Origin of the sequence: Chitinophaga hostae, assembly GCF_018224885.1 — a bacterium.
Classification (GTDB): domain Bacteria; phylum Bacteroidota; class Bacteroidia; order Chitinophagales; family Chitinophagaceae; genus Chitinophaga; species Chitinophaga hostae.
Window position 1 is genome coordinate 403,701 of the sequence record NZ_JAGTXB010000005.1, and the last position, 115,343, is coordinate 519,043.

Below are 115,343 nucleotides of genomic sequence, written 5' to 3' on the forward strand. Positions count from 1 at the left end.
CATACCGTAAATGCACACCGGAAGAATCTTCTTTCAAAAGCAGCCGTTAAAACCCCCGTTGAATTGGTTAGAATGGCCATCAGGGAAGGCTGGGTTTAAAAAATAGCTACTACTAGTTATTTTTTGGTTGGTGGCTACGTGATAACTTTGTGTCAAAGAGAATCACCTACGAGCAAAAATGTCCCTTTTACTAAGCAGATTGTCAGTCGTGGCTGGGGATAGGCCCCCGCAATGCCTGGTTTTTCTGTAGCGACTAACCAAAAAATCTCCACAAAATGATAAGATTTCTACTCATTGCAGCACTGCTTGCAGTAAATACTTCTGTGTGCCATGGCCAGCTGAGCGTATACTTTTGCTATGAAACACGTGAAATGGGCTGGTCTGTCGGGTTTGATAATACAAACGGGACCAGGGATAACGAAGCATATAAGCACTGCCTGGTTCGGGGAGGTAAATATCCGGCGATACAATTCAGTAATAACAGCTATGGTTGTTATGCGGTGGTATCTGCAACGGATGACACGGGCGTGAGGACAGCTGGTTGGGCCGCAGGAGAATCAAGCGAGGCCGCTGCGCTAAATGCTGCAAAGGCCCAGGCAAGGTCGAAACGGGCAGTAGAAAGTTCTATACATGTGCTCGCAGTGGGATGTGTTGCCCAACCTCCCAAACAGGAACCCCAATGGGGAGAATGGCATTCAGAAGCCTGTTCCTATCTTGAGTACAGGATTAAAACCCTGGAAGGCTTCGACTGGAACTACCAGGTACACGCGTATATACAGGTACGTTCGCGATTTAAGATGCCGGTTACATTTGTTTTTGAGCTATTGGATAAAGACGGGAAAGTACATTTTGGCGACCTGCACAAAACCCAGCCCGGCGAAACAATAGAATTTGTCCATAAAATGCAGGCTAAGATCATTAAGCGGATAAGGATAACAGACCTGAAGAATGCCAATACCAATAGAACTATTAATTGCGATGATGCCGACGGCGGTAGAACGGCGGGCAGCAATGCCAATAACGAAAACCTACAGCAATTGGTCGCTGAATTCAATAACCTGCTGCCCCAAATCCCGGATGGCCAAAATAAAACAAACATCTATAACAGTACCCTAAAAGTGTTAACAGGCACTTATGACGATGCTTATAAGGCAAGCGTGGTAAAAGACGCTATCAACAGGTTAAAAGGTTTACCCGCCCAATCGGTCAGCAAACCCGATCTGTCAGCAGGGATCAACGAACTATCGCAGAAGGAACTCAGTTTAATTAATGATATCAGGGAGATAGAGCCGAATGCGAATGTGAGCGCCTGGGAAGGAGAACGGACCGACAATGCTGCGTATATCATGCAAAGAAAAAAGGAAAATGTCAGCTACCTGGAAAACTATTTAGGCAAACTGGAAACAAAAGCAGCGGGAGAAAAAGCGGCTAAAGAAAGACAGAAGAATACTTTTAACGGGTTGATGCAAAAAGGCAACGAGGCAATGAACAGGAGGGACTACACCCTGGCGATGAGCAACTACCAGGCGGCCGTTAACAGCACCAGTGATATCAATGATCAAAATTTAGCCAGAGATAGATACAACGCAGCCATGGAGGCCAAGAAAACAGCAGATCGCCAGGTAAGGGTAGCTAACGCCCATAAAACAGATAACGAAGAAGATATGCTTTATACGACTGCTGCGGCATCTGCTGCAGGTTTCATGGCGTTGTTAAAAGATGGATACAGCAGCAGGTCATTTGCTGCAAAGTTTCTGCTGGGCGTTGGATACGAGCATGCTGCTATTTTGAGTAACGGCGTCGGTAAATCGTACATAGAAGAGCGTGATCTCTTCAGTCTTCATACAGGATTTAATCTTGGTTTTTTCAACAATAAACCGGTATCGTTTTATGTAAAACCGATGGTAAACATGGGCATGAGCGCATTTACAACCGGTGTCAGCGGTGGTTATGCCAGCTATGGCGGAACGGGTGTATTACAGCTGGCGGTAAGGCGGCATTCCAAATTTAACATATTTGCCGAAGGCGGTTGGTTCAAACACTCCGGCACCTATAAATATGATGCCGATGCACGTAATAATACTGCCACAGATGATGTCAGGGAAGGCAATATGAGTTTCTCCAGGCTGTTGTATGGTGGCGGGTTGATGCTGAGGTGGATCAATACATCTGCCGGTAAGGAAACCTATATAAGACCGGCCGTTTATTATGAAAAACCATCGTTCTTCACTGATGACAGGAAGCCGGTACTTAGCATGAACCTCCAGGTTTACATATACAGCGCTATTATGTTCGACTTCACGTATACCCCAAATACTTATGTTTCCGGCGAGTTGCACTACCCGGCCACACTGGAAATGAAAGAGGTAAATGCCTACAGCATTAAAATTATCCGGCTGGGCAGGTTATACTAATAACTGCCCGGAACACCCCCGGACGGTATTTAAAAGTTATCGCCGGGGGGTAGCCGCTTTAAAAAAGTCATCCACTTTTTTATTGAAGTCGTCGCGGTATGCTACCAGGGTATCATGGCCCGAATTGGGCAGGATCCAGAGGTAAGCGTTGGGAATGTTCTCAAATATCTGTACCGTGTGCTGCACAGGGATCAGGTCATGATCTCCGCCTATAATGAGGGCAGGGCATTTAATTTTTTTCATGTCGCTTAAAGGAATATTGGGTTGGAGCCAGTCCAGCAAAAACACTTTATAGGTATTTCTGTCGCTGTCGCTGGTCAGGGGCATCTTCTTTTGCCAGTCGTTGTATTGCTGCTGTTCCTCTTTCCAGTAAGCGGGGATAAGCCCGGTCGAATCAGGCCATAAATTGGCCCCTGTGCTGGCCAGCCTGATCACTTTGCTGGGATGGCGCATGGCCAGTACCAGGGCATTAATGCCCCCATCGCTCCAGCCCAGCACATAGGCCGAATCTATATGCATGGCAGTTAGGAGTGCGTCAAAATCATCTGCCATCATTTCAAAACTGAGCGAATCACGGTTGTCGTGCGTGCGGCCATGTGCGCGGCTATCCACTGCAATGACTTTATATTTTTTTGCGAAGTAGGGAATATTCCCGGCGAAGGCGTCGATACTGCCGCCATTGCCATGGATCATCAGCAACGGCATCCCTTCGCCATATACCTCGGTATACATTTTAATGCCCCGCACGTCGTAATATTTCCCCGCGGCATCGTTATGTCCATAAGGAATTCCTTTTTGCTGACCATAAGCGGTAATGGCCAACAGCCAGGTACCTAACAGCAGTACATAATTTTTACACATCTGTTTTTATTTTGTCATCCAAAGCCCGGTAATATTTCTCTGCTTCATATGCCTCGCCGTTATATTTGCTTCGCAAAAGTCCATCGCGAAGTTTAACCTTCATATTTGTGAAACTCCGTTACTATTAAATAATATCCATCCAGGTCCCTGAGCGAAAATTCCTTTTTTAGGGAGTTGGGATTTAGGTGGATGTCTTCTTCGATTATACTGCCTGATTTTTCAACCCCGGCCCGTACTGCTTCCATGTTCTTTGTCCTGAAGTAAAGGATTAACCCGTTTCCCGGAGTGATGCCAGGATTAGTCATGGTAGGATGATCATGCTCTCCCCATTTATGCAGACAGAGTATAATTTCATCATCTTCTGATACCAAAACAGCAAATGTATCTCCGCCGTGTGTTCTCCTGAATCCAAACAATTGTTGATACCAGGCAGCGCTGGCCTCTACATCTTTTACAGCGATTATCGGATCAAGTTTCGTCATGGTAATTTTGATTTTATCTCTCAGCAATTTATGTGTATTCCTGGTTTTAAATTAAAATATTAATTGCAACGAAGCTCAGCAGTTGTGAAATTGTAGGGGGAGCTTCCTCCGTTATTAATGATTATTTAATATGCACGTAATTTTCATCATTTAATTTTGTTGCGGTCGAATCCGGTACTGTAATGATCCAGGAAATTAAAAATTTATCAGATAAGCATCTATTGAAACAATGTGCCGAAGGGGATGATATCGCCTTTAACGAGTTGTTTCGCCGATATTTTAATAAACTGTACCAATATACGCTCGGGTTTACGAAAGATAGCCTGGTGGCGGAAGAGCTGGTGATGGACGTAATGCTCAACCTTTGGTTGAGAAAAGGAAATGTTATCATAACCGATAGCCTGAATCCTTATCTTTTTCGCGCCATGAAAAATACACTCATCAACTACTGGCGGAAGAAAATAATCCCTACCACCTCGCTGAAAATTTCTGAAGAAGTTGATTTCGCTGATTCCCGCTCAGCAGATCATACTATCCTGACCAGTGAACTTGATAATTTGTATAGCCAGCACCTCGACGCACTTAGCCCGCAGCGAAAAAAAGTTTTCGAGTTGAGCCGTCATGAAAACCTTACCTATCCAGAAATTGCCAGCCAGCTAAACCTCTCCGTTAAAACGGTAGAACATCATATGAGTGCCTCATTGATTTTCCTGCGGAAAAAACTGAAGCCACTTTCAGATTCGGCCGTCATTCTCCTCCTACTGCTATCTTAATTTTCGTCAGGGGCATAAATTTTTTTACAGGCATTAGGGGTACCGCTATTTTTTTGTGTTTTAAAGAGTATAAGCACAAAAATGGAACACCCGGTTGATAAAATACTCATCAAAAAATTCATCAATAATAACTGTACGCCGGAAGAAATAGCCCGGATACGCCTTTTCCTGGAGGAGCCGGGAGCCGACCAGGTTTTTGAGGAGATCCTGAACGAACAGTGGGAAACCGGTAACCCTGATACGCCGGCGGATGAAGCGCAGATGCAGTATTGGCAAAATAAATTTCAACAGAAGGTAGCGGAAATCCGTCCGCCATCACAACGAAAGTTTAAGTTGCTGAAATATGCAGCGGTATGGACCGGTCTTCTTATCGTTGGGGGACTGGGTTGGTATCTTTCACGTAAAGGCGATAAGCCAGCTCCCATGGCTATGCTTACCAGCAGTACTGGTACCGGGAAATTGCTGAAGGTCCAGCTCCCCGATAGCACTATCGTATACTTAAATGCCTCCAGCAGCCTGCAATATCCCGAAACATTTACCGGGGACAGGAGGACGGTCGCCCTTCGGGGAGAAGCCTTCTTCGACGTAAAGCCCGACGAACGACATCCTTTTTTCGTTGCCACAGATAAACTGCATGTACAGGTATTGGGGACCTCTTTTAATATCCGGTCGTACCAGGATGATGCCGATATTGCGGTAACCGTGGCTACCGGTAAGGTGGGAGTAACTGTTCCCGGGTCAGCGAATACAGCGGCCACCATCTTATTGCCCGACCATGAGCTTACTTATGCCCGGTACTCGGGCAAAGTGGAGGTGAGCACCGTAAACGCCGCTGATACCAAAGCCTGGGAGCAAGGCGCCTTTATATTCAATTACGAAACACTGGAAAATATTACTAAACGTCTTTCAAGATGGTACGGTGTTACGTTTGTATGCAACAACGATAAGCTGCTGCAAAAGCGTTTCAAACTGAAGCTAAGGAATGAAAACCTCAAAAATGTAATGGCCGCCCTCAGTAGTGCCGGCGACGGATTTCAATACCAGTTTAAAGACAAGCAAGTTATCATCAAATAAGTCAGCCACCTAAAACACCGGGTATGATGTTCAGCTAACAAGTACAATCAGCAAAGAAAGAGATAGTTTGAAAAGAAAAGAAACGGAGGGTTCGAGGCCTCCGCTTCCGGGTAGCTTTTTCAGATCTATTGTCAATTCGTGTAACAAAATCTTTTAAAAGCCATGTACAATTCTACGAAAAAAAAGAATGTAATTAAACACCTATGTGCAATGACCAGGTTTGCCTTTAATGTACTAGTCATTATTTTAACACTGGCGGGTGCAAGTTTTGCTGAAACGGTAAAATCCCAGAGCCTGAGCAACGTCAGTGTGTCCATCACCTTCAGGGATGCAGCATTGGAGCGGGTACTGGACGAGCTGGAACACCAGTCAGGATTTACTTTTGCTTATCCCATCGAAATCGGGAAATTAGGGCATGTGAGCATTAACGCTAACAAAACCAAATTATCCGACGCGCTTCAAACATTGGCAGCGGACCATCGCCTGGTTTTTAAACAGGTGGGTAACCTGGTATCGGTTAGCCAGCAGCCCAAGCCGGGACGGATCATCGGGAGAATAGCAGATGAAAAAAATGAACCGCTGCCCGGCGCCACTATCCGGGTGCTGGAAACAGGCCAGGTGATGCCAGGCGGGGCCGATGGTTCCTACCAGTTAGTGCTGCCTGCCGGCACTTACACCGTTGAAATCAGTTACGTTTCTTTCCGCTTAAAGCGTATTACGGAAGTCGTTGTTACAGAGAACCGGGCCACCCGGCTCGATGTGGTAATGACGCCATCCACCAGTACGCTGAGCCAGGTGGTCGTCACCTCAAAATATAAAACGGAAAGCACAGCAGCACTGTACGTTCGCCAGAAGAATGAAGCAGGTATTTCCAACGGTATCAGCCGCGAACAAATCGCTGCCCTGCCGGATAAAAATATCGGTGAAACGCTGAAACGCATTTCAGGGCTCTCCACCAACGATAACCGGCGTGTAGTAGTACGCGGCATTGCAGAGCGCTATAACGTGGCCATGATGGATGGGGCGATACTGCCCAGCACAGATGTACAGGTACGCGACTTTGAATTTGATATCGTACCCAGTAACCTGATCGACAATGTAGTGGTTTCCAAAACGGCGACGCCGGATATGAGCTTTGGCTTTGGCGGCGGACTGGTACAAATTAACACCCTGGCCATTGCGGATAATAAATTCACTACTTTAAGTTTTGGTAGTAAGTATATAGATGGAAGTACGGGCAGGGACTTCTTTGGATACGGTCGCGGGAAGAATGATTACCTGGGGTTTGATGATGGCGGCAGAGATCATTTTCCCAAAGACCTGGTGATTTTTACAGGTCAGAATTATAACCCCACTAACCCCAATGCAGCCCCGACGCCGGGTATTACGCCGATTACGCCGGCAATGATTGCGGAGCAGAATAAAAAAATCGGTGGCATGGAACGCATGGGTTTGCGGACGTATAAAGCGATGCCCGGACAAAATTACCAGTTCAGCCTGGGGCGTAACTATACGCTTAAGAACAGCCGTATTGGTTTTGTAGGTTCATTGAGTTACCGTAATGAACAATCTATTGATGATATTCCGCACTTCGAGCGGGGCAACTGGGAGAAATTAGGAAGCGCCAATTACGATGCGGAAACCGGGCAGGAATTGGACCCGACTTACGCTAATCAATATAATTTTAATACAAGCTGGGGCGCCTTGCTCAACGCAGGATGGGCGTCGAAGCATCATAAAATAACGGTGCGGAATTTTTATTCCCGGATGTTTAGTAACCAGTTTTCGCGCATTGTAGGTTTTGGTAATGATATCGGGTATGGAAAAGATTTACCCGCCATCCGGGAATATGACAGGCCTAAGTTTATAGACCTGTTGCAGAACCGCATCAACGGAGAACATACTTTTGGCGCTTTCCGGCTCGACTGGAACCTATCCCGCAATAAACTCAATAACCAGGAGAAAGACGCGGTGGAAGCATGGCTGGCTCCTGTAAATACCCTGAATGGCCAAGTGTATAATGTTGTGCCGAACGGGATTACGAATCCCGGAACCGGCACCTTTAACCGGGGGCAATACCAGTATGAAGAAACCAATCGTATTGCAGAAGGCGCACTAAGTTATCACTTCCGGGCAGCGGGGCAAAAACAAAACATAAAAGCAGGCTATCAGTATATGGAGCGCCATGGTTACTACGACTGGACCATATTGCCCATTGGCACCCTGCAGCCCATAGGCAGTATATACGGTTATGTGCCTGTGCAGGAATGGGGACAGTTCCTGGGCTTCAATGATCCCATGAAAGATCTGTTGTACTTTCCTGCTACTTTTTCCCAGAATGGATATGAAGGAAAAAATGTTAACCAGGCTGTTTTTGGCATGATGGACAATCGTTTCAACAGATGGTTACGTTTGGTATGGGGCATACGCGCGGAATATTACAAGTATGAAAGATTGAAAAATGGTGCTAACGATCTTGTCGTTAGTCAGCTGATTGAGCAGGGATCAAAGAACAGGTTTGTGGATCCGGAATCAGGAAAGATAGTCACCCCGTTTGCCGACCCTACATCAGAAGAAAAAACCTGGCGTTACCTGCCCTCTGCCAGCTTAACCATAACACCATTCAGGGATTTCAATATCCGGGCTGCTTACTCCCAATCAGTGGTAAGGCCTGCGCTGATTGAGAACTCGCGCATGATCCGCTACGATCCCGCCATCGGGGCTTATCGCCGCAATGAAGGCGTTTTGTCTACTACCATTGATCATTACGATTTCAGGATGGAGTGGTACCCAAAGCCGGGCGAGGTGATTTCAGTGGGCGTTTTCCGCAAATATTTTGATAAGCCGGTGGAACTCTACCGTACACAGCCCGATGCCAGCATGCGGGTATATGTAACCACTCAGAATTCAGAATGGGCAAAGGTGCATGGCCTGGAAGTTGATATGCGCAAAAGCCTCGGATTTATACAACCCGGATGGAAATGGCTGGATGATATGTTTGTAAGCGGTAACCTGACCCTGCAACGTTCAGAAGTGCAAGCCAGTTCATTTGTAGGACTCGGAATGACCCAGGATAAATACGGCAACAACTACGAGTACCGCAGTAAGATAGCCCAGCGGGAAAAAAGACCATTGTACGGGCAGGTGCCGGTAGTCTACAATGCAGGACTACAATACATTGGTAACCGCTTGGGCGCCAATATCGCTTATAACCACATGGGGTATAAAACCTTCTCCACCGGGATGACGCCTGATATCGTAGAGTACGAACGTCCCCGCAATCAAATGGACATCCAATTGAGCTACCGCTTTTTAAAGCATAAAAATTTAGATGTAAAAATGAATATCGCCAACCTGATGAACAACCCTTACAGGTTTTATATCAACAGCAACGGTACTTACAAATTGTTGGACAAATGGAAAGATAAATCACTCTCAGCGATCCCTGAAACCGAGTGGAGCCAGATATATGAATGGAAGTACGGCTTCTCACAAAAATATGAAAACGGGTATTATGAAACATCGGAAGACGGCAAAACCAAAAAGCGGATTGGCGACAAAGACACCTTTATCCGTAAAATAGGTACTTCGTTTAGCCTGTCTGCATCCTATTCTTTCTAAATCAAAAAAACTACCTCCATGAAAATATTATCTATCATCTGCACCCTGGCAATAAGCCTGCTGCTGCTTGCTTCCTGCGGTAAAGGGAAGGATGACTTCTTTTATAAAGACGCCATGCTCCCTGTTACAATAAGAGGTTATAATGCCAGCAATGAGGCGCTGGAAGTAAAACTGGATACGTTTAGATTTGAGTATGCTCCCAATGCCATTTTTGATCAAACGCTGGGCTACTCGTTTACTGGTCCGGAAGACAGCATACAACTGCGTATCACAGAAAAAGATAACGGGAAACTGGTCATGGAAAAAATGTTGAAGAGAGATGCAGGACCTGTCCGCATCAGCTTTCTATACATGAACGGAAAACCGGGAGACATGCCCGAGTTACCTGTGGCAGAGGCCGGGAAAATTAAGATAAAATACATGTTCCGGCCAATTCTGACCAACTACAATGAGCCGGTGGATATTGTACTGGGAAAATATTATCTGACCCCAAAGGTGTTTGAGGAAATCGTCCGGCTTAAAAATGTAAAGCCATATGAGATGAGCGAACCGGTGTCATTGTCTACTTTTTCCACTGTTGGCCAGCAATATAACGGGCAAAATACGCCGGTTCTTTTCAGGGCTTATATCTACAAGGCCGGTACCAATGAGTTTTATACAAGCGGAACAGCATATACCTGGCATGCCGCCCGGTCAACAGCACCATTACCGCCTACCACTGGCACAGCTGCCAAGGTGTATATTTTTAGCGAAAGCGATTTAGATAATACGATCATATTCACTAAAAACCTGGAATTGTAAACATAACAGCAAATGATGTCAATAATGAAATATCAAAAATTACCGGTCTTTTTTCTGTATTTATTCTTTGCATGCGCCGCATGTAACAAGGACGAAATCATAGCAGAGAAAGCGGTACATGTAGTGATCAACGGATACAACGGGAGTGATGATAAGCTGCAGGTGAATATAGATACCACCCGGTATGAGGAAACCTCGTCAAATGCAAAATCTTTGCTTCAGCCAGCCTCCCTGGTGGGTTTTAATGCGGTGTATACTTACCGGCCCGGATCAGGTGAGCAGGTATTGACCATAAAAAATCCTTTAACTGACAGTATCGTGTACAGTAGTCCTTTACCGGCTTCCGGCACAAAAATGCTGATTAATTTTCTTTACATCGACGGGAAGATCCAGGAACTGCATCCGCCGGCAGCAAATGCATCTACCAACAAACTTGGATTTTATGTACGATACCAGGGCAATGAAGCGCCCTTTGATATTTCCTTATACAGGAGAGATGCGGCTACCGGTATGGAGTATCGTCACTACCTGGCAAAAAATGTACGCCCCGGAAACTGGATCTACATCGACTATGTGCCCGTAGAAAACTTCATCAACAAAAATGATGTAAATAATTCCACCGTTTATTTTACTAAAGCGGGTACGGTTGATCAATGGGCTTTCCTGGATGATGAAACGCAGAGCAAATTATCTGTACAGGGTTTGGGTTTTCCAAAGGAAGATGAAAAAGGATTGGTGCAGCCATATTTTATTATTCCCAGGGGTTGGGAGCTGGGATTTTCCCGCTTGTTTTTTTACCCGGATAAGAAATGATAAAATGATGGTGAACACAACTGACAACGCTCCACCCGGGGGCATTCCGTTGCTCCCGGGTGGCTAAGGAAAACCGATTTAGCGACCTGTCCTGGCTGGAGGCGGTACCATCATAGGTAAAATTTTTGCATAAATCGCTTAAATGCTACCACAAAATATGCGGAAGCCATTGTACCTTCCGCATATTTTTGAACAATGAGTGGCCCCTTGATTTTAGTCCCCTTTCGGGTAAACGGTGGGGATGGTGGTCCATTTAATTCCCGTATAATTTATGAAGACAACGTTTATTTTTTTCCTGTGCTGCATTTTTTGGGCATCTTCTTCACAGGCGCAGCCCGTACCCCTGAAGTGGGAACCCGTGGCGCCAGGTATCTGGAAAGCGACCATCGGACAACCTGATAAAGTGGATTTACTCGGAACGGCAGGAGGCAGCCCCCGGCAAGAGGCATTGCAAAAACTCGGGGAACGGACATTCCCGCTGCAGCCGGCCGGCTGTAATGCGGAAATCAGGGATGGAAAAGTTTATCTGCGTTTTCCCCTGCAGGAAGAAGAGCAGCTGTTTGGTCTGGGCCTGCAGTTTAAAACGGTGAACCGCAGGGGCCAGGTGCTGAACCTGCACATGGATCACTATGGAGGCAATGATAATGGTCGTTCGCATGCCCCGGTTCCTTTTTATGTGTCCAGCAAAGGTTACGGCGTGCTGGTAAACAGCGCCCGGTATATCACGGTGTATGCAGGAACCGGTGTACGGGTAAACAGTGAACATCCTCCCAAAGTGTACGACCGGAATAAAGATGCTGACTGGAGTGCACAGCCCTATTCTGATGTGGTGGAAATGCTGGTGCCGGCAACCGGCACAGAGGTATATGTGTTTGCCGGTAATTCCCCGATGGAAGCCGTGCAACGCTATAACCTGTTCAATGGCGGTGGTGCGCTTCCTCCCAAATGGGGCCTTGGCTTTACGCACCGCATGCCTACGTTGTCTACCGCCGACCAGGTGAAAGCGGAAGCCGGGGCATTTAAGGAACACGGCTTTCCACTGGATTTTATCGGGCTGGAGCCAGGTTGGCAAACTAAAGCTTATCCCTGTTCCTTTGAGTGGGACAAAACAAGATTTCCGGATCCCGCAGGTTTTGTAAAAGAAATGCAGGCAAAAGGTATTCGTTTGAACCTTTGGCTGAATCCCTATTTATCACCCGCTTCATCGCTGTACGAATCAGCAAAACCATTGTCAGGTTCTCATACGGTGTGGAATGGACTGGTGCCGGATCTTACCATGCAACCCGCGCAGAATTTATACAAACAACTTTTCAAAAAGCAGCATATTGACATCGGCGTTTCAGGATATAAAATTGATGAAGTGGATGGATTTGATGACTGGTTATGGCCGGATGTAGCCAGCTTCCCATCAGGCACAAGCGCTGAGCAGATGCGTCAGTTGTATGGCGTAATGATGCAGCGGGCCACCACAGCATGGTTCAGGGAGAAGGGAGTACGCACCTATGGATTGGTACGCGCGTCTAATGCCGGGGCATCGTCCTTTCCATATGTTATCTACAACGACTATTACAACCATCGCGATTTTATTACCGCCATGTGTAACAGCAGTTTTATCGGGGTGCTCTGGACACCGGAAGTAAGAGCCTCCAAAACAGCGGAAGAATGGTTGCGTCGTATGCAGTCGGCCTGCTTTTCACCCATGGCCATGCTCAATGCCTGGGCGGATGGCACCAAGCCGTGGAGTTTCCCGGAAGTGGAAAAACAGGTGAAAGATGTAGCGTTGTTGAGAATGCAATTGTTTCCTTATCTCTACACGACCTTCTCCCAATATTACCTGGAAGGTAAGCCGCCCGTTAGAGCCATGAACCTGGTAGAAGGGTTCTCTTTTCAGCAACAGTCCGAAAAAACAGCACTGGATGGAACCAATAACCCTTATCAGTTGGCGCTGCGCGCCGATGTAAAAGACCAGTTTATGCTGGGAGATGACCTGCTGGTAGCACCGATGTTTGCCGGCGAAACAGAAAGAAAAGTTATTTTACCCCGGGGTAAATGGTACGATTTCTACACCGGCGAATATGTTGGAAGCGGCGATGTGATTATTGCGAAGCCAGGTCTGGATAAAATACCATTGTATGTAAAAGATGGCGGCATTATCCCGATGATACCACCGGTATTGCATACACCGGCGCCTGGCGAGCAGCTTGCACTGGAGCTGCGTCATTATGGTGAAGCCGAAAGTACTTCCCTGGTGTATGACGACGACGGCGAGTCGTATGGCTATGAGCAGGGAAAATATATGCAGTACCGGGTGGCTGCGAAAAAGGATAAGCACGGGAAGTGGCAGGGGCAGGTGGTTACAGAGAATAAGCCTGGATTAAAACCGGCGTATAAGGATATTAAGTGGAGATTTATGACGCAGGAACAAAAATAAGGTATCTTACCTGTTACATTATAAAAGCCGGAAGAGAGGGAGTTCAACTCCCTCTCTTCCGTTATATGAATATCTATGCGGAATGTAATAGACAAAAAAAAGGCCGCAGATAGATATCTGCGGCAACGAAGGTATGAACCAATGGTTACCTGAGTGTCCATAATATAATCCCGATATGCCCAGTTGTAAGTTAATGTGTCAATCGTGAAACATCTTGCGATGATCGTTGCAAAGCTAACAGGAATGTCATTCGTACAGGGCATACAATTGTTTCCAATTAGAGGCAAAAATGTGTAGGCCTACAGCCTCGACATTGGGTACATGTAAAACTGGAAAAAATTACCCCTAAAAAAGAGATAGTATTACCCCGTTTCATTTCCAGGATTTTTTATTTTTACGGCGAGCATTGATTGTCACTATTACAATAATATAACAAGAGCATCTAACAGAGCAAACCTGTCCTTTGACACAAACCGGGAATCGAGTGGCTATGGCTGTTTGCCTGCATGTATAGGCAAGCAGCAGCGGCCGAATAATTACTCGCTGTAAAGTCCCCGTGGATCTCTTATCTATGGGAGTTGGTTTTTGTACAGCTGAAGCGGCTGTTTTCTTTATGCGCGCAATCGGGATACAAGCACATTTATACGAAAACGGGAGATGACCGCATGAGGAAAAGAAAATTATTAATTGTGGAGAACGGCGATGATGCTGCTCCGGATGTTAGCGCCTGGATGGATCAGACGTACCAGGTACAGAAGGCATACAGTTGTATGGAGGCAAGCGACATGGCGGTGAAAGATGAGCCAGACCTGATCATTGGCAATGCTGCCATTTGCAACGCCGGGGCAGACAGCTTTTGCAGGAAGATAAAAACGGATGAAAGAATCTGGCATATTCCACTGATTATATTGGCTGGTAATGTATCTGAACAACGACAGGCGGAAATATTGAAGAGCGGAGCGGACTTATGCCTCGCTGCCGGTAGTTATAGCGGAGAACTGTTGTTGTCTTATATCCACAATATGTTGTCGCTGAAAGAAGCGCTGCGCAGGCGTTATGGCAAACGGATCTTTGCCGGTCCTCCGGACAGGTCAGTAATTGTAGCAGATACTTCTTTTATACGGGAGTTGATCCAGGTAATCGGGGAAAAGATGCAGGATCCCGATTTTAGTGTGGAGATGCTTGCTGCAGAGATGAAGCTAAGTAAATCGCAGCTATACCGCAGGTTCTCTGAAGGAACAAAATTATCGGTGGGGGAGTTTATCCGCGGTTTGCGTTTGCAGAAGGCTGCCGTATTATTGTTGTACTCCGGAAAGAATGTGTCGGAAGTGGCGTACGAGGTTGGGTTCCGCGAGCGGAAGCATTTCAGCAGGGAGTTTAAACGTCTTTTTGGTAAATCTCCTGTTGAATTTGCGACCGATGTGCCCCCTGGTGGTAATACCATTTCCTGACAGGCATTATATTTATGCTGATACTTGTATGTTCTTATAAGAGAATCTCAAAATTCACCGGTGTATGTGTGTTATTTTTTACACCGGCTACGTATTCCGATGGTGATTTGCCAAAACGCTTTTTAAATTCCTTGCTGAAATATTTTCGTTCGCTGAAGCCTACTTCCCAGGCAATGGTGGTGATATTGCCTTTTTCCTGCGACAACAGCATGGCGGCCTTTTTGAGGCGCATGGATTTGATCAGTTGTCCCGGGGAAATAGTGGTGGAGGCATTGAATTTTTTATAGAAGGCTGCTTTGCTCATGCCCATGTCGCGGGCCAGGCCTGTGATATTAAAGTTCACTTTTCCGAGTCGTGCTTCTATGACCTTCATTACCTCTTCAATAAAATTTTGCTCTACAGAGCCTACTTCAATTGCCAGCGGCTCCAGGAATATTTTGCGGCTGTAGGAGCGACGCAACATCTCGCGTAGTCTTAACAGGTTGGATATATAGTTGCGCAATACCTGTATATTAAAGGGTTTGGTAAGATAAATATCCGCGCCGCTTTCCAGTCCTTTTGCCTGTTGCTCCTGTGTATCGCCGGCCGTAACCATGATTACCGGGATGTGGCTGGTGCGTTCATCTGTTTTCAGTTGACGGCATAGTTCCAGGCCGCACATTTGAGGCATCTCCACATCGGTAATGATAAGGTCCGGTTGCTCCCGGAGGGCAGTTTCCCATCCTACAGCTCCTGTAGCCGATTCAAATACCTTGTAGCAGGTTTCCAGCTGTTTTCTGATGAGTGTCCTTATCTCATCACAATCTTCAACGATCAGAATTTTATTATCTCTCATGTAGGTAGGTTTAATAGTCAACAGGTCTGTGATACTCCGAGCCTGTTTTTTGGCATACTCGTTTTATATCTTTCTTATAGCATGTTCATATGTATATACATAGTAATTTAAATTGATTTTCTTACATTTCATCAGGGATAAGTCCGAATGTTGATGGAAAATTGTTTATTCAGTGTTCGATGCTGCACAAAACAAAACAGATGCCAATGCGTGGTAACGGCTTTTGATGATTAATTGCCAAACTAACGGAAAAGCCTCCGCGGAGGTAAGGCATGGAAGGTAATTTGAGCACACAGGCAGGAGGGCCCGGGTATTGTTTAAACAGCGCCAGTAGCGGTGATTGCCATAGACTACAGGTTAACAAACAACCATCGATATCGGTATCAGCCTTGTCATTATAGGAATGATTTAAAGAAATATCAGTATGTTTGAAGGCAAATAAAGCATCAATGTTGGTCAATTTAGTGGAGGTCTTGCTGGCCTCTCTTCCGGGTAGCCGTTGACTGCTTAAAACTTTTTACTCCCCACATTGATGACTTCGATAGCAGGTTCTTTTCCCTCACATCCCCGGAGCCCTGCAATTTAGACGTTTATACGGCAGGCGTGAAGGAATGTTAGCCCAGGCTTCCAAAAATGCCATTAAAACGAGGCAATTCTTGCCCTTCCGGCAGCAAAACGTTCTATATTTTTGAAGCAGTAGGTTACAACTGAAATATACAGATGAATGAAACATTTTAGCGTAATGACAGGCCGCAACGTGGAGCCAATTGACATCAGCATTTTAATGGCATACATAGGCAGTAGTGATGATCTTGATCCATTGATCCTGGAAGTACTGGAACTAATGCTAAGCGATACGGTGCTGGCATGGAATCAACTGATCGCGGCGGATCCTGTGCATGATCAGCGGTTGATACACAGCGTAAGTCATCGGATGCTGGGCATTGCAAGATATGCCGGTTTGTTAAGCCTCGAACAAGCCGCTATTGCAATAGCCCGTCAGGATGAGTACCAGCTTGGGTTCCCTAAATTCCTTATTGAGCTTGGGCATGCCATTACGGCCATCCAGCTAACGATCACCCATCTACGAAACACATAACCCGGTGGCGGCTGGCATGCATTTATAGAACATACAAAGGGGGCTTGTTGCCCCTTTGTATGTTTCATCGGCTAGTTGTTTAGCTGCAGCGAAGCTGGTCCGAATTCTTCAAAATGAATAGCCGTAGTATCCACCCCATTTTCTACCAGGAAGCCATAATGTTTGGAAATAAAAGGCGCAGGTCCGCAGATGTAGTAGTCCGCGTCGGGTTGCAATACGGTTGTTTTGATTTCGGAGAGATCTACCCGGCCGGTATGCTTTGTTGGTATTTCCGGCTGATCATAAAAAATATGATGGTTAAGATGGGAGTAGGCGCCGGCCAGTTCGTGCAGGCGGTCTTTAAAGGCATGTACTGCTTCGCTGCGACATCCATGTACCCAGGTGATAGGCGTGACCACCTGTTTGTTGAGGAGTGCTTCGAGCATGGCCATCAAAGGCGTTTGCCCTACACCGCCACTGATGAATACTTTAGGACGCGCCGTATTTTTATTCAACGTGAAGGTGCCCGCAGGCGCTGATAACTCCACCACGTCTCCTTCGCCGATATGATGATGAAGGCGGTTGGAGATCATACCATCCGGGTGACTGGCTCCTGTTTCCCTTTTAACTGAAATGCGGTAATAGGCGCCGTTAGGCGCGCAGGAAATGCTGTACTGACGTGGTTGCAGGAGGTTTAGTTCCGGCAGGAACAGGCGCAGACTGATATATTGGCCGGGCACAAAATCCGCTACCGCTCCGCCATCGGCAGGGTAGAGGTAGAAGGAAGTGATTTCTGCCGATTCTTTTATTTTCTGTTTTACAAGGAAGGGTTTCCATCCGGTCCATCCTGCGTTTTTGCTCACCTGGGCGGCATAAAGATGTTGTTCATGGCCGCTCATGATAGCGGCCAGCTGTTGATAGGCTGCGGCCCAGGCATCCAGGAGTTCCGGTGTGGCGGCGTCTCCCAGCACTTCCGCAATGGAGGCCAGCAGATGTTTCCCGACAATAGCATAATGTTCCGGCCGGATATCCAGGCTGGTGTGCTTATGCCCGATGCTGTTTACTACCGGCATCAGTACCGCCGGATTTTCGATGTGCTCAGCATAGGCCAGTACCGCCATGGCCAATGCCGTCTGTTGTTTGCCATTCTGCTGGTTTCCCATGTTGAAAACGTGTTTCAACTCCGGGTTATGCGTAAACATACGCTGATAGAAGTGGGTGGTCAGTAATACGCCATGCTCCCTGAGCACTGGTACCGTAGCTGTTACCAGCTGTTTTTGTTCCGTTGTCATCTTATATCATCTTTAAATAATAGAGGACTTTTTTATCCTTTATTTTTGTAAAAAAAACTATTTGTTGAGGGTAAACTTTCCTTTAATCAGGCCCATATTGAACTTTCCGATAGTGGTATGATTCAGCATATGCGTGATCTGGTTCCTGACTTTCTTAAAATCTTCATGCAGGGGACATGGATTGCTTTCTGAGCAATAGGTGAGTCCTAACCCGCAGCCGGTGAATATGTTATCGCCATCAACGGCCGTTACAATATTGGCCAGTGGCCGGTTCAGGGAGGCGGCATCAAAGTAAAACCCGCCATTAGGTCCTTTAACGGACTGGATCAGTCCTTCCCGGCTGAGTTTCTGCAAAATTTTGGCAAGAAAGGGTTCGGGAGAATTGATATGTTCGGCGATCTCTTTAATACCTACCCTGGAGCCTTCATGCGACCGCTGTGCGACGTAGAAAACTGCGCGCATGGCATATTCGCAAGTTTTGGAAAAGATAGCCATTTATCTGCCCGTGGATTTAATTACGGCACAAATATAAGTCGCCATAATAAAAGATAAAAATATCTTTTATTATTTTCCTGAGATGGATAATGAGTAACTGCACCTGTGCTCCTCCATTATAGCAGTGGCATCTAGTTGCCAAGGTGCTTATCGATGAGCGCTTTTAAGCTGCTGTCGCTGGGCGCCGGCGCATTTGCGGTGCTTTTTTAAAAGCAACCCGACTTGAAAAATCAAACAAATCTCTTTGCAAATTATTCACAACAAACCGTTATCCTCACTGGTTAATCGCCTCTACAAAATTTGCGGCAGTTTGCTCATCGAACGCTGAATTATTGCTGTCGAGGAATTTCTTCGCAGCGGCGGTAGCCATAGGATCATTGCCTACGGCAGCTAAGAAGCTTTTTCTTTTTAAACTTACTTTAACAGGTACGCCATCTTTAAGGAGGTAATAAGTATATTCTTTTTTGTATTCGTCGTAGTTATGTCCTGTTTGCGTAACGCCTTTGTCCACAAAATTGGCGCGTTCAAATTTAACTTTTGCCGCTTTTACCAACGAATACTTACCTGCTGCCAGTCGCTGCATAAACTCCGGGCGACCATCCATATTTACACTTACAAAATGTGATACCACGTTATTTTTTACCAGGTGAAATGCTTGTACATCACGGTTTTCAGGAGAATATGCTTTCCCGTCGCCGGCGCGTATAATAAGTGTGTTTTTTTCAAGATCAAGGTTAGCGTCATATACTACAGAGCGTTTTACCGGTTTGTTTTCCATGGAGTCGATCCACAGGCGCCCCCAGTCGTCATAGAAGTAAGGGCTGCCCACTGTATTGTCCATCGGGCGGAAGCTGGTGGCAATAAAATAGCTGTTGATGCCATGGAAGTTATCCAGGATGTTAGCGATATGCGTAGTTTGTGCAAGCCCCAGGGAGTCTTGTGCAGACAGCGAAACAGCGCCCGTAAACAGCGCCAGAAGGGTAAGGGTTATTTTTCTCATAAGCATAAAATTGCTATACTAATATAAGAAAAATAACCCTCATACCCTGCCCGATGCTTTACAAGATAGGTTGAAAACACTTACAGGATTTCTATATATCCGTCTGTTCCATTTACCCGGATGCGCTGCCCGTCTTTAATCAGCCCGGTGGCATTTTCTACGCCCACAACGGCCGGTAAACCATATTCACGGGCTATCACGGCTCCATGGGTCATGAGTCCGCCAACTTCGGTGATAAGGCCTTTTATCGATACAAACAGGGGCGTCCAGCTCGGGTCAGTAAAAGTGGTCACCAATATGTCCCCATCTTCCAATTCTGCATCTTCCATATTCAGGATCACGCGTGCCCGTCCTTCTATACTGCCGGTGGAAACAGGCAGACCAACGATCGCTGCCGCCGGAATATTTTCCCGCTTGTACCTGCCGGTAATGATTTCACCATCAGAAGTGATTACGCGGGGAGGAGTGAGTTTTTCAAATGATTTGAACTCCTCTTTTCGTTTGCTGATGAGCTGCGGCGCCGGTTGATGGGTACGTGCCATTTCGCGCAATTCTTCAAAAGTGAGATAGTAGCTATCTTCTTTATCGGGAATAATATTGGCTTGTACGAGTTGTTCCACTTCTTTCAGCAAAGCCTGCTTGTAAACGAAGAAGCGGTTAACGATACCGTATTTGGGATATTCCCGGTAGCCGGCGAAATTCCGGATCAGGTCAATCATCGCTTTTGTTTCCTGTACTTTTTGCTCACCATCCGGTAACTGTTGCAACCGCTCCAGTAATGTTTGTTCTTTTTTCAGCGCCTCTTCCAGCCCCTGTTCAAATTTCCGCTTGCCTGCTCCGGGTTCAAAGTTTTTAATATTACTCAGCATGATGGGAATAAGTATGGCAGGGTTCTCGCGCCAGCGGGTTTTCGTAATATCGATCTCACCGGCGCATCGCATGCCATATTTGTCGAGATAAGCGTTCATCACCTGCCGGACTTCCTCGCCGCCGTTAAACCTCACTAGTTCATCCAGGAAGTTATCCGTTTTTACCTGTTGCAAATAATCGATGATGGCCGCATGCGGACGAATTACATCTGCCACATCCAATAGCGCTAAGCCCATCTCTGAAGTGATGTTGTTGGATACAGATTGAGAAAGTATGTCTGCCACATTTTTTTCACCCAACCATTCGTTCATCTTTTCGTTGAGCCACGCGGCAGCATTCATACCAGCGATGATCACCCGCATATGTGGTGCGTCAAATATTACTCTCTTTGATTGCTCAATGTCTTCCGCAATAAAATCAAACAGATCCGATCCTGATTTCGTTTGGATGTTTTGTTTCAGCGCTGCTACCGATGCCTCATTATCTTTAATCAGGTCAGCAACAATTGCCGGATCGCTGCCTGCCGGTGCCAGAATATCTGCGACCGACAAGCCCTTGCTGCTTTTTACAAACATGGTGCTTTTTTCATCATCAGGCAACGATTTTATAAAATTTCCCCGCTCTACAATGCTTTGCAGCGCATCTTTTATAAGAGGATCATGTTGCTCCATCGCCTCCAGTAAATTTTTTCTGTCAACAGCCTTTGCCAAACCATCGGTGACGTCAACAAACAACCTCCCGGCCGCCTTAAACATGGGTCTGCCGGCTCTTAACTGCCATAAAGATAATCCCAAAGGCTTCATGGGGTCCGTCATCATTTGCTGATGGCCAACAGAAATATATACATGATTTTCCTGATCATTGTTTTCCGGAACCGGGTATAAGGTAGTAATAGGCCGGCTCTGGACGATATAAAATATATCATCCGCCAAACACCATTCGATATCCTGCGGACTCCCAAAATGGGCTTCGATCTGTTTGCCTGTATGTGCCAGCTGTTTGATCTGCTCATCAGTCAATGCCTGCCTGGTTTGCTGTGCCGGCTCAATCGCCTCCTCTTTTGTACCGCCGTTTGCTGAGCCATAAATAGCCAGCTTCTTGGCGGATATCCTTTTATCCTGGATTTGACCGTTACTCACTTTATAGTTGTCGGCACTCACAAGCCCCGATACCATAGCTTCACCCAAACCGAAGCCTGCATCAATGGACAGCACTTTCCTGTTACCATTCACAGGATCGGCGGTAAATAAAATACCTGCTGCCTGTGGAAACACCATTTGCTGAACTACTACAGACAACAGCACTTTCCGGTGGTCGAAGCCATTTTGAATGCGGTACACCACGGCCCTTTCGGTAAACAGCGAGGCCCAGCATTTACTGATGTGCCGGAGTACGGCTGTTTCCCCGATAATATTTAAATAAGTATCCTGCTGTCCGGCAAAGGATGCATTGGGGAGGTCTTCCGCGGTGGCGCTGGATCGTACTGCCCAGGCATTTTGTTTACCCATGGTGGAAAGGAAACCGCTGATTTCTTCCCGGATGTTGGCAGGAATAGCCATCTCCTCTATCACCCTGCGGATTTCACGACTGAGCGCAATGATTTTATCACGGTCTTCCACCTTCAACAGCGATAGCTGATCAAGTAAATCATTCACCAGCGGCGATGCTTCCAGTACCCTTTTAAATGCTTCCGTGGAAATGCAAAAGCCATCCGGTACATGAATGCCGTTAATCCTGGTAAGTTCTCCCAGGTTAGCGCCTTTACCGCCCACGGTGTCGGTGTTTGTTTTGTTGATATCCTGGAAACGAAATACAAATGAGGACTTGCTGGTCATAGTAATTATTTGTTGTTAAGTTTATCCGTTGTTTCATTCATTATTTCAACAGCTTTTAGAAAGAAGGTTTCAATCACCTTGATTTCTTTGCCGGAAAATGAAGCAATGAGTGCATCTGTTTTTTGCCGGAATTCTTTATAGAGCGGCGCGAAAAGCGCCATTATAGCTTCGGTGTCGGGCACAATGATCACCTTCCTGCGGTCGTCCTTCGCAAATTGCCTTTTTACCAGTTTTTTCTTTTCAAACCTGTCTATTAAACCGGTCACAGCACCGGTCGTCAGCCCGGTTAAATTTGAAAGCTCGCCGGCTGTCATCTGACCTTTCTCTAATAAAAAGCCTAAATATTTATGATCAGTTCCGGAAAGCCCCGCCTTTCGGGCTACGGCTTCATGCATCTGAAGAGAGGTATACGTATGCAGTTGATGCAGTTTCCTCATTTGTTTGATAATCTCATTTTCCATTTTATATCTTATTAACTAAATATCTTAGTTGCAAAGATAAATAATTTAATGACACGTCCAAACTAATTAGGGAACGCTTTACGTATATCTCCGGTGTGCCGTACTGATGGGGTGAGACGGATAAATATTTTATATCTTTGCCAGTCGTTATAAGAATTTTCCCGACTGCTTTTGTTTCCAAGATGAGCCTTATTTGGATTAACCTGCTTTTATTGAATTTCATGCCAGCTGCGCCCATTGTTTCAATGGATACTACGGCGCATTATGCCATCAGGCACTTTACGGATGAAGATGGTTTGCCGCAAAACAGCGTCAAAGGTATTGTGCCCGATAAGAACGGGTTTCTATGGCTGGCCACGGAAAACGGGTTGACCAGGTTTGATGGCAATTACTTTCTCAATTTTAACAGCGACAATGTACCTGGTTTGAAAAGCAGCAGGATGGCCAGGATCTATCCCTGCGATACCGCTATTGCAGCAGAAACCGATATAGGGCAGATATTAACAGTGACAGAGAGTAAGGTAAAGCATATAGGAAACGAGATGCTGGGATATAAGTACCAGCAGTATGTGGCAACGCAGAACGACTATTATCCCATCCGTGGATGGCCGGATGATTATGGTGCACACTTCGCTAAGGAGCGTCCCATTGTACTGCCGGGGAATACGGACAATTATTTTAAAGTGGATCATGATACCATTTCTGCTGTAAAGGACGGACGCGTAGTGTACCGAATGATACAGCCCAAACTGGACCTGTTGCATTTATTTGTTTGCAATAGTCAACTTTTCTATCTTAGAAAAGATGGCCAAATAATAAAGTGGGAGAAAGAGCGGCCCGTAAACATGTCACTTACAGGGGACCTGTTGTCTGATGCTGCCTTTGGAAAAGGTAAAATGGAGTTGTTCTGGAACCTCCCGGCGCAACAGGTATTTGTTTATGTTGATCACAACTGTTATCAATTACAGCCGGCCGCCGGAGATCGTATACACAGTTCGATGGTGATACGGGACTTTGATCTTCATCAGCATTATGTAACGTCAGTTTACTACGACCGGCTTAACAGCAGGGTTTTCCTGGGGAGCTCTACAAAGGGCCTCTACATTTGCACCCGGCAACAATTTAAAGTGCGTAAAACGGATAACTCGGAAGCGGAAGTATTTTATGCGCAGGCTCCTTTCCCGGGAAATGCAGTGGTAACTACTTCCGGACTCACTTTTAATCAGAACGGAAAATACAATTGGAGGTCATCATCATTCAATAGGGAGGGGGCGCTGGAAAAATATACACTTGCCCGTGACCGGCAGGGAAGGTACTGGGGCAGAGCCGGAATGACCCTGGTAGGCATATCACCGGATTTCAGCCAGGTATTTCGAAAAATTGAATTGCCCTATCTTATTAACCAGGTCTACACCGACCAGGAAGGAATTTTATGGGTAGGCGGAAAATATCCCGGGCTATATTACATGAAAACGGCTGATCCCGGTCAGGCATTACAATTCCTGAAGGCCGCCGTTGAGGATGTCACCTATATAAAAGAAGGCCCGCCCGGCATTTTATGGATAGGCTCCAGTAACGGATTATACCGGGTGCATTTGCCGTCAGGCCGTACAGATACCATCAGGGGCCTGGAAGGAGGATTTGTCAGAAGTATTTATATCCCCCAAGCCGGTGAAATTTGGATTACCACTTATAACCGGGGTGTTTTTCTTTACCGGAATGAGAAACTGGTAGCCCTGCCGCAAGACAGGCAACAGTACATGGCTACCACGCATTGTATTACGGAAGATGAGCAGGGGTACTTCTGGCTCACTACCAACAAAGGATTATTCAGTATCAGGAGGCAGGATGCCCTTGATTTTGCAGATGGGAAACAGCGCGACTTATTTTATTACTACTTCGGAAAAGACCAGGGTTTTAATACGAACGAATTCAATGGAGGCTGTGAACCCTGTGCTTTCCAATATGATAATGGTGATATTTCCCTTCCGTCACTCGACGGCCTGGTACAGTTTGCCCCTTCTTCCATCCGCATGGAACTGCCGGACAAAGGAATATATATCGACTGGGTAGAGCATAATCTGAAATTGACGTCAACGGGCGAACGCTTCGATCTGCCAAATAATTTTCGAACATTCCGGGTACATGTCAGCTCTCCCTACTTCGGTGATTCACGGAACCTGCAGTTTTATTATTCCCTGGAGAAAGCAGACGAGGAAGAAGAGCAACAGATATGGCTGCCGGTGAGCAGCGACAGAACGATTACTTTTTCTTCCCTGCCATCAGGGGAATATCGTATCCATATCCGGAAGCTGAAAGGATTTGGAAGAGATCAATATATTGAGAAGGTGATCGCCATTCACATACAGCAGGCTTTTTACGAAAAAGGCTGGTTCAGGTTGGCAATATTCATCGTGTTGATCTGCCTGGTAGTAGTGTTCTATAAAATACGCCTCCGCCATATCCGGGAGAAAAACCAGCAGCTGGAATTAAAGGTAATGAGCCGCACCAGGGAGCTGGAAGAAACCATGACCATACTCCGGGAATCGGATAAACAACTGCGTAAACAAAGTTTTATGCACGAACGTTTGCTCGCTGCCATTACCCATGATATTAAAACACCACTGAGATTTTTACTGAGGGTAAATAAAGATGAACCATCATCAGGTGTATTGCAGGAGAAGGAAATAAAAACGGTTACCTATGATAGTCTTTACCGTATGCATCACCTGGTGGATAACCTGATACATTATATGCGGACCTCCTTCCTCACAGGAGAATTTTCAGAAGAAACCGTGGACATTTACCAGGTAGTGGAAGAAAAGATGGAGATTTTCGGGCCGGTATCCGGCTCAAAGGGAATCGAGATCATCAATAATATCACACCGGAAACCACGGTGATGGTAAACAAGCTGTTACTGGCTGTAGTATTACATAACCTGTTAGACAATGCCATAAAATATACCGCCAGGGGTTATGTGGAATTAAGTGCGGAAAGAGATGACCGTATTTTAACCATACATGTGCTGGATATGGGTTCCGGCATGCCGGAACCCGTAATGAACTGGATCAATCAAACGGCAAATGAGGGCTCCGCGCATTTCGGCGGCGCTGGAATAGGGCTCATCCTTGTAAAGGAATTACTGACCCTCATTAATGGCCGCCTGCTTGTTAAGCCGGGCATTAACGGGGGTACCAGGATTTCCCTGCTGCTTCACCTTAATGGGGGGTAGTTACCTGGTGCATTTGCGCCTTTTCCATTAAGGCGATCACATTTGTTACACCTACCTTTTCAAAAATACGCGTCTTATAAGTACTCACAGTTGTTAGCTGCAAATGGAGTATTTCGGCAATTTTTATAAGGGGAAGTCCTTTTGCAAGCAGGTTCATTACTTCAATTTCCCGGGGAGAAAGCACCGTGAAAGGGTTAGTGTGGTGTTCCTGCTGCCCCGTAAATTTACCTATCAGCTGTTCTCTGACCGCCTTGCTGATATATTTTTCGCCCGTCAATACCGCATTGATGGCAGTTTTGAATTCCTCATCCGGGGAATTCTTTTCAATATAGCCATCTGCACCCGCCTTGATATAGTTGAGGGCATGCAGTATTTCGTCGTACGCCGAAAACACCAGTATCCTGATACCGGGTTGTCGTAGTTTCACGGCATAAATCATTTGCAGATTATTGCCGCCAGGCATGTTGATGTCCAATATCAGCAGGTCGAAGGCTTGGGCTTCAATAAGAGAAATGGCTTCATCAAATGTTTTTGCATCGGTAACAATCATCGCTCCGGGCAGCGAGCAGATAATTTGTTTCATACCTAGTCTGACTATGGCGTGATCATCTGCTATTAGTACGTTCTTCATTTCTATTCCAAGTTAGGGATCGGGCTGACATAGTAATTTATCGACGCTAAATTAACATTTTTTTCTTCGGATATACATGATAATTTTTGCTGTTTTTTATAAGCCCATGCTGACATCCGTCTCTCATCAGATAAGTATATGAGTGAAGAAAATAGTATAGGGGTGCCCGGTAGTATTGTAAAATGTAGTGTAAATACTACACTTGTATTCAATAAACGTTGACAAGGGTGCAAGAATAGTTTATCTACTTTCGCTGAGTAGATTTGTTCCATTGAGTCATGTGAGCATCTCTGAGTTTTTTTAGGACAAATAACGATACCCGTATCCTTTTTGTAATCTTAATATTTTCCTATGGAGAATTTTACCCAATTACCACAACGTATAGGCTTTGCAAATTTACGCCGGAACCAATTTCTTCAATTGTGAATATGTGATGTTACCTGTGCCTGACCGATACTGGCTGAGGAGCGTTGTCCATAGATTTTAACAAGCAACCATATCCTGTATACGAGCACGCAAAGGTTCTTTAAGAATCTTCCTGCTCCGCTGTGTACCCACATGGCGGACCGGACCCCTCATTACCCAAAGTTTATTGCATTATGTCCCTCTTACATGTTACGAAACCCGGTTCGGGAGTTTTCAACAAAGGCTGCAAACGTCTGCTGCTCGCCCTGTTTGGCATGATGATCACCATTGCTGCGAATGCAAACAGCTTCCCGGTTACTAATACCAACGATGCCGGACCCGGTTCATTCAGACAGGCGATCCTCGATGCAAACGCGGCCGGTGCAGGACCGCACCAGATCGTGTTCAATGTGCACGGGCAGATTACGCTGGCTACTTCTATGCCTACCATTACGGCAAAAAAGCTGACCATCGACGGGCAGAACAAGATTGCGTTATATTCCACCGGCACCAATCCCGTTATTAATCCCTTTGTGATTAATGCGGATAGTGTGACCATCCGGAATTTTACGGTGCAGAATAATGGGGACATTAATGTGGACATATTTCCGAACAGAACGGGTATCACGATCGAGAATATACGCTCTTTCAGCACCGTAGGAAACTTCCTGAATGCATTTATGAGGGTGCAGGGAGCATCCACAGATCTGACGGTGAGAAATATCTATTCTACAGATGTAGAACCTAACAGTGCCGCCGCTCCATATATCGGGCGCGCTTTTTATTTTACAAACGGGATGCAGACTAACCTGGTGATGGATAACATTCAGCTCAGCACAGCGGGTAACGTGCGGGGGGCAGAGGGTATTGTGTTCAGGGATGCAGGCGTAAACGGGTTTACACTTACAAATAGTAATATCAGTGGTTTCCAGAATGGTATCGTGTTGGATAATACCGGCGGCGCTGTGGAAACAGCGAATAATGTGCTGTTCAGAAATGTGACCATAGATAGCCTGTGGAGCGGCGTAGCGCTCGGCATCTATTGCGATTATCCCGCTACCAATTTTGATATTAACAGAACCACGGTAGATATGGATGTGATAGGTACGGATGATGACGGTGACTATGCCATCCGCTTCGACAATACCACCAACGGTATCACACTAGACTCTGTCAACATAAATGAAAATGATATCTATAATATATGGTTCAACGGTGCTGCCAGCAACATTGCGATCAGTAATGCCTTCATGGAGAGTCGTGTGCCCGGACTTTATCCTACCAGTACTTATATAAGATTTGAAAATACCGTAAATGGCGTTAATATTAGTAATTCAGTACTGAATGGCGACAAGGCCGGTAACACAGATGATTCGGACTATGGGATCTATTTCCTGAGTACGGCAACGGGTGTAACCATCAACAATGTTACCCTTAATGAATTTGATATTGCAGGAGTGCTCGCAAGCGGAGCGGCGACTAATTTCCAGGTGACCAATTCAACATTTACTACTAATAATGATGGTATTAGCTTCGCCGGGAACTTTGCACGCAGTAATGTAGATATTGTTAATTCTTCTTTCCGCAACAGTGTACGGACTGGTATTGTGCTTAACGGCGCCAATGCCGTTTCTGATTATGACCTGACAGGAGATACGGTAGTGAACAGCACCAACCATGGTATTTGGTTTTATGGTGGGGCAGGTGTAACAGATGCAGAAGTAAAGGGTTGTGTTGTACATGATAACGGTGGGGCGGGTGTTTATAATGAATCGCCCAACAAGGTGGTCATCACTGATAACTCCATTTATAATAATACCGGTTCGGGCATCGCATTGCCGGCCGGTAACTGTACTTATACGGCGGCCGCCGGCAAAACGCCGGTGCTGGTGTCATCTACCCCACAGGGAGGAGGGAAGTACCAGCTGCAGCTTACGATACCGAATATCACAGCCGGTGCGCAATACACGGTAGATATTTATGCCAACGATCCCGCTACGAACAAAACGAGCGGGCAATATTATGTTACGACCTTAACAGGAGTAGCCGCCGGCACTTCTACACAAACGATCACTTACAATGCAGGACCCGGCGCTACCGGCCTCGGCTTCTGGACAGCCACGCTTCGTATACCTGCTAACAATTGCGGTACATCGGAGTTTGGCAACGCTATACCTATGACTTTCCAGGGGCCTGCCTGTGTGAACAGCGGCATTGTGGCATGGTACCGGGCGGATCAGGCGGTGAACGGCGTAAACTGGGGAGATATTTCCGGGAATGCCAACCATATGACCGTAATCGGTGATCCCGACAATACCACCGGCATGGTAAACTTTAACCCCGCCATTTATTACGATGGTAATGATGCCCACCGGGTACCCGCTTCGGCAGGAGTAACCGGTGCGTATTCCATGATGGGTATGCAGCAGCTGGAAGGCTCACAAACCAATCGCGTGTTTACCAGTTCCACTGGTAATAAGTTATTTGGCACACATGCTTCGGCGGAAAACCGGTTGTATGTAGAAGCCTGGCTGAACACCGGTAATGCCGTCACCGCAAAGGGTAAGCTCTATTCTTTTGAAAGGAACGCCACCGGCGCATATGAATTTAAAAGCAACGGTGCCCTGCAGAAAAGCGGTGCTGCCTCTGACGCCACAGCATGGACGCTGGATGTAGGCGGCGCAGCTTTCGGAGACTATAGCAAAGTATTTGTGCCGGAAGTATTCATCTACAACCGCGATCTTACGCCTGCTGAAATGCAGCGCATCGAATCTTACATGGCGTTGAAATATGGTACTACGCTCAACGCAGGCGCAACAGATTATATTAACAGTGATGGTACTGTGCAAATGTGGACTGCTACTGCTAACACAGGCTATGGTGTACGTATCACCGGTATTGGCCGGGATGACTGCAGTATGCTGAACCAGAAACAATCACTGAGCCAGGATACCGGTATAGTGACCATTGCATTAGGAAATGCTATCACGGCTTCCAATGCAGCCAACACGAACACATTTACACAGGATAAATCATTCCTGGTATTCAGCGATAATAACGGTACTACTAATTTCTTCACCGCAGTAACCAGCACGAATGCTACACAGCGCATGGGCAGGGTTTGGCGGGTGCAGAAAACAGCCAGCTGGGGTAACAGTCAGCAGGTAACACTGCAACTGTTGGGTGGTACAGAGAACAACTACCTGCTCATCAGTACAGATGCAGCTTTTGGTACCATTACCCGCGAACTGAAACTGAGCAGTACAGGCACCGTCACCCTTTCCAGCGCCGACCTTGCCAATAGTTCCTTCTTTACTTTCGGCAAGCAACAGCGAGCTCCCGGTGGAGTAGCCACCGATTTACAGGCATGGGTAAAAGCAGATGCAGGTGCAACGGTTATTGACGGCAGTATCACGAAATGGGAAGATCAGGCGGTACAGAGAGAATGGCCTTTAGCTAACACCAGCGCTCTCAGCTGGGGAAAAAATGCCATCAACTATAACCCGGCTATCAATTTCCTGGGGAACAATTATTTCACCGTACCACGCTTTACAGAAAGCTATACAGCGGGTGAAATATTCTCTGTACAACTTTCCAACCTGGCAGCTACTTCTACCGGAACAAGCTTCCCGTTTGAATTTGGCGGTGACCCCACCATCGCAGGTGGCGCGCCGTTCTATGTATATAGCGGGTCCCACTATACGCATTTCGGTACCACCACGCGGCCTGGTTACGCGTTGACAGGCATTAATATACAGCAACCCCATTTATTAAATAACTGGAGCGCTCCCGGCAGCTGGTCGTTGAATTTCGATGGTAAAACAATCGGCAGCAGCACTACCTTCCCGGTTAATTTCAGCAGGGGAGCAGGGCTAAATACTGCCATCGGGGCCGGACACAACTCCATCTTTAATGGCCGCATGTCTGAGGTGATCTTCTACAACCGGCAGTTGAACGCCACCGAGCGCGCACAGGTAAACAGTTACCTGTCGCTCAAATACGGCCTCACGTTAAAAACCGCTGCCGGCGCACTCACCGATTACATTGCGAGTAATGGTACTGCACGGATGTGGACTGCCTCCAAAAATACCGGTTACGGCGAACGCATTACCGGTATAGGCAGGGATGATAATGGTACCTTACTGCAGAAGCAAAGCTTGTCGCAGCTGGATGGCGCCAACTTAACCATCGCCGCAGGCAGTGGCCTCACCGCATCCAATGGAGAAAATTCTTCCAATATCGCCAACGATCTTTCCTTCTTTACTTTCAGTGATAACGGACAGGCAGCTACGTATACCCAGGCTGTTACAGGGCTGGGCAATATTACCCTGCGCATGGCGCGTATTTATAAGACAGATCGCAGCAACTGGGCTAAGAGTCCTGTTACGCTGGTGCTGGCAGGAGGAAGTAACACAAACTACCTGTTGGTGAGTGCGGATGACACTTTTGGCGCAGGAGATAAAGTATATACGCTGGATGCAACCGGCACGCTGACGCTCGACAGCGATCAGTTGCCGGACGGCGCTTATTTCACTTTTGCCAATGCACAGGCGGCTCCTGCCGGTGTGGCTGCAGGGCTGGCAGTATGGGCGAGAGCAGATAGCGGTGTAGCGGGCGGCAGCAACGCCACACAGTGGACAGAACTGAGCCCTTCCCGCCGCGCATGGGCTCCTGCCGGTGCAGCAGCGCTCCCCTGGAAGGAGGCATCCTTCAACTTTAACCCGGGAATCGCTTTCGGTGCAGCTAATTATTTTGTGGCGGCCCCTGAGTTTGCGAATGCATTTACCGCAGGTGAAGTATTTTCCGTGCAGGCATCTAATCTTGATAACACTTCAGCTACATTACACTATCCTTTTGAACTGGGCGGCACATATGCCAGCAATCAGTCTACATATACATGGAGTAGTAATAATCAATATACCTATTTCGGATCCGGTACCGCGCGCAGGAATTTTACTTACCCTGCATCCACAAATGTGCGTAATGCACATATGCTGAATATCTGGAGTGCTACCAATGACTGGGCGGCCGGTATCGACGGCAAAGTATTGTTAACAGCCAATGCCAACGCGGTGAACTTCCTTTCTCCTGCAGGCAACAAAGATTATATCGGCGCCGGTCACAATGCGCCTTTTAACGGAGATATATCGGAAGTGATCTTATACTCCCGTAAGCTGAGTGCCCTGGAACGCCAGCAGGTAGCATCCTATATGGCGCTCCGTTATGGTCTTACGCTGGGAATAGACACCCCGATGGATTATCTCGCCAGCGACGGCAGCACCACTATGTGGAAAGCTGCTGTTGGCGGTAGTTTCGCCAAACATATCACGGGTATAGGTCGCGACGACAGAGGCATGCTGCTCCAGAAACAATCTGTCAGCGCGGATACCGGTATAGTGACGATCGCCGCAGGTGCAGCGGTTGCCGCTTCCAACAAAGCCAATGCAACAGCAATTACCAACGACCTTTCCTTCTTCACCTTCGGCGACGATGGTGGCGCTACTACTTTCCTGACACCGGTGGCCGGTATCAGCAGTGTCAACAACCGCATGGCGCGTATTTTCAAGGCACAGAAAAATAACTGGGCCGATCAGAATATTACGTTCAAACTCACCGGCGGCAATGCACGCACCTATCTGCTGGTAAGTAGCGACAATACCTTTGGTGCAGGCGATGCCGCTTATGTATTGGACGCAGACAGCACCGTTACTGTTAACAGTAACCTGCTGCCTGACGGCGCTTACTTTACCTTCGCCAGGGCGATCACAGGCCCTAATGGCGTAAAAGATGGCATTAATTTCTGGCTGCGTGCAGATGATGGTATATCCGGCGGCAGCCAGTGGAATGACTATAGCAATTACGGTAATAACGCTTTACAGGGTGTGGTAAGCAGTCAGCCTATTACAGATGCGAAAGCGCTTAACTTCAACTATGGCCTCGTGTTCGACGGAACGGATGACGTGCTGGATATTACTACCACACGTATAAATCCTGCCACAGCCACCATTTTTGCCGTGGGCAGTGGCGCCGGGTTTGCCACAGGAAGAGACCTTGTTAGTAGCGGAGCTGTAGGCTCAGCACATGGTATGGAGTTCCGTCTCATTAACACAGGACAACTGCAGTATCTCGAAAATGCTGCATCAGTGGCCGCTATAGGCGGTTTTTATACTTACCAGCCCAATAAACCTTATATTTTTAGCGGTACCCAATCCAATAACACACCCAATGGCGTTCGCATTTTTGCAAACCACGCCTTTGACAACCAGGGTACGATTAATCTAACGCCGCTGACAGAAAACTTTATTGCTATCGGTTCCCGTACCATAGCTGCCAGAGGGCTTTACTGGATGGGCAACATGGGAGAAGTGATCGCCTATAACCGCGTGTTATCCGATGCAGAGCGCCAGTCTGTAGAATCTTACCTCGGTCTTAAATACGGTATTACGATCAACAACGGCGCCACTGATTACCTCGCTACCGATGGTTCAAAATACTGGACTGCCGATCCTGTTTATAAATCCCGCATCACCGGTATAGGAAGGGATAATCTCACTGCGTTAAATACTAAACAGTCACTCAGTGTAGATACCGGTTTTGTAACTATCTCCCTGGGTAATAATATTGCTATTACCAACGAACAGAATAGCAACACCATTACCAATGATAAATCTTTCTTTGTATTTGGAGACAACGGCCAGTCCGCTGCCTCTTATGCAAATATTATAAGCGGTGCAAGCGCCACCCGCCGCCTGCCACGCGTGTGGAAGGTGGATAAAACCAACTGGGCTGATCAATCCATTACACTTAAAGCAGATGCACCTGGTACAAAAGTATACATGCTGATCAGCACTGATCCTACTTTTGCCACGATCAACCAGGAACTGCCGCTGAATGCAGATAAAACAATTACCCTTAACTCCGCCCTGATGACTGATGGTGTGTATTTCACCTTCGGCGCTGCGGTGAAATACCCTGGCGGTGTAAACAGTGGCAAGCTGGTATGGTTACGCGCAGACCTGGGTACTTCCGCTAACACAGACAGCACAGGGATCAGCACCTGGAATGACTATAGTCCCAACGGGAATAATATGTCACAGGCAACGCCGGCCAATCAGCCATTGTATTTCAATAACGCCACCAACAACATGAACTTTAACCCGGTGGTAAGGTTTAATGGTGCGCCTCACTCGATGACAGGTAACTCGTTCCTGAAAACGGGCAACTATACCGCTGCCACTGCCTTCTTTGCCGCCAGCCAGAAGACACCTGTTAACACCGTTATTTTTACGGAACAAGCCGGCACGGGCACACAGTTTACGCTACATGCCACCTGGGGCGATAATGTTGTTTATTGGGATGCTCCTTATGTCAGTAACCGTCTTACTTACAACGCAGGAGATATCAGCAACCAAATTATTCTATGGACTGCTACTGACGATATCAGTCTTGCTGCCAACAAACAGGCCATTTACAAAAATGGCTTGAGTGTGGCTACCGGTAATAATACCAGTGTATTTGCCGGTAACAACAGCATTTTCCAGTTGGGCGCTAACACCAGCTCTTACAATGGCCGCATGGGCGACCTGATCGTTTATGCCAACGCGCTTACGCCAAATGAGCAACAACGTGTGAACACCTACATGGGTATTAAATATGGTATTTCGTTGAATAACGGCGCCTCCAATTATCTTGCTACCGATGGCAGCACGATATGGGATGCTACTGTCAACAGTGCTTATAAAAACTATATTACCGGTATTGGCCGCGATGACGCGGAAGATCTTAACCAGAAACAATCCCGCAACACGGCAGACGGCATACAGTTGGCTATCGGCCTGAACAGCCTGTCTGAAACTAACCTGGAAAACAATAACGCGTTTACAGCCGATAAATCATACATGGTATGGGGCGACAATGCAGGCAGCAGTCTCTTTAAAACCCCGCTCACCGGTCACCCGGTGGCGAACTACCGCATGGCAAGAGTATGGAGGGTACAGGAAACCGGTACTATCGGCAACGTACAGGTGGCCGTGCCATATAATGCATTACCCAATGCGGCACAAACTTATCTCATCATCAGTAATGATGCTACCATCGACGGATCGGATCAGTTTATACCGGTAACCGCAACAACGCTCAATGGCGTGAAACAATATGCCGCTACAGTGAATCTGGCCAGTGGTCAATACTTCACCTATGGCGCGTCTATCAAAACACCAGGTGGCGTAGTAGGTACTTCATTGTGGCTGCGTCCTGATGCCGGTACTTCCAGCACTACAGACAACACAGCTATCAATGGCTGGACAGACTACGCATCAGAGCTGAACAACGCCACGCAGGCAACAGTGCCTGCCAGTCAGCCGTTGTATCTGAACAACCTTACCAATAATGCAAACTTTAACCCGGTAGTGAAATTTGATGGAGCAGACTACATGAACCTGGATATCACGAAGCTGCCATCAGGCACCAGCGCCAGAACATTCTTTGGTAACGGTAGCTTAACAGCGCTCACCGGCAACGGATATATTCTCGGATATGGCGCCGCAGCTACCAGCACCGGTACCGGTATTGCCGTAATAGGCGGAAACGGGACCGCCGATTTTGTGGGATATGCGAATGACGTGGTAAGTCCTGCCGGCAACTGGCAACCAGGTGTGTTTAACGAAATGGTGGGTGTGTGGGCCGGTAACGGCGGCAATGCTACGCTGTACAGCAAGATGAAAGTTTTAGGCGGGCCACTGGCCAAAGCATGGAATACAGGCGCCGGTAGCGCCATGATAGGTACTCCTACCTGGGATAACGCGCAGTCCTGGAATGGTACCATTGGGGATATCATCGTATATCCTGCTGCGTTATCCGCCAATGAACTGCAACGTGTGTCTACTTACCTGGCTATCAAGTACGGCTATACGATAGACCAAACCGCTGCTACAGATTACCTGGCTACTGATGGCACCACCAAAGTTTGGGATGCTACAGCGAACGCTACTTATAAAAATAATATTACGGGTATAGGCCGTGACGATGTGGAAGGGCTTACGCAGAAGCAGAGCCGGAATATCAACGCAGGCTTCCAGCCCATAGTGGGCCTGGGCGGCATTGCTGCAAGTAATATTGCCAACACCAATGCATTCACAGCAGATAAAACATATATGGTATGGGGTGATGATGGCGCCAGCACCTCCTTTGCTACCGCCATCACCGGCAATCCCGCTGTTACCACACGTATGGCGAGAACCTGGAAAGTGCAGGAAACCGGTACCGTGGGCACCGTGGCTATTTCCATTCCAAAAAATCAACTGCCGTTAAGCGCTAAAGCGCCTTACCTGGTAGTAAGCAGTGACGCTACTTTTGATGGCGGGGACCAGTTTATACAGCTATCGCAGGCTGATGTGAACGGCGTTCCGAGCTATTCAACCAATATTGATCTTACTAATAACCAATACTTCACTTTCGCCAGCTTTGTGACCTCACCAGGTGGCGTGCAGGGCGAAAAACTGTGGGTGAAAGCAGATGCAGATGTACAGGTGAACAGCAGCAACCAGGTAGAGCAATGGCTGAACCAAAGTGGCCCGATGACTACTGAATTACGCGCCGCTCAACCAAGCCATACAAATCCGATCACTGCTTCGGCAGATATCATTCGTGATCCTAATGGTATTAACTTCAACCCGGCGGTTGACTTCACCGGTGTAACCGGCAAATCCCTGAAAGGAAACGACGCCATTAACTGGAACACTTCGGCAAACCTGAATATATTCTCTGTGAATAAGCCGGAGGGCGCCGGAAATCCACTACAGGGTATTTTTTCAACCAATGGTAGCTGGGTAGCAACAGGTTTTACAGGCAGGGGACTTTTGCTGAACAGCGGTAACTATGGTTTGGACGGTGCCGGATGTATTGTGGCGCAATCCACGCCTCCTTACGCAGGGCCCATCATCGCGAGAGGTGTTTATGTAAATGCTGCTAACGCCCTGAACGGAAGCACCTGGCTGAATGGCAAACAAAGTATCCTTGGTACCAACTGTGCACCGCAAGCAGATGGTTCTTTCTTCGAAGTAGGTGGTCGTACAGGAGACGATAATACCTACGATGGTCGCATCTTCAGCGGTAAGATCCCCGAAGTGATCGTTTACAAATCAGCGCTTACACCAACACAGGCACAACAGGTAGAATCATACCTCGGTGTTAAATATGGTATTACACTCGACCAATCAACCGCACAAAACTACCTGGCAACAGACGGTTCCGTGATTTGGAACGCTACTGCCAACAATACTTATAAAAACAACATCTTTGGTATAGGCCGTGATGACGCAGAAGGACTTGTACAAAAACAATCCCGCAGCGTACATACCGGTTCCATCCTTACTGCCGGCCTTCGTTCCATTGCTGCCACCAATACAGATAACACCAATACTTTTGGGGTGGATAAAAGTTACCTCCTGCTTGGTAGTAACAGCGCGGCACTCACCGTAACAGGCACAGATTTGCCAGTGGGCAGCTGTATCCCCGAACGCCTCACCCAGGAATGGAAAACGCAGTTCACCAATTACGATATCAGCAGCCAGCCACTCAGCCTGCAGTTCGACCTGAATGGTATTACTGTAAAAGGAACAGCCGCGAATGATTTCACCATCATGATCGATGAAGATGGTGACGGCAACTTTGCCACCGGTACGATAACCGAAATACCGGCTACCGGCTTTAACGGCGGTATCGTCAGCTTCGAAAACCTGGGTGCATTGAAAAACGGCGTGGTGTTTACGCTCGTCACCAGCCATCTTCAGCGCACTGCTAACCTGGTGCCGGACGCTGCTGTGAGAACAGTAGCAAACACTTGTATCGATAACGGTACGCTTTATTTCATTGACCCGGCTGACGCCAATAAATACATTGCTTCCATTGCCCTCAACGGCAACACCATGGATGTAACCAAACTCTCTGCACTGGTAGATGTGAACAGGGATATGAATGCAGCGCTGGGCAAAAACAGCGGTACCGATTATGGCACGCAGTTAATGCGCCGGCTGGTGCAAATCAGTTATACAGGAGCCAACCTGACTCAGAACGGTGGCATTACACTCCGCCTCTTCTGGAATCCTGCGGAAAGAACCAATGCAGAAAATATGCTCTCCGGCACCCGCGGGGTTACAGGTACACAACGCTGGGCATGGTTCAAACATACCGGCGATATTACCGCTACCCTGGCCGACCTGGCCCCTGAAGGACTGGCCAATATTACTGAGCTGACACCTTCGGCTACCGGTCAACAGGATGGCGTAGAATACGTTGAATTCAGCGGCATTCAGAACTTCTCTACTTTCGGCGGCTTGACTGCAGTGAATCAAACGCTGGCCATCACCAAAGGACAGGACGGTGCAGAAGGCACACAGAACGGTTCCTTCAAAATCAGTTTGCCCGGAGCCATCACAGCAACCGAAGATATCAATGTCAACTATACCGTGACCGGCACCGCGGCTAACGGTGCTGACTATACGACGCTCACCGGTACTGTTACTTTCCCGGCCGGCAGCAATAATATATCCCTGCCGGTAACCGTGACTGATGACAACATCCTCGAAGTAACAGAAAATACGACCGTTACCCTGAACGGCGCCTTCGGCACTGTCAGTGGTAATCCTTATAATATCAGCAGCACACAATCAGCGGCTACGCTGAATATAGCTGACAACGACAGCAACAACCCTGCTAAAACAACAGTAGGCGTTATCTGGAGCAGCGACGCCAAAGAACCTATCACCAACGGCGCCTTCAATATCAGTCTGCCTGCCGGTGTAACTTCATCCGAAGACATTACCGTTAACTATTCCATTGCAGGTACCGCCACACCAGGCGCAGATTACGCTCCGTTAAGCGGATCAGTAGTGATCCCGGCAGGGCAGGGCGGTGTAATGTTACCGGTAGTAGTGAGCGATGATCAGCTGCTGGAAAAACCGGAAACAGTTATTGTAGGCATCACAGGCGGCAGCTCAACCAATTTTACGCTGACTCCCCGTGCCGGTGCTATTAACGCCACGGTAAATATTATTGACGATGAAAACGTACCGGCTAATCTCGTACTGAGCGTAGCCAAAACGGCAGACGCAGCGGAACCGGCCACCAACGGCGGGTTTACCATCAGTTTGCCGGCTAATGTAATTTCTACAGAAGACATCAACGTCAACTACACAGTAGGCGGTACAGCCACAGGTGGGTCTGATTACACTACCCTTGCCGGTACTGTTACTATACCGGCCGGTCAACCCAGTGTAGCCCTGCCCGTTGCCGTCACCGACGACCAGGTAATTGAAAATACAGAAACCGTGTTGGTAACGCTTACCGGAGGCACCAGCGCCAGCTTTAACTATACGGCCAGCACTACCAATGGCAGCGCTTCACTGGATATAGCCGATAATGATAATACAGCCGTCAACCGCGTACTGAGCATCAGTAAAACAACTGATGCGGCGGAACCATCCACCAATGGAGCCTTCAGCATTAGTTTGCCTGCCGGCATCACTGCATCAGAGGATATAACCATAACCTATACACCCACCGGTACCGCCGGCAGTGGTACAGATTACACTGCCCTGGGCACGACTGTTGTGCTCCCCGCCGGACAGAACAGCGTATCCTTACCGCTCACCGTTGCTGATGATAAGATCATAGAAAACACAGAAACTGTTATAGCAACGGTGACCGGTGGTACCAGCACCAGCTTTGCCTTCACGGTCAGCAGCACTAATGGCAGCGCTACAGCAAACATCGCCGATGATGATAACACCGCTGCTAACCGCGTTTTAGGTGTAAGAAATGCGGGTGGCGACGCTTCCGAGCCAGCCACCAACGGCGCGTTTAAGATCGGTCTGCCTACAGGTATCACTTCTTCAGAACCTGTTAACGTAACTTATACCATCAGCGGCACCGCTATTAACGGTACCGACTATACTACACTTACCGGCTCAGTGGTAATCCCTGTTGGCCAGGACAGCGTACTTGTGCCGGTAGTGGTGGCAGATGATAAATTGCTGGAAACCACCGAAACGGTTGTACTCACCCTGACAGGTGGTACATCACCCAGCTTTGCTTTCACGGCCAGCCCTACTAATGGTAATGCTACCGTAAATATTTTAGATGATGATAACAACCCGGCCAACCGTGTGTTGAGCATCACTAAAACCAATGATGGTGCTGAACCGGCAACAAATGCTGCGTTCAGTATCAGTTTGCCTGCAGGCATTTTGCCATCTGAAGATATTACCGTGAACTATTCCATAGCCGGTACTGCTACCGGCGGTACGGACTATACTGCATTAAGCGGTACGGTAACGATCCCGGCAGGACAAAACAGTATCGCATTGCCTGTAAATGTGATAAACGACCAGGTAATAGAAGGTACCGAAACAGTGGTATTAACGCTTACCGGTGGTACTTCCGCTAATTTTAATTATACCGCCAGCACCACAAACGGTAATGCGTCTGCTAATATTACAGATGACGATAACACCGCTGCCAACCGCATACTTAGTATCAGTAATACTGCCAATGCAGCAGAACCGGCTGTCAATGGCACCTTCGCTGTGAATCTGCCAAGTGGGGTAACGGCTTCGGAAAATATCACCGTGAACTACACCATAGCTGGTACGGCCATTGCAGGCACCGACTACACCACGCTTACCGGTACCGCAACGATACCTGCTGGTCAGCCAGGTGTTACCATAACAGTGCCGGTGATCGACGACCAAATCATAGAAAATACAGAAACAGTAACAGCTACCCTCACCGGTGGCGCCAGCACCAGCTTCAATTTTACAGCATCCTCCACAGCCGCATCTGCTACCGTAAATATTGCAGATGACGACAATACACCGACTAACCGTACCGTACTCGTGGAACTTGTGAGAGACGGCGCTGAAGGTGGCGCTAGTATCAGGTTTAATTTCCGTCTCCCTACGGGAATCAGTTCTTCGGAACCTGTAACGATCAATTACACAGTAGGCGGTACTGCTGTTAAAGGCACGGATTATAACGGTATCACGCCGGCGCATTTCAGCGGTGTGGCCACGATTTCAGCCGGTGGTACAGGTGGAACGGCCATTGTTGCCAATGTGGTAGATGACCAGATCATAGAAGGTACTGAAACAGTGGTGATCACTATCACCAATGCTTCTTCTCCGAGCTTTGCCTTTACGCCAGATCCGGCTGCCGGCAGCGCTACCGGTAACATCATTGATAATGATGACCTGGCAGCGAACCGCGTGCTTTCGATCACTAAAACGGCCGATGCAGCAGAAGCGGGTACAAACGGCGCTTTCCGCGTTAGCTTGCCTACCGGTATTACGATTGCTCAGCCTATTACGGTGAACTACACCGTGGCTGGTACAGCTACCGGGGGTACAGACTACGCCAGCCTGAGTGGCACCCTTACCATTCCCGCAGGAACAAACAATGTGGCACTGCCGGTGAATGTGATCGACGATAAACTCATTGAAAATACAGAGACCGTTTTAGTAACTATCACCGGTGGCACAGCAGGATCACTGGTCTTCACGCCAAGCACCACAGATGGTGATGAAACGATCGATATCGCTGATGATGATAATACAACAGGGAATCGTGTGCTCAGCATCGTGAAACTGTCCGATCTCGAAGAACCTTCCACTAACGGCGGCTTCAGGATCAGTTTACCGGCACTGATAAGGTCATCAGAACCGGTAACAGTTAGCTACGCAGTTACTGGTACTGGTACCAATGGTACAGACTATGCCACCCTAAGTGGTAGTGTAGTACTGCCTGCAGGTCAGAACAGCGTACTTATTTCTGCAGATGTATTGGATGATCAGATTATAGAGGGTACAGAAACAGTGATTGCCACTATTACAAGTGGCGCCAGCACGAGCTTCGCCTTCACTGCCAGCACTACCAATAATAGTGCTTCGGCTGATATCCTGGATGATGATAACGTTGCTACCAACCAGGTATTGAGCGTGGTGAACGGCGGCGATGCATCAGAACCAGGTACTAACGGCGCCTTTACTATCAGCCTGCCTGCGGGCTACACCGCAGCTGCGCCTGTTACCGTAAGCTACACGGTAGCGGGTACTGCCACAAGCGGCACAGACTATACTGCGCTAACTGGCTCAGTAATCCTGCCTGCCGGACAAAACAGTGTATCCGTACCCGTGAGTGTGATTAATGACCAGATTGTAGAGAACACCGAAACGGTGATTATGACCCTCACAGGCGGCACCGGCGCGGGTATTACTTACACCGCCAGCACTACTAATACTACGGCTACTGTAAATATTACAGATGATGAAAACGCCGCGGCCAACCGTGTGCTGAGTGTTACCAACACCGGCAATGCGGCAGAACCAGGTACCAACGGGGCGTTTACGATAAGTTTACCTACCGGTATAGTACCATCTGAAGACATCAACGTCACCTATACGATCGGTGGTACAGCCACAGGTGGCACTGATTACACCGCACTTACCGGCACTGTTACCATCCCTGCCGGACAGAATAGTGTAGCCGTTCCCGTAACCGTGATCAATGATCAGATAATAGAGGGTACGGAAACAGTAATCCTTACCGTTAGCAGCGGCGCCAGCAGCAATTTTGCATATACTGCCAGCACCACCAACGGTAATGCCACTGTGAACATCACCGACGATGATAATACTGCTGCCAACCAGGTGCTCGCTGTTACCAAAACAGCCGATGCCGCAGAACCTGCTACCAATGGCAGCTTTAGCATCCACCTGCCGGCAGGCATCACCGCCGCCAGGGATATCCAGGTAACTTATACGGTAGCCGGTGGTACCGCTACCCCTGGTACAGATTACCGGGCTATTACCGGTACTATCACCATACCTGCGGGTCAAAACAGTGTATCCGTTCCCGTTACTGTGATAGATAATAACGTGATAGAGCCGGATGAAACCGTGATCCTGAATATCACAGGAGGCAACGATACACAATTCGCTTATACCGTAGCAGGTGGCGGAGGTTCCGCTACCGTGATTATCACGGATAATGATCATGCTGCCAACAGCAACATTGTGCTGCTCACCAAAGTATCCGACGCTATAGAAGGCGGTACAAACGGTCAGTACAGGATTTCCCTGCCACCGGGCGTTACCAGCTCCGAGGATGTGGTAGTTACCTTTACCCTGGGTGGAACAGCCATTAATACAACGGACTACAATTTATTGGGCCTGTCTGGTGGGAATATTGTTATTCCGGCCGGCGCCAATGAAGTATTTATAGATGTCAATGCCGGTAATGATGGTCTTATTGAGGGACCTGAAACGGTAGTATTGACCCTTACAAATGCTGCCTCCACCAGTTATCCGTTTACCATCGACCCATCAGGTAATGGAGCGGTAGTAAATATTATAGACGCCAATGCGGCCAGCAGCACGCCGATACAGGTAATTAGCGGCAGCAACGCAGCTGAACCGGCCACCAATGGCTCCTTCACAGTGAAGCTGGCAGGTGTGGCCACTTCCGCATGGCCTGTTACGGTAGGTTACCGCGTATCCGGTACCGCTGTATCCGGCGTAGACTACGAGGCGCTGGGCACTATCGTGATCCCGGCTAATACTAACAGCATAGCGGTACCACTCAAAGTACTTGATGATAAGATCATTGAGCTTACCGAAACAATGACGATTACGCTTCTGTCGGGCAGTGCAACAGATGGAGGCGGTAATGCCTTTATCTTCCCGCCGGATCCTGCTAACAATGATGTTACTGTAAACATCGCGGATAACGATGCCACTGCGGCCAACCAGGTATTGAAAGTAGTGAAGACCAACGACGCCGCAGAACCATCCACCAATGGCGCTTATACGGTAAGTTTGCCTGCCGGTTATACCTCCGCGGCTAATACCACGCTGAGCTATACCATGACCGGTACTGCGGTCCGTAATACCGATTACACGATCTTTACCATCACGCTTCCGGCTAATACCAACAGCATTACCCTGCCGCTGTTTGTTACAGACGACAAGATCATCGAGAATACGGAAACGGCTATACTGAACCTCAACGGTGGTACAGACGGAAACGCATTTACCTACACTGCAGATCCGGCTGGCAACAATGCCACCCTAAATATCGCCGACGATGATAATACCAATACCAATAAAGTATTACTGGTAACTAACAGCGGGGATGGCGCGGAACCAGGCACAAATGGAGAATTTACCATTAGCCTGCCCGCCGGTTACAAATCGTCGGAAGACATTACCGTCAACTATACCGTAGCCGGTACGGCTACTGCCGGTACTGACTATACCAGTTTGCCAGGTTCAGTAGTGATACCAGCCGGTCAGCAGAGCATTACTGTACCCGTAACTGTAACCGATGACCAGATCATCGAAGGTACAGAAACCGTAGTGCTTACCGTGACAGGTGGCGCCAGCACCAGCTTCGCGTTTACGCCTTCAAGCGGTAACAGTACCGCTACGGTGAACATCGCTGATAACGACAACACAGCAGCGAACCAGGTTCTCAGCATCACTAAAACAACAGATGCTGCCGAACCAGCCACCAATGGTGCATTCAGCATTAGTCTGCCTGCTAATATTAAATCAGCTCAACCGGTAACCGTAAATTATACCATCACAGGTACCGCCGTTAACGGAACAGATTATACTACCCTCTCCGGCTCCGTTGTATTGCCTGCCGGCCAGAACAATGTGGCTGTACCGCTGACCGTTACTGACGATAAGATCATAGAAGGCACTGAAAACGTAACACTCACGTTGACAGGCGGCGCATCACCGGCCTTTACGTTCACTGCCAGCACTACCAATGGTAATGCCAGTGCAGATATTACAGATGATGATGGCACTGCCGCTAACCTTGTGCTCAGCGTTGACAAAACAAAAGATGCCGCCGAACCGGGTACTAACGGTTCATTCCGTATCAGTTTACCAACAGGTTATACTGCATCAGCACCTGTTACCGTAAACTATAATATTACCGGTACTGCCATCGCCGGCACCGACTATACTGCCCTTGCCGGTACAGTGATCATACCAGCCGGACAAAACAGTGTATCCGTACCAGTGAATGTAAAAGACGACCAGATCATTGAAACAACAGAAACAGTTATCATGACGCTCACCGGCGGGACTGGCGGCGGCTTCACCTATACTGCCAGCACCACTAATGGCAACGCCACCGTGAATATCGGGGACGATGACAGTACACCTGGTAACCTGGTGTTGAGCGTGATCAGAACGGCCGATGCAGCAGAACCATCTACAAACGGCGAGTTTATGATCAGTCTGCCCACCGGCGTTACGGTAGGAGAAAATGTAACTGTAAATTATACAATCACCGGTACCGCCCTGAATGGTACTGACTATACAACACTCACCGGTACAGTATTGCTCCCTGCCGGTCAAAATCGTGTAGCCGTACCTGTTACAGTAACGGATGATAAGATCATAGAAGGAAAAGAAACGGTGATCATGACATTGAGCAACACCGCCAGTGCCAACTTCAACTTCACAGCGAGCACCACCAATGGCAGTGCTTCCATGGAAATTGAAGACGACGATAATTCACCGGCTGCTCTTGTGCTGAACATTACTAAAACCACAGATGGGGCAGAGCCGTCCACAAACGCTGCATTCAATATCAGCCTGCCTGTTGGATACACCGCATCCCAGGATATTACGGTGAACTATACCGTAGCCGGTACCGCCACGAGTGGCGCCGACTACAACGCTATCGCAAACTCCATTGTACTGCCTGCGGGTCAGAATAGTGTAAGTTTACCGGTAGTAGTGAAAGATGACAAGATCATTGAGACGACTGAAACCGTAATCGTGACATTGACAGGTGGCGCCAGCACCAGCTTCACCCTTACGCCGGACGCCAGCAACGGCAGCGCTACCGCGAATATTACTGATGATGAAGCCTTAAACCCTGCTAACCTGGTGTTGGGTATTACTCAAACTGCCGACGGAGCTGAACCTGCTACCAACGGCGCCTTCAGCGTAGGTTTGCCTGCAGGTATCACGGCCGCAGAAGATATCACCGTAAACTATACTATTGCAGGTACCGCCACCGCGGGTGCTGACTATGTAGCTTTAAGCGGCACAGTACTGATCCCGGCAGGGCAGAATAGTGTAGCTGTTCCTGTTACCGTAAGCGATGACCAGATCATAGAGCCTACAGAAACAGTGATCGCAACCCTTGCAGGTGGATCTTCTGCCAGCTTTACTTTCACCGGTACCGGCAATGCTACCGTGAATATTACAGACAATGATGACGTGGCCGCTAACCGGGTGCTGAGTGTAACCAAAACAGGCGATGCCGCAGAACCGGTTACCAACGGTACCTTCAAGGTTAGTTTGCCGGCAGGATATACCGCGTCGGAAGATATCACGGTCACTTATACCACTACAGGCACCGCTATCAGTGGTACCGACTATACTGCCCTTAGCGGCACCGTGGTGATCCCGGCAGGACAAAACAGCGTGGCGGTTTCAGTACCGGTGCTGGACGACCAGCTGATAGAAAGCACTGAAACCGTGATCATGACGATCAATGGCGGTACTTCTGCCAGCTTTACATTCACCGGTGGTGGAGCCGACACGGTGAATATTACTGACAATGATGATACCCCAGCTAACCGTGTGCTGAGTGTGGTGAAAACCACCGACGCCGCAGAACCGGGCACAGATGGTACATTTACCATCAGCCTGCCTGCAGGTATCACCGCAGCGGAAGATATCACCGTACATTATACCACCGGCGGTACCGCCATCAGCGCAACAGATTATACCGCGTTGAGTGGCTCCGTACTCATCCCTGCCGGTCAGAACAGCGTAACAGTAACAGTTCCGGTGATCAACGACCAGGTAATTGAAACCACTGAAACGGTGATGCTGACGCTTACAAACGGAACAAGCACCAATTTCAACTTCACTGCCAGCACTACAAGCGGTAATGCAACGGTAAATATTGCCGATGATGACAACATTCCGGCTAACCTGGTTGTGAACGTAACGAACCCTGTGAATGGAGCAGAACCTGCTACCAATGGCAACTTTACGGTTGGTTTACCTTCGGGATATACCGCGTCGGAAGACATCACCGTTCACTACACCATAGGTGGCACCGCCACAGCTGGTGCAGATTACACCACCCTGGGAGGAACCGTGGTAATACCAGCCGGTCAGAATAGTGTACCGGTAGCCGTAAACGTGATCGACGACAAGGTGATAGAAAATACAGAAACAGTAATATTAACGGCCACAGGAGCTACATCCACCAGCTTTACGCTCGTGGCAAGCGGTACCAGCGGCAATGCCACCGTGAATATCGCAGATGACGATAACACCGCGGCTAACCGGGTACTGAGCGTAAACAATGCAGGCGATGCAGCAGAACCAGCCACAAATGGCAGCTTTACCATCAGTTTGCCTGGAGGGGTAACCTCGGCCGAAGATATTACCGTGAATTATACCATTGCAGGTACTGCCGTGAGCGGAACCGACTACACTGCCCTCAGCGGTACCGTAGTGATTCCGGCCGGACAAAATAGTGTAGCCGTACCAGTGAGTGTGATCAACGACCAGATCATTGAAGGCACGGAAACGGTGATCCTTACCTTGACAGGCGGTACTTCTACCAGCTTCAACTTCACTGCCAGCACTACCAATGGTAATGCTACTGTAAATATTAACGACGACGATGATATTGCGGCGAATCGTGTGTTGCTCGTCAGCAGAACAGCCGACGGCGCAGAACCGGCTACCAATGGTAACTTCAATGTAAGTCTGCCTGCCGGTATCACCGCTGCCGAAAATATCACGGTGAACTACACCATTGCCGGCACGGCAATAAATGGTACCGATTATGCTAACCTCACCGGTTCAGTAATCATACCTGCCGGCCAGAACAGTGTAGCCGTACCGGTAACCGTAACAGACGATCAGATCATTGAAAACACTGAAACGGTGATCATGACGCTGACAGGGGGTACATCTACCAGCTTTGTATTCACCCCAAGCACTACCAGCGGCAACGCTACCGTGAATATTGCGGATAACGATGATTCGGCTGTCAACCGCGTACTGTCAGTTACCAACACCGCAGATGGCGCAGAACCGGCTACCAATGGCAGCTTCAACATTAGTTTGCCAACAGGTGTTACTTCGTCTGAAGATATCACTGTTAACTACACCATCGCCGGAACTGCCACTGCCGGTACAGACTATACTGCCCTCACCGGCACCGTAGTGATCCCGGCGGGTCAGAATAGTATAGCCGTACCAGTTACTGTAACCGACGACAAGGTGATTGAAAATACAGAAACCGTACTGTTAACGCTGACTGGCGGAACCTCTGCCAGCTTTACTTTCGCAGCACACGCCACCAACGGTAACGCTGCTGTGAATATTACCGACAATGATAACATTCCGGCTAACCGGGTACTCAGCGTGGTAAAAACTGCCGACGCATCAGAACCAGCTACAGCCGGAACATTTACCGTTAGTTTGCCTGCTGGTATTACCGTATCAGAGAACGTTACCGTAAACTATACGATCGCCGGCACCGCCACCTCAGGGGTTGATTACACTGCGCTCAGCACGTCGGTAGTGATCCCTGCCGGTCAGAACAGCGTGACTATCCAGGTACCGGTGATAGATGATAAGCTGATAGAAAATACGGAAACAGTTGTGATGACACTCACCGGCGGCAGTTCGGCAAACTTTGCCTTCACCGGCAATGGCAATGCTACCGTAAACATACAGGATGATGATGACATCGCGGCGAATCGTATACTTACAGTAACCGCTACCAAAAATGCCGCAGAACCAGGCACCAATGGTGAGTTCACCATTAGTCTGCCTGCAGGTATTACTGCATCAGAGGCCATTACAGTAACCTACACCACCGGTGGCACCGCTACCAGCGGATCAGACTATACCGCTCTTAGCGGAACAGTTATCATCCCTGCCGGTCAAAATAACGTGACTATCCCTGTACCTGTGATCAATGACCAGATCCTGGAAAATACAGAAACAGTAGGTATGACCATCACAGGTGGTATTTCTACCAGCTTCACCTTCACCGGCGGTGGTACTGCTACCGTGAATATCACAGATGATGAGAACACAGCGGCTAACCGCACGCTCAGCATTGTGAAAACGGCAGATGGAGCAGAGCCGTCTACAAACGGTAGTTTCACCATCAGTCTCCCTGCCGGCATTGTTACATCAGAAGCCATCCAGGTAAACTATACCGTTGCAGGTACAGCTACCAGCGGCACTGACTATACTGCCATCACAGGAAGCATTACTATCCCTACCGGTCAGAACAGCGTGCAGGTACCGGTTACCGTAACAGATGACCAGTTGATTGAGAATACGGAAACGGTGATCATGACGCTGAACGGTGGTACCTCCACCAGCTTTACTTTCACGGGTGCAGGTAATGCTACTGTGAATATTACAGATAATGAAAACATAGCGGCCAACCGGGTACTGACGGTAACTAAAGTAACAGATGCTTCAGAACCGGCTACCAACGGCGGATTTAAGATCAGTCTGCCTGCGGGTATCGCTTCTTCCGAAAACATCACGGTGAACTATACCATCAGCGGTACAGCCACCAGCGGAGCCGATTATGCAGCCATCACCGGGGTTATCACTATCCCTGCAGGTCAGAATAGTGTAAGCGTACCAGTAACGGTAATGGATGATCAGCTGATAGAGAACACAGAAACGGTGATCGTGACGCTGAACGGTGGTACAGCTGCCAGCTTTACTTTCACGGGTGCAGGTAATGCTACTGTGAATATTACAGATGATGAAAACACCGCGCTTAACCGTACACTGACTGTTACCAAAACATCCGATGCATCAGAACCAGCTACCAACGGAGGATTTAAAGTAAGTCTGCCTGCCGGTATCGCTTCTTCTGAAGATGTTACAGTAAACTATACCATCAGCGGTACCGCTACCAGCGGTATGGATTATACCGCCATCACCGGTACCATCACTATTCCTGCCGGTCAGAACAGCGTGAATATCCCGGTAACCGTAATAGATGACAAGTTGATTGAGAATACTGAAACCGTGATCATGACGTTGAATGGCGGTACTTCTGCCAGCTTCAGCTTCACAGGTACGGGTAACGCCACCGTAAACATCACCGACGATGAGGGCGATCCGGCCAACAGGGTGCTGACCGTAGTGAAAACTACAGATGCGGCAGAACCAGGTACCAACGGTCAGTTTACGATCAGTTTGCCGGTAGGTATTGTATCTGCTGAGGATATCACGGTTAATTACACCATCGGTGGCACCGCTACCGCAGGCACTGATTACGCTGCCATCACCGGCGCGGTCACTATCCCTGCCGGTCAGAACAGCGTGAATGTGCCGGTAACCGTAATAGACGATCAGCTGATTGAGCATACAGAAACCGTGATCATGACACTGGCGGGTGGCGCATCCACCAGCTTCACCTTCACTGGCACCGGCAACGCTACCGTGAATATTGCAGATGATGAAGATACGCCTGCTAACAGGGTATTGAACATCGTGAAAACAGCAGACGCAGCAGAGCCGGGCACTAACGGTGCATTTAAAATCAGCCTGCCATCAGGCATCGCTTCTTCCGAAGACATTACAGTAAACTATACGATTAGCGGTACCGCTACCAGCGGCGCAGATTATGCAGCCATTACCGGAACCATCACTATCCCTGCAGGACAGAATAGTGTAACCGTTCCCGTAACCGTAACCGACGATAAGATCATTGAAGTCACTGAAACAGTGATCATGACATTAAACGGCGGTACATCCAGCGGCTTCAACTTCACGGGCACCGGTAACGCTACTGTAAATATCACCGATGATGAAAGCATCACGCCGGCAAGCATGGCGCTGACCATCACCAAAGATGCAGATGGTGCAGAACCAGCTACCAATGGCGGCTTTAAGGTGAGTCTGCCAACAGGTATCACATCATCAGAAGATATCACCGTTAACTACAGCGTAACCGGTACCGCCACTGCCGGAGCCGACTATACCGCCCTTACCGGCACTGTAGTCATCCCGGCCGGTCAGAATAGTGTATCCGTTCCCGTAGTAGTAACAGACGATAAGGTGATAGAAGTTACGGAAACAGTAATAGCTACGCTGAATGGCGGTACTTCTGCCAACTTCAGCTTCACCGGCAATGGTAACGCTACTGTAAACATTACCGATGATGAAAGCATCACACCAGCCAGCCTGGTGCTGACGGTGAGCAAAGATACCGACGGTGCAGAACCGGCTACCAACGGCGCGTTTAAATTGAGTCTGCCTGCAGGTATCACTTCATCTGAAGCGATCACAGTGAATTATACCATAGCCGGCACGGCTACTGCAAATGCAGACTACAACGCCCTCACCGGCACCGTTACAATTCCGGCCGGACAAAACAGTATCACGATACCGGTAACAGTAATGGATGATAAAGTGATAGAAGGTACGGAAACGGTGGTCCTCACATTGACCGGCGCCAGCTCTGCTAACTTCACTTTCACTGCCTCCAATAATGCTACCGTGAATATTACGGATGATGAAAGTAACCTGGTACTGAACGTTACCAAAAATGCAGACGGTGCAGAACCGACTACTAATGGCAGCTTCGCTATCAGTTTGCCAACAGGTGTTACTGCCGCGGTAGACATCACCGCTAAATACACTATAACAGGTACCGCCACAGCGGGTGCTGACTACACTGCCCTCACTGGTACCGTAGTGATCCCCGCAGGCCAGAACAGTGTAACCGTTCCCGTAGCCGTAACCGATGATCAGCTGATCGAAGGAAACGAAACCGTGATCATCACCGGAAACGGTGGTACCGCTACAGGCCTTGTATTCACGCCGGGTACCAGCAATACGGTTACCGTGAACATAGCAGATGATGATGACAAAAACCTGGATCTGGTTATCAACGCCACCCAGCCAAATGCGGCAGAACCATCTACCGCAGGCGCCTTCACGATCAGTTTGGCCAGCGGCAAAATACCTGAAACAGATATCACCGTTACCTACACTATAGCAGGTACCGCCACCGCCGGCGATGACTATACCGCCCTCACCGGCACTGTAGTGATCCCAGCAGGCAAGAACAGTGTAGTAGTACCGGTAACAGTTGCAGATGATGACCTGATAGAACCGGCCGAAACAGTGGTGCTCAAGGTTACAGGAGGTCAGTCGGCCGGCATGAATTACACCGTGGGTACTAACAACACCGCCACCGTAAATATTGCAGACGACGATAACACGAACCTGAACCTGGTGGTTACCGCCAGCAAACCGGATGCTACTGAACCAGGCGTCAACGGTGCATTCACCATCAGCCTGGCCAGCGGCAAACGCACGGCAGCACCTATTACCGTACAATACATGATAGGTGGCACCGCCACACCGGATGCTGACTACAGGGCTATTACCGGCACCATCACCATCCCGGCAGGCGCCAGCAGTGTAACCGTTCCCGTGAGTGTGCTGGACGACAGCGAAGTGGAATCTCCGGAAACAGTGCTGTTCATGCTGACCGGTGGAACATCTGCCAACTACACGTTCACCGCAGGCGCTCCTAAAGATGCTACCGTAACTATTACAGATACCGATAAACTGGCCGGCGACCTGGTTGTGACCAAAGAGATTGTTGCACCGGCAACAGGACCATACCGTATGGGACAAAGCCTTACCTACCGTATCACGGTGAAGAATACAGGCAACATACCGGTGACCAGCGTAAAAGCAGAAGACCACCTGCCGGTACAACTGGATGTGCCTACTCATACTTCTGCAGAAAAAGGAGAAGTGGTAGTAACACCGGCTACTAAACTGGTAGAATGGAATATCGGCGACCTGGCAGCCGGCGCTACTGTACAGATGACGCTGACAGCACGTGTGATAGAAGGCGGACAACTGGTCAATGAAGCTACGGCTTATAGTACCAACATGCCGGATGCCGACAGCTCCAATAACGTGGCGGTATCTACGGTCGGAATAGAAGGATCAGACCTGTCGTTCCCGAACGTGATCACACCGAATGGCGATGGTAAGAATGAAAGGTTTATCATCGGCGGACTGGAAAAATACCCGGGATCTGCGATATACATCTTCAACCGCTGGGGCGGACAGGTGTACCAGTCGAAGGATTACCGCAACGATTGGGATGGTTCTAACCTGAACGAAAGCACTTACTACTATATACTGGAAGTAAGGAAACCTGACGGAATCAAGAAGTATAAGGGCTGGATAACAATACTGCGGTAAAAGACAATAATTATATCTGCTACAAAAAACGTGTAAAAGATGCAAACAGTACTCAGAGCGGGAATAATGGTGATGTTGCTGGTAATAGGTATGCGCGGAGTGGCGCAACAGAACATACAGTTCAGCCAGTACGTGTTCAATGGGTTAAGTATTAACCCAGCCTATGCAGGCTATAAGGAAGACCTGTATTTGAACACCGTTTACCGCCATCAGTGGGCCGGGTTTCCCGGTGCGCCCCGCACAGGCGGTGTGTCGATCGATGGAGTAACAGCCGCCAGTGACAACAAGGTGGGGTTGGGGTTGCAAATGATGTTTGATAAACTGGGTCCACAGGATGCCTTATCGCTCTATGGCTCTTATTCCTACCGGATTCCACTGGATGATGAAGGCACACGCAGGCTTTGTTTTGGTATAGGCGGTGGCGTTACCCAGTACTCCATTGACGGTACGGCGCTGCAATACATCGATAACGAGGATGCCGCCCTGCCGCTGGGCAAAAAGAGTGTGTGGGTGCCGGATGCACGTTTCGGTGTGTACTATTATACCAACCGCTTTTATGCAGGGGCTTCTATTATGGACCTGTTTTCTCTCTATACCGATGCTTCTCGTTACAACTGGAAAGGAAACAACTATGCTACCATCCGCAAAACACAGCACCTGTATATTACTACAGGTGCTATGTTTCCGCTGAGCGAGAATTTACAGCTAAAGCCCTCGATCCTTATCAAGGAAGATTTTAAAGGTCCTACTAACGTAGACATTAACGCCTTCCTGCTGATCGGTGAAAAGCTGTGGGTTGGCGGCTCTTACCGCACCGGTGTGGGCCTGTGGAACAAAACCGCTTTGCAGAAGGACCTGAGCGAGCTGGATGCTGCCAGCATCATGGTGGAATTTTATGCTACGGAAAAGCTGCGCATAGGGTATTCTTACGATCTTAGCATCAACAAAATGGCAGGTTACCAGGGAGGATCACATGAAATATCACTGGGCTTTTTATTCCCTTCCAAAAAGTTCATTGTACAAAGCCCCAGGTATTTTTAAACACTTAGTTACTACCGTATGATACGTTGTTCTATAACTACCGTTTTGCTAACCTTTTTGATGAGCTCCCGGTTGTATGGCCAGGAACAGAAAAGCCTGTCGCAGTTGGCTGGTGAAGCTTATGAGAGACAGGAATATGCTGAAGCAGGAGCCCTCTATAACAGGATTGCCCGTCTTAAGGGAGATAAGATGAAGATGGACCAGCTGATGAAAATGGCGCACAGTTACCAGGAAATTGGTTACTACAGGGAGGCGGCAGATGTGTATCGCCAGATCATCAGTCGCCCGGATCATCCTGCCATGGCTTATTTTGCTTATGGAGATGCACTTCGTCAACGGGAGCTGTATAATGAAGCCAAACAGCAGTATGCGTTGTTTACCACCTCTGATGCGGACAGTCTTAAGTTAAAAGAGATTGCCCTGCGTGGCTGCGACAGCGCCATGGTATGGAGCAAACAGGGAGCCCCGGTACAATTGAAACCTGTTAAGGAGCTGAACACTTATGGCTCCGACCTTGTAAGCGGGGTAGTACAGAAAGGCTTGTTGCTCATGTCAACCGGGTATCGCTCCATGGCGCTGAATGGTGGGTCGCAGTCAAATCCGCCTATCGATAAACGCACCGAGCAGCCTTATTACAAAGCATACATTTACCAGCAATATTCCATTGGTAATGCTACTATGTACCTGGAGGAGCTGACGCCTGCGCTGCTGGGCAATTATGATTATCATATTGGCCCGGTATGTCTTAACAAAACAGAAGATACGCTGTATGCCACTATCAATATACAGGGAAAGAAGATGCCCGTTACCGGCAAAGGCGCGGTGAATGGTATCCGCCGGTTAGAGATTTACCAATCCGTAAAAAAAGATGATAAATGGCAACCGCTGGTATTATTACCCGGCGTCAACGTGCCAGGATATTCTTCCGGTCATGCGGTGCTGAGTACAGGCGGCGATATATTGTATTTTGTATCTGACCGTCCCGGCGGGCAGGGGCAAACAGACCTGTGGTACTCGGAAAAACAGGCGGATGGCGCCTGGGGAGCGCCGGTCAACTGTGGTAGCCAGGTAAACACGGTGGCTGCAGAAACCTTCCCTACGGTTAATGAAGACGGCATTCTTTATTTCTCCAGCAAAGGATACGCAGGAATGGGTGGTTATGATATTTACCGGGTAAAAGGAGGGAAGTCCAGCTGGGAAACACCGGAGAACATGAAGCTGCCTTTTAACTCCGGGGCAGACGATATTGGGCTGATACTAAAACGCAATGGCTATGAAGGCTACCTGGCCTCTAACAAACAGGGGGGCATGGGCAGGGATGATATCTACTATTTCTCGGACCCTGATTATTTTACACGGGTTAACGGTAACGGGAATACGGTGCCGGAAACAAACCACAATGTACCACCGGTAGCCGGCCAACCATCGGCCCCGGTTAAACAACCACACACGCCGGAAGACGAAGCCGATAAAAAGCAGCTGGAAGAATGGAAGTTCTTATACGATTATAACAGTACATCATTGCTCACGGAATCCCGCAGGATTCTTGACCAGGTGGCGGCGATATTGAAACGTCATCCTGATTGGAGGATTGTAGTGGCTTCGTTTGCTGATAACCGCGGCTCCGATCAGTATAACACCGATCTGTCGGCCTTACGTTGTTATGCGGTGATAGATTACCTCGTTAATAAGGGTGTTGATCCTAAACGTCTTTACTACAGCAATAAAGGGGAAAGCAACCCCGTAAACGGTTGTAAAGATGGGGTGCCATGCAGCGAAGCGGATTATAAACAGAACAGGCGTTCCGAACTGCGGGTAAAATGGTAAACAGGTTAAAGTTCCAGATACGTTATTAGTCAGGTCGGTTTTTTTTTATCATAGAGGGATCAATAACAATCAAGGCCCGTGATTTATCACGGGCTTTTTGATTGTTATTGATCCCTGTTTTAAGTCAATCGTAATTATTTTAGAAGATGAAATTGGTACTGAGGAAGTCGGAGCTGCGCTCATTCACGATATCCTCCAGCAGTTTTTTATTGGTATCATTCATTTTGGTGGCTACCAGTGAGCGGATGGAGAATGAACGTAAGGCATCATGTACAGAGAGCGTACCTTCTGCGCTGTCTTTCCGGCCGGTGAACGGGAACACATCTGGGCCGCGCTGGCATTGGCTGTTGATATTCACCCTGCTCACCTGGTTTACCAGGGGATCAATCAGTGAAGCCACTTCATCAGGATTGTTGCTGAAGATGCTTACCTGTTGGCCATGTGGCGACTCGATCAGGTAGTCGATGGTTTCTTCTATTTCATCATAAGGCACCACAGGAATCACCGGCCCGAATTGTTCTTCCCGGTACAGTTTCATTTTATTATTGACAGGGAATACTACTGCCGGGAATACGAATGATTCGTTGGTAACGCCGCCGTTTTCATTAACTACCGCTGCACCGTGTGCGATGGCATCGTCCAGTACTTCGCGGATATAGGCCGGCTTCCCCGGTTCCGCTACCGGCGTAAGTTGTACGCCCTTCTCCCATGGCATACCGAATTTCATTTTGCTGATGGAGGCGCTGAGCTGTGCATTAAATTCATGTACAATAGAACGATGTACAAATAATATTTTGATGGCGGTACAACGTTGACCATTATACGATAATGCGCCCAGGATACATTCATTTACGGCAGATGGTATATCGGCGTGTTGCGTGATGATAGCGGTATTTTTGGCATCCAGGCTGAGTACGGCCCTCAGGCGGTTCAGTTTAGGATGATGCTTACGCAGGTCGTTGGCCACTTTGCTGGAGCCAATAAAAGCCAGCACATTGATTTTACCGGTGGCCATAATACCCGGTATCACCGCTGCGCCACGGCCGTAGATGGTGTTCACCACACCTTTCGGAAACGATTCCATGAAGGCGCGTAACAGGGGGTAATGCACCAGGGTACCGTGTTTTGGTGGTTTGAAGAGAATGGTATTACCCATCAGCAAGGCAGGAATTAGGGTGGTGAAGGTTTCATTCAGCGGGTAGTTGAACGGCCCCATGCAAAGTACTATTCCCAGCGGCGAACGGCGGATCTGTGCAATGGTGCCTTCCTTGATTTCAAAACGGGAAGAGCTGCGGTCTATTTCCTTGAGCGCATCGATAGTGGCGTTGATATATTCTATGGTGCGGTCAAATTCCTTGACGGAGTCGGCATAGGATTTCCCGATTTCCCACATAATCAGTTTTACGATCAGGGCCCGTTGCTCTGTCATTTTGCGGGCAAATACCGTAAGACAGTTGATGCGTCCGTCCAGTCGCATAGTAGGCCATTCACCGCGGCCATTGTCGTACGCGGTAAGCGCTGCATTCAGCGCTTCAAACGCTTCCTTTTCTGTAGTCAGCGGGTAAGTGCCTATCAGTTTACGTTTCAGGCCATCCACAGTTGGAATGTTAACAGGAGAATATACCTCGCTTACCGGTCCGTCCCATTGCTTCATCTCCCCGTTTACCAGGTACTCGCGCTGATGAATTTCTGAAATACGGAACTCCTCCGGTATCTCCTTTTCTTCAACAAAGATTTTCTTTAGCTCATCTTGAAAACTCATGTGTTAAAATTTTATGTGTACAAATTACACAAAATAGATTGAATAATTTGTATAGAATATTTCGATGAGCATGTGGGGAAAATCTATCGGGCAAATACGGGGTATTGGAAGGCGGTAAAAATGAAGGAGGAATATGGCTAACTTTTTTATTTTCAATGATTAACCTTAGTTTTGCCCGATGTTTTTTTTCCGGAAGGAATTTTAAAAAAATGTGTGCGCATGCCCTTGATAAAAGTTTTGATCACTGTTAAAAGTTACCCTACTACGTCTTCCCATTATGATGAACAGGTGAGTATTGCCGGTTTTACGAAGGATGGTATTTTTATCAGGATATACCCCATTCCATTTACAAAGAAAACTTATGATGAACAATACCAGCTTTATGATTGGATAGAGATGGACCTGGTGCGGAGCACCACGGATTTCAGGTTGGACACTTTCAGACCTGTAACGGTGGATGCGCCGGTAAAGAAAACAGGCCATCTTGGTACAGAAGACCATTGGAGCGAGCGGAAGGCCCTTATCCTGAAGAATGTATACCGGAATTTGTCGACCATACTGATGGAAGCGAAACACGAAGCGTTTTATACTTCGCTGGCTGTGTTTAAACCCGCCAGGATATTGGGTTTCCTGGTGGAAGAAACAGACCGGGAATGGAACAGCGGCCAACTGGAGAAACTGGCGGCAGAGAAGAACCGCGGCCAGGTATTTGAGCAGCCGGAAGATCCTTTTGCAGTGATGAATAAACTGCCGTACAAATTTTCTTTTCGTTTTACAGATGATAAAAATGAGGAAGTAACGTTGCCGGTAGAAGACTGGCAACTGGCGTCCCTCTACTGGAAAAGTCTGAAAAAATACAGCGGCCCCGACAAAGAACAGAAGGCTATTATGGAGGTAAGAAAAAAATACCTGCAGGAATATGCCAGGAATACGGATCTGTATTTCTTCCTGGGTACCACGCAAAACGTTCATGCCGCATCGAAGCAGCCCTTTACCATTGTTGGATTGTTTCATCCTACCACGCCGCCGGCCGTGATACAGGGCAGTTTATTTTAGGGTTGATATAAAACTGCCCCTGCAACTCCATTCTATTCGCAGGGGCAGGAGATGTGCAGCTGTGGTTTTTCGTGTTATTTTCCGGTTTTGCTGGTATTACCAGCTCAGCGTCGCCAGTACATCCTCATCGGTATCATCATTGGGATCGCTGGGGTTGGGGTAAATGTTGGCCGTTAACCGGTACTGATCCCCTGCAATGAGGGTGTATGACGTTGTTCTGTAAGTGCTTTCACCCGGGAACGTTGTGTATCTCAGGTAAGTGCCTTTAGTCAGGTTTTCGATCGTTACATAGGGTTGTTTAACGCTATGCCATAAAGGGATGTTCAGCGTGAGCTGTACGCTTCCTGAAACCGCAGCTATAAATACGGCGCTTCTGTAGGGATCATTCGGCAGATCATCTTTCTTGGCAGCAACAAATACCTGGCCGCTTGCTTTTTCCGTTACGGTACCGGAAGTCGTCATTTCAGACCGGGTGTTTGAATTAGACTGCGCATGCAGGGCAACGGAAGTAAATAATGCAAGGTACAGTGAAAGGTGTTTTGCGATGTTTTGCATGTTGTAAGGGTTTAATTTTGAGTAATCTAATGGTGCTTTAAATGGTACACAAAAAACCGCAGCTGCTTATAACAAAACCGGATGTATGCATCTTGTTCAATGCAATAAGGGTCATGGATATCTTCCCGCAGGCAATAAACTAAAGATAGCGCAAATTCGATATAGCACTGGCCCTGCCATACGAGATAATAATTTATTAATCCCCGCGTTAACCGTCTGCCCAAAATATTATCTTTCATCAACAATAAACAACCAACAAATGAGCAACCAGGTGCAATACATCAACCCGGACGGGCTTATGAAAAACCCGGCGTTTTCACAGGTGGTGACCACCCACGGAAAAGGAAAAACGATTTATATCGGCGGACAGGATGCGATCACTGCGCAACGGGAAATAGTAGGGAAGGGAGACATCGGGAAACAGACGGAGCAGGTGATGGAGAATTTGCAGACGGCGCTTGCAGCCTGCGGCGCAACTTTTGACCACGTGGTGAAGTTAACCATCTATATCGTACAGGGCCAGGATTTGTATAAAGGGTTCCAGGCTTCCCAAAAGTTTATAGGTCACCTGGCCAATCCTCCCGCGATTTCCGGCTTTTTTGTTGCAGCATTGGCTAATCCTGCATATTTGGTAGAAATAGATGCTATTGCATTTCTCCCGGAGGAATAAAAATTTACAGACCCTTATTCTTTTTTCCGGGCAGAATCCTTGTCGGCGGAAATTTTGTAATCATCGGGGGAAATACCTTTTACTCCCTTGGGCTTTTTGGGGTGCGGCAGTACACTAATGGAATCAACCACCGGGCGGGGCTTCCCGAGGCGGGGCTCCCATTTGCCCAGCGGAAGTACCCGTTCTGTGGTGGAATCGGCAGTATGCACGCTGTCGGGGGCAGATCCCGATACTGATGCGGAGTCTTTCTTTACCGGTATGGGTAGAACCGGTATCATTTTCTTTTCAGGGTGTTCTATCAGCACCGGGCTATCGGTAACCGGTGCGGTTATTACTGGCGCAGGCGCCTGCTGTTGTGGAGGTTTAATATTTTTTTGTGGACGACTGCTATACCACCAAAGCGCGGTCACAGCTATCGTGATGGCCGCAAAACCGTACCAGCCTTTTCCTTTCAGCTTAGGCGCGGTTTTTTTATCCGGTACATCAATAGCCGTATCCAGCTGCGTTTCAATGCTGGCCCAGATACTGTCTGCCATATCCGGCACAGGAATCTGTTCCAGCTTTGCTGCTATTAAATGGTCATATGGTGTGTTTGTATCCACTAAGTTTTAATTGCTGCCAGTTTTTGTTGAAGAATTTTTCTCGCCTCACTCAGGTGCCATTTGCTGGTACCTTCACTGATACTTAATTGTCCTGCAATTTCTTTGTGCGTATAGCCGTCAATGGCATACAACACAAAAACGGCATGGGTAGCTGGCGGCAACTGCCGTACCAGCGCCAGTATAGCTGCCGCATCGGTTTTTTCAATGATGTCGTTGTTAATATAAGGCTCTTCCACAGTATCCAGCTGCAGGCTGGTAAAACGGCTGCGTTGTTTTATATGGTCTAATGATTCATTGATGACGATCTTTTTCAACCAGCCATGAAAATTTCCTTTGGTGGCATCAAACGTTTGGATGCTTCTGAACATTTTTACAAATGCATGTCCCAGGATGTCAGCAGCTTCATGTTCATCAATAGCATAGCGCATGGCAATGGTCATAGCAAAGCCATAGAGCAGCCGGTATAGCTGCTCCTGTGCCTTCCTGTTGCCATTGCGGCACTCAATGATGATATTGCTTAAATCCTGTTCCAGCTGCTTATCTTATCCGGGTCGCCCAATTGACTACCATTTTGCGTCATTTACTTTTCTGGCCAGAATGGCGCTGGCAATAGCACTGATATTTAGTTTCTCGCTCGCATCCAGTTCATTATAGAACCAGATATTGCGGTCGATCATATCCACAATAGCCACCACACCGCCACTGGTGCTTAGTTCATAACCCGACAGCAATTTAAATGGCAATTTGCCGGTTTTGCCATCAGAAAGGGCGGTGTTTTTTATACTTAATGCCTTTATAAAAATGGTATCGGCGCCATTGGTGGCCAGCCCATTGTCTTCCGGCCTGATATAGGTAAACGGATTTTTGTCGTTCTCTGCTTTCCGGTCATAAATATTGGTCATCAGCAGCTCCCAGTTTTTGCTCTCCTGTGTGGTATCTACGCTGATGAGCGCCGAAAACACGTATTTATATTGCTGTAGTTGCTCAAAGCCGCTGAAAGGGCTTTGCTTACCGATAATTTCGTATTCGAGCTTTTTGGTCACTTCTTTTTCATCTCCATACACTTCCACACTATGGCGCCCGTCTGATAAGGCATAGCGGAATTTCGCCTTTTCTTTGGTCACCGATTCAGTTTTCTGAATACCCACTTTATTCCACAGGAGGTTTTCCAGGAAGAAACCTCGCCCGCCCCAGCCGGGATAACTCAAATGGATCCCCCTTTTTATTTTGGAGGTGGTAAACTGGCCAAAGGACATTTTGTTTCCCCTTGCGCCACTCACATGCTGCATGGTGGCCTGTTGCCTGAAGGCGTCGGGAATGGCCAGTTTGATGGAAGTACAACTGGTTAAACAGGCGATCGCCGCCGTTACTATAACACTATTTTTCATCTCATTCTTTTGACATCCGGGATAATCCCTTCAATAGTACCTCCTTTTTTTCACAAAGGTTGGGGAGGTTGAAAAAAAAATTTTTTTCGCAGGCACCCCAACCATCGGAGGGGCTACGGGGGTACTATCATCAAACAAAATATATGAAAACAATTACTATGAAATGGGCATTAATGGGTATCGCTGCGGCTACCATCCTCTTCTCCTGCAAAAAAGAAAAAAGTGAGCCGGCAGGATGCAGTATCAGTATGACTGGCCTTGCCGGGGCTTACAAATTAACAGCGTTGGAGTATAAGGCCAGTGCTGCCGCAAAGCCGGTCGACTACCTGGCAGCCATGGAGGCCTGCGAAAAAGATGATATCATCACGTTAAAAAGCGATGGCACCTACCAGTATAGTGACCAGGGAACTGTTTGTACCCCTGTGAAAAATGATCAGGGTACCTGGCAGGTGAAAGGAAATACCTTAACCAGCGATGGGACTTTAAATGGTACTGTGGCAAGCTACGACTGTAAAACAATGGTGTATTATGTTGAAAACTCAATTGTAGCGGGAGACAGGCTGACGTTTACCATGGTAAAGCAATAAGCGACCAGACGCCCGGAGGACGCATTTTGCGCCCTCCGGCAAGGAGCGGGAACAACTCCCGCCATATCAATTTATAGTGTATATATGACACATAATAAATATCCTGTATTTATACGCTGGTGAGATTGTTCGAAATGCTGATTCATACTAGGTTTTAGCGGATTTTGATGAAGGGTGTTGCGTTCGTAATGCTATTTGAAATGTAAAACATTTTCCGCAACTTCGCACTTAAACCAACCGAATCGACCAGGATAATGCAGGATGACAAAGATATATGGGAGGCTTTTCGATCAGGAGATGAATCCTCTCTGCAAATAATCTTTGATAAATATTATGCACCACTCTTTAATTATGGTCATAGGTTTTCTGCCGATGATCACCTGATAGAAGATGCGTTACAAGACCTGTTTGTTAAGCTCTGGAAGAACCGGGATAGTATTAAAGACACTAATTCCGTTAAAAATTACTTGTATAAGTCGTTTCGCCGCGTACTGCTCCGCATACTGGAAGTACAGCAGCGCAAATATAGTTTCGCTGTATTGGACGAATGGTCCGAACCGGGCGGAGAGATGGCTTATGATCAAACCATGATCAGCCGCGAGCGACTGGAAGAAATACGCGGCAACCTATTGGCTGCTTTGGAAAAAATGACACCCCGGCAAAGGGAAATCATACACCTCCGCTACTATGAGGAAATGGAATACGAAGAAATAGCAGCACTCATGCAACTTTCCGTTTCCAGCACTTACAAATTACTATATAAAGCCATCGATACCCTCCGGCAATACTTATCCAAAACTGATCTCCTTATTTTACTGACCGCTGTTTCATTGAAAAAAATCTAAGGCGGCGTTCTTTAATAGTGTGAATGTTAGAAAATATTCAATTTCTAATCATAAAAATAAAATTATTGATTTTTTAATCCCGGGAAGGGATAAAAATTCAGGGAGTAGTGTATATATAATCAGCTAGGGATAAAAATTCAGGGAGTAGTGTATATATAATCAGCTATGGAATATCAGCACCGGGACTATACGCAGTATACCGCAACGGCTTTCTTTGAAGATGAGCAGTTTATTCATCATGTACTGAAATGGGATGATGAGGCCATTGCCTATTGGCAGCAATTATCCGCGCTTTACCCGGATAAAAGGAATGCCATGGAAGAAGCCCGTGCCTGGATACTGTTGTTGAATAAACAACCGGTGTACAAGCCTGCCACAGATAAATTACAGCTATGGGAAAAAATTGCGGGCGACATAGCGGTGAGCAATAGCCGGGAACAACGTTATTACCGGCCGCTGAAACTGGTCGCTAAGTGGACAGCCGCTGCTGCAGCAGTATTGTTGTTCATCGTGATGATCAGGGAGCTATCGTCCCACGGCGAAAAGTCCTATAGCACTACATTTGGCAAGCATGAACAAGTAGTATTGCCAGACGAATCTGTTGTCACTTTAAATGGTAATTCTTCTATTTACTATTCCCGTTCCTGGAAGTCGGATAAGCCAAGGGAAATTTGGCTGAACGGGGAAGCTTACTTTGAAGTAAAACATGTGGCTATTAAAAACAGGTGGCAGCAGTCAGATTCATTCCAGGTGCATGTCAGCGATCTTGCGCTCACCGTGCTGGGAACAAAATTTAATGTAAGAAACCGCCGTAACATCACAGAAATCTCCCTGCTGGAAGGCCGGCTGAGAATCGAAAAAAACGGCCCCGGAGCATTTGTCAAAATACTCAAACCGGGAGACGCCTTTGCTTATGACAGCAGTAAACAGCTGCTACAGGAAATGGAAAGAAAACCACAGGCCAACAAAGCCTGGACAGCCAATGAATTAGACCTGGATGGCTATACCCTTCAGGAAATACTGGATGTACTGGAAGACAATTACGGATACAACATCACTTTAGAGGCGCCGGCACTCGCACAGAAAAGGCTTTCAGGCACTGTGCCTGCCAACAGCGCAGAAGACATCCTCTTTGTTATCAGGAAGGTATTTAATCTTAAAATCAATCAAAAAGCAGATCATTTAATTATCAGCCAAAATTAACAGCATGTATAAACGAATGTTATTTGTCATGTGTTGCCTCTACGCAACACTGCCGGGGAAGCTATTTGCGCAACAACAGGTAAAATTGAAAGCAGCACTGGAAGAAGTGAAAGCAGTGTATGGTACCAGGTTTGCCTATGAAGAGCACCTGCTGGATAATATTTATGTGAACCTGAAACGCCCACTCACAAAGAAAGAACCCGTAGAAGCTTTGCTGAAGGAGCTCCTGTATAATAAGGGATTTGTTTTCCTGTATGTCCAGGAGAACTATTATACCATTATCAAGGATAACAGGCCGGCGAAGACACCGGAAGTAACACCAACAGAAACCACTGCAGAACTGCCTGAACAGCCATATGTACAAACCATTACCGGAGTGGTAACAGATAAAGACGGGCACCCGTTAATAGGTGCAACGGTTATTCCGGAAGGATATGCTATCCGGTTTGGCGCTATCACCAGCAGTGATGGAAGATATACCCTCCGGCTCACAGCCCGGGCGGAGGCCATCGTTTTTACCTTTGTAGGAATGAACCCGCTGAAGGTAGACGTAAGCGGTAAGTCCGTTATCAATGCACAAATGGAAGCGGATGTACATCAGCTGCAGGAAGTGGACGTTTTGTCCACCGGTTATCAAAACCTGCCCAAAGAGCGGGCTACCGGCGCTTTCGAACAAATTACCAGCAAACAGATCAAAGCTGTTCCCGCGGTGAGTTTAATGGAACGGCTGGAAGGCACGGCGCCGGGTGTTCGTTTTGATGTCAGGAATAACAAGATCAACATCCGGGGAGTTAACACCCTGGGCGCCAACGATGGCAGCTCGCCACTTATCGTGATAGATGGGTTTCCGGCGGTAGAGCAGGACCTGGTTACCCGTACGAATGATAACGCCAGTGGAGGCGCCGTATTAAGTCGTTATAATCCCGAAGATATTGAGTCCATCACCATACTGAAAGATGCTGCCGCTACCTCCATCTGGGGCGCCAAAGCCGCCAATGGAGTGATTGTGATCACTACTAAAAAAGGAAAGAAGAATTCTTCCGGTTTCAACTTCGGTACCAACCTGAGTATTTCCAATCCCGCCAATATGAAAAATCTTAACCGCATGAATACGGCGGAATATATTGACCTGGAGAAAGAAATGAAAGGCCTTGGATTTTTTACCGATCCTGCCATCTGGGATAACAGCTGGATGACCTTTAACCAGAACAGGCCGGTGAGTGAAGCGCTGGAATGGATGTTTAAGGTAGACCGTGGCACCGCTACCGGTAGCCAGCGCGATTCCGCATTATCAGCCCTGGGAAAAATTGATAACCGCGGGCAAATCCGTGATCTGTTGCTGCAACGTAGCGTATCCCAGCAATATAACCTATCTTTTTCGGGCGGGGGCCAGCACAGCACTTACTATGTATCTGCCAACTATACCAAAGATATTCCGGTGTTTAGAAGTAATAAAGGCGAAGGCTATTTTGTTACCGCCAACCTGAGTAATGAATTGTTTAACAACCGGGTGACCATTAACACCGGTCTCAATTACAGTTATGCAAACAGCGTATCCAATACTGCTGCCCTGAATGCTATTGGCAACGGGAACCTGGGATTACGCCCCTATGAGCTGCTGCAGGATGATGCCGGCAACCCAATTGCGCGCTCGATCGATTTCCGTGATGAAGTTGCCGCCAGTTTCCTCAGCAAGGGCTATCTCCCCTGGACTTACAGCCCTTTGCAGGAACTGAACTATGGAAATACTACTTCTAAAGAAAATCGTTTCCGCTTCAACACAGATATTAATACAAAAATCACCGACTGGATAAATGTAAGTATAGCCGGTACCTTGCAGCGTAATCTTGAAGAAACCACTATCCTCGGTGAACTCGACAGCTACGATACCAGGGTATTGGTGAACACAGGTACTACTGTAGGTCCTAATGGCCGGCTGGTATATGGTGTACCCTATGGTGGCAAGATGACCAATAGCAATCGTAATACTTTTAATTATGGGTTACGCGGGCAGGTAAACGTTAATAAATCCTGGGGCAATAATTTTTCGCTTAACGCCCTTGCCGGTACGGAGATCCGCGAAGATCAAGGTACCAATTACCAGCAAACCCGGTACGGATTTAATAATGATACTTATTCGTCCGCTTCCTGGGATCCCAATGTGTATTACCAAACCGTTATGGGATGGAATACTAACCTGGGCTTTTCAGATGGTAGTATTGGAAGATCTATTAACCGGTTCCTGTCGTATTACGGTAATGGCGCCTTATCCATGCTGAGCAACCGTTACATCGTATCGGGAAGTATTCGTTTTGATGACTACACGCTGGCCGGCGCCTCCCGTAGTCAGCGTGCCAGGCCATTATGGAGCGCTGGTGTAAAGTGGGATGTTACATCGGAAGATTTTATGAAGTCAGTAAACTGGCTGAATAAATTGAATATGCGGCTTACTTATGGTACCGGTGGCGCCGTGCCGAGGAGCGCCAGTAACGCAGCCCTGTTAGACCTGAAAGGCCTGAACCCGGATACCCGCGAACCATACGGCAACGTGTTATCACCCGCCAATAACAGGATCAGCTGGGAGCTGACAAAAACCTGGAACCTCGGTGTGGACATAGATGTACTAAACAACCGTTTGCATATCAGCGCCGATGCCTACCGCAAGAGAACAAGCGATATCCTGTGGTTCTTCCCGGTTAATAGTGTCTATGGCTGGAACTCACTGTATTATAACGCTGCCAGCATGAAAGGACATGGCTACGACCTGGGTATCAGGGGCGATATTATCCGGAACAGGAATTTTGGCTGGAGCTCCGCTTTTAATTTTGCCTACAATACCAACGAAGTTACGGATGCCCGCTTTACCCCTCCCACCAGCAGCATGGCAGTCAGCAGCAGTAATCCTATAGAAGGAATGCCAACTGATTACCTGTATGCTTATCGCTGGGCCGGGCTGGATAATAAAGGCCGCTCCCAGGTATATACTGCCGATGGAAAGATCATTACTGCAGATATGGCGAATAACCAGCTCACGGCTAAGGACCTGGCGTATATGGGGCGCACAACACCACCTTACTTTGGCGGCTTCTTCAACGACTTTAACTATAAATCATTTACACTCGGCGTACGTATCTCTTATGAAATGGGGCATGTGTTCCGTCGCCTGTCGATCCTAAATTACCCGGATTATGCTACCAATAACTACTATGGACTCATTGGTACGCAACGAGACCTGGCGCAACGCTGGCGTAAACCCGGTGATGAGCAGTTTACCAATGTTCCCGGCCTGGCGAATGTAAGCACCAACAGCAGCAACCGGTACAAGATGGCTGATATTCTCGTGGAAAGCGCCAGTCATATACGGCTGCAGCAAATTTCCCTGGGGTACCAGGTGCCATCAAAGGTGCTCTCGCGTACCCTGCTGAAATCGGCAGGCGTAAATTTTGCGGTAAGGAACCTTGGCATTATCTGGAAACAGAATAAAGCCGGTATCGACCCCAGTTACGCCATGAGCAACAACTACACCAACCTGCCGCCTTCACCCAGTTATTTCATGAGCCTGAACGCTTCTTTCTAACACCGGAAAAAATGATCAAAATGACAATGAAACGTATTTGTGTTACGCTGCTGGTATTGACAATCGGGACCATGTCCTGCCGTAAGTTCGTGGAAGTGGAGCAGCCTAATCAGCGTCAGTTTAAATATACGGCCGACTTTCAGCTGTTGCTTAACAATGTAAGTCTGTTCGAAATTTCAGCCAGTCTGCCGATGCTGTCCGGAGATGATATCAACCTGGAAACCAACACCAGTTTACAAAACCAGCTGACCAACGAGCTGCAGAATGTTTACACCTGGGCGGCTGACTATTACACTTCTGATAACAGCGATGCCGGTTGGGATCAACTCTTTAACCAGGTATATGTGTGCAACCAGATCACCACCAACGTGATGGGAAGTATTAATGGTACCGAAGCTCAGAAACGCAGTATTTATGCGGAGGCGCAAGCCCAGCGTGCAGCCGCCTATCTTACCCTGATTAATCTCTATGCAAGGGTGTATACCACCACCGGCGCAGCTACGGATCCGGGATTGCCGTTACTGTTGTCGCCGGATCTTTTTGTACCACTCAACAGGGCTTCTATACAAAAAGTGTATGATCAGATCATACTCGATCTCACCGCAGCGCTGCCGTTGTTGCCGGATAATGTGTCCAACAATCTGCACCCCGGAAAAGCAGCCGGCTATGCATTGCTGGCGAGAACCTACCTCTCCATGCAACGTTATGGTGAAGCCGCTGATTATGCTGCTAAATCACTGAGCATCCAGCACACCCTGTTGGATCTTAAAGATTATGTAAATGGTGCGAAGCCATTTCCACGCAGAATGGATAACCCGGAGGTAATAATGGGCAAAAAAGTTTCCAAACCCGGGAATATAGATCTGCCGTTAAGTACGGAGCTGCTGAATAAGTTTACACCGGAAGACCTGCGCTACCAGCTGTTTACACGGAGCGGCAGCACTTTTCAGCCTTCTTTTACCGGCCGCGGATCGTATCGCGATAAGCTTTTCTTTGGCGACAATGTAAGCGCAGGCGTGTCTGTACCGGAAATGATGCTGATACAGGCAGAAGGGCTGGCAAGAGCAGGAAAGAAAGACGAAGCGATGGCACTCGTAAACCAGCTCCGGCAAAAACGTTTCCTGCCCGCTCAATACACCGCACTCACCGCTGCTACCAGCGATGAAGCGCTACGTGTAGTCATTGACGAAAGACGGCGCGAATTATTCGGTACTGGACTACGCTGGCTCGATCAGCGCCGGCTGAGTAAAGAGCCTGCACTGGCGGAAACAGAAACGCGTGTATTCAAGGGCGTTACCTACACCCTGGTGCCGGGCGACCGCTACGTATATCCTATTCCGCCAAAGAATATTGAACTGAACCCGGAGATTATTCAGAATCAACGATAACAACAACAATTAAAAGATATGAGAAAGAAAATACGCTTAATCGGATGTTACCTGTTATTCGGAACTGCCACCGTTTTTGCGCAGAAAAATGAGCAATACCGGAATGCCGATCCTAAAGAGCTGGTCAAAAGCACTACGCTCACAGAGCAGCAATTGATGGATATTCAACGATACTACCAGTTTGATTTGAAGGATATGAAACGGGGGCAGGAATTGCAACAACTGCTGCTGGCGAGGTATCCAAAAGGCGCTTTAGCCCGCATGTCAGCCTTTCAGCAGCTGTCTGGCGCAAAAAACGCAACGGAGATGACGGCTTCTGCAGAAAAATTTCTGAAAGCATTTCCTTACGACGCCTGGAAAGCAAATCCCAATCACCAGGAATTTATTTATTACAGCGTTCATCGCGAACTGGGCGCGGCATATATGGACACCCGGCAGTTTGATAAGCTGGTAGCATTTTGTACACCGCTCAACTTCAAAACAGAAAATGAAATATACCGCTGGAATATTATGCGGGCCTATGTTTTTAAAACAGTTGGCCGTGACTCACTGCTGAATATCTCGACGGCCCTGATCAATGAACTGATAAAAAAAGTAAATGACAGGTCTTATGAGGAAAAGGGTGTGTTTACTCCCGAGAAAGCAGCGGATAATGCCAATGAACAACTGGATAATGAACTGAATACGCATATTTCGTTACTGCATGGCCTGAAACAATATCCAACAGCAAAAGGATATTTCAAATACTTGTCTTCCAAAGGCGCCTATGGATCAGCGGACCTTAACGATATCTACCTGGATATACTTGAGAAAACCGGGGAGCAGCAGGCTATGCAGCCGTTCCTGGAAAACTGCGTAAAAGCTAATGCGATGACTCCGGGAATGTTGGATAAACTGAAAGGAATTTTTGCGGCTAAAGATAAAACGCCCGGCGCTTACGAAAAATACCTTGCTTCCCTGAAATCAGGGAAGGAGCAGGAAGAGCTGAAAGCAACCGTAAAAGAGCACCTGACGAACCAGGAGTATGTTCCTTTTGCATTGGAAGATGCAGATGGTAAACTGGTAAGGTCCAGCGACTGGGGTGATAAAATTGTAGTGCTTGATTTTTGGGCTACCTGGTGCAAACCTTGTATCAGCGCGTTTCCAGGCATGCAGATGCTGGTAGATAAATATGCGCAGGACCCGCAGGTGGCGGTGTATATGGTAGGTACCATGCAAACAGGTAACTACAAGGAAAAATCGGAAGGATATGTAAAACAGGAAGGTTTCCGCTTTCACCTGCTGCACGATGCCGTGAATAAGAAGACAGGGGAACAGGACCTGGTGTTTAAATCATTTGTTCCTTATTTCCAGTCTTCCGCTATCCCCAGGAAAGTAATCCTCAAAGACGGTATAATGCGTTATACATCGGAAGGTTACTCCGGCAGTCCGAGTAAACTGGCAGATGAACTGACGTATGCTATTGAACTTTTAAAAGCAGAAAAATAATTTATGTTGCTGAAGAAATATATATTGATAGGATTGGGCCTGGCGGCCTTTTCGTTTCAAACGAACGCGCAGGTAAATCCTAAGGAAAAACTCTGGCAAACATTAAAAGCCATCCAGGGTAACTATGTAGATTCTTTAACAGATGAAACATTGGTAAATGCTGCCATAGCAGGAATGATGCGCGAGCTGGATCCGCATTCCCGTTATTTTTCCCATGAGGAGGCCGGGCAGATGCAGGAGGCTATGAAAGGAAACTTTGCGGGTATCGGCATTCAGTTTATGATGGAGCATGATAGCTTGTACATCACCCAGATAGTAAGCGGCGGACCGGCTGAGAAGGCGGGTTTAAAAGCAGGCGACAGGATACTGGCGATTGATAAAGCCCCGGTAACAGGAACAGACAACTTCGCCATCATGAAAAAGATCCGGGGCGAAAAAGGCAGTCCCGTTTCACTGCAAGTGCTCCGCAAAATGGACGGAGCAAAATTTACCACTGAAATTATACGTGATGTGGTGGCCGACAGGTCGATAAGGTCCGCGTATATGATCACAGATAAAGTAGGCTATATCTCGTTACACATCTTCAGTGAAACTACCCGTACAGAAATGGACAACGCCCTCATACTTCTGAAGGAACAGGGGATGAAAAGCCTGATCCTCGATCTCCAGGGTAATGGCGGTGGCTATGTACAAGCTGCGATTGGTGTAGCCGATGAATTTTTACCAAAAGATAAACTGGTATTTTACAGTGTTGGAAAAGATAAGGGTAAAGACTATTACTATACCGGCGGCTTTGGCAATTTCATGGAAGGAAATCTGGTAGTATTGATAGATCAGTCTACCGCATCGGCAAGTGAAATTCTGACGGGTGCGTTGCAGGACTGGGATCGTGCTGTGATAGTGGGCAGAAGGAGTTTTGGTAAGGGCTTGATGCAACGCCCCATTCCGGTATTTGATGGCTCCGTGCTGGAACTGACCGGCGCCCGTTATTACACGCCTTCGGGCAGGTCTATCCAAAAACCTTATCATGGCAGCAGCTATAACGATAACGTACAAACGCGCTTTGCCAGCGGCGAGCTGACAAATGCTCACGTTATTCATTTTCCCGACTCGCTGAAATATACCACGCTGGTAAATAAGCGTACCGTGTATGGCGGCGGCGGAATTATGCCCGACAGGTTTATTCCGATAGATACCATAGAATATAACGGCTGGCTACAGGACGTAGCAGAGCAGAACCTGGCGGGGAAGATCACCTTTGATTACCTGGATAGCAACCGTGCTGCTTTGCTTTCCAGCTATCATGATTTTAAAGCGTTCAATAAACAGTACAATGTACCGGAATACCTGGTACAGGAGGTAGTTGGCGCCGCAGAAAAAGCAGGGTTGCCGCTACATCTGAACAGCAAAGACAGGATCATCAGTTTACTCTCACTGGAAATTAAAGGGCAACTCGCCAGCCAGTTGTTTGCAGGCAATGACTATTACCTGCAGGTATTGAACAGCGATAATGGCAGCATCCGGGAAGCCCTGCAGCTGCTGGAACAACCGGATCGCTTTGCGCAGCAACTTAAACCAACGGCAACCAAAAAAGAGAAGAAATAATATTTATCAAAAAAAGTAGTCATGAATTTTTATAAGATATTGATACTGGCGGCATCAGGGATTCCTGCAGTTGCCGCCGCTCAACAGTCGTATACCATCAAAGGCAGTGTGAGCAATATAAAGGAACCGGTTAAAGCCTTTCTGACCTATAAGGTAAACGGGGAGCGGAAGATAGACTCCGTTATCATGAAAAACGGCAAATTTATATTCCATGGTTCAGTGGGCGCGCCAAAAGAAGCGCATATCCTGGTAAAGCACAATAATCTGCCACCAGATCCAACTACCCGCCCCGTGGAGGATATCCTGCCCTTCCTGATCGAAGACAGGGTCATTACCATTGCTGCCAAAGATTCTGTGAAAAATGCCATGATCACCGGTAGCCCGGCAAACGACGACAATGTGAAGATCACCGCGTTACTGAAACCTTATTACGACAAATACGGCCTGCTGAACGATGAGTTTAAATCGCAATCGGCCGAAAAGCAAAAGGATTCCGCTTATATCTCCAGCCTGGAACGCAGGGCCAATGACATACAAACGGAAATCATTGCAGTGAAAATGAAGTACGTGAAAGCCAATCCAGGTAAGTATATGGCGTTAATGGCCTTTAACTCCACGCTACCGCCGGAGTTCGATGCCATTGCAGCAGAAAAGAATTTTAATGAACTGGATCCGGCGATTAGAAAATCGGATCTGGGCCTGGAACTGCAGGAAAGAATTGCTAAAGTAAAGAAAACCCAGCAAGGCGCGGAAGCACCGGATTTTACACAGTTGGATGTTGATGGTAAACCGGTGAAGTTATCTGATTTCAGAGGCAAATATGTATTGCTTGATTTCTGGGCTTCGTGGTGCGGTCCCTGCAGAAGGGAAAATCCAAATGTAGTGAAAGCTTACAACGCTTATAAGGACAAAGGTTTTACCGTATTGGGCGTATCGCTGGACAAAGACGGCGACAGGGACAAATGGTTGGCTGCCATTGAAAAAGATGGCCTGCTGTGGACACAGGTATCTGATTTGAAAGCATGGGAAAATGAAGCTGCAAAATTATATGAAGTAAATGCTATCCCAATGAACTTCCTGATTGATCCCAATGGAAAGATCGTGGCCAAATACCTGAGGGGAGAGGCTTTGGAGGAAACATTAAAGCACCTGTTATCTAAGTGATCTATCCTGATGTATTCGCCATCATCAGTACCTATGCCCCGTGCCGGAGCTTTCCGGCGCGGGGATTTATAATGTCCCGAAAAGCAATGTAGTGCCGGTCATCTTTTGGGAAGTTGTACCGAGATCGTTACAATGGTTTGATGGGCGTATGCCCCAGTTCATGCCGCAGTTGTTTTATTTCGCTTTGCAGGTCATGTACACGGCTCAGCAAGTGGGTAATGGCTTCCAGCCCTTCCATGTTGATGTCCATGTCGTAATGCAGGTGCATGTATTTTTCGAGATCGGCCAACTGGTCATAGTCAATAAAGTACTCCTGCTCTATGAGTGTTAGCTTTATCAGGCCATAATCGTTCAATGACTGCACAAAGGTGGTTTCAATGCTATAATAAGTGCAACATTGTGCTACTGATATATTTCTTGAAGTATCCATAACTACCCTTTTTGACGCTCTTCAGCAAGTTCTTTAAATAATTGTTTTTCCTTTTCTGTGAGGTGCTTCGGAATTTGTACCTGGTAGGTGATATAAAGATCCCCAAATGTTCCTGTTTGTTTATACACCGGAAATCCCTTGCCTTTCAAACGCACTTTGGTACCCGCCTGTGTTTCGGGCGCTATTTTTAGTTTTATTTTCCCGCCCAGGGTATCAATGGTTTCTTCTCCTCCGAGTATGGCGGTAAAGAGATCCAGCGGGATATCGGTGTAGAGGTCATCGCCTTTGCGCACAAAGGCGGTATCGTTATGAATGGTAAAAGTAATATAGAGGTCTCCGTTAGGACCGCCATTGGCGCCCGGCGATCCAAAGCCTGCAAGTTTTATTTCCTGTCCGTCCTGGATGCCGGCAGGAACGGTGATCCGTATATTTTTCCCGTTAACCGTGAAGGTTTGCTTATGGGTTTGATAGGCATCTGACAAATTCAGCTGCATAGAGGCGCGGTAATCCTGGCCTTTAAAGCGGGCTTGTCTGCCTCCGCCTCCTCCGCCACTGCGGTTACCAAACATGGAAGTGAAGAAATCAGAAAAATCGCCTTCCTCTCCGTTAAACGAATGATATTCACCACCGCCTGCTCCAAATGGATTACCCCTGCCGCCGCCTCCGGCGGCCTGCTGTTGCCGGCGCGCCTCTTCAAACTGATCGGCATGTTTCCAGTCGGCGCCATACTGGTCATATTTTTTCCTGTTTTCAGGGTCGCTCAATACTTCATTCGCTTCGTTGATCTGCTGAAAAACCTTACCGGCCTGGGGGTCATTAGGATTCAAATCCGGGTGATGCTTGCGGGCCAGCTTCCGGTAGGCCTTTTTGATATCATCGGCCGTGGCATCTTTTTGAACGCCCAGTATCTTGTAATAATCGATATAGTCCATGCTTCAAAAATTTACGTGATTCAATCATCAGTCAGCCGGTTCAGGAAGACGAGTCCGCGGTGTACTGATCCAGTATATTCATAGAAGGGGCAAAGAAGAGGGTGCCGGTATGCGCCGTGCTGAAATCCAGTATCCTGTCGTAGTTACCTGCCGGAACACCGATGAACATCCGTTCCAGCATCTTAAAGGTAGTACTAAAGGTATTGGCATAAGCAATAAAATAAGTGCCTGTTTCATTTTTTGACGGATTGCCAAAAACCATGTTATCTCTTACTATTTTCAACTCAATACCATCTTCAGGATCCAGGCCAGCGAGGGCGCTGTGTGAGTTAGCGGGTTTTACATCATCCGGCATTTCAATGTCGCTCATTTTATAGCGGCCAATTACTTTCTCCTGTTCTTCCGTTGGCAGCTTCGACCAGCCACTCATATTGTGCAGGTATTTTTGTACAAAAAGATAACTGCCGCCTTTATAAACCGGGTCTTCATCGCCTACCACTGCAAACAACGTTCTTTCATTGCCTACCGGGTTTTCTGTACCATCCACGAAACCAAGAATGGAACGTCCATCCCAATACCGGAAACCATGTACTTCTTCCAGGCAGTCGGCAACCGGCAATAATACCTCCGATATAGCGGTGATCATATCAAAGCAAATAGCGGTATCGGTTCCCCGCAGATGGAAATGCAGGTCGCCCGGAGTGGCCACAGCGGTATGTTTTGCCCCCACTACCGGCTCGAAATTTCTTAATTCCTTCGGAAGGGGCTGAGGTAACGACAGCTTCAGCCAGGCTTCATAGCCCACAGCCATTACGCAACTCGCCCGTCCGGGGCCTACCCTTATGGTAAAGGATTTATTGAGATTTGATACCAGGCCGCATAATCTTTCGAAAACAGTTTTGATGTCCATACCCTCCCGGAATTTCCATACGGTAAATATGGTGTTGTTGTTCGGGTAGTCGGTGACGTGCTGGGATTCATATTGTATTGGTTTGCTCATATATTCTAAAAGTTGCCCGTTGTGATGTTGGTTTAAATAATGAATGCCGGAAATTAATCATTTTCGGCTATTCTCGAAAGCCCTGTTGGCCTATCTTTTTATCCTGTAAAAATGGTAAATTGGTAGTTCGTAAAACCTGCTATATGAATAAAGACGTACAGGCCTACAACGACGCTATGTCTGTAACAGACAAAGCTATCGGCCAGAAACTGGCCCGGGAGATAAACAAACACCTCGCAGCAGCAGAAAATAAAATCTGGCACCGCCATCCGGTTTGGTTTCTGAATGGCAACCCGATTGTTGGCTATAGTAAGTTGAAGGATTGTGTGCGCCTGTTATTCTGGAGCGGGCAATCGTTCGGGGAAGAAGACCTGCAGCCCGAAGGTACTTTCAAGGCAGCAGAAGCCCGCTACACAGATGTGAAACAGGTAGATGCCGGTCAGCTAAAACGCTGGCTGGAAAAATCCGTAAAAATTCAGTGGGATTACAAAAATATTGTTAAGCGGAAAGGCGTGCTGGAGCGCCTGTCCTGAGCTGCGGCTTCTTATGCATTTACCCGCTGCAATAACTTCCTGCTCTCTTTGTTTACAAATGTAATCGGCACAAATTTGTCGGTAGGCGCCCCAATATAATATACCATCCACTCCGGATCGTGATGCGCCAACATTTCGCTGATACAATCGGCCCTGTGTCCCATGGGATTGGAACAATCGTCCCAGTAAAACAGCTCTACGCGGTAGTGCAGCTGCTGCTTTTGGTTGTTAATTGTTACTTCAACTTCTATCTCCTGCTTACCCGGCAGCGGAGGAATAGGAATGACAATATGACTCATAATATGACGGTTATATCAACGCTGCCGCAAGAAGATTGCCACAGCGCCGGGGTAAACAAACTACATCACTTATGTATGATTATTTTCTATACCTGTTCACCAGTGGTCGGCTATTGTCCGGAAACGGACAGTTGCGGCAAGGCGGATGCAAAAACAGCCACCCGGCTGCCCGGATGACTGTTTAACTAAAATTGCCTCAACAGGTTGTTATTTGCTGCCGTCTTCCTTTTTACGCGGTCCCTGGCTTTTTCTATAGGCCTTCAGTTCGTCTTTGTCGATAAAAGTATCTTTGTTGGTGTCGATGGCATCAAAGTTATCCTTCAGCTTAGCCAATCTTTTATTGTCTTTGCTGGCAACATCTACCTCTGTTTTGCTGAGCTTTCCGTCTCCGTCTGTGTCGATTTTTTTGAAGAACCCTTCGCGGTCTTGCTGGGGTTGCTGTTGCTGCGGCTGTTGCGCATAAGTTTTTACGGAAGCAAGGGTTGCCACTAACAAACCTGCTGCAAGAAGATGCTTGGTCATAATTTTGGGTTTTAAGTGTTATGATGATTGTATGTGCATAGAAATACTGAATGAATCAGTCGCCACCGCTAAGGTGTGGAAAGAAGTTAGTTCAGCATATCATAGTCGGAGGTTGGATGCTCCACTTTTTTAAAAGTTTAATGGCAGCAGCATTTCTTAACGCTATTTAACAGTGGTTGACAGTAGTTAACGTTATCTCCCGTAATCACATAAAAAAGCCTTCAAACCGTGAGGTCTGAAGGCTTTTACGCAGTACAATATACTGGTGTTTAGAACTTTATCAACAGTTTTTCGGAAATAAGCTTGCCATCTTTGTAGTATTCGAAATGCCAGTCACCATTCTTTTTCATCACGATGCCGTGAGCCACTCCGTTGTCAGCAATGAAATATTCCGGTGCAGATGTTTTAAACAGGGTTAAAACTATTTTTGGAGAGGTGTCAATCAACTGGTACCCGTTGGCAGTTGCCTGGGCATATAAGGTACCGGCAGCTTCTTTTACTTCCGCTGTTGCAGGAGCCGATACCGGGGCAGGAGCGGTGGCCGGTACAACCGGCGCGGCGGCGGCAGCAGGAGCAACCGCAGCTGGTTTAGGCGCTTCCGCTGTGGTGCCGTCGTAACTATACGCTACATCATTCAGCGAGGTGAAGGCATCTCTCAATGCAAGATTATAGGAAGTCGCAAATTCCTTCTCCCTGCTTTTACCTTCTTTACCTTTGAAGATGATATTACCTTTACAATCCTTTAGGATAAGGGTGAGATTGGTAACGAATAATCCTTTTTTCTGTACTACGTCCGTGTTCAGTGCATTGCACCTGTTGTCGGCAAGCTCCCTGGGTATTTCTGAATTATCAAAATAAACGGTAAATCCTTTTTCTTCCAGCAACGATTTGGTTAGCGTGTTTAAGCCATATTGGTTTATTTCTTTGGAAAAACTGAACCTTTCCGGCACCACTACGTATTTAAAATTGTTGATGGTTTGCTGGGCATACCCGGAAAACGATGCCAGTACAAGAAATAGAAATGCGTATCCTTTCATATTAATATTTTATCTGTCTGATAATGACGAATATATAGAAAATAATTGTCAAAATCAGCACAAACCGTTGATAGTTTTGGTTCACTATCACCGGGCCTTTGCGGCTATCTTGCTTAACAGCTTCGGATTATTCATAGCAGTATAGTCATACTGGTAAATACCATCCCGGGCACTGACCAGCAACCGGTGCTGGTTTTCGTAAGGGATCACGTCATAGGTATCCAGGCCTTCCAGGAATTTGGTAGTAATAATATTGTGCACATCCGCGGCGTCCATAAAACGAAGCCCGTAACTGCCTTCACAGATAAAAAGTTTTCCGTGGTCAACACCCAGGCCAAAGGGATTCTTCATTTCAACCGTATTGATCTTTACGGGGTTGTCTACATTGCTGATGTCAAACACCTGCAGCTGGTTAATATTACCGGCGCAGAAAGAGCCGCTTCTAACGGTTACAAAGGCTTTGCTGCCTTCTACCACCACGGGATCACAGGCCCTGAAATGGGTTACTTCGGAACGTTTTCCCGGTGCGGCCGGATTGGTAAGGTCATAAATAAACATCGCGTTTCGGCTGCCAATGAAAAGGTACTCGCCATAGGGGAAAATCGTTTCAATATCACGGCCGATGGTCTGTGTGTTTTTGAACGCCGGGCTGGCCGCATTGCTGAGATCAAATGCGCGGAGCTCGGAGTAATTTACCGTGTAGAGGTAGTCTTTGGCAATGGTGAAACGGGCCATGGAACCGCCCTTTCCTGTACCGGGACTTTGATTGTTATAAGCAGCGGTGAGCATATCACTCTCGAACATGATGCCGTCTCTCTTGTCAAAAGTGCAATCGCAAACGTAGGTGGTATCCCGCAGCGTATAGCCAACGGCAATGCTATCGGGGTCAGTATACCACCCGAGGCGCATGCCGTTTGCATCCACAGGTAGGTTGATGATGCCGGGGAGCCGTTTTACAAATGAAATTTTGCGGGGATCTGTGATGTCGAACACGTTCAGATCACCATAGCTGTCGGTGTAAAGGATATTTCCCTTTATCGCCATGTCCTGGGTGCCCATTACATTCAGGAAGGCCACGGGCTTTGGCGACGCAGGGTTACTGTTGTCGATGATGTGAATACCGGCATATGGCTCATTCACATAAATATACTGGTCTTTGGTATAGATCTTACCGGGCCTGCCTATTTCCTTTGGCGCGGTTGATTTGATGGAAGCCCAATAATCTTTGGTCGCCATCCTGATAGGCGTGTATATTTTGGTTGTAACAACGGTGTCAGCGCAGTTTTTCCTGGTACATCCGCTTAGTGCGAATACAAGAATAGCCATCACCGTGAGTTTGTAGATAGTAGAGATATGCATGGGGGCGGATTTTTCCGTTAAACGGGTGCCCGGCAAAGAATGTTACATGCCGTCATAGCCGATCATGTTAAGTTGGTTAAATTAAATACATGACTATATTTATAATGTATCTTTTTCAATCACTTAGCGCGGTATTTATTTCTCTCCATAGATCAGGAGGGCGCTGCCTGCTATCACTACATTTCCCGAAGGGTATCTTTTATTCACTGCCTCAAACACTTCATTTTTAATCTTTTCCTTCAGGGGTTCATCGGCTTTGCTAAGTGCGTTCACAACGGGGGCGGCGATTTCATTCATCATCTCCCAGTAAACATCCGCTGTTCCGCAATTCATTTTCCCGGTTACCTCTTCCTGCAAAACATTGAGGAACCCGGCCTGGGTAAAGAGGTCGGTCATCACGTTAGTTTTGGCGCAACGGAACATGCCCGGTGCACCCGGGGGAGGAGCAGGTAAATCCATGTTGCGGTTGATCGCATCCATACTGGCCGTTATCCAGAAATTTTTTTCCGGGACACTCCACACGGCGGTGGCGATTTTTCCACCAGGTTTGAGTACCCGGAACATTTCTTTTGCTGCCATCAGCATGTCAGGAAAAAACATAAAACCAAAGCGGCAACTGATGGCGTCAAAACGGTCGTCGGCAAAAGGCAGTTCACAAACATCACAGGCCACTGTTTCAATATTGTTAATACCTCGTTCCACGGCATTTTCCCTTGCTATTTTCAGCATATCTTCTGCAAGATCAGTCAGCACCACTTTTCCATTACTAAGCCCGGCGGCAATGCTCAGTCCCGGCTCTCCCGTGCCGGACGCCACATCCAGTACTACGGCATCATTTCTCAAACGAAGCAGCCGGATAATTTCAACACCCATCGGTTTTAAAAAGTCCATGGTTAATTCATCCCATTTTTTCCATCCCGGGGAAAATTTATTCCATGTTGTTCTTTGCTGATCGCGGATTTGTTCAAATATTTGTTCCATAAAGCAGGCATTTTTAGTGTTAGCAGATGGGGGCGAAGATTCGCGTTTCATGAAATGTTTTTGGTGCTGGCCAACAGTCGATACATGCTGACGATCAAGTTCACTTTCTTTGGTAACGGGACTGTTGATTACTGGGGCTGCAGGTGAATGTTCGAGTCAAAAATAAGCTATTCCCGCATGATGTCTGCAGGAAAATTTTGTTGTCCGTTTTTCCCGGTTTAATGACCGTTTACACGCAATATACCACCGGGAATATTTGCCGGGAAAGGGTTGACTGTTGCGAAGGTTATTTTTGACCTATGCATACCCAGGCGCTTAATTCAAACTCAAAGGCGCCGGCGCCGAATTGTTGTATAAGCCGTTGCTCCAGTTCCTGTGCCACGTGATCATAGGAAGAAGGGAATTTTTCTTTTACCTCCCTGCCCAGCGGATGTTGCAGGAAGTAGCAGGTAACGATATGATGTGCAGATGCTGCATGCCCTTTGATCTTTACCTGTTTAACATCGTGGTGCGCAAACCCGCCCTGCTCCAGGAATTCATGTAGTTGAGCCGGATCGTGTAATGCAAACGGGGTATAGAACCGGTTGGTATCTTCTCCTTTAAACAGTGGGATAATCATTTCGTTAATGATCAGCTGGAACAAAGGCATACTGGCTGCCTGATCCCAGGTGGTAAATACAAAGCGACCGCCCGGTGTAAGCACACGGTATGCTTCGCGGATACCGGTTTGTTTATCCGGTAAAAACATGATGCCGAATTGATTCACCACGAGGTCAAACGATCCGTCAGAAAAGGGTAGTTGCTGCGCGTCGGCCAGCTGGAAGGTAATAGAGGTATCCTGTAATTGTTGCCGGGCCAATGCCAGCATATCCGGGTTAATGTCTGTGGCAATCAGCGTTGTGGCGGCCGGGAAATTTTCCCGGAGATGTTTGGTGACCCTGCCGGTACCACAGGCTATTTCCAGGATGGCTGTTGCCGGCGCCGGGGCAATATGCCGGAGCAGTTCCTTCGCCGAAGGCTCAAATACAAGCGGGCCAAGGTATTCCTCATAGTTGGATGCATCATTGCCGGTGATCTTATAAACTTCTTTAGCCATTATTGCTATTTTAGGGAGATGTGGGTTGATGCTGAAATTACATTTGTTTTCGGAAAAACAATCAATATAATGTACCGGAAATGCCGGACAAAGTTAAGCCCCGCTATGCCGGGGCTTTTACCTGGTTTAAATGATTTTCATTTTGACGGTATCGGCGCTTTTTTGAATCTCCCCCAAATGATGAACCCTGCCATGGCTGCTGCAACGATATTGGCGCCAATCACAGCTGCTTCTCCTCTTGATACGTGAAAAATGATGGCGCAAATCATTAATGCCAATGCGCCAACGGCAGCTACAGGCGTAAGTTGTGGCTTAATACGGAGTAACGACGGAAGTACCAGCCCCGCTGCGGCCGAAACGTTTTATCCAAAGAAGTACCAGGTATTACAGATAAAACCTTATCAAAAGAATTGAAAAGCCTGGAAGCTAATAAACTCGTAAAAAGAGAGGTGTATGACACCTTCCCGCCAACAGTGGAGTACACCATCACACCGCATGGCATGTCGCTGGAAAAAGTGTTTGAAGCGCTGCACTACTGGGGGCTTGCACACCGCAAAGCAGTTATAGGGAAGTAATTATAGCCCTGGAAATGATAAAGGGGCAGCTGTTTACAGGCAGCCGCCCACTACATTTATATCACTTCTATAAACGAAATATAATCTCCTGCACTTTCGTTTATTCTTGTCGCGGTGGCATGATGCTCCACACCATAAAAAGCAAAGAAAGATTTATAATCCGCCCTTACATAATCGAAGGTAATTTCAAAAGGTGCAGTCAGCTGCGCCAATGTATATTTGTACCTGCCGGATGCCGTATAGTCGTGCTCGTTAATACCCACGCTGATGCCCAGCGCTATTTTTTTGCCGGCCAGCTGATACCCGCTATGGGAGCCATAAGCCCATCCATGTGTTAACACTTCATCCAGCCACTTTTTAAACAACGGCGGGCAGTTGAACCAGTAGAAAGGAAACTGGAAGATGATTTTATCATGGGCAGCTATTAATTGTTGTTCGTACGCCACATCAATTTTTTCATCCGGATATAAACGGTGCAGGTCATGTATTACGTACCTGTCGGGATATTTTTTTAGTTCATTTATCCACCGTTTGTTGATCACCGAAGTTTCAATATCAGGATGAATCAATACTACAAGTGTTTTCTTCATAAAAATTATTATTATAATTGTAAACAGGCTTACGGAAATTGGCGTTGGCTATTCCAATAAAAGTCCTGACTTTTGCTGGTGCAAAGGTGGCATTCCTTAACCTGCAGAACAATACGGGAGGAACTAATCCCATAGTGATAAATTAATCACAGGTCAGGTAGTTTATTTTTTGAAAAAGTAAAAGGTGTGTAAGACATGTATCAGAGAAAAATTCCGATCGACTATAATTGCGGTCTTAATGTGGCAATGGAAGTAGTAGGTTCCAAATGGAAATTTTGCCTGCTGGATGAAATTTCAAAAGGTGTAGCACGTCCCCGTGACCTGGTAAACACGATCAACGGTATTACCCGGCGCGTGCTGCAGAAGGACCTGAGAGAACTGGAGGTACATGGCATGATAGGGAAAACGATCTACACCGAAGTGCCTTTAAGAGTGGAGTATTATCTTACGGAAGTGGGCAAAACACTTTTACCGCTGGTAACCGCCATGGACAAATGGGGACTGGAGTTTGCACCCCGTTTGAAAGCCGTAATGGAAAATGAAGAAATGGAGAAACCGGTGATCGCTGGTTGATATTATACGCTATATTATACCTCAAAAGGAGCGATATCCACGTAGTATTTACGCGGATTATTCCGATCCATGTATACATCTATTTTTTTGTTCCGGTCAATGAGCGGGGTAGGATCGGACCAGATAAACCCGCTTTTAAAAGCATGCGTTTCCCCAGTGAGGGGATCTTTCCATGCACAGCGAATAAAGAACGGGCGGCGGTTGTTGACATGAACGTAGTTATTGATATCTACTGCCACAAATTGGGCGGGAACCAGCTGCCCTGACTGTTTCAGTTGTTCGTTGCGCGTATGCTTTAATTTTCTCACAGTATAATAGCCCGTCCCGATAAGACCGAATACCAGCCCAAGGCCCCCGGTAATAATGGCGCCCAGGTACTCCTGCCAGCCGGCTATTTTCGCATCCCCGGGATTTTTTGGATCATAGTATACCAGTACGCTCTCCCCGATGTGGTATCCTGGCGGATTGGAGGAGAAAGAAGGAATATAGCGATGTTTCACACCGTTGCCGTCTTCGTAGGTAACAACGGGCGTATAAGTAGGGGAGCTGCTGTTGGAAGAGCGGCTCCGCTCCAGCATATCCACCACCGTACCACTGGTTTTTGCGGCGGCTGCATCAAACTTTTTAATGCTGTAACAGATCACCAGGGAAATGATCAGCAGAAGCAGGCCAATGCCCAGAAAAATATTGAAAACAAGAGATACTGTGCTGCGTTTCATCAGGGCGATAACATTGGGTTAGCACGCAATATAATAAATTTATCATGGTGCGGTCGATATCGCCAATGCCTGCTACTCCTCTTTCTCCTCCGGCTCTTCTGTTTCTTCCAGTTTATTATCGCTGCCCCGGCGCAGCTTCACCACCGGGTTACTCTGTGTACCTGTAACGTTGAAGGGTATACCAAAAATACCAAAAGGCGGCAGGCCCAGGCGACCTTTCAGGTTCAGCTTACCATCCAGGCTCACCTCGCCTTCAAAACGGGGCCGGAAACCGGCTACCCGCATCTTTGTGCGGTTAATGGTGATGATGTTATTGTTGATGCTGGTTTTAATTTCTACTTTGGAAAGGTCCGGATCTTTCATGTCTCCTTTGCCGGTACTGCTGCCAACAGCATTAAACAATTTAAATCCTTTCAGTTTTATTTTCCTGACAGATAATACGCCTCCGCCTTTCAGGGAAGGATATACCGGGTTCATGTTGCCATCCAGTTTGCCGTTCAGGCTATAATCAAGACCAACAATACCACTGGCATAGGCCGCAGAAGTGGCCATGTCATGAAAGATTTTGATTTCGTTATAAGCTCTTTTGATATCAAATTCTTTGGCGCTGATGTGATAGTCGAACGCCGCTTTTTGCGGATGCAGACTGGCATAGCTTGCATCCATTTCTACCGGTGCGCCGATGATGGTGAAACCGGTTTGATTTAATTTAAGCTTGCTGCTGTCTACTACCAGTTGTCCGTGAAAGCTGTTGATATCGATGCCTTTAAACCGGATCTTATCTGCGGCTGCGTTGAGGGTCAGCGAAAGGTTGGCGGGGATGATCACTACGCCGGAAGTGGCGGCAGGCGCACTTTTGGGGGCGTTGGCAGGTGCAGCGCCGTTTACCATCAGCTCATCTGCCAGTATGTAACTGCTTTTGAGATCAAAGTTGCCCCGAAGTGGCTGGTCTTTTTGGGTGGCATAGCCAATCACGTTACTCAGGTAGCCATTCAGGGTAATAGCAGATTTTCCATAGCTGCCGTTAAACTGATCAAACCACATCTTGTCCTGGTCAAAGCGGAAAACCCCATTGTTTACCAGGAAGGGCAGCGGGAACAGGTCGGATGTCAACGCAATATTCTTTAACGTTAAGGTTCCCTTGTTGTTCAGTTTACCGTAGCGGCCGGCCATGGCGTCGCTCTGGGAGCCGCGTAGCGACAGGTCAGTTTTTATAAAACCTTTCAGGTCGTATCCCTTTATCGCAAATACTTTGTAGATACGGCCAAGATCTATCACCCCATTGGATGCAATGGCATACTGCAGGTTATCAAAGTTATTAAGATCGGCCTTCAGCACAAAGGGCTGTCCCTCAAATGCGAAGGATATGGGTTTGAGGTCTACTTTCAGCGAGCGCATGGTGCCGGAAGTATTGGTAACGGCAGCGTCTATATTAATTTTCTCAATGGGCTGAGGATAGTATTTCGTTTGTACGGCGCCGTTGTTCATGGTCAGTTTGGCCGTGGTGACCGGGAACAGCCGTTTTGCCGGCAGATAGGTGCCTTTGGTAACAATGTTGATGGCGAGGTCGCCGCTCATATCGAGACTATCAACCGGGTATACCTTTTTTATATCGCTCATGTGGAGCACGGATTCAAGGCTGGCGTCTACCAATGGCTGCTGCGCATTGGAGAGGCGCAGGTAACCTTTGATGTAGTTGCTCAGCATATTGGCGTTGATATCTTCTATGTTGAAATAGGTGTGGGTATAGTTGCCATCGGGGCAGGAGGCTTGTGCATTAAAGCTGATATTGTTGACGGCTTCCGGCAGGGATACAAATTTAAAATACCCATTCCGCAGGGTGGCCTTAAAATCAAAAACCGGTATACTGCTGACCACTGTGTCGGCACGTTTTTGCAAACCATTATATACTACGCTTGTGGCATATTTGCCGTCTGCCTGCAGATGCGCCTGCAGCCTGCCTTTCAGGTCCATCGATTTTAATCCTACCGCTCTGTTCCAGTTACCCAGGTCGATGTCGGTATTCATTTTTATATGAATGTCCGGTGTTTTTAATCCTTTTACGCGGATGACGGAGCTGAAATAATCTTTGTCAATGTTGAAGTAGATAGAATCTACGTTAACGTAAAGACTGTCGGTATTCAGCTGTGCCAGGGTTGACTGGAAGTTGAGGAACAGGTTTTTTATCGGGGCGGGTGACTTATCATTAGCGATGGTCCCGTTTCTTACTTTCATGTTAAAGGTAAGATCGGGCATGGTATTACTTTCTGCAATATACTGTCCGATCAGCGATGCGTTTACGTCGGCGGTGCCGGTGATATTTACGTGTTCTGCCCATTTCGCATATTCCGGGGGTAAGGCACCAAAAATGGCATGCAGCTCCGATTCCATGGAGCTGAGCCGGAAGTCCATCTTATAGCCGTTTTTCAGGAATCCGAATACGCCGTTGAAGCGTACCGGCAGATCATTTATTTTTAAATCGTTTTTCTCAAAAACGAGGTCCAGTGAATTGGTATTGATCTTTGTGATCAGTTCTCCATTCAGTTTCTTTGATAAAATATACTGGGTGCCGCCATAGCTGAGGTCAAATAAACCGATGTTAATTTTTGAGTACAGGTCAAACTGTGCTTTGCTGAGATCCCCTTTACCCAGGTAGTTTACATCTTTCGCCTGCAGGTACATGGGGAGGGACTGGTCGTTGTAAATAATATTGCAATGCTCCAGTTGTATGCGCGCTATTTTCATATTGGCGCTGCCACTGTCGGGTTGACTCTCCGCCGCTGCAGGACCGGATTTATATACGTTATAGTTAGGATGGCCTGCAGTATCTACCAGCACATGAATATTTCCTTTGGTAAGATATATTTCATCGATGTTGATAGAGTTGGCAAAAACGCTGGACAGGTTAATTCCTAATGCTACTTCGTTTGCGGAAATAAGTGTATCGGCCGCAAATGGCGCTGCCCCTTTCAGACTAAAATCATACAGGGTTAATGTAAGCGAGGGAAAATGGTTAAAAAACGACAGCCGCGCCTTGGAGAAGTTGAGATCCCCGGTGATGCTGTTGTTGGTCCATGTTTTTATTTTGTTGGATATCGTTGCAGGAAAAAGGACAGGCAACAAAAACAGCAGGGCAATGATCCCGGCCAGTGATATGGAAAAAATTTTCAATGCCTTGATGGCAATCTTTTTAATGTTTGCGTTACGCATGGAAGACTAGGCGCGTTTGAATGTTATTCTCTATATGAATAGGTTACATCGACCTATTTATTAGGGGAAAATAATATGTATGAAAATGAATAATGACCCGGCCGCGAAGATAGCTATATTTTATGATCAGGCCGTTATCAGCTGCTGATATGGCGTTCCCTTATCATGCTGAAAATAGATAAACGCCGGTTTTGCAGATACCCTCTATAAGTTGTAACTTAAGAGTAGTGTTTAATAAATCCATCACATATGCTGAGCCTTATCGAAATAGTTTACTGGATCATTTATATTCCGCGCAGAATTGCTGCCGCCCGGAAAAAATATGCCAAGCCATAATTCCCTTCCCCTGCAAGCCAGTATCCTCCACGTTTATTTAAAGCTGTAATCTTGTTATCTTTGCGCCCTTCTTTGCCGGTAGCAACATAACAGGTGTTTTCAGCATTTGTATTTTAGCCATCAATAATACTAAGAAGGAATAGTAAATAACGATTGTAAGTTATTCAAAACCAGTTTTTTGTATTTTTTATTACCTGTGCCGGAATCCCCTTTTCCGCAGGGGATTTTTATTGAATATGATGGAATCTGATTTGTATAGCCAGGCCGGTGAGCAAACGGTATGCTGGCCTTTTGATGATGCTGCCGGAGCGGAAGCCCTGGCGGAAGGACTAACGTTTTCCATCAATGATACGCTGCATCCGCTTTGCCTGTTGGCAGCAGAGCAGTTGCAACAGCATCTGCAAGAGCAGCAGGAATGGGAACATAATTTCGGTTTAGCGGTTCATACCCGCGGTACCGTTATAGGCAAAATGTTCGGCGTACTGGCGGTGCGTACAAAAGAAGGGGAGCTGGGTTACCTGGCGGCGTTTTCGGGCAAACTGGCAGGAGGGAACCATCATGCTAAATTTGTTCCACCCGTTTTCGACGGATTGGTGGAAGGTGGTTTTGTGAATGCCGGCATGACAAAGCTCACGCAGATCAATGCAGCCATCAGCCGCCTGGAATTGGCCGCGGAAGAGGAAAACCCGGAGCAGATCCGTCTCCTTAAAGCTCTCCGGAAAACCCATTCCATCTCCCTGCAAAACAAAATTTTTGAACAGTATCATTTCTTAAATAAAGCCGGAGAATCAAAAAGCCTGGTAGCTATTTTTGAAGAAGCCACTTACAGAAAGCCTCCTGCCGGTGCAGGAGAATGCGCTGCTCCCAAGCTGTTGCAATATGCTTTCCGCCACCAGATGGAGCCGCTCGCACTGGCGGAATTCTGGTGGGGCCTGTCGCCCAAATCCGCCTACTGGGAACATGGTCGCTTTTATGCCCCCTGCCGGGAAAAGTGCGCGCCCATCCTGGGCCATATGCTTTCCTAACGGCCAGGGCAACACGCCGCTGCCTTTTCCCCACCATTTACCATTGCTTCAAATAAGGGCGGAGAAATGGCTATTAGAACTAGAATCAAATATCTATCTTTAAGTCTTTCTTCAATAAATTTGAACTTGAACATGAATAGAAAATGTATTGTCGCAGGTCTGATATGCTTTATGGGCCTGGGCTTGGCGAATTCTTCCAATGTAATGGGGCAGGTGTCAGCTATTAAAACCGAAACCGTAACCGGTGGTTCCCTCGTTGGGCGCTGGGATATCAAGGTAGATGAAAATGGTGCAGAAAAGCCATCCTGGCTGGAAGTAGAGCTCTCCGGTTTTAAAACCCTGGTGGGGCATTTCGTAAGCACCGGCGGCAGCGCCCGTCCAATATCCAAAGTGAATTTTGATAATGGCAAGTTCAGTTTTGCAATCCCGCCACAATGGGAGAATGAAGACCGCGACCTGACGCTGGAAGGAACCGTTACCGCCTCCGGCATCAGCGGTACCATTCATACCAGCGGTGGCCAATCCTATCCGTTTACCGGCGTAAAAGCGCCCGATCTTAAAAGAACCAGCGCACCTGTATGGGGGAAATCTATTAAACTGTTCAACGGAAAAGACCTGAGCGGCTGGAAAGCCGTAGGGCAGCAGAACCAATGGATCGTTAAAGATGGTATCCTGTCCAGTCCTCATTCCGGCGCTAACCTGATCTCTGAGCAGTCATTCTCAGACTTTAAACTGCATGTGGAATTCAGGTACCAGAAAGGCAGCAATAGCGGCGTTTACCTGAGAGGCCGTTATGAAACCCAGATCATCGATAACCCGGTAACGGATCATCCTAACAGTCACCTGTTTGGCGGCGTATACGGTTTCCTGGTGCCCAACCAAATGGCAGTTAAAGGACCGGGCGAATGGCAAACATTCGATATCACCCTCATAGGCCGCATTGTAACGATTGTAGCAAATGGTAAAACCATTATCTGCAGCCAGGAAATTCCGGGGATCACAGGCGGCGCTTTGAACAGCAACGAAGGTGAACCGGGACCTATTTATTTCCAGGGCGACCACGGACCAATTGAGTTCAGGAACATCGAGATCACACCGGCGAAGAATTAAAGCTGAAAGTAGAAGGCATAAAGCCGAAAGCTATTGAAGGGGATAATTAATGCGAAAGATTTTTACTTGCGCCAATCATCCGCTTCAATAGCTTTTTGCTTTCCACTTTTCGCTTTCTGCTTTTATGCATACCAAAAAGAACAACCGCGCATGACCCATCACCCGATCCCCTTTGAAAAAGGGACGTACGTAGGCACCAAAGTGAAAGAGCGCGTTTTTGACGCCGTGTTTACCAGTGAAACTGCTTTCGCGGCCAATATGTCGTCGGAATGGCATTATCATCTCCATCCGCATTTTTCGCATATACTGGCAGGCGGCAGCAAAGAAATCAGGAAGGGTGGGGCCGACCGGCAGTTTGCCGGCGCCGGGCTTTATTACCATCCCGGTATCCCGCACCAGAATGTGGATTACCAGGAAGGCACCCGCATTTTTAATATTGAGCTGAGAGAAGATTTTTTCAAATCACACGGACTCCCGGAACCGCCGGCCGATCTGATGTTCGGGCAAAGCGGCCAGCTCAATACCGGCGGCCTTCTGCGGATCATGAAAGAACACTATCTCAATGACAGGGACTCCGGGATTGCCGTTGCGCAGCTTTGTACAGCACTGTTGCAGCCCGGTGATGATACCTTCCGCTGGTTCCCGGAATGGGTTACGAAAATAAAAACGATCCTGTACGACAGCTGGAACAGCCCGCTGTCGCTGCCCTTACTGGCAGCAGAACTGGGGCTTCACCCGGTCACTATCTCCAAATACTTCTCAAAATACTTTGGCTGCTCCGCAGGAGAATATCTCAGGAAGATAAAAGTTGAAAAAGCCATTTCGCTGATAAGAACTGACCGGCATTCCCTTACCGCCATTGCCTACGAGTGCGGATTTACCGACCAGGCCCATTTCACTAAAACATTTCAGCGCCTTACCGGCCTGCTTCCCCTTCAGTACAGGAAAATATAACGATACGCTAATCCCGTACAATTTTTGTTTTTTTCCTGCGCCTAGTTTTGTACTATCTAATTTATAAGATAGTATGACGACATTCCGGGTTGTAAAGCAGATGTTATGGTCAATGACCTTACTCTTGACAGTGGTAAAGGCAAAGGCGCAGGAGCCTTCTTCCATCCGGCAGTTATTTGACCGCTATTATGCGGAACGTATGCAGCTGTTTCCGCTGGAAGCCACTGCGGCCGGTTATCACCAGTACGATCATCTGCTGGCGGTGGAAGGCAGTGTCCCGTACATAGCGGCTACGACTAAGTTTTATCAACAGTTTTTGGGAGAATTAAAAAAATATGACCGGTCTGCCTTAACGGAAGCCGACAGGATCTCCTGTGATATCCTCATGTACACCCTGAACGAGGCCGTGGAAGCCATCCCCCTGCACCTGGAGTACATGCCGATGAACCAGTTTGTATCTACGCCGCTGGAGTTGGCCTCATTAGGATCCGGCAGCGGTGATCAGCCATTCCGCACCGTAAAGGATTATGAAAACTGGGCCCAAAGAATGACTGCTTTCACTGAATGGACGGATACCTGTATCGCTAATTTTAATAAGGGCATTCGTGCCGGTATTGTTCTTCCCCGGGTGCTGGTGCAGAAAATGATTCCCCAGATGGAGGCGCTTGCGGAAACGGATACGGCAAAGTGTATCTTTTATAAACCCATCGCACAGTTTCCGGCTTCGTTCAGCACAGCCGAACGCGCCAGGCTGACGAAGCAGTACCAGCAGGTGATTGCCGGCAACATGTGCCCTGCCTACCGCAAACTGGCCGGTTACCTCAAAACCGTGTACCTGCCTGCAGCGCAGCAGCAGTCAGGACTGAGCGCCCTGCCGGGTGGAGAAAAGATCTACGAATATTATGTACGTTCCTTTACCACTTCTCCCGGGTTAACTCCTGACAAAATTTATAAAACCGGGCTGGCAGAGGTGGCGCGCATAAAAGGAGAGATGAAAAAAGTGCAACAGCAGGAAGGATTTAAGGGCAGCCTGCCGGCGTTCTTTGTTTATCTGAAAACCAATCCCAGGCTCATGCCTTTTAAAACGCCGGAAGAGGTGCTGCAGGCGTACCAGGATATCTATAACCGGGTGCAGCCTCATTTGAAGGAATTGTTTGGCCACTTCCCTCAAACGCCGATGGTTATACGCAGGGTGGAAGCTTACCGGGAGGCTGCTTCCGCAGGACCATTTTATATTAAAGGTAACCTGGTGGAAAACAGGTCCGCTATCCTGTACGTACCGGTACCGGATGCCACCAAAATCAACGTCACCTTTTATGGTATGGAGGCAACGTTTATCCACGAAGCCATTCCGGGACATCATTTCCAGATATCTTTCCAACAGGAAAATACGAATATACCTGCCTTCCGCAGGCAGCCCACTTTCAGCGCCTTTTTTGAAGGTTGGGCGCTATATGCAGAATCGCTGGGGCCGCAGCTGGGATGCTATCAGGATGCCTATCAGAAAATGGGTGCGTTAAACAATGAAATCCACAGGGCTATCAGGTTGGTACTCGACGTAGCCGTTCATACAGGGAAAATGACACGGGAAGAAGCGATTGCCTATATGATGGCCAATGAGGCAGTGAGCGAAAGTATTGCTGCTGCAGAGGTGGAACGCTATATGGCCATGCCGGGACAGGCACTGTCTTACAAAATCGGTGAAATAAAACTAAAGGAGCTGCGGGATAAAGCAGCCCGGAAAATGGGCCGCAAATTCAACCTGACAGCTTTTCATGACGCATTACTGGCGCATGGAGATATGCCCCTGCAGGTACTTGAAACGTATATCAACGACTGGATGAACAGGTAAGCACCGGGAAATTTTTTAATTATCTCCTAAAATAATTATTTTTGTAGTGATTAATACAAAAATGATAAAATGAGTATGAAAGGCAGACCTGCTACTTACGATAATAGGGAGGTAGTAGCAAAAGCGCAGAAGGTATTTTGGGCGAAAGGGTTTACAGCCACTTCCCTGGAAGATGTGCTGAGTGCCATGGGGATGGGAAGCGGTAGTTTTTACAATGCCTTCAAAGGGGGTAAGAAAGAACTGTTTCGAAAAGCCATTCAGCAACGCCGGGAAGCGTTGAATGCATTCAGGGAAGAAGTGGAAAAGAGTGAGGCGCCCGTGGAGCTGATCAAAAACTTTTTCCGCAGTATTGCCAACGCCGACCGGGATACACATTTGCAAGGTTGTATCATCTCCAATACTGTAGTGGAAATGGCGGCGCTGGATGAAGAACTTGAACAGGAAGCCGTGGATATTTTAAAAGAAGTAGAACAGCTATACACCAGGATGATCCGCAAAGCACAGAAAAACGGAACGCTGAAAAACCAGGCAGACCCCGTGATTTTAGGCCGTTACCTGATTACATTGTGGAATGGTTTGAATGTGACAAGGCGCATGTACCCCGACAATAAAGTATTGATCAAACAAATCGAAATGCAGCTGGAAATCCTCCGCTGATTTTTTTTATTCATTTTTGTAGTGATTAACACAAAAATACTTCTTTCGATAACAAACAGCAATTTATATGGATGTACAATTAACATCAAAGACCGCTTTTGTGAGCGGATCTACGCAGGGTATTGGTTTTGCCATTGCAAAAGAACTACTCCGGGAAGGGGCAGCGGTGATCATCAACGGAAGAACACCTGAAAAAGTGGATGCCGCAGTAAAGCGTTTGCAGCAGGAAATACCCGGAGCCGCGGTGTCGGGGATAGCAGCCGATTTTGGCAGTGTAGCCGAAGTTGATCAGCTATTGGCGGCATTGCCCCGCATTGATATCCTCGTAAATAATGTGGGCATATTTGAACTGAAACCATTTGCCGATATCAACGATGATGATTGGGCGCATATTTTTCAAATCAATGTAATGAGTGGTATCCGGTTGTCGAGGTATTTACTGCCTGAAATGCTCGCCAGAAATGAGGGCCGGATTATTTTTATCAGCAGTGAATCGGGCGTGAATATTCCGGAACAAATGATTCACTACGGCGCCACCAAAACCATGATGCTGGCTGTTAGCCGGGGCCTGGCCGGATTGACAAAAAATACCGCCGTAACAGTGAACAGCATTCTCGGCGGACCTGCTTATTCCGAAGGTGTGGCCGTTGCGGTGGAGCAGATTGCAGCAGCGCAACATCAACCCGTTGAACAGGTAAAACAACACCTGTTTAAAACGATAAACCCTACTTCATTGCTGCAACGCTTTATCGATCCAACCGAAATTGCGCATTTAGCGGTATACCTGGCCAGCCCGTTATCCATTGCTACCAACGGGGCGGTCCTGCGTGCGGATGGCGGTGTACTGAATACAATTTTATAAGCAATGATGCCAGGCAGATAGAAATAAAAAAGGGTGCACTTCAAACTGTGAAAGCGCACCCTTTTAGTTTATGGTACGCTTGTCTTGTCTCCGTTGTCTGGACGCCATTCCTGTATTTTACCGTATAAATAATGGGATAAAATTGAAAATTATCTGACAATATGCTATCTTTTCAGAGAGCCTTTGCAGAAGATATCGAATTTCCTGGAATTTGTGCAGTTGTCATCCTGGGGTGCGTGATTAGGTGCCGGCATATATGTATCATATTTCAGGAAACCCTCAAATAATTATAATAACTATCCACAGCATACCTTATGAGATTTCATATTCCCGGTATTCCTCATACCATCACCAATAAGTCTTACATCAGTTGCGCATATACGCAGAAAGTATATAAACTCTGTTCTATGCTCACCCGGCTTGGTCATGAAGTGTATCATTATGGGTGTGAAGGCAGCGATCCCACTTGTACAGAGAATATTAATATTGTATCAGAAAACCTCAGACAACAGTGCTATTCCACTAATTTCCATACGGAACAATTCCGCTACGATACCAGTGATTATTATCACCAGACCTTCTACAATAATTGCATTACGGCAATAAGAAAACGACAGCAACCCAAAGACTTCCTGCTATGTGCGTGGGGATGGGGACACGAACCTATCGCCCGGGCATTTGACGCCAGTTTGATGGTGGTAGAATCAGGAGTTGGATATGAAAGCATTTTTTCAAAGTTTCGGGTATTTGAATCCTATACCTGGATGGCGCATGTATATGGCTTGAATAACATTAAAAACGGAAACTGGTATGATGCCGTTATTCCAAATTTTTTTGATCCGGCAGACTTTACTTTTTCTGATCAGAAGGAAGATTGGTTCTTGTATCTGGGCAGAATAACGAATAGGAAGGGGGTGGAGGTGGCCGTTCAGACAACCAAAGAAATAAATGCAAGACTGTTGGTGGCTGGTCAGGGGACATTGGTGAATGAAAAAGAGCAGGTTTTCATTAAAGATAGTCATGTAGAATATGTTGGTTTTGCAGATGTGGTTACGCGAAGGACACTGTTGTCCAAAGCAAAGGCGGTATTTATGCCTACCTACTATATAGAGCCTTTCGGTGGCGTGAGTATTGAAGCGGCTATGAGCGGTACTGCAGTGATAAGCAGCGACTGGGGCGTATTTGGAGAGAATATTCTGCATAACGTTACGGGTTATCGCTGCAGAACATTTGACCAGTTCTGCTGGGCGGCGGAAAATATTGAAACGATAAAACCGGAGGCTTGTCGCAACTGGGCCCTCGAAAATTTCAGCATGGATCGTGTGTCGCTGATGTACCAGGAATACTTCGAAATGCTGTATGCCCTATGGGGCAAAGGCTGGTACGAACGATCGCCGGACCGATCGAATCTCGACTGGCTACGCAAAAGCTACCCCCGAGGCTGAAAACATTGTCATGCGCTAAACGTATTCTCCCAGATGCTATCAACTCCATTTACAATTCTCATAATCCTATTTATATCATGGCTATAGATAAACGACATAATCTTGCTGATACGCCAGGGGCCACGGGGGCTACAGGTCCCCAGGGTACCACCGGACCTGTCGGGCCTATTGGTATCACCGGTGCTACAGGTCCCCAGGGACTTACCGGTCCTACCGGCCCGCAAGGTATTACCGGGGGCACCGGGCCTACGGGTTGGGTAACGCTGATCGCAAATAGCATCACCGGTCCTACTGGTCCTATGGGTATCACTGGCGCAACGGGTCCTATTGGTCCTGTCGGTCCTATCGGTATCACCGGCGCAACAGGTCCTGAAGGCGCAACAGGTCCCATCGGTATCACCGGCGCAACGGGTCCTGAAGGCCCTTCCGGTCCCATCGGTATCACCGGCGCAACGGGTCCTGAAGGCCCTTCCGGTCTCATCGGTATTACCGGTGCAACAGGTCCTGAAGGTCCTTCTGGTCCCATCGGTATCACCGGCGCAACAGGTCCTGAAGGTCCTTCCGGTCCGATCGGTATAACCGGTGCAACAGGTCCTGAAGGTCCTTCCGGTTCCGGCGGCATCACCGGAGCTACAGGCCCGGTTGGAGCTACCGGCCCTGAAGGCACGGGAGGTATGGCAATTGGAAATATTACTGGCCCGATAAATATCCCCTTAACCTCCGGTTTTATTGCTACAGGTAGTTCCATTACCCTGGCCCCGGGAAAACATGCGGTTATCGTCACCATGCTGATGAGCGTGAACGGAACTTCTATTAGTATGTGCTGGCTGCGTTCAACATTTTCAGATGCACCCGGCTCTGTCATACCTACAAAGGATGTGATAGGTGGTAACCTCGCAAGTGGTTGCCTGACACAAGGAGTCGTATATAGTATATTAACAGGTACCATCCTGCTGAATAACCAGTCTGGCGCTCCCAAAACCTATTATTATATCGCCGGACAAACCCAAAATGGCAGCAGCCAGTTTATTCAGCCTTTACACCAGTTTGGTGGAGGTTATTGGGCTGAAGATAGAATCATTGCTTTCAAATTTGCATAGCATGTATCATTTCCAACGTTATCAGCAAACAGCGCTTTATGTTTCGACGGAAGAAGGGGAGGGACTGAACTTCTTTGGATATTATTTGACGGCTGCAGCAGACTTACCCGAGTCGATCAGCTATGATGCTGCCTGGTCCGATTTTCCTGGTCTGTTTGTTTTCATGAAGAATGTACTGGCAGAACAAGATATGCTGGTGCTGATAGCATCTCTCCAAAAGAGTTTTCCCCAAGGGAGTATTGAGCAAACATCGCTGGTCTGGGCAACGCTGTCATCATCGCCGGCAGCTGCTTCTTTTCAGTTGCTGGCACTGAAGAAATCAGCATCGCACAGCGTGGTAGTAGCGGTTCATTTTTCGATAGAGATATTAGGGGCGTCATTTTTGCTGGCTGCTGTTAGCCCGGTAGCGCCGGCATTGAGTGCAACCGGAAGCTTTTGGGGCCTTACCGTTACTTATCCGGCAACACCGGAAACATCCGCCCCCGTTGCAAATAAGAATGTCTTTATTCCGATGACCACCGCATTCAGAGGCTGCATTCAGGCAGATATTGCAGAGCATGCAGATGCGCAGCCGGAGGCAGTGGTGCCGCAAAGAGGATTTTATTCATTCGTTTCATCACCTGAAACACCTGATATATACCAAACCTGCTTCTATCCACTTTTTGCTACCCCGGAGCAGGATGATACACCAACAATATATACCGGCTTTCACATGAGTTATGATCCGGTAGATCCCTACAATCCTAAAAGAACGAGATTTACTTATGCCGGATTTTCCTATCAGATTAAGAAGATAGCAGAACCACCTTACAACCAGTTGGAAATCGTATCAGGCAACGCCCTGGCCAAATCAACAAACTACGCCTCTGTTTTTGGTGCTGCAATTAAGTTGCTCCCTCTTACGAATACAGATCATCCCGCCTCATTTGTCCTCTGCGAGCTGCCGCCTGGTTATGATTTTCCTTACTATATGGCGCCTGATGGCGATTTCCAGGTAGTTACGGAAACGACTATCCTGAATATGGGCGGAGGTTTATCCGGTACGGAATTTTTTAAACTGGATCATTCCAATCAGCATAATCAATCTATCATTCGTTTTGAAGCAGGGCAGCCCGCCTGTGTAAAGGGGTTTCCATTTGCAATGGCGTCTCCGGTTGCTGCACCAAGTGATTCCCTGGCTTCACCATTTTCAGCTGATTACCTGACATCATGGGCTACCATATTTACCGCATCCGGAGTGGCGCTTCCCTATGTTGCGCAACCTGTGGGTGCTTCGTTATATGCAAAAGGGACGGCAGGTATTAGCACGGGCATACTACATCCAACGGATATCGCTTTCTCATTTAGGTCGGATAAAGAAAAATTTTTCCCGCTATTCCCTTATTCCGGAATAACAACGGGCACACAGCCACATGATATGGGGTTGGCAGACATTACCGCGCTGGAAGAAGTGGTGTTGTCTCCTCAACGCCGCCAGGTGATCACACAGCAATCTACCACGAATGCCCATCTGTTGAAAAATACACCCGTAGAAACGGAGATCCGTTATGCCACCACCCCTGGCGGCATATTGGCCCAAACAACGCAAAATGCAGATGGCAGCGCTGTTCAGTGGGATCAGTTGCTGCTGGGAAAGAATGGCGACGATGAAATGGCATTTAACAGTCCCTCCGAACAATTGATCACCGCCATGCAGTCGAGTGATGTTTTTTTGGTGGTGAGCAATGCCACTTATCTCTCCGGCTTCGCCAATGAAGTGACTATCGGCGACTGGCAACTGAGCGTTAATATAGGCACTCATCAGACTTACGGCGATTATCGTAACCTGATGATCTTTAAAGGACGCAAGGGTAAGTTATATGATCCCGGGAATGTGGCGAATAGCCTGATTGCGAACCCGAAGAAATGGAGTCAGCGCAAGGATTTTTCTATTCCTCAAACGGATAGTAATCCGGATCCTGCCCAGCTGGTGATTCTTTCCAACTGGTTGCAGACCTATTTCAAAGATGCTTGCGAACAAACAAGCGGGTATTTTGAAAAATTCAAAACAATTGCCACCAGTGAGACCTGGACCGGTATTTTATTTTTACGTGTAGACATTACCGGTATACCCAAAAATCTCTCAGGTATTGTGGCGGGGGTTTCTAACCCATCGGAATTTAATGCGCATCATTTGGGTATTGAAGTAAGTCCCGTAGAACTGAATAACAGCGGCATTCCTGAGCTAAATAAACCTTCTTCTTTTTTTGGACTGATATACTATGTTGATCCTGAATTTACGGATACAATTCCCGTACACTCGATTCAACCTGCTTCCAACGGAGACTATGACTTCAGATTGCTCACCCTGAAAGTATTGTTTGAAAATACCGTGGTGAAAGGGTTTGAAAGTTACGCGCAGCTGACGCTAAATAGTTTGTTCGGTTCGCAGGTGACAGGTACTTACGATACAGAGAACATTTACAGAAATGTACTCTTTACAGGTAGCCTGCAAATAAATCAGGGACAGCCGGTATATGGCCTGGTAAATAGTAATGATGATGCTTTTTACCTGGACAGCAATATTATTAACAAAGTAGAGATCACCAGTGCGGTTTTGTCCAGCAGCACCACAGCTAACGCAACGCAACAGGAGAGTTGGTTTGCACTTAATGGCTTTATTGATTTTAAGCTATTTAAGAAGCCGGATGGGCAGCGATTTGATTTGTTTTCTTTTGGGAATGAAGACGGCAAAGATCTTTTACGCAAGGGCCTGAATTTTTCTAATGCAGGAATATTGATGACTTTTCAGCGAGGCGCGCCCCAAAATAATACGTTGAGTTTTTTTGCCGGAGAAACACGTTTTAATCCTGATCCTAATGTGAGTAGTCTGCGACAGGGCAGTATTTATACACAGTTGCAGTTGGGACTTGAAAACCTGGTCATAGGTCCGGCAGGGAAAACTCCCCGGGACAGCGGTTATTTGAGTGTTATATCAGACATGGCATTGAGCGGACCTGGAAATGAAGGCTGGTATGGATTGCGTTATAAGCTGAACCTGGGTTCGCCTGGTGCGCTGGCCGGCAATACCGGGTTTAATGCTTATCTGCTGATATGCTGGTCGCCTTTAAGCAAAGGAGAGCAGCATTATAGAGCCGGCGTAGAAATAGCATTACCAGGCAGTGGAGGTGGAAAATCATTTAGTCTGCAAACGGTACTGACGCTTAGCATTGACCAGATTCGGCTCACGCAGGCTGGTGATGAGGGTAGTAAAGTATTTATGCTAATGTTTACACAGATCGCATTAAAATTCCTGGGACTGCTCAAACTTCCTCCCGGCGGAAATACATTGTTTTATCTCTTTGGTAACCCTCAAGCCACAGATAATAAAGGGGCACTGGGCTGGTATGCGATGTTCAGACAATAAAAATAATGAGATGTTTGAAAAAGTATTTAATAAAATTCGCGGGTTCTTTGATCCTTATTGGGACTTTCAAATGGCAGGCTCTCTTAGAGCGTTCTTTACTTACCTGAATGCTGCGGATAAAAATCCGGTAATACGGATGTGGGTAGATGATTCTCCCGGTAATGGACACCAGGGCTCTACGGTGGGAATACTCCGGCAGTTGGTGAACAATGTAGTTCCGGATAACGGATTCGGATTTAGTGGAACTATAGAGGTCTATTATGGACCAGGAGAAGATAAAGATCCTACTTTACCCAAACTATTTAATCTGCTTCCGGAGCTCCGGGGGCAGCATACCGGCGAGATTAACAATGCACAAATAAGGCTGATAGAGTGCAAAGAAAAAACTCCTGCACCTAAGCCGATTGTTAACCTGGGTTTTACAGGCGGAGCAGATGAAGGGGAGGACGATGGAAAAATAATCCCTCAGCATTTTGCGAAGCGACTGAATGTACGATTCTTTCTCCGGTTGCAACCATACAGGTGGGGCGCCCCTGAACAAATTCAGCTATTAACAAGTGACAAACCTATTAGTCTCACAGCACAATCGGTATTGGGGTATAGTAGCTTTAACCAACGGGCATTTTATATCAGAACTCCAATAGCAGTACCCCGCTGGGATTTATATGCAAATACTCCTTATAAAGCGCAGGCAGAAATTATAGAGTGGCTGACTGCTATGGCTACAGAGTTAGATTTTGCACCAGTGTATGGCATTCGTACCTCTGGTAACATGCAGCTGGCCAAAACTGCCCAGGACAGGATGTTTGAAGTGGTGACTGGTATGTTGGCGTCGCAACGCTCAGAGGGGAGGAAAAGACCTGGCGCAAAACCAATCATAGTGGTGAGCTGTGATATCTTCGTAGATGGTATAAGACCTACTACTGTAGCTGGAAGTCTTAGTATTCTTGTTGACGGAGGTCCAACTGAGCCTGAGGCGTCTGCCATGACCGACCTGAGAGATGGAGGCTGGTTTAGTGGAGGTCAAAAAATTGAAGTATCAGAAGAAGATCAAAAAAGGAATAAGGAGTTAGTTCAGCAATACGAGGTAAGGGCTGCCTATCTGCGAAATGTTAATTCAATGAACCGGGTCAGATATGTATGGAAACCTGATTCCGTGATGAAAGTGCGTGCCGAGATGAACTGGCTGAGCGGCAGCAGTGATCGTTTACTATTCATTCAGTTGGGAAGGATTCCCCAGCCGTTGTATAGTTATCTGTTGCAAAAGGCGACATTACCACCGGTTTTTGAAGGACAGGGAACCGCCAGCACTACCCTTAATATAGGAAATTATTACCTGCATGTTGCAAGGCCTGGTAGTACAGTTGTTCAGTTTCCTACCACAATTATTGGTCATAAAGATGACCATGAGGACACTAACATTGGCGATTTTGTTTTCTTTGATTTTTACCCTTCTGTTCCTAAAAATATTCAGGAAATTGCAAATGAAATTAATAGGCCACTGCATTTATGGCCAAAGGATGCCGGTATAAATCCTGCTGAAAGAGTCGGTAAATTCATTAAAGACTATAAGCAGGGTAACACGGGAGGCTACCGGAAATATTTTGAAGAAGTGGCTGCGTTCTATCAGAATATTGACAATGATAAATTTCGTTATGGCGCAAGCTTTCTCAATCATGTCATTGCTAAAGAAAAACAGGTACTGTCATTTAAGGCTGCCGGCAAGGCAGGAGATAATGACGAGCCGGTTCTTACCCAGTTGCTAAGTAGTTTACAGCAACACCTGTCCCCCAAAAAAGTACTTCAACTTATTCCTGGCACACTCGATTCAGGCGCTATTTATGATTTTTATATTGATCTCCTCGGTACCGAAAACCCGTTTGTAATTGATCAGGCAGAGATAACGCCGCAGTACGATAAGGATAATGTAATTATCAGCATCCTGGTAGTTGGTACCACTGCAGCTCTTGGCGCAGCACAGGCTGTAAACATCGTTTTTACTGCTCCCGAAGCTGTCATTACAGGCAAAGTGAGATTTACTTTTGAGGATACCTGGGCACCGGATCTGATACCATGGATTCAGTTCAGTAATCCTTATATTGAATTATATACGATCAACGCTAAAACAATTTCCTATGGAGCCGTAGGAGGAAAAATAGATACTGCCGGGTTGGAGCTGAGCCTTCAGTTACCAGTCAGGGACGGAAAGTGGCAATTCATCGGCAATTTTCAAAAGCCCTATCCGGGAATTTCCAGGGCTTTCCAACTTGCAGGAGGTATTGACCTGACACAGGTATTACCGCCGCCATTTGATGCCCTGGCGGATTTTGGCCTGGAAAATACACAGCTGGTTTGCAATACAATAACTAAACAGGTTGAGTACATAGGATTCGGATTCTCTACGAATAGCAGCTTCCGGCTATTGCCGAACCTTGTATTAGAAAATATAAAAGCAACTGTTATCGTGCAGGATCCCGGTTCCGTAGCCAACAGGAATACCGATTGGTCTTTGTATGGAACTTTTAAAATCGGTAGCCGACACGATGCGGGTATTGTTGCATTAGGGGGGATGAGTCCCGGGCTTACATTCAATGGTAGCCTCCAATCAGGGACCATTCAATTTACTGATCTGTTGTCAGTGTTCCTGCCAGGAATGGATATTAGCCTGCCTCAACAACCTTCCATTACTGCGTTTAATGCGACTTTTAATATTAAAGATACCAGCCTGTATACAATAAGTTGCAAGTTGAATATCGACTGGCCATTTAAGATCTCCGGTGTCACAGCCCTTACCATCAATGACGTTGGGATTGATGCACAAAGTCAGTCCACCGGGCTTTCTATGGCAATAACCGGTGCTATAACAATTCTTCCGGATACACCTTCCGCTTTCGGTTTAGGCCTTTCGGCGGCCTATTATAGCGAAAAAAAGAACTGGCGGTTTTTAGGACAGCAAACCTCGGGAAAGGTAAAATTAATCGAACTGCTTAAATATTACACCGGCTGGGATACCGATTTTGAAATTAACATAGATGACCTCTTACTTCAGATGGAAACGCTCAACAGCTCCTGGGAGTTTTCGGGCAAAACAGCGGATCCCATCAAAATACCAGGTGTTGATCTCTCGTTGAACCTTCACCTGAAAATAGGCTACAATGGCGGTACAAAAAGCTTTGGTGGCCGGGAAACAATAACAGGCAAAGCTATCGTACCGATTTTATTGCCTGATCATAAAATTGTTTCATTGGCTTCCCTCTTACAGGAAGATCCGGCCATTGGTCATTTTGGAACAGGTCAGGCAGATATTACCTGGCAAAATATAGATATTACCGTATACTACGACTTCGCACCTGGTTACAAGAGCTTTGGTATTAAATGGGGACAGCTGGAAGGAAAGATTATCCAATCAGGTACCCCTCAGAAAACCATTGCCACCCTTAGTTTTACCCAATCCACTACGATTGGAAGCATGGTGGAAACCATGATGGAATGGGCCACCGGTAGTAAATTCAGCCTCGGCGCACCCTGGAATATCCTCGACTCCATTGCACTTAATAACCTCCTGCTTACCTTTAATTTTACCGATAAACAGGTAGGACTCGAGATAGTCCTTGACCCGGTAGAAATAGGAGTGTTTGGTATCAACATCGCTACCATCACGGGATTCAAATTGAGTTATAACTCCGGACAGGCGGACCCCAAACAGAATGGGGTACAGGTACAGCTGCAGGGGAATTTTAAATGGCAGGAAGATCCGAATAAACCATTAGGATGGGATGCCTCCAAACCTGAAACCACCCCTGCTCCGCCTGCACAGGGTAATAAATACGTGGACCTGCGCCTGCTGGCCATGGGGCAGCATGTGGAGGTAAAAGGGCTTTCCACTGCCACGAGTGTTGCAGAGGCTATTGCCATCATGGAAAAATTGCCGGATACACCCACCGGTAAAATTCCGCCGGTGGAATTAAACGCCAACAACGGATGGTTGATAGGAATGGATCTCGGGTTGTTACGCATCAGCACAGATGCTCCACCGAAATCCCTCCTCACTGCAGCAGCGGGACAAGGTGTACTGGCGGTTCCCGACGACTATGTGTTCAACCTGCAGGTGGTATTTGCTGATCCTGATCTTTACGGTCTTCGTATAGCCCTCAACGGTGATGCGGCAAAAGTTTTTAAAGGACTGCAATTCGAGATCATGTACCGGCAAATCAGCCAGTCCGTGGGGGTATACCAGTCAGAAATAACATTGCCCGATGTGATGCGTTATATCAGCTTAGGGCAATTCAATATCGTGCTACCGGTATTTGGTATCCAGGTATATACTAATGGAGATTTTCAGGTAGATCTGGGCTTCCCGTGGAATGCCAATTTCTCGCGTTCATTCACACTCCAGACCATCATATATGTGCCGGTACCTATTCCGGTGATGGGGTCCATAGGTCTGTATTTCGCCAATCTATCCAGCGCTACCACCACCAAAGTGCCTGCCTCCAAAAAAGGCATCTTTAACCCGGTAGTCGCCTTTGGCGTGGGATTCCAGATAGGCCTGGGATACGAATTTAACATCGGTATCCTCCGTGCTGGATTCAGTCTTACCGTAGCAGCGATTATAGAAGGGGTGATAGCCAAGTGGAATCCTTACCTGCCGGCAACAGCAGGTCAGCGTGATCGTCTGGAAACAGATTATTATTTTTCTATCCGCGGAACGGTGGGCATTATCGGTAAATTATACGGTACAGTAGATTTTGCAATTATTAAAGCCAGTTTAAATATAGAAATCAGTATTATCGCGCAGTTCTATTTTGCACCTTATGAACCGATAGCGTTAGCGCTTGTTGCCAATGTTACGGCTTCTGCCAGTATTAAGATATTGTTCATTACTATCAGCTTCAGCTTCTCCCTGCGTATTGAGCATCACCTGACCTTACCAGCTGTGGGCGGAACAGCGCCATGGTTTGATGAGGCAGAAAAAATATCGTTGAGCCAAAGCAGGAGACTGGAACGTGCGGAAATGGCTGTTCGGCTGCTACAACATAAGCTGTTGGCCACAAACGTTGCACTTAACTGGAACAATTTGCTGCCAGCCGCTACGCCGGTAGAATTGCAGGTATACCTGGTGCCCGGCCTTACGGCCGCCCTGGACGAAAATGAAAAAACACCCACATTGGCAGGTCAAAAGGCATGCGGGGTAGCGGTAATGATGATGGAGTCGGTAAAAGCGCCGCAGGATGACCCAATCAGCTGCAGACTCAAAGCGGTGGACCCGGTAACAGACAGCGCATTTGAAAAAATAGCCAAACAAGTGTTCAGATGGGTGATCGCCGCATTACAATCCAACCCGCTGACTGAAAAAGAAGTGGACCGGATAGTGGTAACCCGGGAACAACTGGAAGCGGTACTGGCCCGCTTTAGTGCTGCCAATAACGATATCCCTGTTCCGGAAGCGGATATCAATACATTTATGGAACGCCAGTTTAATGTAGTGGTAACTGGTATGAATAAGGATACAGACGGCACAGAAATGAATGCCACCTACTTCCCGATCCAGCCATCAGTAGGCTTTTCCCTGCAGCGTCCCGGAGCACCTGAGCCATTGGCATATACCTATGCTACCTACAATGCCACCTCCACAGATTACCTGGCTGCATTACGGGCATACTTTAATGAAATGGGGGTAAATGCAGCTTCAAACGAAAAAGTGCGGTATGAAAACTTTAGCCTGAATGATGATGACGGCCCCTCTGTCGGAAGTTTTATCTTCTCTGATTATTATGCCCTGTTGGCCAAACAGATGCTGCAAATGGCGGTTAATTCACTGGACAATTATGTTTATCCTATCCAGCCAGTGCAATGTACAGGGGATATCGTGAATTGGGTGAACCAGACGGGTAACCTGGCTAACGGACAGGAATACACGCTGGAGAAACTATTTACGGATAATAAAAGCCATGAAGTAAATGTAAACAGCATTGTCGCGATCGCGGGGACTAAATATGTTGTTCAAACAAACGATACGTTTGCATCCATCGCTTCATTGGAAATATATACCGGGGGATTTACGGCGCAAAGCCTCGCACAGCAAAATATACGAACTGGCAATCTCCTGAAAGCCGGTTTGGAAATCATTTATACCGGAAAACCTCCGTATCCCATCCTGCCGCAGCAAACCATGGAAGATATCGCAAAAGCGATGGACATCAGTACGGATGAACTCTTGCAGAACAGTAATATAGTGGGGTTGAAAGACTTGTTGATACCTGCATCCACCTTGTCGTTACCGATATTTAATTATAAAACGAAGGAGAAAGATAATCTGGATGAAATAGCTGCTAAATTCGGTACAACACAGGAACAACTTGGAAGTGTAGCTGCTAATGGAAAAATAAAAGACTTGTTTGCAGCTACAGCTAATCCCGACCTGAACATCGTACAGCTACCACAGTTCCAGGTAGCGGCATTGCTGCAGGAAATCCAGCACACGCAGGGTTTACAGCATCTGGCCGGTCTTACCTCCCGTTATTATATGGCCGGACTACGTCTTCCAACAAAAGGTCTTCAGCCAAAATATCCGGGTATGTGGGTAACGGGGGAGAAGAACGCCTATCACCTGCCTGGTAGTGCGGGTTTGTTTGCACTGTCAGGTCAGCAGTTTCCAATTCCTGAACTTGCTACAGGAGAAAGTGTGGTACTGACATTCACCAATAACGGTTGTAAATGGATCAGTTTTGATAAACAAGCTGCGCTGTCTATTGTCATCACACCCGAATCAGTGCAGTATAAACAAGCAGTGGCGCTGACTGCCTTTGCTACCAAAAACTACCTGGATGTGGGTTTGATGCAGCTGGGAACACAGGAGCCGTTTACAATCGAGGCCAATACCTATACATTCAATTCCAATGTTAACTGGGCATCTCCATCCAATGTAAAGATGCCTTACCCGGGAAATATAGGAGCGCCACAGCAGCTTAGCTTATGGAAAATTCCGGACTCACTGCTGAATCTGCCGGATCTGACGATCCATAAAATTAATCCACGCATGAGCATACAGCTGGGCGCCTATAATGAGGCTGCTCAGAAAATGGAATATAATGCATTCAATGACTATGGGTGGGGAACACAAATAGATTTTACGATCAGGAAGATAAGCCCTATCCCGGGAAGTCCAACAACAGATACCACCTATGAAGTGTTGGGTGCAGATGGTTTTAATACCCTGCTGCTGGAAAAGCTGGTAGATCAGATCGGTGATAATAATAACCTGATCGATAGTTTTCATATAGCATATACACAAAGTACTGATAAAACAGCGGGTAGTGGTATTCAGACAGATAACCCGGATCAGCTGACCATCGGACTGGCACAGGTAAATCTTACCACGGTTACCGCACCTGATCTGCCTGCGGCGATGAAGGATGATGAACAGGTCGTAGTACAGCAGCTGGTTACACCCACTAAATTTATTCGTTTGTTATGGGAGGCAAGTATCACCAGTCAGGGTGGATTTTACCTCTATTACTACAACGATAACAGTAAAGGTGGGTTTCCGGATCGTATTTTCGATGATCAGGACAACGCCCGGATTTCACTGTTGGTGTTGTTTAGTGATGTACAGCGTAATCAGCTTTGCAGCTATATGAATGTATTGGCAACTGCCAGCGCTGTTGATTTCTCCTCACATACTTTATTTGCGAAAACATGGATGCAGGATCTTCAGATCACTGCCGATAATGCCACGAGCTTTGCAGGAATTGCCGGAGATTATTTCGCGGATATGGATCAGGTAGCCGCGAATAACAAAGACATCCCACTTCGCTCAAATGCGGTATTAGCCCTGAATGGAGGCGTATATGAGGTAAGGGACAAAGCCCCGGGTTGGAAATTAAATGATATAGCGGGCTATTTTGAGGTAACACCGGAAGCTGTTAAAGCTGCAAACCCGCAAATATCAAACTGGGACACGCAGCTTCCCGTATTTACGGTCATTTATTTACCAAATCTTTCCATGGTGGTGGGGGTTGGTAAAGGAGGAAATACGCTGGGCGATATTGCCGGGTATTTTAATATATCCGTTTCCGGTATAGCATTAGCAAACAAAGATGTGCCGGGAGTTTTTGCACCTGGAAAAGTGATAGAATTTACTAGTGGTCCGCTTACCAACAAATCTACCATCAGGCAAGATGAAGCCGCCGTTAAAGCCGTTAGGAAAGTAGCGGAACCCGTTCCGTATGATCCTGCTGACAAAGACTTTGCATCGAAATATTTGCAGAATACTTTCTCATTGCTAGGTTACCAGGTATCGGAAAATGCCTTCTTCCGCAGTAGTAATATCAGTCTTCCGCTGTGCCCTGTAATACCTGGCACAACTGCAATGGCCAATAGCAAATTTGTGCTGCCGCCAAAACTTAGTGTGGACGATGTATGGCAGTATACAGATTCGCTTGCATTTACCCATTTGGTGAAAAAAGTTCAGCAGACAAAACAGGATCTTCCGGATCCTGAAAATGATCCGTATCAGGGCCTTGGAAGCTTGCTCCAGATCAGCTACAGCTGGCAGGATGTATATGGTAATGCTTTGCTGACAACGCTGGATAATCTTCAGGATGGAAATAATCCAAACAACTTCCCGATACTGATTAAATACTACGATACGCTCGTGGGGCTGAGCAAGTGGCCTGCTGTAAGTTCCAACTGGGAGGTGACCAAAATAGGTGACCAGCCGGTATTAAATCTGATCCTTAACTTTGACGCAACGGCATATGACGGCTTGTTAATCGTTCGTGCGGGGGAAGGCAATACACTGACCGCAGTATTCACTACTGCGCTGGATGAAGTTTCTGCTACGGCTGCAGCAAATTATAGTTTCAGTGACCATATTCAGATCGTTACTATCTCGCTCAATGCAGATAAAAAGTCGGTGTTGATCAAAGTGAGGGATTTGTTGCCAGGTATACAAATCATCTTGCAGGTAAAAGATATTCTCAATCAGGAAAAAAATAAAACCTATACAGGTTCCGCAAGTTTTTCCACAAACCCGGCTATTGCATCTACATCTACCATCGTGAGTAAGGCGGCTGGTGATAAACTGTTGTATGAGCAGATCTGGTATCAGCTGAATGACAAAAACGGTATTCAGCTGATGGCAAATACCAGTTTGGTGCCTGATAAGGATTTTATACCGGATGCCGCTCAAACCGATGCGCTGGTTCAGAAGTGGCTGGCTCCCATCTATAAGTATGTTGACAGCAGGGCGAAGGCGCAGGACACTGCTATTCTTCCTGATCTACAACACATGTTGACATTTACAGTCGATCCGGCTGCTATTGAAACGAAAGATGTATTCAAGCTCTCCTTTGATTTCACGATCCGAAGAATACGGCAGGACCTGGCGGGGAGCTCCAACGATGCTATTCTGATGGTCAGTACAACCATTGCTCCATTATCCGATTTGTCTGCAAATAACGGCAACAACTATACGAAGTTTATAACCGATTTTGAAACTACGTTTTCTGGAAAGATGGAGTTGAGAATAGCAGGAGGGGTAGATCGTTTTGATTCCATCGTAGCTGCTGATTCAACATTATGGGTGGTCAGGCTGGATAAAACCAATACCGGTCCCATACCCGCCTTGGGTTTTGCCATCAATAAGCTGGAGGAACCGAAACTTTTTGCACCTCGCCCGGTTGCTAATGAGCTGATCAGCAGAACTGGTGTACAGATTTGTCCGTTCGATCCCAAGACAGGACTGGATTGTGAGAATAGTATTTATAAAGATTTTATCGGTGTCGATATAAATGGCTGGTGTAAACAGGTATTTGAAAGCTTCGATGATTTACTGAGCCCGGCTTTCGTTACCTGTATTCAGATCGTGGACGCAAAAAATAAAAAAGAGAATCCGTCAGCTCCTCTCTTCTTCGATCTGCTGATCAGTCAGAAGGGGCAACTGGCCGATATTCTGAAAGATTTAATGGTGCCGGTTTTCGAGGATCAGGCAGGCGTAGATCCCACCGATATCCGGGAAGATTTTAAACAGGCATTGCTGGTAAAATTGTCTAACGCCTACAGTGTACTGTCAGGGTTCCGGTTCTCTGCCAATGTTTATAACAATAACCTCGATGCCCCCGCATACCTGTATGGGAACGTAACACAAAAAGATGATAGCGGCGAAGTCAGGGCGGGGCAGAATATACAGTTTTCAGCGGCTAAGATCAGCCTGGCTCCTGATACGCAGGCAGGGGTGAGCTTCCTGATGTCGTCGCCGCAAATAATAAAAGGACAGCAAGGGGAAGTATTACCCGTGCTCGATCTGAATTTATCTTACGCAGTAAGTGCTATTGAACATCAAATAGGGGAGCTGCCAGGTATCAAAGGTTATAAAGCTTCCTCGTGGTTACAGTTTTTCAGTAAAGACAGCAGTATCTTATCGGCACAATCGCTGTCAGATAAGGTAGTACGGGTTCCTTTGCCATTTAATATATTCCCGGAAGCGCCAGGTATGACAAAGCAAAATGGTCAGCTATCCATCAATGTTGGCGGTGTTTCCCTATCGGATCTGCTGGATTGGGACTACCTGTTTTCCTATAGCCAGTCGTTTCATTATCCCCAGGATATGCTGCATTTCAATGTACGGTTTAACCTGCTAACCAGTAAAATTGAAGACCTTGCGGGCCTGCCCGATGCGTTCAATGATATTGCGCAATTTTTAACGGTATTGCCGGGCATTAATGACGCACTTGACGCCTTGTCGCAGGTAACTATGGATAGCAGCAGCGAGCAGATAGCAGCGGCGAGTACTACATTGGCTGCTTATACTACCATGACAGGCAATATCATCAAACAGGCAAAAGGACCGGGATTACAGGTGCAACAGCATGATCTGCACTCGATAATCAGCTCCGAGGGGCCTTATCCCTTTGTTGTAAAAGAAGGCAGTGCCACCATAAACGGAATAGCCGGAGTATTGCTCGTATCTGTTGGTATTACGGGTGAAGTGCAGGCTGCTATAGGTGTTCCGGTGATAACCATTGAGGACTACGATACGGTGCCATATAATACAGATGAAACCGGTTTCTATTGCTATTACTATAAGAATACCAAAGATAGCAGTCTGTTGCCCGCTACCACAGGGCAGACAATTACCAGCCGCACAGTGGTGTTGAAGACGCTGAATATGCTGGCAAAGCAGGATGCCGCAGTATCTGTGTATATGGACAGGAACGCTGATTTGGTACCCGGTAAACCTACCAATCGGGTATTCGTATATACTACCGGGAATGTTGAGTTTCCTAATTATTATTATCCAAATTTTGTTCGGGGCGAGGCTATTGATATTGCAACGATTCCAACAGGTAAACCCGTTACTGCCCCGTTACAAGAGCAGCTGAACAATTTTTTTGATGCCCTGCTGAAGAAAAATAAACAAAGCAAACTGAGTTTTAATGTAGTGATAACATACGACTACCAGGTAAATCATCTGGGGAACAAAATCCAGTTACCGGTAATGATGCAGCCTATAAAAACATTCGACCTGGGCGATCATCCGGATAAGGCGCCTGAAGGAATGATTGATAATTGGGTAAAAGTCATCAATGACTGGTTGAAGGAGAATGGGCCTAATACAACGAATGCATCGCTTAATTTCAATGTTTCCATTTTCTCGAATCTGACAGATGAACCGAAACCATTGATCCAATTAACCAATTTGTATTTGAAACTCGCTAATATCGGGTAACGGATAAAAGGGCCGCATTTAGTGGCTGAATGGATGCTGATTTTGAAGATCACAAATAGTCGCTAAAAAGAAGAGGGTGCACTTCATCATTGAAATGCACCCTCTTCCATGATTATTTAATAACTTATTCGTATCCGTTTTTCAGCACCAGCACAGCACCTGGCTTGGCTGTCAGTTCCAGGAAGCCGTCACCTTCATTTTTGATCACGAAGCCTTTATTGCTTGCGGCAAAGAAGGTTTTGAACGGCAGCTTTAACCGGGTACGTCCGCCTTTTTCTGCCACAATTTTTACTTCAGCTACCTGTCCGCCGTCCCTGTGGGCACTGAGCAGGAAAGCGCCTTCGGCGCGCAGGTTTTCAAAAGACGCATCTTTCCAGTTGCCCGGTACGGCCGGCATAATTTCTATAAAGCCCGCATAACTCTGCAGCAGCATTTCCTGTAGTCCTGCGGCAAAAGCAAAGTTGCCTTCCAGCGTAAAGGGGCGGTACTGGAATTTTGATAAACCCGATTTGGTTTGATCGCCATTCAGGTGGAAACTGTTGATGGAACAGAATGCCCTGGCAAAGATCCGCAGATCACCGGCGGCGCCATCGCCGTCTTTTGCCCTGGCTTTCAGGTTGGCCATCCATGAATAAGAGTAACCGCACCAGTAATCAGGTCCAAGGCTATCCGTGAGATGTATGGAGTTGCGGATAATGGATTGCGCCCTGTCTCCATCTTCCCATTTAACCAAACCCAGCGGATGAATGGCCATCATATGCGAAAAGTGCCGGTGCGACTGGTTATAGGCCATGGTTGGTGCAAACATCAGCTCATTGTTGGCGGTGAGTGCAAAGTCGTCAAACTCGTTGAATATCTTTTTCCAGCGTGCCGCTTCCGCGCTTAATCCCAGTTCGGAAGCCAGTTCTGCGGCCTTGCTAAATGTGAATTTCATCAGCGCCAGGTCGTAGTTGGTGTTTTGCGGGAACCAGGCCTCCAGGCTGTTGTCGTTGATCTCCGGACTGGAGCTTATTTTCAGCTGACGGTGTCCTTCCGCATTTTTGATGGTAATATTTTCCAGGAATACAGCGGTGCTTTTAAACCAGGGATAAACCTTTGTTTTCAGCAGCTGCCGGTCCATGCTGTAACGCCATTGCAGGTAATAATGCTGCGCGAGCCAGGATGATACCGTGGGCGACAACGAATATTGAATCCAGCCGCCCATCTCGGTTCCATCCAGCGTGGTTACACCAGGAACGGCAAGTCCTTCAGTACCGAAATACATCTTCGTATAGCGTTGATAGTTAGCCTTATTCTTTTCGAGGTGATTCAGGTAGCCCATCGCTTCTTCGAGGTGATTGGCGCTATAGGCCGGCCAGTAGCTAAGCTGGGTATTGAGGTCGTGGTGATAATCGCCCTTCCATGGTGCAATGCGGCCATTGTCGGCAGTCCAAACCGCCTGCAGTGAAATAGGCGGTGCATCTTTCCGCGCCGCGGCGCCAAATTTATACTGCTCCAGGTACCACTGCTTCTCCAGCAACGTATCCGGTACATGCAATGCCGATTTGCTCCAGAATTTTTGCCACCAGCTGCTGTGCTCCTGTAATGATTTGTTGAAGTTTCCGGCCGCTGCACGTGCTGTTACCTTTGTGGCCAGCTCATTAACAGCGCTGCCGGGGAATTGGGAAGAAATACTCCATACGCCTTCTATGGTGGTAGCGTTTACTTTTTTCCAGCGAACATTGATATCATAAGTAAATCCATTCCATCCTTGTTGATGATAGTTAATGCTGTTGCCATTTTGCTGAATGGTGCCTTGCTGGTAGCCGAGTCTTGACAGATCGTCGCCACCTACCGGATCGCCGGCATTTTTTACCGCTCCCTGGTATTTCGGGGCCAGCAGCTGTGGCGCCAGGTCGGCGTTCACATGTTCAAATCTGAACCAGCCAGTTGGCTGCGCGGCATCCACAAAGGTTTTCAGTGTAGCGCCATTGGCCCATTTCACTTCGCAGAGGGCGTTGGAGAGCGTGAGGTGTACAGATTGAACAGCGCCCCAGTTCCTGGTATCAAATTCCAGCGCGCCTCCCGGTATTTTTGAAGGTGCAGGTTCTTTATCATAAGGGGCATCCAGGAGCTGCTGCACGGGGGCATAATCCTTTTTGGCCACCTGCCCAATCACCCACTGGTAGCTGAACTCTTTGCGATGCAACCCCTTCATAGGACGCATATCCCAGAGGTCGGCCCTGTCGAGCGAAAACCGCAGGTGATCATCCTTTTGCCAGATCAGCGCACCCAGCAAACCATTGCCGAGCGGGATGGCCTCATCCCAACGGGATGCCAGTTTATCAAATTGCAGATCATGTGGAGACGATTGACCAAAGGAGGTCATCGTGACGAAAGACAGCGCCAGGGCCGCAATAATTTTGTTCATCTGTTCTGTTTGTTAAAGCAACCAGTATAGTATTGAACAGCCAATTTACCCGAAAAAGTTAATATTTTCTGAAAAAGTAATGGTATGGCGGGAGCCTGCCTGCATGGGTTAATCCAGCACAAACCGGTATCCGATGCCCTTGATCGTTAGTATCTGGAGGTTTTCATCTTCTTTTAAATGTATGCGCAGGCGGGTAATATACACATCGAGGTTCCGGCTGTTGAAAAAAGAATCATGTCCCCATAGCAGGTCAAGAATACTTTTTCTGCCAATAATCCCGTCGCGCTTTTCGTATAACAGTTTTAGCAGTTCGCTTTCCCGGTACGATAATTTAGTTTCTTCCTTGCCATGGGCGAGTATCTGTCTTTTTACATCGAACAGGAATTTACCGATCCTGATATGATCGGGTGCGGGAACGGTGGCAGCAGGCGAGTACCGTAATACGTTATCGATGCGCACAATCAGTTCTTCCATGCTGAAGGGCTTTCGTATATAATCGTTGCCTCCCAGCGTAAACCCTTTTACAAGATCGGAGGTTTGGGTTTTGGCAGTGAGAAACAGGATCGGTACTTCCGGGTTGATGTTGCGTATTTCAGCGGCTACCTCAAAACCATCCTTGTTGGGCAACATCACATCGAGTACGCATACCGCAGGTTCTATGGCT

The 115,343-nt window shown here is 47.4% G+C and carries 67 protein-coding genes (2 of these 67 cut by a window edge); 38 read left to right on the forward strand and 29 right to left on the reverse strand.

What is annotated here, in order from left to right:
• On the forward strand, positions 1-99 hold the end of the coding sequence (locus KE626_RS13395; protein ID WP_211973409.1) for a LuxR C-terminal-related transcriptional regulator. Its footprint begins 675 nt before the window's first position; the window shows 99 of its 774 coding nt (coding positions 676-774); its start codon lies beyond the left edge, outside the window; it ends in the stop codon at positions 97-99.
• A 176-nt stretch (positions 100-275) separates the two neighbouring features.
• Positions 276-2,414 carry a hypothetical protein gene (locus tag KE626_RS13400; protein ID WP_211973410.1) on the forward strand — a complete coding sequence of 713 codons (2,139 nt, stop codon included), beginning with the start codon at positions 276-278 and terminating at the stop codon, positions 2,412-2,414.
• Between the two features lie 36 nt (positions 2,415-2,450).
• Here the strand turns inward: KE626_RS13400 and KE626_RS13405 are convergent, their stop codons facing one another.
• Positions 2,451-3,275, reverse strand: coding sequence for an alpha/beta fold hydrolase (locus KE626_RS13405; RefSeq protein ID WP_211973411.1), 825 nt, complete (start codon positions 3,273-3,275; stop codon positions 2,451-2,453).
• A 92-nt stretch (positions 3,276-3,367) separates the two neighbouring features.
• Positions 3,368-3,757 carry a VOC family protein gene (locus KE626_RS13410; RefSeq protein ID WP_211973412.1) on the reverse strand — a complete coding sequence of 130 codons (390 nt, stop codon included), beginning with the start codon at positions 3,755-3,757 and terminating at the stop codon, positions 3,368-3,370.
• A gap of 221 nt (positions 3,758-3,978) precedes the next feature.
• On the opposite strand from KE626_RS13410, the gene KE626_RS13415 reads away from it, so the two are divergent.
• The 7 genes from KE626_RS13415 to KE626_RS13445 all read left to right on the forward strand — a co-directional run bounded on the left by KE626_RS13415 (position 3,979) and on the right by KE626_RS13445 (position 14,721).
• On the forward strand, positions 3,979-4,530 hold the full coding sequence (locus KE626_RS13415) for an RNA polymerase sigma-70 factor (protein WP_211973413.1): 552 nt from the start codon (positions 3,979-3,981) through the stop codon (positions 4,528-4,530).
• A gap of 81 nt (positions 4,531-4,611) precedes the next feature.
• Positions 4,612-5,604 (forward strand): FecR family protein, encoded by a 993-nt coding sequence (locus KE626_RS13420; protein ID WP_211973414.1) that lies wholly within the window; start codon positions 4,612-4,614, stop codon positions 5,602-5,604.
• 210 nt (positions 5,605-5,814) lie between these two features.
• On the forward strand, positions 5,815-9,225 hold the full coding sequence (locus KE626_RS13425) for a TonB-dependent receptor (protein WP_211973415.1): 3,411 nt from the start codon (positions 5,815-5,817) through the stop codon (positions 9,223-9,225).
• An 18-nt stretch (positions 9,226-9,243) separates the two neighbouring features.
• On the forward strand, positions 9,244-10,026 hold the full coding sequence (locus KE626_RS13430; protein ID WP_211973416.1) for a hypothetical protein: 783 nt from the start codon (positions 9,244-9,246) through the stop codon (positions 10,024-10,026).
• 24 nt (positions 10,027-10,050) lie between these two features.
• A complete protein-coding gene (locus KE626_RS13435; RefSeq protein WP_211973417.1) occupies positions 10,051-10,839 on the forward strand; it encodes a hypothetical protein in 789 nt (262 codons plus the stop codon).
• A 271-nt stretch (positions 10,840-11,110) separates the two neighbouring features.
• Positions 11,111-13,270, forward strand: a complete 2,160-nt coding sequence (locus KE626_RS13440; protein ID WP_211973418.1) for a glycoside hydrolase family 31 protein — start codon at positions 11,111-11,113, stop codon at positions 13,268-13,270.
• A 665-nt stretch (positions 13,271-13,935) separates the two neighbouring features.
• Positions 13,936-14,721 (forward strand): response regulator transcription factor, encoded by a 786-nt coding sequence (locus tag KE626_RS13445; protein ID WP_211973419.1) that lies wholly within the window; start codon positions 13,936-13,938, stop codon positions 14,719-14,721.
• Positions 14,722-14,755: 34 nt separating this feature from the next.
• Here the strand turns inward: KE626_RS13445 and KE626_RS13450 are convergent, their stop codons facing one another.
• Positions 14,756-15,556, reverse strand: a complete 801-nt coding sequence (locus KE626_RS13450) for a response regulator transcription factor (protein WP_211973420.1) — start codon at positions 15,554-15,556, stop codon at positions 14,756-14,758.
• 724 nt (positions 15,557-16,280) lie between these two features.
• Between KE626_RS13450 and KE626_RS13455 the strand changes: the two genes are divergently transcribed.
• Positions 16,281-16,655 carry a hypothetical protein gene (locus KE626_RS13455; protein ID WP_211973421.1) on the forward strand — a complete coding sequence of 125 codons (375 nt, stop codon included), beginning with the start codon at positions 16,281-16,283 and terminating at the stop codon, positions 16,653-16,655.
• Between the two features lie 71 nt (positions 16,656-16,726).
• Here the strand turns inward: KE626_RS13455 and hmpA are convergent, their stop codons facing one another.
• From hmpA to KE626_RS13480, 5 genes are all read right to left on the reverse strand, one after another.
• On the reverse strand, positions 16,727-17,926 hold the full coding sequence (gene hmpA, locus KE626_RS13460) for an NO-inducible flavohemoprotein (protein ID WP_211973422.1): 1,200 nt from the start codon (positions 17,924-17,926) through the stop codon (positions 16,727-16,729).
• Positions 17,927-17,983: 57 nt separating this feature from the next.
• Positions 17,984-18,421 (reverse strand): RrF2 family transcriptional regulator, encoded by a 438-nt coding sequence (locus tag KE626_RS13465; protein WP_283093148.1) that lies wholly within the window; start codon positions 18,419-18,421, stop codon positions 17,984-17,986.
• A gap of 274 nt (positions 18,422-18,695) precedes the next feature.
• The gene (locus KE626_RS13470; RefSeq protein ID WP_211973423.1) at positions 18,696-19,421 is read right to left on the reverse strand and encodes a hypothetical protein; all 726 of its coding nucleotides are present in this window, start codon (positions 19,419-19,421) and stop codon (positions 18,696-18,698) included.
• 80 nt (positions 19,422-19,501) lie between these two features.
• Positions 19,502-22,126, reverse strand: a complete 2,625-nt coding sequence (ppsA, locus tag KE626_RS13475) for a phosphoenolpyruvate synthase (protein ID WP_211973424.1) — start codon at positions 22,124-22,126, stop codon at positions 19,502-19,504.
• 5 nt (positions 22,127-22,131) lie between these two features.
• The gene (locus KE626_RS13480; protein WP_211973425.1) at positions 22,132-22,587 is read right to left on the reverse strand and encodes a MarR family winged helix-turn-helix transcriptional regulator; all 456 of its coding nucleotides are present in this window, start codon (positions 22,585-22,587) and stop codon (positions 22,132-22,134) included.
• Positions 22,588-22,808: 221 nt separating this feature from the next.
• Here KE626_RS13480 and KE626_RS13485 point away from each other — a divergent pair, with 221 nt between their 5' ends.
• Positions 22,809-25,820, forward strand: coding sequence for a sensor histidine kinase (locus KE626_RS13485; RefSeq protein WP_249207461.1), 3,012 nt, complete (start codon positions 22,809-22,811; stop codon positions 25,818-25,820).
• Here the strand turns inward: KE626_RS13485 and KE626_RS13490 are convergent.
• Entirely contained in the window at positions 25,807-26,451 is a 645-nt protein-coding gene (locus KE626_RS13490) for a response regulator (protein WP_211973427.1), read from the reverse strand. The genes KE626_RS13485 and KE626_RS13490 overlap by 14 nt on opposite strands.
• Positions 26,452-27,050: 599 nt before the next feature.
• Here KE626_RS13490 and KE626_RS13495 point away from each other — a divergent pair.
• From KE626_RS13495 to KE626_RS13505, 3 genes are read left to right on the forward strand one after another with little or no spacing between them, the layout of a single operon-like run.
• A complete protein-coding gene (locus KE626_RS13495; RefSeq protein WP_211973428.1) occupies positions 27,051-53,177 on the forward strand; it encodes a DUF8202 domain-containing protein in 26,127 nt (8,708 codons plus the stop codon).
• 39 nt (positions 53,178-53,216) lie between these two features.
• Positions 53,217-54,218 (forward strand): PorP/SprF family type IX secretion system membrane protein, encoded by a 1,002-nt coding sequence (locus KE626_RS13500; RefSeq protein ID WP_211973429.1) that lies wholly within the window; start codon positions 53,217-53,219, stop codon positions 54,216-54,218.
• A gap of 60 nt (positions 54,219-54,278) precedes the next feature.
• Positions 54,279-56,045: an OmpA family protein gene (locus tag KE626_RS13505; protein WP_211973430.1), complete on the forward strand. Its 1,767-nt coding sequence runs from the start codon at positions 54,279-54,281 to the stop codon at positions 56,043-56,045.
• A 139-nt stretch (positions 56,046-56,184) separates the two neighbouring features.
• Here KE626_RS13505 and KE626_RS13510 read toward each other — a convergent pair whose 3' ends face one another.
• Positions 56,185-57,807: an NADP-dependent glyceraldehyde-3-phosphate dehydrogenase gene (locus KE626_RS13510; protein WP_211973431.1), complete on the reverse strand. Its 1,623-nt coding sequence runs from the start codon at positions 57,805-57,807 to the stop codon at positions 56,185-56,187.
• A 219-nt stretch (positions 57,808-58,026) separates the two neighbouring features.
• Here KE626_RS13510 and KE626_RS13515 point away from each other — a divergent pair, with 219 nt between their 5' ends.
• Positions 58,027-58,863 (forward strand): hypothetical protein, encoded by an 837-nt coding sequence (locus KE626_RS13515; protein ID WP_211973432.1) that lies wholly within the window; start codon positions 58,027-58,029, stop codon positions 58,861-58,863.
• A 96-nt stretch (positions 58,864-58,959) separates the two neighbouring features.
• Here KE626_RS13515 and KE626_RS13520 read toward each other — a convergent pair whose 3' ends face one another.
• Positions 58,960-59,418, reverse strand: coding sequence for a hypothetical protein (locus KE626_RS13520; protein ID WP_211973433.1), 459 nt, complete (start codon positions 59,416-59,418; stop codon positions 58,960-58,962).
• Positions 59,419-59,677: 259 nt separating this feature from the next.
• On the opposite strand from KE626_RS13520, the gene KE626_RS13525 reads away from it, so the two are divergent.
• Positions 59,678-60,088, forward strand: coding sequence for a RidA family protein (locus KE626_RS13525; RefSeq protein ID WP_211973434.1), 411 nt, complete (start codon positions 59,678-59,680; stop codon positions 60,086-60,088).
• Positions 60,089-60,102: 14 nt separating this feature from the next.
• Here KE626_RS13525 and KE626_RS13530 read toward each other — a convergent pair whose 3' ends face one another.
• Genes KE626_RS13530 through KE626_RS13540 form a run of 3 tightly spaced genes read right to left on the reverse strand, consistent with a single transcriptional unit; the run spans position 60,103 to position 62,078 of the window.
• A complete protein-coding gene (locus KE626_RS13530) occupies positions 60,103-60,690 on the reverse strand; it encodes a hypothetical protein (RefSeq protein WP_211973435.1) in 588 nt (195 codons plus the stop codon).
• Positions 60,690-61,223 carry an RNA polymerase sigma factor gene (locus tag KE626_RS13535; RefSeq protein ID WP_211973487.1) on the reverse strand — a complete coding sequence of 178 codons (534 nt, stop codon included), beginning with the start codon at positions 61,221-61,223 and terminating at the stop codon, positions 60,690-60,692. The genes KE626_RS13530 and KE626_RS13535 overlap by 1 nt, the downstream gene beginning before the upstream one ends.
• 30 nt (positions 61,224-61,253) lie before the next feature.
• Entirely contained in the window at positions 61,254-62,078 is an 825-nt protein-coding gene (locus tag KE626_RS13540) for a hypothetical protein (RefSeq protein WP_211973436.1), read from the reverse strand.
• Between the two features lie 143 nt (positions 62,079-62,221).
• On the opposite strand from KE626_RS13540, the gene KE626_RS13545 reads away from it, so the two are divergent.
• The 8 genes from KE626_RS13545 (at position 62,222) to KE626_RS13580 (ending at position 73,935) form a co-directional block, all read left to right on the forward strand.
• A complete protein-coding gene (locus KE626_RS13545) occupies positions 62,222-62,665 on the forward strand; it encodes a lipocalin-like domain-containing protein (RefSeq protein WP_211973437.1) in 444 nt (147 codons plus the stop codon).
• A 254-nt stretch (positions 62,666-62,919) separates the two neighbouring features.
• Positions 62,920-63,510, forward strand: coding sequence for an RNA polymerase sigma factor (locus tag KE626_RS13550; protein ID WP_211973438.1), 591 nt, complete (start codon positions 62,920-62,922; stop codon positions 63,508-63,510).
• Between the two features lie 165 nt (positions 63,511-63,675).
• Positions 63,676-64,713 (forward strand): FecR family protein, encoded by a 1,038-nt coding sequence (locus KE626_RS13555; protein WP_211973439.1) that lies wholly within the window; start codon positions 63,676-63,678, stop codon positions 64,711-64,713.
• A 4-nt stretch (positions 64,714-64,717) separates the two neighbouring features.
• Positions 64,718-68,290 (forward strand): SusC/RagA family TonB-linked outer membrane protein, encoded by a 3,573-nt coding sequence (locus KE626_RS13560; RefSeq protein WP_211973440.1) that lies wholly within the window; start codon positions 64,718-64,720, stop codon positions 68,288-68,290.
• Between the two features lie 26 nt (positions 68,291-68,316).
• Complete coding sequence (locus KE626_RS13565; protein ID WP_211973441.1) at positions 68,317-69,678, forward strand: RagB/SusD family nutrient uptake outer membrane protein; 1,362 nt, start codon at positions 68,317-68,319, stop codon at positions 69,676-69,678.
• Positions 69,679-69,696: 18 nt separating this feature from the next.
• Positions 69,697-71,166: a TlpA disulfide reductase family protein gene (locus tag KE626_RS13570; protein ID WP_211973442.1), complete on the forward strand. Its 1,470-nt coding sequence runs from the start codon at positions 69,697-69,699 to the stop codon at positions 71,164-71,166.
• A 3-nt stretch (positions 71,167-71,169) separates the two neighbouring features.
• Positions 71,170-72,771, forward strand: coding sequence for a S41 family peptidase (locus KE626_RS13575; RefSeq protein WP_211973443.1), 1,602 nt, complete (start codon positions 71,170-71,172; stop codon positions 72,769-72,771).
• 21 nt (positions 72,772-72,792) lie between these two features.
• The gene (locus KE626_RS13580) at positions 72,793-73,935 is read left to right on the forward strand and encodes a TlpA disulfide reductase family protein (protein ID WP_211973444.1); all 1,143 of its coding nucleotides are present in this window, start codon (positions 72,793-72,795) and stop codon (positions 73,933-73,935) included.
• 127 nt (positions 73,936-74,062) lie between these two features.
• Here KE626_RS13580 and KE626_RS13585 read toward each other — a convergent pair whose 3' ends face one another.
• Genes KE626_RS13585 through KE626_RS13595 form a run of 3 tightly spaced genes read right to left on the reverse strand, consistent with a single transcriptional unit; the run spans position 74,063 to position 76,297 of the window.
• Positions 74,063-74,365, reverse strand: coding sequence for a chaperone modulator CbpM (locus KE626_RS13585; protein ID WP_211973445.1), 303 nt, complete (start codon positions 74,363-74,365; stop codon positions 74,063-74,065).
• 2 nt (positions 74,366-74,367) lie between these two features.
• The gene (locus KE626_RS13590) at positions 74,368-75,297 is read right to left on the reverse strand and encodes a DnaJ C-terminal domain-containing protein (RefSeq protein WP_211973446.1); all 930 of its coding nucleotides are present in this window, start codon (positions 75,295-75,297) and stop codon (positions 74,368-74,370) included.
• A gap of 40 nt (positions 75,298-75,337) precedes the next feature.
• Positions 75,338-76,297 carry a Dyp-type peroxidase gene (locus KE626_RS13595; protein ID WP_211973447.1) on the reverse strand — a complete coding sequence of 320 codons (960 nt, stop codon included), beginning with the start codon at positions 76,295-76,297 and terminating at the stop codon, positions 75,338-75,340.
• A gap of 143 nt (positions 76,298-76,440) precedes the next feature.
• Here KE626_RS13595 and KE626_RS13600 point away from each other — a divergent pair, with 143 nt between their 5' ends.
• The gene (locus tag KE626_RS13600) at positions 76,441-76,830 is read left to right on the forward strand and encodes a DUF1801 domain-containing protein (protein WP_211973448.1); all 390 of its coding nucleotides are present in this window, start codon (positions 76,441-76,443) and stop codon (positions 76,828-76,830) included.
• Positions 76,831-76,841: 11 nt separating this feature from the next.
• Here the strand turns inward: KE626_RS13600 and KE626_RS13605 are convergent, their stop codons facing one another.
• From KE626_RS13605 to KE626_RS13635, 7 genes are all read right to left on the reverse strand, one after another.
• The gene (locus KE626_RS13605; protein ID WP_211973449.1) at positions 76,842-77,129 is read right to left on the reverse strand and encodes a hypothetical protein; all 288 of its coding nucleotides are present in this window, start codon (positions 77,127-77,129) and stop codon (positions 76,842-76,844) included.
• Between the two features lie 207 nt (positions 77,130-77,336).
• Entirely contained in the window at positions 77,337-77,651 is a 315-nt protein-coding gene (locus KE626_RS13610) for an EF-hand domain-containing protein (protein ID WP_211973450.1), read from the reverse strand.
• Between the two features lie 269 nt (positions 77,652-77,920).
• Complete coding sequence (locus tag KE626_RS13615) at positions 77,921-78,688, reverse strand: hypothetical protein (RefSeq protein WP_211973451.1); 768 nt, start codon at positions 78,686-78,688, stop codon at positions 77,921-77,923.
• A gap of 87 nt (positions 78,689-78,775) precedes the next feature.
• Positions 78,776-80,047: an LVIVD repeat-containing protein gene (locus KE626_RS13620; protein ID WP_211973452.1), complete on the reverse strand. Its 1,272-nt coding sequence runs from the start codon at positions 80,045-80,047 to the stop codon at positions 78,776-78,778.
• A gap of 135 nt (positions 80,048-80,182) precedes the next feature.
• Positions 80,183-81,028, reverse strand: coding sequence for a class I SAM-dependent methyltransferase (locus tag KE626_RS13625; protein ID WP_211973453.1), 846 nt, complete (start codon positions 81,026-81,028; stop codon positions 80,183-80,185).
• A gap of 286 nt (positions 81,029-81,314) precedes the next feature.
• Positions 81,315-82,124: a class I SAM-dependent methyltransferase gene (locus KE626_RS13630; RefSeq protein WP_211973454.1), complete on the reverse strand. Its 810-nt coding sequence runs from the start codon at positions 82,122-82,124 to the stop codon at positions 81,315-81,317.
• A gap of 137 nt (positions 82,125-82,261) precedes the next feature.
• Positions 82,262-82,441, reverse strand: coding sequence for a DoxX family protein (locus KE626_RS13635; RefSeq protein WP_346344406.1), 180 nt, complete (start codon positions 82,439-82,441; stop codon positions 82,262-82,264).
• Here KE626_RS13635 and KE626_RS35045 point away from each other — a divergent pair.
• Positions 82,377-82,538, forward strand: a complete 162-nt coding sequence (locus tag KE626_RS35045) for a hypothetical protein (protein ID WP_346344403.1) — start codon at positions 82,377-82,379, stop codon at positions 82,536-82,538. The genes KE626_RS13635 and KE626_RS35045 overlap by 65 nt on opposite strands.
• On the forward strand, positions 82,535-82,699 hold the full coding sequence (locus KE626_RS13640; protein WP_249207449.1) for a winged helix-turn-helix transcriptional regulator: 165 nt from the start codon (positions 82,535-82,537) through the stop codon (positions 82,697-82,699). Before KE626_RS35045 ends, KE626_RS13640 begins: the two co-directional genes overlap by 4 nt.
• Positions 82,700-82,755: 56 nt before the next feature.
• Here the strand turns inward: KE626_RS13640 and KE626_RS13645 are convergent, their stop codons facing one another.
• Positions 82,756-83,289 carry an NAD(P)H-dependent oxidoreductase gene (locus tag KE626_RS13645; RefSeq protein WP_211973455.1) on the reverse strand — a complete coding sequence of 178 codons (534 nt, stop codon included), beginning with the start codon at positions 83,287-83,289 and terminating at the stop codon, positions 82,756-82,758.
• A gap of 195 nt (positions 83,290-83,484) precedes the next feature.
• Here KE626_RS13645 and KE626_RS13650 point away from each other — a divergent pair, with 195 nt between their 5' ends.
• On the forward strand, positions 83,485-83,862 hold the full coding sequence (locus KE626_RS13650; protein ID WP_211973456.1) for a winged helix-turn-helix transcriptional regulator: 378 nt from the start codon (positions 83,485-83,487) through the stop codon (positions 83,860-83,862).
• Between the two features lie 14 nt (positions 83,863-83,876).
• Here the strand turns inward: KE626_RS13650 and KE626_RS13655 are convergent, their stop codons facing one another.
• Together KE626_RS13655 and KE626_RS13660 are read right to left on the reverse strand one after the other, a co-directional pair.
• A complete protein-coding gene (locus KE626_RS13655; protein ID WP_211973457.1) occupies positions 83,877-84,581 on the reverse strand; it encodes a DUF3592 domain-containing protein in 705 nt (234 codons plus the stop codon).
• Positions 84,582-84,653: 72 nt separating this feature from the next.
• On the reverse strand, positions 84,654-87,791 hold the full coding sequence (locus KE626_RS13660; RefSeq protein ID WP_211973458.1) for an AsmA family protein: 3,138 nt from the start codon (positions 87,789-87,791) through the stop codon (positions 84,654-84,656).
• 572 nt (positions 87,792-88,363) lie between these two features.
• On the opposite strand from KE626_RS13660, the gene KE626_RS13665 reads away from it, so the two are divergent.
• The 10 genes from KE626_RS13665 (at position 88,364) to KE626_RS13710 (ending at position 112,269) form a co-directional block, all read left to right on the forward strand.
• Entirely contained in the window at positions 88,364-89,152 is a 789-nt protein-coding gene (locus KE626_RS13665; protein ID WP_211973459.1) for a pseudouridylate synthase, read from the forward strand.
• A 132-nt stretch (positions 89,153-89,284) separates the two neighbouring features.
• Positions 89,285-90,262 (forward strand): 3-keto-disaccharide hydrolase, encoded by a 978-nt coding sequence (locus tag KE626_RS13670; RefSeq protein ID WP_211973460.1) that lies wholly within the window; start codon positions 89,285-89,287, stop codon positions 90,260-90,262.
• A gap of 150 nt (positions 90,263-90,412) precedes the next feature.
• On the forward strand, positions 90,413-91,216 hold the full coding sequence (locus KE626_RS13675) for a helix-turn-helix domain-containing protein (protein WP_211973461.1): 804 nt from the start codon (positions 90,413-90,415) through the stop codon (positions 91,214-91,216).
• A 73-nt stretch (positions 91,217-91,289) separates the two neighbouring features.
• Complete coding sequence (locus KE626_RS13680) at positions 91,290-93,068, forward strand: DUF885 domain-containing protein (protein WP_211973462.1); 1,779 nt, start codon at positions 91,290-91,292, stop codon at positions 93,066-93,068.
• A 75-nt stretch (positions 93,069-93,143) separates the two neighbouring features.
• Positions 93,144-93,725 (forward strand): TetR/AcrR family transcriptional regulator, encoded by a 582-nt coding sequence (locus KE626_RS13685; protein WP_211973463.1) that lies wholly within the window; start codon positions 93,144-93,146, stop codon positions 93,723-93,725.
• A 67-nt stretch (positions 93,726-93,792) separates the two neighbouring features.
• Positions 93,793-94,587, forward strand: a complete 795-nt coding sequence (locus KE626_RS13690) for an SDR family NAD(P)-dependent oxidoreductase (protein WP_211973464.1) — start codon at positions 93,793-93,795, stop codon at positions 94,585-94,587.
• A gap of 314 nt (positions 94,588-94,901) precedes the next feature.
• Complete coding sequence (locus tag KE626_RS13695) at positions 94,902-96,032, forward strand: glycosyltransferase (protein ID WP_211973465.1); 1,131 nt, start codon at positions 94,902-94,904, stop codon at positions 96,030-96,032.
• Positions 96,033-96,109: 77 nt separating this feature from the next.
• A complete protein-coding gene (locus tag KE626_RS34860; protein ID WP_283093149.1) occupies positions 96,110-97,132 on the forward strand; it encodes a collagen-like domain-containing protein in 1,023 nt (340 codons plus the stop codon).
• A 1-nt stretch (position 97,133) separates the two neighbouring features.
• The gene (locus tag KE626_RS13705) at positions 97,134-100,538 is read left to right on the forward strand and encodes a hypothetical protein (RefSeq protein ID WP_211973467.1); all 3,405 of its coding nucleotides are present in this window, start codon (positions 97,134-97,136) and stop codon (positions 100,536-100,538) included.
• A 10-nt stretch (positions 100,539-100,548) separates the two neighbouring features.
• Positions 100,549-112,269, forward strand: coding sequence for a hypothetical protein (locus KE626_RS13710; protein WP_211973468.1), 11,721 nt, complete (start codon positions 100,549-100,551; stop codon positions 112,267-112,269).
• Between the two features lie 124 nt (positions 112,270-112,393).
• Here the strand turns inward: KE626_RS13710 and KE626_RS13715 are convergent, their stop codons facing one another.
• Together KE626_RS13715 and KE626_RS13720 are read right to left on the reverse strand one after the other, a co-directional pair.
• Positions 112,394-114,679: a glycosyl hydrolase family 95 catalytic domain-containing protein gene (locus tag KE626_RS13715; protein ID WP_211973469.1), complete on the reverse strand. Its 2,286-nt coding sequence runs from the start codon at positions 114,677-114,679 to the stop codon at positions 112,394-112,396.
• A gap of 108 nt (positions 114,680-114,787) precedes the next feature.
• Positions 114,788-115,343, reverse strand: partial view of a response regulator transcription factor gene (locus tag KE626_RS13720; RefSeq protein WP_211973470.1) — the 3' portion only. The gene runs 128 nt beyond the window's last position; the window shows 556 of its 684 coding nt (coding positions 129-684); the start codon falls outside the window, past its right edge; the stop codon is at positions 114,788-114,790.

Excerpts from the sequence above, each read along its gene's own strand:
- hmpA (WP_211973422.1), bottom strand. The coding sequence starts at position 17,926 with ATGACAACGGAACAAAAACAGCTGGTAACAGCTACGGTACCAGTGCTC.
- KE626_RS13555 (WP_211973439.1), top strand. The coding sequence starts at position 63,676 with ATGGAATATCAGCACCGGGACTATACGCAGTATACCGCAACGGCTTTC.
- KE626_RS13550 (WP_211973438.1), top strand. The coding sequence starts at position 62,920 with ATGCAGGATGACAAAGATATATGGGAGGCTTTTCGATCAGGAGATGAA.
- ppsA (WP_211973424.1), bottom strand. The coding sequence starts at position 22,126 with ATGACCAGCAAGTCCTCATTTGTATTTCGTTTCCAGGATATCAACAAA.
- KE626_RS13490 (WP_211973427.1), bottom strand. The coding sequence starts at position 26,451 with ATGAAGAACGTACTAATAGCAGATGATCACGCCATAGTCAGACTAGGT.
- KE626_RS13660 (WP_211973458.1), bottom strand. The coding sequence starts at position 87,791 with ATGCGTAACGCAAACATTAAAAAGATTGCCATCAAGGCATTGAAAATT.
- KE626_RS13665 (WP_211973459.1), top strand. The coding sequence starts at position 88,364 with ATGATGGAATCTGATTTGTATAGCCAGGCCGGTGAGCAAACGGTATGC.
- KE626_RS13580 (WP_211973444.1), top strand. The coding sequence starts at position 72,793 with ATGAATTTTTATAAGATATTGATACTGGCGGCATCAGGGATTCCTGCA.
- KE626_RS13630 (WP_211973454.1), bottom strand. The coding sequence starts at position 82,124 with ATGGCTAAAGAAGTTTATAAGATCACCGGCAATGATGCATCCAACTAT.
- KE626_RS13670 (WP_211973460.1), top strand. The coding sequence starts at position 89,285 with ATGAATAGAAAATGTATTGTCGCAGGTCTGATATGCTTTATGGGCCTG.
- KE626_RS13585 (WP_211973445.1), bottom strand. The coding sequence starts at position 74,365 with ATGGATACTTCAAGAAATATATCAGTAGCACAATGTTGCACTTATTAT.
- KE626_RS13425 (WP_211973415.1), top strand. The coding sequence starts at position 5,815 with ATGACCAGGTTTGCCTTTAATGTACTAGTCATTATTTTAACACTGGCG.
- KE626_RS13675 (WP_211973461.1), top strand. The coding sequence starts at position 90,413 with ATGACCCATCACCCGATCCCCTTTGAAAAAGGGACGTACGTAGGCACC.
- KE626_RS13400 (WP_211973410.1), top strand. The coding sequence starts at position 276 with ATGATAAGATTTCTACTCATTGCAGCACTGCTTGCAGTAAATACTTCT.
- KE626_RS13605 (WP_211973449.1), bottom strand. The coding sequence starts at position 77,129 with ATGAGTCATATTGTCATTCCTATTCCTCCGCTGCCGGGTAAGCAGGAG.
- KE626_RS13610 (WP_211973450.1), bottom strand. The coding sequence starts at position 77,651 with ATGACCAAGCATCTTCTTGCAGCAGGTTTGTTAGTGGCAACCCTTGCT.
- KE626_RS13410 (WP_211973412.1), bottom strand. The coding sequence starts at position 3,757 with ATGACGAAACTTGATCCGATAATCGCTGTAAAAGATGTAGAGGCCAGC.
- KE626_RS13430 (WP_211973416.1), top strand. The coding sequence starts at position 9,244 with ATGAAAATATTATCTATCATCTGCACCCTGGCAATAAGCCTGCTGCTG.
- KE626_RS13620 (WP_211973452.1), bottom strand. The coding sequence starts at position 80,047 with ATGCATATCTCTACTATCTACAAACTCACGGTGATGGCTATTCTTGTA.
- KE626_RS13485 (WP_249207461.1), top strand. The coding sequence starts at position 22,809 with ATGCCAGCTGCGCCCATTGTTTCAATGGATACTACGGCGCATTATGCC.
- KE626_RS13695 (WP_211973465.1), top strand. The coding sequence starts at position 94,902 with ATGAGATTTCATATTCCCGGTATTCCTCATACCATCACCAATAAGTCT.
- KE626_RS13690 (WP_211973464.1), top strand. The coding sequence starts at position 93,793 with ATGGATGTACAATTAACATCAAAGACCGCTTTTGTGAGCGGATCTACG.
- KE626_RS13500 (WP_211973429.1), top strand. The coding sequence starts at position 53,217 with ATGCAAACAGTACTCAGAGCGGGAATAATGGTGATGTTGCTGGTAATA.
- KE626_RS13590 (WP_211973446.1), bottom strand. The coding sequence starts at position 75,297 with ATGGACTATATCGATTATTACAAGATACTGGGCGTTCAAAAAGATGCC.
- KE626_RS13560 (WP_211973440.1), top strand. The coding sequence starts at position 64,718 with ATGTATAAACGAATGTTATTTGTCATGTGTTGCCTCTACGCAACACTG.
- KE626_RS13625 (WP_211973453.1), bottom strand. The coding sequence starts at position 81,028 with ATGGAACAAATATTTGAACAAATCCGCGATCAGCAAAGAACAACATGG.
- KE626_RS13520 (WP_211973433.1), bottom strand. The coding sequence starts at position 59,418 with ATGCAAAACATCGCAAAACACCTTTCACTGTACCTTGCATTATTTACT.
- KE626_RS13465 (WP_283093148.1), bottom strand. The coding sequence starts at position 18,421 with ATGGCTATCTTTTCCAAAACTTGCGAATATGCCATGCGCGCAGTTTTC.
- KE626_RS13440 (WP_211973418.1), top strand. The coding sequence starts at position 11,111 with ATGAAGACAACGTTTATTTTTTTCCTGTGCTGCATTTTTTGGGCATCT.
- KE626_RS13685 (WP_211973463.1), top strand. The coding sequence starts at position 93,144 with ATGAAAGGCAGACCTGCTACTTACGATAATAGGGAGGTAGTAGCAAAA.
- KE626_RS13480 (WP_211973425.1), bottom strand. The coding sequence starts at position 22,587 with ATGGAAAATGAGATTATCAAACAAATGAGGAAACTGCATCAACTGCAT.
- KE626_RS13650 (WP_211973456.1), top strand. The coding sequence starts at position 83,485 with ATGTATCAGAGAAAAATTCCGATCGACTATAATTGCGGTCTTAATGTG.
- KE626_RS13575 (WP_211973443.1), top strand. The coding sequence starts at position 71,170 with ATGTTGCTGAAGAAATATATATTGATAGGATTGGGCCTGGCGGCCTTT.
- KE626_RS13615 (WP_211973451.1), bottom strand. The coding sequence starts at position 78,688 with ATGAAAGGATACGCATTTCTATTTCTTGTACTGGCATCGTTTTCCGGG.
- KE626_RS13705 (WP_211973467.1), top strand. The coding sequence starts at position 97,134 with ATGTATCATTTCCAACGTTATCAGCAAACAGCGCTTTATGTTTCGACG.
- KE626_RS13655 (WP_211973457.1), bottom strand. The coding sequence starts at position 84,581 with ATGAAACGCAGCACAGTATCTCTTGTTTTCAATATTTTTCTGGGCATT.
- KE626_RS13565 (WP_211973441.1), top strand. The coding sequence starts at position 68,317 with ATGAAACGTATTTGTGTTACGCTGCTGGTATTGACAATCGGGACCATG.
- KE626_RS13600 (WP_211973448.1), top strand. The coding sequence starts at position 76,441 with ATGAATAAAGACGTACAGGCCTACAACGACGCTATGTCTGTAACAGAC.
- KE626_RS13445 (WP_211973419.1), top strand. The coding sequence starts at position 13,936 with ATGAGGAAAAGAAAATTATTAATTGTGGAGAACGGCGATGATGCTGCT.
- KE626_RS13645 (WP_211973455.1), bottom strand. The coding sequence starts at position 83,289 with ATGAAGAAAACACTTGTAGTATTGATTCATCCTGATATTGAAACTTCG.
- KE626_RS35045 (WP_346344403.1), top strand. The coding sequence starts at position 82,377 with ATGATGGCGCAAATCATTAATGCCAATGCGCCAACGGCAGCTACAGGC.
- KE626_RS13420 (WP_211973414.1), top strand. The coding sequence starts at position 4,612 with ATGGAACACCCGGTTGATAAAATACTCATCAAAAAATTCATCAATAAT.
- KE626_RS13710 (WP_211973468.1), top strand. The coding sequence starts at position 100,549 with ATGTTTGAAAAAGTATTTAATAAAATTCGCGGGTTCTTTGATCCTTAT.
- KE626_RS13680 (WP_211973462.1), top strand. The coding sequence starts at position 91,290 with ATGACGACATTCCGGGTTGTAAAGCAGATGTTATGGTCAATGACCTTA.
- KE626_RS13470 (WP_211973423.1), bottom strand. The coding sequence starts at position 19,421 with ATGAGAAAAATAACCCTTACCCTTCTGGCGCTGTTTACGGGCGCTGTT.
- KE626_RS34860 (WP_283093149.1), top strand. The coding sequence starts at position 96,110 with ATGGCTATAGATAAACGACATAATCTTGCTGATACGCCAGGGGCCACG.
- KE626_RS13515 (WP_211973432.1), top strand. The coding sequence starts at position 58,027 with ATGCCCTTGATAAAAGTTTTGATCACTGTTAAAAGTTACCCTACTACG.
- KE626_RS13505 (WP_211973430.1), top strand. The coding sequence starts at position 54,279 with ATGAGCTCCCGGTTGTATGGCCAGGAACAGAAAAGCCTGTCGCAGTTG.
- KE626_RS13595 (WP_211973447.1), bottom strand. The coding sequence starts at position 76,297 with ATGAGCAAACCAATACAATATGAATCCCAGCACGTCACCGACTACCCG.
- KE626_RS13435 (WP_211973417.1), top strand. The coding sequence starts at position 10,051 with ATGAAATATCAAAAATTACCGGTCTTTTTTCTGTATTTATTCTTTGCA.
- KE626_RS13545 (WP_211973437.1), top strand. The coding sequence starts at position 62,222 with ATGAAAACAATTACTATGAAATGGGCATTAATGGGTATCGCTGCGGCT.
- KE626_RS13450 (WP_211973420.1), bottom strand. The coding sequence starts at position 15,556 with ATGAGAGATAATAAAATTCTGATCGTTGAAGATTGTGATGAGATAAGG.
- KE626_RS13455 (WP_211973421.1), top strand. The coding sequence starts at position 16,281 with ATGAAACATTTTAGCGTAATGACAGGCCGCAACGTGGAGCCAATTGAC.
- KE626_RS13540 (WP_211973436.1), bottom strand. The coding sequence starts at position 62,078 with ATGAAAAATAGTGTTATAGTAACGGCGGCGATCGCCTGTTTAACCAGT.
- KE626_RS13405 (WP_211973411.1), bottom strand. The coding sequence starts at position 3,275 with ATGTGTAAAAATTATGTACTGCTGTTAGGTACCTGGCTGTTGGCCATT.
- KE626_RS13570 (WP_211973442.1), top strand. The coding sequence starts at position 69,697 with ATGAGAAAGAAAATACGCTTAATCGGATGTTACCTGTTATTCGGAACT.
- KE626_RS13510 (WP_211973431.1), bottom strand. The coding sequence starts at position 57,807 with ATGAGTTTTCAAGATGAGCTAAAGAAAATCTTTGTTGAAGAAAAGGAG.
- KE626_RS13525 (WP_211973434.1), top strand. The coding sequence starts at position 59,678 with ATGAGCAACCAGGTGCAATACATCAACCCGGACGGGCTTATGAAAAAC.
- KE626_RS13715 (WP_211973469.1), bottom strand. The coding sequence starts at position 114,679 with ATGAACAAAATTATTGCGGCCCTGGCGCTGTCTTTCGTCACGATGACC.
- KE626_RS13495 (WP_211973428.1), top strand. The coding sequence starts at position 27,051 with ATGTCCCTCTTACATGTTACGAAACCCGGTTCGGGAGTTTTCAACAAA.